Raw genomic sequence first — 109,563 nt, forward strand, 5'->3', positions numbered from 1 at the left:
TTCTCCTTCGCCAGGACCGTAACCCTGGCATCAGGGACTCCACAAATCTCAGTACAGCTCACTCTCCTCACCGGCACGCCGATGGTCTGCCTCACCAGCACTGGCCCCGGCGAGGCCGTCGTCGAGGTCCCCGTCGACCACGTCGAGGAGGTGGTGGCCGGGATCCGGGACGCCGCCCGTACGGCCGCCGGACGCACCCTCACACCGCTGGAACACGACGCCGCATGGCACGCCGTGGAAGGCGCCGAAGATCCGGACCCCGGCACCATCCTTGCCGCCGTCCTCCGCGCCCTCCGCATCAACCCCCCGACCATCGAGGACGAGCAGGCCGCCAGCCCCCGGCGAATGCCCACCGCCGACAGCCCCGATGTCGTTGCGTACCGAGACAGCTGCCGCCCCCACGTCCTCCTCTGCCGTGTACACGGCACCGGGTGGTCCGGCATGACGCCGCTTACGGCCGACGCCCTCCCCGACGGCGGCATCTGCACCTGGGGGCGCCCCGGCCCGAACGAATGCGGGCGCGACGTCCTCATCCCCGCCACTGAGCTGGATGCCAGCCAGCCGGCCACCGACCCGCCCCTGTGCGTCTGGCAGGTCTACCGCGAGGACGAGGCCACCGCCTACAACCTCTACGGCACCCTCGACGGCGCAAAGCGGGGAGCCGTCCACTGCTGGGAGGAAGAAGAGAGCCCCCGCACCGACTACCAGTGGCGTCCCTTTGGTGACGGCTGGGAGCTCCTCGTCGGTGACGAGTGCTCCGGGATCGCCATCAACCGGCTGAACGTCTACGGCGCCCACTTCGCCGCCGCCCGCCGCATGGCCGAGGAGGGGCGATGACCCAGCCCAGCCCCGCCGACCAGCTCCGGGCCGCCGCCGAAGGTCTCCGCCTCATCGAGGACGACCTTCCCGGCTGGCTTCGGCCCCTCGGCGAACCTCTCGCTGACTGGCTCGATGCCACCGCCCGGGTCTACGACTCCCGCGACGAGGGAGCCCGCCTCACCTGGGGAAGCCTCACCCACCCCGACGCCGCCCGGTTCATCCAGGACGGTCCCGGGGGCGGAGCCGAAGCCCTTGCCGTCGCCCGAGCCATCACCGGAGACACCACATGACCCAGCCCGCCCCGACCGTCGGCAGCACCTGGCGGTCCCGCTACACCACCGGCCTCCGCGTCACCGTCACTGAGACCGACGGCACCCGCGTCCGGATCGCCGACATCGACCCCACCACCGGCCAGCCCCGCCCCCGAGGCCGCTGGGCCACCATCCGCCAGCTCGCCACCGCCTACAGCCAGGAGACGCCGTGACCGCTGCCTCGTACCCCGTCATCCGCTGCGACGGCGAGGAAAACCTCGGCGGCCCCTGCGACGCGGAGATCGGCCACCCCGACGCCGTCACCGCCACCGACGTTCGCCGCCTCCGCGCCGCCGACGGCTGGCACACCCGCCCCGGCGGACGCGACATCTGCCCCGAATGCTGGAAGGACGACATCCGATGACCCAGCCCCGGCACACGGCCGACAGCATCACCGACACGGCCCTGGACGCCCTGTACGCCGAGCTCGACACACTCCGCGCCGTCGCCCGCAGCAACCGCGACCACGTCCGCGCCATCGTCCCCGACCTCGAAGCCGCCATGCAGCGCGCCGATCAGGTTGAGGACCTCCTGCGCGTGGCCCACGAGACGTCCAACAGGTCCGAGGCCGAACGCGCCCGCGCCGTACAGCGCGCCGAGCGGGCCGAGGCCGCCCTCAACGCCGTGCGCGCCCTCCACGCCCCCGTCCAGTACGGGAAGTGGACCATCTGCGGCCACTGCTCCGGCTACGGCGACGGCAGTTGCGACAACGGCGCCGAGCCCCACCCCTGCGCCACCCTCCGAGCCCTCGACACCCACACCACACCCACGGACACCTGATGACCCGCGTCCCCCTCACCATCGACCGCCTCGTCGCCACCCCAACCGGCACCGAGCGCTACCTCGCCGCCGACATCGCCATCACCCTCGGCACCAGCCTCGACAAGCTCCCCGGCCTCCAGCTCACCGCCCGCCGCGACCGCCACAGCCGGCTCTACAACTGGACCCCCGGCACCACGGAGACCCGATGACCATCCAGCCTGGACAGACCTACACCACCTGCAGCGGCGGCCCCACCTCGGTCTACCCCGAGACCGTGGTCGTCCTCGCCCACGACCCTGGCAGCCGCACCGTTCGAGTCCGCCACGAGGAGTACCCCGCCCTCAAGTACGACATCCCCGCCAGCTACTTCCACGAGACCCAGACGACCAAGACCGGACGTCCCCGCATCACCGGCTACTACCTCACCGGTACCACCGACTGATCCGTCCACCCACCGGCCGCCCCACTCAGGGGCGGCCCGCACCACAGGAGCCACCATGACCGGCCCCAGCAGCACACCCCGCGGCGAGAAGGTGCCCGCACCCGGCGCCACCTGGGAGATCAGCGCCATCCAGCCGAACGGCCAGCAGCACGTCCCCGACAACGCCCCCCAGCCACGAGCCAACCGCGCCACCCGGCGAGCCGCACGCCGACGCAAGGAGAAGTGACCATGGCCATTCGCCCCAAGTTCTTCGTCGTCTGCGACGGCTGCGGAGTCTTCTACGAGGACGCAGGAGGCCACGACAACGGCCGCGAGGCAGAGATCGCCGCCTACACCGCAGGCTGGCGCGTCATCGCCCGGCAGAAGACAGACGGGAGCCCCAGCAAGCAGACCAACAACGTCTGCCCTCAGTGCCTCCCGGACTGGCAGGCCAAGCCCGCCACCGACACCTGGGCCAACCGCCGACGCTGATCAACGACGAAGGGGCGTGCCTTCGACCTCCCCAGGCCAGCACGCCCCTCACGGTGCAACCACCGTACCCGCCACACCTCCCGTACGGAGAGCGCCATGACCACCGCCACGCAGCTCCGCACCATCGCCCGCCTCTGGCCCGACCTCCACGACGCCCTCGGCACCCCCAACACCGGCCCCGGCTTCGGACTCGGCCTCCGCAACTACCTCGCCGCCGTCGACCAACCCGATGTGGCAGAGGCCGCCGTCCTCCGCATGCTCGAACGCTCCCCCGACCAGCTCGGCACCCGACCCATCCCCATCAGCCTCCGCGTCCTCGACACCATGCGCACCGTCGAAGCCGCCCTCCACGAGACCGCCGACCAGATCGCCAGCGCCAACCAGCACTCCGTCAACACCAGCCACCCCCACCGGTGGCGGTACACCGGACACCGCCCCGGAGCCCCCTGGACCGCCCTCTGGCTCTCCGCCCGAGCCGACGGCGTGTTCTGGCCCGGACGCCCCCTCACCGACCGCCAGCACCGCCACGTAGCCGCCGTAGCCCACAACGCCCTCGGCCGCATCGAGACCACCCTCGACCTCGCCCGACAGGTGCAGCAGCTCGACCCCGCCCACCCCTGCCAGTGCGGCGGCACCATCACCATCCGCGGCGGCGCCGGCGACCCACCCACCGGCCACTGCGGGGCATGCGGCGCCTGGTGGACCGAGAACGGCGTCAACGCCGCCTGAGCTGCACCTTTCCCGGCGCCGGGAAGTGGCCCAGGCACGACGTAGCCCCCGCCGGACAACCGGACGGGGGCTACGTGCTACTCGGAGGCCGGCGGCTAGGTGTCCTCGGCGAGGATCTGCCGGACGCGCCCGAAGCTGATGTCCAACTCCTTCGCGATCTGCCGGTACGTCATGCCTCCCTCGTGCATCTCCCGCACGGCCTGCTGCCGTTCACGCCTGACCCGCTCCTGTACGGAGCTGAGCATCTCCGTGAGCCGTCTCGCCCGAACCGCCGGCGGCTGGCCCACGGCGATGGCATCGATCGCGTCGAGCACGCGCTGCACCTCCTCTACCTCGTCCTCCATGTCCGTCCCTCCGGATGTCGGGAGGCGGATCCGCTTAGCCGTCTTGTGTAGTGAGCCTACACGCGTGTAGCGTTACTACACAACGGCTCGGAGCCCACCTCCAGCCGTACGCAAACGGCCCCGGCCGGAGTTCGCACCTCCGCCGGGGCCAGCCATCCCGCCTACCTACCAGGAGGAACAGCCATGCCCGAGCGTACCCAGACCAACCCGCCCACCATCACCCCCCCGACCAACCCGTACACCGACGCCGCGCAGACCGCCCACGAGCAGCACTGCGACCGCTGCCACACCCTCACCACCAGCATCACCGCCTTCCACACCGCGAATGCCACCTCCACGGCCCGCCGCGACCGCAAGCAGCTCGCCCTCCTCCTCGACGCCCACCCGGCCACCCGCACCGCCAAGGAGGAGGCCCGCCGTGTCTGACCGCACCCACCTCACCCAGCCCGACGAAGCCCTCCGCGAGGTCCGCCTCGACGACACCGTCCGCCAGGGCCTCCGCCTCATCGCCGACCGCCTCACCCACACCAAGCCCGGCCACCTCATGACCCCCGCCCAGCGCCTCGCCATCGCCCTCACCATCGCCGACACCACCCACCCCCACGACGAAGACGCCGCCGTCGAACTCGAACGCCAGCTCCTCCGCCGCATGCCCTTCGTCGACGGCAACATCGTCACCCGCGGCGAATACGCCCTCTGGCTCCACAAGACCTCCTGGAGCGCCTGATGCGCACCCCGCTCCTCATCCCCGCCATCACCCTCAGCGCCGGAAGCCTCGCCTGGACCACCTGGTCCCTCGTCGACCTCCTCGGCGCCGGACCCATCGGCCTCACCGTCGCCGCCGGCGCCGACATCATCTGGGCGTCCGTCATCGTCGCCGAAGCCCAAGGGCTCCGTATCGCCGGACGCCGCTGGACCGTGGCCGTCATCGGCTGGACAGCCCTCACCGCCGTGGTCGCGCTCCTCGTGTGGCACGGCCTGCACCGCGGCTCCCCCGCCATGGCCGCCGCCGGCCCCCTCCTCCCCCTCGGGGCGAAGGTGGTGTGGCTCCTCGCCATCACCGCAATGCGGGACCCCGCCGCCCTCACCCACGACGAGGAAGCCCGCCTCGCCGCCATGGAGCGCGGCATGCGGTTCGAGGAAGCCGAGCACCGCATCGAGCTCCGGCGCCGCGAGATGGCCGCCGAACGCCTCCTCGCCGACGTGTCCGTGGACTTCGAGATCGAGCTAACCCGGCAGGAGAAGGGCCGCGAGCTCGCCCGGCGAGCACCGATCGCGATCGCCCCGATCACCGGCGAGCAGCCCCCGATCACGCTCGCGAGCACCCCCGAGCAGCCCCACGCTTCGGAGCGCCCCGAAGCGCCCGCGACCAGCACGATCACCGATCGCGAGCAGAAGAGCATCAGCGAACTCGCCCGCGAGCACGTCGCGATCCACCCCACCAACCCCGCCGCGATCGACGCGATCTGCTCGCTCCGCCCCAACGCCGACCGACTGTCCGTCGGAGCCGCTGTTCGCCGCGCTCGCCGAGTGCTCGACGGAGGAACCTACCGATGATCACCCCCACCCTCGGCGGGCTCCTCTTCGGCTTCGCCTTCCTCGTCTGGGAACTCGCCGACTGGTTCCCCGGCATCAAACCGCTCCAGACCGACCTCGTCCGACAGCTCGGCCGCCTCCTCCCCTTCCTCCTCTCCTGGTGCGTCGGCGCCCTCACCGTCATGGTCGTCGGCGGCCTCGTCGGCTGGATCGGCGACACCGCCCTCTGGGGCCTCAACGTCTTCGGCGACGGCCTCCTCGTCTACGGCGTCGGCGCCCAGACCGGCACCGCCCCCGGCAGCACCGCAGCCCCCCTCACCCAGGGCGGCCTCCTCATCACCGCCCTGGTCCTCATCGGCTTCCTCGCCCGCCGCAAGTCCGGCGCCCGCAACTCCAAGTGGCGCGGCTGGGGAGCCGGCATCGGCCTCGGCCTCTCCGCAGGCGTCGCCCGCTACGCCGCCGTCCCCCTCGCCTCCGGCGTGAACCTCGCCGGGGCCTGGCTGACAGCAGCCGTCGCATGACCGCGGCCCCCGAGCCCGTCGAGCAGCCCGTGGGGGAGTCGGAAGGCTCCTCCCGGGTCGCCGGCGGCTGCGTCATCGCCATCGGTATCGGCGCCGCCCTCGGCATCGTCTACGCGATCCCGGACGTCGGCACCTACGCCGCTGGACTCGTCACCGCTGCCGCCGTCCGCAAGGGACGTGCCTGGGCCACTGGACGCCGCCAGAACCCCACTGTGGATGAGCCGATTGAGGATGAGCCCGTCAACATCGTCGCCGTCCTCCAGGCCCTCAGCGAAGACGGGAACGGGGTCCTCCTCACCGCCCTGAAGGACGCCGCCGGCCTACCCGACACGAAGGCCGTCCGCGCCCTCCTCAGCGAGGCCGGCATCCGGGTCCGCTCAGGAGTCCGCACCCCGGCCGGTAACGGCCCCGGCGTACACGGGAGCGACATCCCGGCCCCCTCCCCCGCCACTTCCGACCCCTCTCCCGAGCGTTGTTTGTGCAGCTCAGGGGCCACCAACGCCAACACCAACAACGGCCAGGAGGAGGGGCCCGGAGAGGGGCTTCACGCGGTACGCACTGACACCGGAGTCACCTACTACGACCCCGCCGAAACCCACCGCCGCCGTCACGCCGTCAGCCGCTGAAAGGAGCCGACGATGCCCCTTCGACAGCCCAAGCCCCAGCGCGACGACCCTCGCCTCAAGGGCCACGAGACCGTGTACACCGGCTCCCGAGGCGGCTGGGTCAAGCCCACCGACAATCCCGCCCCCGGCAAGCCGAAGAAGGGATGATGGACCGCATGGACGACCTCGTGCAGTTCCTCCGCGCCCGCCTCGACGAAGACGAGCAGACCGCCCGCGCAGCCGGTGGCGAACCCTGGACTGACGAAGAGGGGTTCGTTGACGCCGACCCCTGGTTCGAGCTCCCGAACGAGCTGGCGGCCCACGCATTGCGTCACGATCCCGCGCGGGTGCTGGCCGAGGTCGACGCCAAGAGGAAGTTGCTCGACCGCTACGACCGGGCTTTCGAGAACCGTCGCGCCCATCCCGACGACCTCGCATCCGCTGGCGCGCTCCTCGCGCTACACGGGGCCGTCGAACTCCTCGCCCTGCCCTATGTTGACCACCCGGACTACTGCGACAAGTGGCGGCCGTAGCCCGGCTTTGTCAGTGGGCAGTCGTACCGTAGGACTGTCATTGCGACGCTGCTGCTCAACCGAAGCCCCTGCCGAGCGTGGAACCCCGGCAGGGGCTTTCGCGTACCCGTTGCATAGACGAGACGTCTCGTCTACAGTCACAAGCAGATCCGGCATGCCCGGAAGCTGATGGGCGAGGGCGCAGTGGCCCCGGTCGATCCCCCCCCGACGACCGGGGCCACAGCCACGTCACGAGACGGACACACCGCCCACACAGCGGCCCCGAGCCCGGCACGCTGACCCGATGCGCATCAAACCCGCCCTCACCACTGCCAGCCTCATCGTCACCCTCACGCTCACCCTCACCGGATGCAGCTCCTACACCGTCAACGACTGCCGCAAGGCCCTCACGGACACCTCCACCGAGACCAACAGGCCCAAGGAGTGCCAGGACATCAGCCAGGCCGACTACGAAGCCCTCCTGATGAGCCGGGACCTCGACAAAGCCCTCGACGGCCTGAGCGACGAGGACAAAGACCTCCTCGACTACCACGACGACGGCCAGCTCAACGACAGCATCACCGGCGGCTAGACACCCAGGAGGCGCCCGTGGCCGGCAACCCCCGCAACGGGCGCCCCTACCGGCGTCTCGTCGCCGCACAGAAAGCCAAGGGCCTGCCCTGCGCACGCTGCGGCGGCTACATCAACCCCAACCTCGACCCGCGGTCCCCGTGGAGCTTCACGCTCGACCACATCGTCCCCCTCAGTCGCGGCGGCAGCCTCCTCGACCCCGCCAACGCCCGCTCGATGCACCGCCGCTGCAACTCGGCCCGAGGCAACCGCACGGCCGCCACAGCGCCGATGCGAGCCTCACGGAGGTGGTGAGCACCATGTCCCTCCTCCGCCGCATTGCCCAGCGCTGCGAGACCCACGACAGGCCGTCACAGCCCCGCATCCACGCACTGGAACAGCAGCTCGACATCGAGCCCAGCGCCACCCCGGAGGACCCCGTGGAGGCGTACAGCAACCCGGAGCTCGTCGACTGCGGCCACCGCTGGTGCCAGCAACGGAGGTGACGTCGTGCTGTACGTCGTCACCGGCCCACCAGCCGCAGGCAAGAGCAGCTGGATCCAAGCCCACGCCACCGCACGCGACATCGTCATCGACCTCGACCTCATCAGCCGGGCACTCTCCGGCCCCGGCGCACCCCAGTGGAACCAGGACCCCACCCTCCTACGCGTCGCCCACAAGGCCCGCTATGCGGCCATGCACGAAGCGTTCGAGCTCCGCGACAAAGTCGACGTCTACCTCATCCACACCATGCCCAGCCGCAAAGCCCTGGCCAAGTACAAGCGCCTCGACGCCGAGATCGTGGCCGTCGACCCCGGACGCGACATCGTCATGGCCCGCATCGAAGCCATGCGCTCCCCCGACATGGCCCGCGTCGCGTCCCGCTGGTACAGCCAGCGAAAGAACCTCCCCCGACCCCCCATGCCCCAGGCCTCCCGGCAGTGGTGACCTGATGCGGTCAGTCACCGTGCGCAGCCGCAGACAGTGACCACCAGGCCGGAAACCTCCCGCCGCCAGGGCGTCAAGGACCCCTGACCCTGGGAGCGGGTCGTTTCTTTGAGTACAGGACCGGGCGACCCACAAGCCCTTCTCGCCCGATTTTTTGCGCGGCCATTTGAAAACGCTATTTACCCGGCCTGCTGGGTCCGGGTGAATAGCGACTCTCTGTAATCGTCACTTTGAGTGAGGGGGTTCGGGTGATCGCCGATTCGGTCCGCGCGGAGCTTGACATCTTGGCCGTGACCAGTGTCTCCCCCGGTCTCGCAGCCTCGGCCGTCAAGCTCGCCGAGGCTCTCGACGCGCTCGGTCCCGGTGACGCTCCGACAGCACAGGCCGTCCTCGTCGACAAGCTTCACGCCGTCATGGTCCGTCTCCGCAGCCTCGCGCCCGTACAGGAAGAGGGGGACAGCGTCGATGACATCGCTCGCCAGCGAGAGAAGCGCCGCGCCGAAGCCCGCGAGCGGGCAGCCGGCCAGTAGCGGCACGGTCTACGGGTGGCAGACGCCGCCGATCGAAACGGCGCCTGCGGCCATCTCCACGGCCGGGCAGGAAGCTGTGGACCTTGCGCGGCGGGCGGGCCTGCACCTGGACCCGTGGCAGGAGCACATCCTGCGGGTGGGGATGGGCGAGAAGCCGGACGGCAGTTGGGCAGCGTTCGAGGTCGCGTTCAACGTCCCACGTCAGAACGGCAAGGGCGGCGCGATCGAGGCCCGCGAGCTGTGGGGGCTGTTCATCGGCGGCGAGGAGCTGATCCTCCATTCGGCGCACGAGTTCAAGACGGCAAAGAACGCGTTCAAGCGGATCGAGCGTCTGATCCGTCAGACCCCTGACCTGCACAAACGCGTCAAGACGTATCGGCAGACGGTGGGCGAGGAAGGCATCGAGCTGCACTCCGGGCAGCTGCTGCGATTCATCGCCCGGTCGAAGGGCTCGGGCCGCGGCTTCACCGGCCACCTCAACGTCATGGACGAGGACATGATCCTCGGCGACAACGAGATGGACGCACTGCTGCCCACCATGGCGGCCGTGCCGGATCCTCAGATCTGGTACGCAGGGAGTGCCGGTATCGGGTCTCCGTCGGTGCAGCTTGCCCGTCTGCGGCGTCGTGCGCTGGCCGCGATCGAGGCGGGGATCCCGGATCCGTCGCTGGCGTACATGGAGTGGTCGGCCGATCCTCACCGTGACGAGTGCCCGCCTGACTGCACGGCGCACGACGACTGGCAGAGCGATGAGGCGGTGCTGAAGTCGAACCCCGGTATCGGCTACCGGCTGACGCTGGAGAAGGTCGCGCGGGAGCGGGCGACGCTGAGCCGGGCCGGGTACATGCGTGAGCGTCTCGGTGTGGGTGACTACCCGTCCGACGGCACGGACACCTGGCAGGTCATCGGTGAGGACGCGTGGCGGGCCTTGGCGGATCCGAAGGCGAAGCCTGTCGGTCCGTACGCCTTCTCCATCGACGCGACCCCTGAGCGGGATCATGCGGCGATCGTGGTGGCGTGTACGTGGCGTGGTGGGACACACCTGGAGGTCATCGAGCACCGGCCCGGTATGGGCTGGGTGGTGGAGCGGGCCAAGCAGCTGCACGAGAAGTGGGGGCCGCGCTGCTGGGTCGTCGACGGCGGCGGCCCGGCTGGCTCGCTGATCCCGGACCTTGAGGAAGCTCTCGGAAGCACGGTGGTGCAGCCGAAGGCGCGGGAGATCGCGCAGGCGACCGGCCAGTTCTACGACGCGGTCGCCGACCAGTCCATCAGCCACTTCGACCCGCCGCCCCTGGCGGTGGCTCTGGCGGGCGCGCAGAAGCGCCCGTTGGGTGATGCGTGGGCCTGGGCTCGCCGCGGCGTGGGTGTGGACATCAGTCCGCTGGTGGCGGCCACGCTGGCGAAGTGGGGCCTGGGTGCCGAGGTCGAAGAGCAGCCCAACCGGGACATCTTGAGCAACGTGTGGTGAGAGGGGTGAGGGCATGAGCTGGTGGTGGCCCTTCCGCCGCAAGCAGCAGCAGCGGGCGATCTCGTACCAGGACGTGTGGGGATCCGGAGCGGACCAGGTGCTGCGGGGTACGTCTCAGGAACGTGCGCTGCGCCTGTCGCCCGTGTACGCGGCAACCAGGCTGCTGGCGGACTCGGTGGCGTCGCTGCCGCTGAAGACGTTCCTGGCGGTCGGTGAGACCCGCTGGCCGTCGCCTCTGCCGGAGCTGTTCCGGCATCCGGCCGCGGTGGGTACGCGGTATGACTGGCTGCATCGGGCGATGACGTCGCTGACGCTGCGCGGCAACGCGTACGGCCTGATTGTCGCCACGGACGCTGCGGGGTGGCCGACGCAGATTGAGTGGCTGCACCCCGACGACGTGTCCATCGAGGACAACCTGGCGCCGGTTCCGGTCTGGTACTACCAGGGTCGGCGGCTCGATGACGGGCAGATGTTCCACATCCCGGCGTACACGCTGCCTGGCCAGACCCTTGGCCTGTCGCCGATCGCGTACTTCGCCTCCACGACGGAGACGGGGCTGCTGGCTCAGCAGTTCGGGCGGGACTGGTTCGCGAACGGGTCGACTCCTGCGGCGGTCCTGGAGACCGACATGGAGGTCACCCGGGAGGCGGCAGACATCCTGAAGGCCCGGTTCAAGGAGGCTTCCGCAGGGCGTGACGTGGTGGCTCTAGGCGGTGGCGTGAAGTACCGGCCCATCAGCGTGCCGGCGAACGAGTCGCAGTTCCTGGAGACGATCAAGGCTACGGCGAATCAGGTGGCCGCGATCTACGGTGTTCCGGCCGAGAAGATCGGCGGGGAGACCGGCGGGTCTCTGACGTACAACACGGTCGAGCTGGACTCCATTGACTTCCTGTCGTGGACGCTGCGGCCGTGGCTGTCCCGGCTGGAGCTGGCGTTCTCGCAGCTCAGGCCCTCCGTGGAAGAAGTGCGGTTCAACGCGGACGCGATGATCCGGACCGACTTGAAGACCCGGTACGAGGCGCACGGCATGGCGCTGGACCAGGGCTGGCGGAACCGGGACGAGGTGAGGGCGATTGAGAACGAGGCTCCGCTGCCGAACGGTCTGGGGCAGACGTACCTGCCGCTGTCGTCGGCGATGTCCGTCAGCCTCGACCCCGAACAGGCCACGGCTCGTAACGTCGTCGAGATGATCCAGAAGGTGGGTAGCGGCGTGAACGTCATGCTCACAGCGGACGAGGCGCGGGCGATTCTCAACCAGGCGGGCGCCAACCTGGCCGGCCCCTATCAGGCTCCTACGGAGGACTCATGACCGAGCAAGAGCGTCGGTTCACGCGCGGCCTCGTGGAGGTCCGGGCGGCCGGCGAGCAGCCCCGTCAGATCGGCGGGTACGCGGCGAAGTTCAACCGGCTGTCGCAGAACCTCGGCGGGTTCGTCGAGCGGATCGATCCCGGGTTCTTCGCCAAGAGCGAGGGGGACGGCTGGCCGGAGGTGATGGCCCGCTACAACCACGACGACAACCGGCTCCTCGGTACGACGGAGGCCGGGACGCTGCGGCTCGTCGTCGACGGCACCGGGCTGGACTACAGCACCGACGTGCCCGCCTCCCGCGAGGACGTCCTGGAGCTCGTCCGCCGCGGCGACGTCCGCCGGTCCAGCTTCGCGTTCCGTACGTTCGCCGACGACTGGGGCATGACCGACGACGGGTTCCCGCTGCGGACCCTGCTGTCGGGCGCCCTGGTGGATGTGGCGCCGGTCAACACCCCGGCGTACATGGACACCTCGACCGGGCTGCGGTCCCTCGCGGAGAAGGCCGGGGCCGACCTCGCCGAGGTCCGGGCCGCCGCCGACACGGACGGCCTGGCCCAGTTCCTGGGGGCCAAGCCCCCGACCGTCATCGACCTCGCGCCGAGCGGGCAGGACGAAACCCACCCGCTCCTCGCGGTACGGCAGCGGCGCGCCGAGCTCATGCAGCGCCGCACCTTCTGAGGCAGGGCGACACCCACCTCGACAACCAACCCCCTGACACCCCTGGCCGCCGGCCCTGGGTGTCGTCGTCTTGCCCAAGGAGGGCAGCGTGTCTGAGTTCATCAAGCGGCTGCAGGAGCGCCGCGCCAACGTGTGGGAGCAGGCTAAGGAGCTCCTCGACGCGGCCGAGGCCGAAAAGCGGGAGCTGACGGCCGAGGAGGAGCAGACCTACCAGCGGCTCAACGCCGACCTCGACGCCATCGACGCCCGCGCCAAGGACCTTGCGGCGGCCGAGCAGCGCAACAGGGACGCCGACGAGGCGTTCCGGCAGCTCCTGGAGAAGGAGCCCGCCCCCGAGCACCAGCGCAGCGCCGCCGACCAGGAGACGCAGCGCGTCCGTGACTGGCTCACCGGCGCGTCCGGGAGCCGTGCCCTGGAGATCGGCCCGTCCCAGCGGATGCCGCTCGACCAGCGCACCCTGTCCAAGCTGACGGCCGGCGCCGGTGCGAACACCGTGCCAATCTCGTTCTACAACCAGCTCGTGCAGCACATGATCGAGACCTCCGGTGTTCTGGCCGCGGGGCCGACGGTGCTGCGGACCGCGACCGGCGAGCAGCTCCAGATCCCGAAGACGACCGCGCACTCCGCGTCCGCGGGCATCGTCGCCGAGGCGGGCACGCTGACGCCGAACGAGCCGACGTTCGGGCAGGTGTCCCTCGACGCCTACAAGTACGGCTTCCTGCTTCAGGTGTCGCACGAGCTCGCCAACGACACCGGCGTCGACCTCCTCGGCTACCTCGCCATGCAGGCCGGGCGCGCGCTCGGCAACGGCTTCGGCGCCCACCTCGTCACCGGCGATGGCTCGTCCAAGCCGAACGGCGTCCTCACCACCTCCACGCTCGGCGTGACCGGCGCCGCGTCGGTGGCCGGCGCGCCGTCTGCGGACGACCTGATTGACCTGTTCTACTCGGTCATCGCCCCGTACCGCATGTCGACCTCGTGCGGGTGGATGATGCGGGACGCGACGATCGCAACCGTCCGCAAGCTGAAGGACGGCAACGGCCAGTACGTGTGGCAGCCCGCCCTCACCCAGGGTTCGCCGGACACGATCCTCGGCAAGCCGGTCCACACCGACCCGAACATGCCGGCCGTCGCCCTCGGCGCCAAGAGCATCCTGTTCGGCGACTTCTCCACGTACTTCGTGCGGGAGGTCGAGACCGTGCGGTTCGAGCGGTCGGACGACTACGCGTTCAACACGGACCTGATCACCTACCGGGCGATCCTGCGCGGCGACGGCGACCAGGTCGACACCACCGGCGCGGTCAAGCACTTCATCGGCAACGCGGCCTGATCCGGCCTCTTCGAGGGGCAGGCCCTACACGGGCCTGCCCCTCCTTCAGGAAGGGAGTACGCGGGTGCGCGTGCGTATGAAGGTCAGCATCTCCGGGACCCGTGATGGGGCGGATTGGCCGGGCAAGGACGGCGAGGTGGACCTGCCGGACGAGGAGGCCACCCAGCTCATCCGCAACGGCGCAGCGGAGGCCGTGGCCGTCGGGTCGGTGGTGGAGACCGCGACCGTGCCGGACGACACCGAGACCGCGGCGCCGGTACGCCGGCGGGCGCAGGGCAAGAAGTAGGCGGTGGACGGTGGCGCTGCTGACGCTGGCTGAGGCGAAGGATCAGCTCGACATCACGACCACGACCAGCGATGCGGAGTTGCAACGGTACATCGACGCGCTGACGGCGCCGATCGAGCGGTTCGTGGGACCGGTGGAGAACCGGACGGTGACGGAGGTGATCGACGGCAAGACGCACTTCCTGTGCCTGTCGAGCGTCCCGGTCGTGTCGATCACGTCCATCACCCCGGCGCTCAGCGGCGGCGAGGCCATCGACCCCGGAGACGTCTTCCTCGACGGCGCCAAGGGAGTCGTACGGCGCCTCACCGGCGGCACGTTCTGCGGCGGCCTGTGGACGGTGGAGTACACCGCCGGCCGCGGCACGGTCCCGCCGACGATCCGGCTGGCTGCGGCGATCCTGCTGCAGCATCTGTGGCGTACCCAGTACGGGGCGGCCCGCGGGTCGGCCGGCGGCGGGGACGACTTTGACGTGAACGAGCCCATCATCGGCTTCGGCTACGCAATCCCGAACAGGGTGCTGCAACTGCTGGAGCCGTACCGAGTACCCCCGGGGGTGGCGTGATGGTGACCTCCCGGGTCCCGGCTGCGGTTGCGGCTCTCCTCGATGTCTTGCGCGCGGCGCCGTCCCTCGCCGAGGTGCACATCGAGGACGGCCCGACCGCAGTCAACCTCACCGACCGCGACCGGATCTATGTCGGCTGGCAGCCGAACGGTGAGGCCGGGGTGTCCCTGCAACAGGACTTCAACGCAGCGGGCGCGAGGACTCGTGACGAGTTCTTCACCATCGCCTGCTACGTGGAGTCGCGGGCGGGCGACAAGGACATGGCGGCCCGCCGCAGTAGGGCGTTCGAGATCCTCGGCGTGGTCGAGTCCGAGTTGCGGGCGTCGGAGGTATCGCCGGAGGCGCCCACCCTGAACGGGACGGTGCTGTGGGCTCACCTCACCCTCGGTGACCTGTACCAGGAGCAGCGTGAGGGCGCTATCGCGGGCGTGAATTTCCAGGTCACGTGCCGTGCCCGTATCTGATCAACCCCTAGCGAGGAGTACAGCGATGGCGCGTGTGCGCTTCATCGGCCCGGAGCCGGTCACCGTGCCGGAGCTCGGTGGTCGTGAGATCCAGCCGGATCAGGTGGTGGAGGTCCCGGACGCCAGGTTCGGGGGCTACGTCTGCCAGAAGGCGAAGTGGGAGCCGGTCGAGGAACCGGGCTCGAAGAAGACGGCGGCCAAGTCCGCGGCGAAGGAGGCGTGACATGGCGATCGGATCCGGTCTCGGCGCGCAGATCGGCATTGCGGCCGAGTCGACGTACGGCACGTACGTGGCGCCGACGCACTTCCCCGAGTTCACGTCGCAGTCGCTGATGCTGAAGAAGACCACGGCCCAGAGCACCGGCATCGCGGCGGGGCGTCTGATGGCGCTGTCGTCGCGGCGTGTGGTGACGCAGCTGGGTGTGTCCGGCAGCCTCAGCATGGAGGTCGCCAACCGCGGCATGGGGCTGCTGCTGCAGGCGCTGATGGGGACGACGGTCACGCCGGTGCAGCAGGGCGCGACGGCGGCGTACCTTCAGACCCACAACCTCGCGGACACGTGGGACAAGAGCCTCAGCATCCAGGCGGGCATCCCGCTGACGACCGGCACCGTCACGGACAAATCGTTCGTCGGCTGCAAGGTCGTGTCGGCGGAGTTCAGCTGTGAGGTCGGCGGCATGCTGACCGCGACGTTCGAGATCGACGGCAAGAACGTGTCGGAGTCGGAGACTCTGGCGGTGGCCTCGTACTCGTCGATGTCGCCGTTCCACTTCGGGCAGATGGGCCTGCTGTACGGCACGTACGGTGCTGAGACCGCGCTCGACGGCGTCCGCAAGGTGTCGGTGAAGATCGAGCGTCCGCAGGACACCGACCGCTACTACGCCAACCAGTCCGCGCAGAAGGCGCAGCCGATCCTGAACGACCTGACCAAGGTCACGGCCAGCATCGAGCAGGACTACGTGGCGACCACCATCGACGACCTCCACACCTCGGATGCGGCGACGTCGCTGGTGTGGGAGTTCATCGGCCCGGAGATCGCGCCGTCCTACAACGAGACGTTCCGGATCAAGCTGCCGGCGGTGAAGGTCGACGATGCGCCGCCGACGGTCGACGGGTACGGCGTGGTGCGGACCTCGTACAACCTGACCGGCCTGTTCGACGAGACGAACCCGGTGGCCATCGAGTACATGTCCGCGGACACCGCTCTGTAGGAGGACGCCATGGCCGTCGGCAGTGTGCAGATCACCGGGACGGGCCAGTTGCTGGATCTGTCGCGTCGGCTGCGTGCTGCTGGCGGCCCGCGGCTCCAGCAGAACCTGAACCGCAGGATCCGGCGTGCGGCTGAGCCGCTGTATACCGACATGCGGCAGACGATCCTGACTCTGCCTGTCAACGCGGATGGGCGGAAGTCGGGAAGTCGTGGCGGCCCGTCGCCGACGACGCGCCCTCTGCGGGCGACGATCGCGGGGGCGGTACGGCTGAGTGTCCGGGCTGGGCGGAGTCCGGGTGCTCGGGTGTGGATCGACCGGTCCGCGCTGCCGTCGGATCTGAAGAACATGCCGTGGGCGATGAACACGGCGAACGGCCGGATCCGGCATCCGGTGTTCGGCAACAAGAAGCGCTGGGTGAACCAGTGGACCACCCCGATGTGGTGGGACAAGGTCGTTGCCCGTCATACCCCCCGGATGCGTGCCGAGGTTGAACGGGTTCTCGGTGACGTACGCCGCACCATCACCTAGGAGCAAGAGTTGATCATCGTGTACAGCCCGCGTGGCGGGGAGGTTCAGCGGTTCGATGCCCGGCTGCGGGTGTCGGAGACTGTGCGCGCGGCACAGACCGTGGACCGGTCGTGGCCGGACATCCGGTCCAGCCTCGACGTCGACCGCGAGTCCATGCGCGTGGTCGCGTGGGTCGTGCAGAAGCGCGACCAGCCCGACCTCCGATACGGGGACTTCGACCCCTTCGAGGACGAGCTCGCGGTCAAGCTCGACCGGGACGAGGTGAGGCGCTACGCCGAGGCCCTCGCCGGTGCGGCGTGGCTGGAGAAGGACGCCACCACCGCGTCCGTCACGGCCCGCCTGCGGGGCGTCCCGCTCATCGCGGACGACCGCGAGCACGCCGAGCAGCTGGTCACCAGCCTGGCCGTGGCCCGCCCAAAAGACCATCCGTCCCCGGGCGAGCCGACGACCGGCCCGAGCGAGACACCCGAGCCCTGAGGCAGGAGTATCTCGGCCTGTTCGCTCACCTCCTCCACATCCCACCGGCCGCGGTCGACGACTTGTGGGTCGACGACTTCGAGGCCCTGGTCGCCTGGATCGACCAGCAACAAGCCCAGCAGAAGACCGGAGGTGAATGACCGTGGCGTCTGAGCGGTTGACGTTCCGGCTGGAGGGCCGGGACGACCTGTCCCGGGTCCTCGGGCATGCGGGGGAGTCTGCTGAGCGGCTGCGGGCCACGATGGAGGACGCAGCCGACGGCTCCGGGCGGGCGATCCTCACCCTCACCCAGGACGCTGACGGCCGCCTCCACGACATGGAGGGCCGGTTCGTGTCCACTGCGGACGCGGCCGCTCTGCTGGGTACCCGGGCCGGGGAGTCCGGGCGGCGCATCACCACGTGGGCGGACGCTGCCGACAGGGCCGGGGAGGCCGGGGAGGCGCTGGGCAAGGCGATCGCCACCCTCGCGCCGGCGGCGATTCCGGCCGCGGCGTCGCTGGCGCCGATCGCCCCGGCGATCCTCGGCGCGGCCGCGGCGGCGGGTGTCTTCGGGCTCGCGCTGGGCGGTCAGATCTCCGCCATGGGTGATGCGACGGAGGCAGAGGACAAGTACAACGAGGCCGTCGAGGAGTCCGGGAAGAACTCGGCGGAGGCAGCCAAGGCACAGGACGCGTACGCCCGGCAGATGGCGAAACTGCCCGAGCCCACCAGGCGGGCGGCCGCGTCGCTGAGCGTCCTGAAGGACGAGTACGCAGACTGGTCCGACGAGCTCGCCGACTTCACCATGGAGCCGGTCATCCACGGACTGGCCACAACGCAGGCCATCCTGCCCAAGCTCACCCCCATGGTGAAGGGCTTCGCCCTGGAGCTGGACCGCACGGTCACGATCGCGGCCGGCGGGGTCGCGTCGCCGGGGTTCGACGCGTTCATGGAGCGGATGGGCGACTTCTCCGCCGGGGTGATGGACCGGGTCAACGACAGTCTCCTCACGTTCCTGCGGACGCTGGACACCGACGACGTCGGCAGCGGCGTGTCCGAGTTCATGGCGTGGGCGCGCGAGCAGGGGCCGACGGTGCGGGAGATCTTCGCCAACCTCGGCGAGACCCTGATCAACCTGATCGACGCGTCGGCGGACATGGGCGTCACCATGCTCGATGTCGTCGCCGCACTCACGGAGCTGCTGGCCGCGGTGCCGCCGGACCTGATCGCGACGCTGCTGCAGCTCGCGATTGCGATCAAGGCGGTGACGCTGGCGACGACGACCATCGCCGCGGCGCGGGCCGCGATCGGTGCTCTGGCCACCCAGCTGATCGCGATGCGGACGGCTGCCGCCGGGGCGCCGGGCCCGCTCGCGGCAGCGGGTGCGGCCATCAGCGCGTTGTCGCGGACGGCGAAGATCGCGCTGCTGGGATCGGGTATCGGGATCCTCGCGGTGGTCATCGGGGAGATCGCGGCTGCGGGCGAGGACGCGCCGATCGACCTCGACAAGCTGACCCTGTCGCTGGCCAAGCTCGGCGACAGCGGCAAGCTGACCGGAGAGGCGCTGAAGCAGTTCGGCGCCGGGTTCGAGGAGCTGGACAAGCTGATCGGCGAGGTCGTCGATCCCAGCGTGGTGGAGAGCATCAACAACTGGGGTGCTGACATCACCGGCGGGTTCCTGGACGCCGGCGCGGCGACGGAGGAGTTCACCGAGAAGGTCGACGTCATCGACAAGGCGCTCGCCCAGCTGGTGTCAGCGGGAAACGGCGACCTGGCGGCGGCGTCGCTTCAGCACATGCTCGACAGCATGGACCCGCGGCGGGCCGACAAGCTCCGCAGCAGCCTCGACGACTACGACACCGCGTTGGAGAACGCAGTGTTCGAGCAGAAGCTGGCGGCTCAGGCGATGGGCGTGTTCGGTGCTCAGGCGCAGGAGACGCAGGAGAAGCTCGACGAGCAGAAGCGGTCGGCGGACGGGTTGCGTCAGGCGATCTTCGCCCTGAACGAGACGAACCGGGACGCGGTCTCGGCGATGGCCGACTTCGAGGGTGCGATCGACGCGGCGACGAAGGCGATCGAGGACAACGGCCGGTCGCTGAAGTACACGAACGGCGAGCTCGACCTCGGAAGCGACAAGGCGCGGAAGAACTTCCGGGCGCTCAACGACCTTGCGGGCAAGGCCGAGGCCGCTGCCGCAGCCGCGATCGAGCAGGGCCGGTCGCAGGCGTACGCCAACGGCATCCTCGACCGGGGCCGCGACGAGCTGATCAAGGTCGCGCGGCAGATGGGTCTGAACACGGACGAGGCCAAGAAGCTCGCCGATCAGATCCTGAGGACTCCGGACAAGACGGCCCGCCTGAAGGGTGATCTGTCGGACCTGGAGCGGAAGCTCAACACGGCCAAGGACAAGCTGAAGAAGGTCCCCGACTCGAAGAAGGCTGCTATCCGTGCGGAGATCTCCCAGCTGGAGAAGGCCATCGCGCAGGCGCGGATCAAGCTGAACTCGCTCGACGGCATGACGGTCCACACCTACATCGTCACCGAGCAGCGGATCACCCAGACCCAGACCGGCGAATCCCACCGGCAGGGCAAGGTCGGCCACTACGCCACGGGTGGTCAGATCGGCCGTCCTGGCGGCGGCGGCATGGTGAGGGGCCCGGGTACGGGCACGTCGGACTCCATCCTCGCGTACGTATCGGCGGGCGAGTACGTGATCCGGGCAGCGGCCGTAGACCGGTACGGCGTCGGCCTGTTCGACGCCCTCAACTCCGAGCTCGTGGGTACAGCTCGTGACCCGGGCCGTGTGCTGGCGGGGATGCCGGCGCGGCAGGTACGTCCGGGCCGGGCGGCGGCGCCGGCGACGGGGGCGACGATTACCGCGAACATCAAGATCACGGATGCCATGGACCCGGTGCGGGTCGGGCAGGAGGTGCAGCGCGTGCTGCTCCGGTTGAAGCGGACGAACGGCCGTGACGGCGATCTGGGGGTGGGCTAGTGACGCGGGTGACGGTGCAGGCCGGGTTCGGGTACTCAGCCGTGGACCCAGGCATCGTGTGGACGGACATCACCCAGTGGGTGGAGATCGCGGGTGGCGGCCAGATCACCATCACCCGCGGCGCGTCGGACGAGCGTGCGGACGTCCAGACGGGGACGCTGTCGCTGGAGCTCGACAACGCCGACGGCCGGTTCACCCCGGGGTCGGCGTCGTCGCCGTACTTCCCGGACGTACGGCGCAACACCCCGATCCGGGTGATCACCACGACTCTGGTCGGGAAGAACTGGCTGACCGGCGCATCCTTCGAGAACAACTCCCACGGCTGGGTACCGGATCCGGCCGCGCCGCCGCAGGCGTCCGCCCGGGACACCGCGCATCATCTGGCGGGCTCGTGGGCCATGAAGGTGACGTGGGCCGGGACGGGCACGGGCGGCGCGCTGCAATGCCCCCTGTACGGGCTGACGATCGGCGCCCAGTACACGGCCTCCGCCTACGTGTACGTTCCGGCCGGCAGTCCGGCGGTGGTCATCGACATCGACGGCACGCACGTGTCGGCACCGTCCACGCTGACGGACACGTTCGAGCGGCTGACGGTGACGTGGACGACGACCTCGGCGTCGGCCGCCATGCGGATCACGACCGCATCGTCCCCGCCGGCCGCAGGGACGATGGTGTGGATGGACCAGGCGCAGGTGGAGGAGGGCGCCTCGGCGACGACATGGTCGTCGTCGGTCGCGGCGCATCACCCGCGGTTCTTCGGCATGGTCACCAGCTGGCCGATGTCGTGGGAGGGCCTGCACTCGACGGTGATGCTCACCGCGTCGGACATGCTCAAGTGGCCAAGCAGGCGCCCGGCGCTGGGGCCGATGCTGGTGGAGGAGGTCCAGAGCGACGGAGCCAAGCTGTACTACCCGCTCAGCGAGCCGGAGTCGTCGGTATCAGGCGGGGACCAGTCCGGCTTGTCGCGACCGTCGCTGACAATCCGGCAGTCCGGCGTGGGCGGCACGCTGGCATTCGGCACGGGCGTGGGCCCGCCGTCGGACGACCTGGCCACACCGATCTTCACCCCGGCGTCCGCGACCGCAGGCAAGAGCCTGCAGTGCCTCATCGGGTATCTGCTCACCTCAGACGGATCGACCGGAACCCCGATCCCCGGTGACCAGGTGTACGAGGCGTGGTTCGCCACCAGCACGTCCGGCCGCTGCTTCATGTACTGGTCGGATGCCGACGCGCCCGCGTTCGAGGCCGGGATCTACTTCATGCTGGAGGCGGGCACCGGCAAGCTCCAGACCGTGGAGTTCTCCTCACTCGGCACCACCACCCTCACCGCGGCAACGCCGAACCTGGCGGACGGGTCCGCTCACCACCTGGTGTGGGACGAGGAGTCCGGGGACGTGTGGGTGGATGGCGTGCAGTACGCCATCGGCACCGGCGCCCACACGGACATGCGGCTCCTCACCGTCGGCTCCACCGCCGGCTACTCCGGGTTCCCGGGAACGGACGGTGATCTGCACTGGTCGGGGACGATCAGCCACGTTGCCGCCTATGTCCGCAACGGCCTTGATGGGCCGGGTCCCACGATCGCGGAGATCGTGGACCACTACGGGGCCGGGATCAACGGGCATGCGGGTGAGCTGTCGTCGGATCGGATGTCCCGGCTGGCGGGGTACGCGCGGATCCCGTCCGTCACCTCTCAGGGCATTTTCTCGGCGGTGGCGTCTCAGGGGATCCTCGGCTCGTCGCCGCTCAGCCACATGCGGGACGTGGAGCGCACGGAGAACGGGCGCCTGTTCGCGGACCGCGCTTCGGCGGGGCTGGTGTTCCAGTCGCGGACGGTCCGCTACAACCCGGCGTCCGCGGTGACCCTGGCGTACGCCGACCTGGAAACCCCCGACGTGGTGTTCTCCGACGATGACCAGAAGCAGGTCAACCTCGTTGAAGCGGCCCGCCCTGGCGGCGCGACGCAGCGGATCCAGGACCCCGACTCGATCGCCCGGGACGGAATCTACGAGCAGCAGCTCGACGTCCTCAAGACCTCCGACGAGGAGGTTGTGCACGCGGCTACGTGGCTGGTCATCCGGTACGCCGACCCGCAGCCGGAGATCCGGCAGCTCCCCGTCGAGGCATCGACCCTGTCGGTGGCGACGTACCGGGCGCTCCTCAACGCGGACGTCAGCAGCGTCATCACGGTGACCTCCCTCCCCGACGAGGCACCGTCGCCGACCGTGACCGCCATGGTCGAGGGCTACGTCGAGCAAATCCGGGAAGGTCAGCACCTCATCGACTTCCACACGTCGCGCGCGGACATCGGGGCGGTGTGGGTCCTCAACGACTCCACCTACAGCGTCCTCGGCAGTACTACGCGGTTGGCTTATTGATCTTCAACCTGCGGGCGCTGGCGCCGAGCCTGCATGCGAAGCCGATTGCACTCACGGCAGTTCCACCCCTTGGCATACTTCCGCCCGAACTCCGCCCTCGAATGCCCCGCAGGACAGGTTGTTTGCTCCAGCTTTGGGTGCGATACGTATCGAGCCTTCAGCTTGATCCTGTTGCACTCGGCGCACCAACGCTTGCCTCGGGAGTCGATACGCCCGTGCTGTTCGCGGGAGTGCCCTTGAGGGCACGCTTCCCTCCCCGCGTATCGAACGGCCAGCCCGCGTTCGACGTTGGCGGAGTTCGTGGCTGGTACGCAGTGATGCGGGTTGCAGCACCATCCGTTGTCGCAGGCTATGTGATCGAGGGTCAACCCGTCCGGAATCGGGCCGACCAGCCAGGTGTAGAGCAGGCGGTAGACGTACCACGGCTTCTGCTCGAAGTTGACCTGCGGACGTCCCTCCTTGGTGTGGCTTCCCGTCCAACGCCAGCAGTCTTCCGACATGTCGACTCGGGCCATTACGGACTTGCGCGTGTTGGGGCTCATTCATTCAGTGAATCGAGACTAGTCGTCTTTCCGTGCACATACTGAAAGGAGCGCCCGTGGCGATCCTCCGCGCCGAGACGTTCTACCTGCCGCCGCCTCACCTGCCAGCCGACGCGTGGGCGGGCGAGCCTCCGGCGATGCTCGCGGCCCGCTGGTGGGAGGAGCGACAGCAGCGGCGCATCCTCGTCGGCGACGGGGTGCTGCTGGAGCCGGTATACGCCCAGATCAACCACGGCCGCTGGGTCGCCTCCTGCGCGTGCGGGTCGGCGCAGATCGTCACCCCAGCCGACCCCCGCATGTGGTGCGTGGAGTGCGGAACCGGCTGGTGGCAGCTCGTCTTCCCACCCGACCCGGCCGCCGTCGAAACCGCTCTCGACGGCCTGCCCGCCGCCGAGCAGAACTGGTGGGCCGAGACCGACCTGTCCGATCCGACCCGCCCAACCCTGGAGGTCTGACCCATGGCCCTGGCAGTACCCCGCACCTGGGTCGTCGGCGAGGTCGTGACCGCCGCGTACATGAACGCGGAGATCCGCGATCAGTGGAACGACATGATCGCCGGATGGACGGCGTACACGCCGGCGTGGACCGGCAGCACCAGCAACCCGTCCCTCGGCAACGGGACGATCACCGGCCGGTACAAGGTCGTCGGCAAGGTCTGCACGGTCATCGTGGAGCTGGTGATGGGCACGACCACCACGTTCGGTACCGGCTACTGGCTGCTGTCGCTGCCGTTCACCGCCGCCAACCCGGGCAGCACCAGCTCGAACTTTGCGTGGATCGGGACGGCACGAGGCCACTCGGCCACCACCTGGTACATCGGCGCCACCGCGGTCACGAAGAACGGCAGCACTATGAAGATCCACGAGGACAGTGCGGGCGCCGAGTGGTCGGCGACCCGGCCCCACACGTGGGTCGCTGCGGCCAGCAACTACTTCCAGGCCCAGGTCACCTACGAGACCGCCTGACCCTGCCCCACCCCTGTCCGCCCCGCGCCGCTGGCCGGGGCTTCGTCATACCTGGAGGCCCCATGCCCCATCCGACCCCGGCCGTCGGCCGGATCGTGCACTACGTCAGCTACGGCACACCGGGCGGCGAGTACACCTCGCAGTGCCGCGCCGCGATCATCACGGCCGTGCACGGGCCGTTCCTCGTAGACCTCGCGGTCCTGAACCCCGGGGGCATGTTCTTCAACCGCGAGGTGACCCACGGAGAGCCGCGACACGACGGCTCCTACGAGGGCGGCGCCTGGCACTGGCCGGAGCGCGTCTGATGGCCTGGTACCCCGGCGCCATCAAGATGGAGTTGCAGCCGGAGTCCGATCAGCAGCCGGCCATCCGGCCGACGCAGTTCATCGTCCACTCGATCATCGCGCCGTGGACGGCTCGGCGGACGTACGAGTACTGGCGCGACTCGACGAACCTGGAGTCCCACTTCGGGCTCGGCTACAAGGGCGACCTTGGGCAGTACATCGGTACCGAGACTCGGGCGGATGCCAACTACCGGGCGAACCGGCGGGACGACGGTACGGGCGCCGTGTCCATCGAGACCGCCTCCAACACGTCCGGCTCGGACCCGTGGACACCGGCGCAGGTCGAGCAGCTCATCGAGCTCGGCGTGTGGCTGCACGAGCGGCACGGGATCCCGCTGCGGATTTGCCGCACCCACGACGACCCGGGGTTCGGCTACCACCGGCTCCACCCCGAGTGGGCCGCCTCGGGCACCTCGTGCCCGGGGGACGCCCGCGTGAAGCAGTTCCGAGAGGTCGTGTTCCCGGGCATCGTCGCCCGCGCGACCGGCACCGAGGAGGACGACATGACCCCCGAAGAGCGCAAGCTCCTCACCGACACCGCGGCCGCTGTGAAGCGGATCGAGGCGAAGCTGTCGATCAGCCCGTGGCTGTACAAGCAGCCCGGCATCCCGGACACACGGGACATGAACCAGATCCTGCGCGACATCGACAAGGCGGTCCGCGGCCTCAGGGTGGACGGGCTCACCCCGGCCCAGACCGACGCCCTCGCCAAGAAGCTCGCGGCCGAGCTCGCCGCACGACTCGCTAACTGAACGGAGCCATCGTGAACCGTCTGATCCTCGACACCGTCGAGCGCACCATCGGCACCTACGCCGTCACCTTCCTCGGCCTGCTCCTCGCGGACGGCTTCGACCTCACCGACGTGGGCGCGCTGAAGGCCGCGGCGATAGCCTCCGTTCCGGCTGCCCTGTCCGTGGTGAAGGCCGCAGTCGGCTCGCTGTTCGGTGACCGGGCCACCGTCGGGTGGGTGCCGCGGGTCCGCTCATGACGCCGGCGGAGTCGGGGCGGGTGGCGGTCGAGCTGGCGGAGATGCGGGGCGAGATCAGGACCGGTTTCGCCGAGCTGTCCGGCAGGCTCGACCTGGCGTTGCAGCGGACGGGCCAGACGGAGCAGGCCCTGGTCGAGCAGCGGGATTCGGTGAAGCGGATCAAAGAACGCGTCGACATCCTCGAAGCGAAGGCCGAAGCCTCCTCGACGCACGGTCCGCGGCTGGCGGCGGTGGAGCGGCTGGTGTGGACGGGTGTCGGGATGGCGGTGGTGGGTGGTACGGCGGGCGGCTGGCTGGTGTCCGCCCTGGTGAAGTAGACGGCAGCACGCCCCCCTCCTTCGGGAGGGGGCGGCTTCGTCATGTCCGGGGTCGGCTGGTAACCCGGAGTTCACCGGCTGCCCTGTCCGCTTCGGTGGCCTCCGCCGTACGCTGGCGACCGGAACACCTAACGCTGGGGGCACGATGAGCAGTGGCCACATCGGGCTTCGCATCCGCGAGGTCCGGAAGATCAGGCAGATGACCGTCCGGCAGCTGGCCGGGAAGATCCGCGTCAGCGTGAGCACCCTGGAGAAGTACGAGTCCGGCGACCGCAACCCGCCGCCCGGAGTCGTCGCCCAGATCGCCCGAGCCCTGCGCGTGGGGCCTGACAGGCTCACGGGCCAGCCGTACTGGAACGGGGCCGAGACCGCCGAGCAGGTTCAGGCCGTCATTCCGGAACTGCGGCGGGTCCTCCTCACCTACGACAACCCGGACGACCTCCTCGTCGAGCCCCGCCCTCTGCCCGTCCTCGCGGCGGAGATGGACCACATCGCCCAGATGCGGCAGGACGGCCAGTACGTTCCGATGGGGCCGCTCTTGCCCGGGCTGCTCGCCGAGCTGACCCACGTGGCTCTTACCGCGCGCGGCCGGGACCAGGAGCAGGCATATTGGTGGCTGGCCCGCGGCTACCGGGCCACCAACAGCCTCGCGCACAAGCTCGGCTACCACGACCTCTCTCTCACCGCGATCGAGCGCGTACGGTGGGCTGCCCAGCGGTCCGGGGACAACCTGATGATGGTGACCGCGGCCTACCTCAAGGCGGGCGCCATGGTCCGCATGGGCACGTACGCGTCCGCCCGTCGTGTCCTCGAAGCCCTCGTCGACGAGGTCGAGCGGCTTGCCCCCGAGGCTTCGATGTCCGACGCGCAGATCGCCATACAGGGCGCTGTGCTCCTGAAGCTGGCGATCCTGGAGGCTCGCGACGGCCATCCCGACCGCGCGACCGACCGCCTCGCTGAGGCCCGCGCTGCCGCTGGCATGCTCCGGGCCGACACCACGCACTACGAGATGTCCTTCGGCCCGACGAACGTAAGGATCCACGAGGTCGCCGCCCTGATCGACACGGGCGACACGGAGCAGGCGCTTGCCCGATTGCGCGAGTGGGGTGCCGAGCAGGACCGCGACGAGTGGCAGCTGCCGGCGGGGATCGTCGCCGAGCGGGCGAGCCACCACCACATCGATGTGGCCGCCGCGCGCCTGGCGGAGGGCGACCGTGCGGGCGCGCACCGGGATCTCCTGGAGGCGCGGCGCCTGTCCCCGAACCACTCCCGGTTCCACCCGACGGTCCGGAACACGGCGGCGACTTTGGTTCGGCTGGATCGTAGTCAGGATGATGCCCTTGTCGGGTTCGCCAAGTGGGCGGGCGTGTGACCTGTCAAGCGTTTCGCTGAAAAATCATCCCCACAAGGTGTGGGGAACACCCCACCCCTGAACGGTGAAGATCCCCTTACGCAACCGTCGCGTAAGGGGATCGCTCATGCTCGACACCAGCGGCGCGGCCAGTGCATGGCTGGCCGAAGCCGACCCGGACCCGGAACACGCTCAGCGCTGGCTCAGCAGCGCCAAGGTGGTACTGCTGCCGCTCGGCCGCCGATGGTCCGCCGTCAAAGCTTCCGAGACGATCGGGCTTCCCGCCGCCCAGGTCCTCGACGTGGGCCCGGTCATCTACGAGCCGGCCGGACGGGCGGTGTTCTTCCTTGTCCCCGTCGACACCCAGTGGGACCACCCGGGCACCGAGCTCCTCGGTGACACCACCTGGCTCACTGTCCCCGTGCCGACCGTCACCGCGCCGCCGGGCCCGCACTGGTTGACGCCGCCCGACGGCAGTGGCCGTCTCGTCGACCCGAGCGCACTCCGGGTGGCCCTCGGCCCCCGCTTGCGCGCGGAGCACTTCGGATGACGACAATTCGCCCGGAATGCCAGTTCGAGGTGCACTTTGCCTGCCGTATCGGCGAGGTCCGCACGGTCTTCGGCGACCTGGTGTTCCCTGCTCGCCGCTGTGACTGCCCCTGCCACAAGACGAGGAGGAGGACCGATGAAGCTGTGTCACCGCTGCGCTCGGCCGATCACCGGTGAGGCTGAGGAGATCACCCCGTTCTCCGTGTCCGGCGCCCGCCCCACCCTGTGGCGGCACACGAGCCAGGCCGAGTGCGAACGGGCTCGGCAGGCGTCCGGCACGGTCTACCGCAGCTGCGGCCGCCCCTGATCTCCTGCCCGCTGGTGCACACGCCGGCCATCAGCGGGCAGGCTCACCGCACCAAGTCGGTGAGAGGTACGTCGAGGGCTGTGGCGATGCGGACGAGGTCGCTGAACCGCGGGTCGCGGATGGCGTTCTCGTAGCGCTGGATGCTGCGGCGCTCCATGCCGATGGCGTCGGCAAGCTGGTCTTGTGAGAGGCCGGCGGCCCGACGGAGTCCAGCGATGCGGCGGCCGAGAGCCCTGCGTCGTTCGAGGACTTCTTCGGGCAGGGGTGTTCTTCGGGCGGGCACGAGGCCAACGCTCAGACCTTATCGATCTTGCGTCAGTACCCAAACGGTCCCATCGTGGATAGAGTCACCACGGTTCCGGAATGCGGAATTCCAGACTGGCCCTCCCGGTCCTGCCCCCCAGGCGGACGGGAGGAGCCAGGCAGCGCCCCCGCTTCGGCGGGGGCGCTGTCGCGGTCCCTCACTGTCGCGGTCGGGAGCGCAGCTACTCACCCCGCTCCCGACAACGGACCCAGTTCCCAGCCCTGTTCCCACGGGAACAGACACCCTTCTTCACCCGCATTCCGCGTCATCGAGCGTCATCGAATGACATCGGTTTGCCCCGATTTCTCGCATCACCGCAGGTCAAAAGTGGGTAACAAAACTGGTTCGAGTCCCGTTACTCACCCTGATACGAGTGGGCCCCGATTCGGAAGAACCGGGGCCCACTCGCCTTTCCATGTTTTCTCTGTGCAGGTGAGGACGGGCGGGGGCGGGTCGCCCCCCGTACGGTGTACGTGACGGAGCAGCCCGCCGGGCCGGTGAGGTCCGCACCTCCCCCGCCGTCGTCCGTCTCGCTCGTGTCGCCGTAGACGATGCCGCGCCCGTCTGCGGCCACGTACACCCGGCCGCAGACGCGCGGGGCGCCGGTGATGGTGGCGCCGGTGGCTTCGGCGGGGAGGGCGCCCGCGAGGAGCCCGGCCGCGAGGGCGAGGTCCGCGAGCCCCGCGAGGAGTCGTGGTCTGCGCATGGGTGTCCCGTCGGAGGCGGGGAGGGAAAGGGCATGGGAGCGCTCCTGCCATCGGTTTCCCATCGGCACACGGTCAAGAACCGGGAATCGCCGAAGACGTTCGACGAGAGGGTCGAGCGGGTGGCGAGGGACGGGAGGCGGGTCACCCGTACGGGCGCGACAGTGATCCACTTCGCATCGCCCACTGTTAGCTTCCCCTTATGTCCGCTATGAACGGTTCGCCCACCACGTGGGCGGGGTGAGGCCGGATGGGAGTCCTGCGCGACAACCCCGAACTCGCCCTCTTCCTCTGCCTCTCCGCGGGATACCTCGTCGGCAAGCTCCGGGTCGGCCCCATCACGCTCGGCGGCATCTGCGGGACGCTGATCGTCTCGCTGCTCATGGGCGCCTGGGCGAAGGTCACCGTCTCCGACGACGTGAAGACGATCTTCTTCGCGCTCTTCATCTTCTCGCTCGGCTATCTGGCCGGACCCCAGTTCTTCGCCAACCTCAACCGCAAGAGCCTGCGCTTCTTCACCCTCTGCCTCATCGAGGTCGTCTGCGTCGTCGGCATCGCCCTCGGCCTGGCCAAGGCCTTCGACCTGGACGTCGGCACCGCCGCCGGCATCCTGGCGGGCGCCGCCACCGAGTCCGCGGTCGTCGGCACGGCCACCGAGGCCATCGGCAAGCTCTCCGACCTGACGCAGGAGCAGATCACCCAGTACCAGGGCCATGTGGCCACCGCGTACACGGTCTGCTATCTCTTCGGCCTCATCACCATCGTCATCTACACCAGCCAGATCATGCCGATGCTGATGCGGATCAACCTCCGCGACGCCTCCCGCGAGCTGTGGGAGAGGATGCGGGGCGCCGGCGGCGGCCTGGAGCCCGACGAGCGCGAGGCGCTGCCGGGCCTGGTCGGCCGCACCTTCCTCGTCACCCTCGCCGACGGCGCCAAGGTGTCCGACCTGGAGCGGCGGTCCGGCAACCGGGTCACCGTCGAGGCGGTGAAGCGGGGCAGCGAGGTCTTCACCCCTCCCCCGCCCGATTTCGAACTGACCCTCTCCGACCTCGTCCTCGCGGTCGGTCGCCGGTCCGGCATCATCGAGGCGGGCCGGCTCATCGGCCCCGAGACCCCGGCGGTGCCGGGCCTCGACACCCCGCTCGCCACCACGCAGGTCTCCCTCACCGACGAGACGGCGGTCGGCAAGTCCCTGGACCGGCTGGCCACCGAGCACCCGGAGATCACCTCCGGCGGCGTCTACGTGACGGACGTGCTGCGGGGTGAGTCGTATCTGCCCGCCACCCCGGAGACCGTCGTCCAGCGCGGCGACGTGCTCACCCTGGTGGGGGCCCGCTCCTCGCTCGGCAGGCTCGCCGCCAAGGTCGGCGCGGTCGTCAGGAACGACGCCACCGACTTCGTCTACCTGGGCCTGGGCATCGCCTTCGGCTCGCTCCTCGGCCAGATCGTGGTGAAGTTCGGCGGCGTCCCGATGTCGCTGGGCACCGGCGGCGGCTGCCTGGTCTCCGGGCTGCTCTTCGGCTGGTTCCGCTCCCGCACCCAGACCTTCGGCGCCTTCCCGCCGCAGGCCGCCACCACCCTGAAGGACATGGGCCTGGCCATCTTCATCGCCTGCACCGGCCTGGTCTCGGGCCCGCAGGCGTGGCCGCTGCTCAAGGAGTACGGGGCGCTGCTGCCCTTCGCGGGCGTCGCCATGGTCCTCGTACCTGCGACGGTCTCGCTGATCGTCGGGCTCAAGTTCCTGGACATCGAGAAACCGCTGCTGATCGGCGCCATCGCGGGCCAGCAGTGCTCGACCCCGGCGATCACCTCGGTCACCCAGGTCGCGCAGAGCTCGGTTCCGATGCTCGGCTACACGATCACCTACGCCCTCTCCAACTTCCTGCTGCCGCTGACCGGTCCCCTGCTGGTCGGCATCCTCGGCGCCTGAGAGCCGTACGTAAGGACACCCCATGCCCAGGACCAGCTTCACCCGCGAGGAGATCAAGGCCTTCGCCCAGCTCTCGCCGTTCGAGCTGAAGGACAAGTTCATCACCCTCGCCCAGGCGGCCCAGGCCGGAGAACCGGGACAGAAGGGCAAGTCGTCGGTCCAGATGCTCAACGCGGGCCGCGGCAACCCGAACTGGACCGCCACCAGCCCCCGCGAGGCCTTCCACGCCCTCGGCTACTTCGCGCTCACCGAGTCCCGCCGGGTGTGGACCGCCGACGACCTCGGCGGCATGCCCGAGCTCAAGGGCTCCGGAGCCCGCTTCGACGCCTTCGTGCGGCAGCACCCGGACCTCCCCGGCATCGAGCTGCTGCGAAGGTCGGTCGAGTACGCCGTCGAGCGCTTTGGTTTCGACAAGGACGCCTTCGTCCACGAGCTCACCGACAGCTCGATCGGCGACAACTACCCGGTGCCGGACCGGATCCTCGCCCACACCGAGCGGATCGTCCGCGGCTACGTCGACGACGAGCTGTTCGACAGGCGGCCGCCCGCCGGGAACGTCTCCTACTTCGCCACCGAGGGCGGCACCGCCGCCATGTGCTACGTCTTCGACTCCCTGATGAAGAACGGGATCCTGAAGAAGGGCGACCGGATCGCCCTCATGGTGCCGGTCTTCACCCCGTACATCGAGATCCCCGAGCTCGACACGTACGAGTTCGACGTCGTCCACGTCGAGGCCTCCCTCTTCGCCGAGACCGGCGTCCGCGAGTGGCGCTACCCGGCGGAGGAGGTCGCCAAGCTGGAGGACCCGTCGGTCAAGCTGCTCTGCCTGGTCAACCCCTCCAACCCGCCGTCCCTCGCGCTGAGCCGGCGGGTCACGGAGCAGCTCAAGGAGATCGTCGCCGGCAAGAACCCGAACCTGGTGATCGTCACCGACGACGTCTACGGCACCTTCGTCCCCGGCTTCCGCTCGGTCGCCGCCGAGCTGCCGCACAACACCCTGCTCGTGTACTCGTACTCCAAGCACTACGGCGCCACCGGCTGGCGGCTCGGCGTCATCGGCCTCCACGACGACAACGTCGTCGACCGCATGATCGCCGAACTGCCCGCGGCCGAGAGGGAACGGCTGGCCAAGCGGTACGGGACGCTCTCCCTGGAACCGGAGAAGCTCCGGTTCGTCGACCGGCTGGTCGCGGACTCCCGGCAGGTCGCCCTCAACCACACCGCCGGCCTGTCGCTGCCGCAGCAGGTCATGATGGCGCTCTTCTCGCTCTTCGCCCTGCTGCCGGAGGGCCAGGCGTACAAGGAGCGGCTGCGGGCGATCGTGGGGCGGCGGCTCGACCTGCTCCTCGAAGGCGCCCGGATGAAGATCGCCGAGGACGGGCAGCGGGCCGGCTACTACATCGAGCTGGACCTGCTCGCCGAGGCCGAGCGCGTCCACGGGAAGGACTTCGCCGACTTCCTTGAGAAGAACTACGAGCCCGTCGACCCGCTCTTCCGGCTCGCCGAGCAGACCGGCGTGGTCCTCCTCAACGGCGGCGGCTTCGACGGACCCCAGTGGTCGGTCCGGGTCTCGCTCGCCAACCTGGACGACCTCGACTACCTGAAGATCGGCCACCATCTGCGGGCGATCTTCGACGACTACGGCCAGGAGTGGAAGGGCTCCCGGCCCTGAACGGGAGGGGGAAGGAGCGTGCCCCGGCCATGGGTGGGGTGGTCGGCCGGGGCACGCGCTGTGGGGGGGTACGGCAGTACGTTAGCGGCCGGGAGCCCGGCGATCGCCGTGCGGGGAACGGCGGTCGGGGTTCTTAGGCCGCGCTTAAGGCGGCCATCACGGCGGGCAAAGGTTCAGCGCCGGAGCGCCCCCCGGCGGCGGGCCGGGCGGTGGGTGCGGCGGGTCGCGGAGCCGCCGGGGTGGTGTCCGTCGAGCCCGATCCAGACGCGTACCTCCGTGCCGCCGAGCACCGAGTGGCCGATGCGGACGTCACCGCCGGTCGATTCGGCCATGCGGCGCACGATGTCGAGGCCGAGGCCCGTGGAGCCGGGCCGGTCGCCGCTGTTGCCGCGGGCGAGCGCGGCGGCCGGGTCGGCGATGCCGGGGCCCGCGTCCGAGACCAGGACGATGACCGCGTCCTCGCCGTTGTGGACGTCCACGGAGAAGGCGGTGCCCTCCGGGGTGTGGCGGAAGACGTTGCCGAGGAGGGCGTCGAGGGCGGCGGCGAGTTCGGGGCGCGCCACCGGGACGCGTACCGGACGCTCGACGCCCGCGAGACGGACGAGCCGCCCCTCGTCCTCGGCGAGCGCGGACCAGAACTCCATCCGCTCGCGCACCACTTCGGCGGCGTCGCAGCCCGCGCCGGGTCCGGTCGGGCGGGCCGTCCGCGGCTTGGCCTCGCGGGCGGTGCGGATGATGGTGTCCACCTCGCGTTCCAGCTGCTCGACGGCGGCCCGGGTCTGGTCGGCGGCGGGTCCCGAGCCGAGCGAGGCGGCGTTGAGGCGGAGCACGGTGAGCGGGGTGCGCAGCCGGTGGGAGAGGTCGGCGGCGAGTTCGCGTTCGTTGGCGAGGAGCTGGACGACCTGGTCGGCCATGGAGTTGAAGGCGACGGCGGCCGACTTGAGCTCGGGCGGGCCCTCCTCGGCGACCCGGGCGCCGAGCCTGCCCTCGCCGAGTTCGTGGGCGGCGCGGGCGAGCCGCTGGGCGGGGCGGACCATGCGGACGCCGAGCCGGTCGGCGACGGCGAGGGAGCCGGCGATCAGGGCGATGCCGACGCCGGCGAGGACGAGCCAGGCGGTGGCGACGCCGTGGGTGACCTCGTCCTCGGGGACGAAGAGCTCGACGACGGCGACCTGCCCGGAGCTGAGCGCGGTCGGCTGGAGCAGGGCGTAGCCGCCGGGGACCTCGGTGATGGAGGCGCGGCCGAGGGTGCGGGTGGCGGCGAGTTCGTCGGCGCCGGCCCGGCGGGTGCCGATCTCCAGGGCCCGGCCGCCGGGTCCTGCGGGCGGCACGTGCACGGCGAGCCGTCCTGCGGCGCCGTCCTCGGTGGTGGCGACGGCCTTCTCCAGCTCCGTCCGGTCGGTGGTGATCGCGAGGACCGGGGCGAGCCCGGCGCCGCGCCGCTCCGCGTTGGAGAAGGCCCGGTCGCGGGCCATCTCCTTGACGACGAGGCCGAGCGGTACGGCGAAGGCGATGACGACCATGGCGGTGACGGCCAGCGACACCTTGACGAGCGCCCATCTCACGGCCGGTGCCCCCGTCTTCTCACGGCTGGTGCTCCTGGGGCGGTTCGTGGGGTGGTTCCAGCTTCACGCCGACGCCGCGCAGGGTGTGGAGGTAGCGGGGCCGGGCGGCCGTCTCGCCCAGTTTCCGCCGCAGCCACGACAGGTGGACGTCGATGGTCTGGTCGTCCCCGTACGCCTGCTGCCACACCTCGGCGAGCAGCTCCCTGCGCGGGACGACGACGCCGGGCCGCCCGGCGAGGAAGGCGAGCAGGTCGAACTCGCGCCGGGTCAGGTCGAGCGGGGTGCCGTCGAGCGCGGCCTGGCGGCGCAGCGGGTCGATGGCGAGCCCGCCGACCCGGATCTCCGTGGTGGGCGCGGCTTCCCCTGACCCGGCCCGGGCGCGGCGCAGCACGGCGGCCATCCGGGCGGTGAGGTGCTCGACGGAGAACGGCTTGACGAGGTAGTCGTCGGCGCCGGCGTGCAGCAGCCGTACGATCTCCGCCTCGTCGTCCCGGGCGGTCGCGATGATCACCGGTACGTCGGTGATGCCGCGCAGCATCTTCAGCGCCTCAGACCCGTCCAGGTCGGGCAGACCGAGGTCCAGGACGACCACGTCGAAACGGAAATGGGCGACCTCGCGCAGCGCCTCCAGGGCGGTGCCGACGCTCCGTACCGTGTAGGAGGCCTCCGTCAGCTGCCGGATGAGGGCGGAGCGCACGAACTGGTCGTCCTCGACCACGAGCACACTTGCCATGGCCCGCACCGTACGCCATTCGGGGGACGGCCCGGTGGGAACGCACCTTCCGCCACGCCCCGGCGGGGCGTGGTGCAGTATGGCCGCGATGCGAAGAGGACTCGTTCACGCCCTGGCCTGGTCGCTCGCCACCGGCGCGGCGGTCACGCTCTCCTGGTGGGGGGTGCACACGGTGCTGTCCGGCACGGTCTACGACCCACCGCGCGCCCTGCCCCTGCCGCTGCCCGTCGACACCTCCGCCGACCGGTCCCCCGCCGGGACGGCCATCGGCGACGCGGTGGCGTCCTCGACCAGCCGCCCGGCCCCGCCTTCTTCTCCCTCGCCCCCGCCTTCTTCTCCCTCGCCCCCGCCTTCCACCCGCCCGGCGCGTGCCCCGGACCGGCCCACCCCCGCCCCGACGGCCACCGCCGGCCCTTCGGCCCCCTCCTCGGGTTCCTCCGGGGTGCGGAGTCATACGGTCGACGGCGGCCGGGTGGCCTTCGACCTCGGCGGGGCCTCCGGCGAACTGGTCTCGGCGGTCCCCGCCTCGGGGTGGCGGATGCAGGTGTGGAAGCAGCCGACGTGGATCCGGGTGACCTTCACCCGGGACGAGCGCGAGATCTCGGTCTTCTGCCTGTGGCACGACTCGGCCCCGCGCGTCCAGATCGAGGAACGCGCCACCTGAGCCGGTCGGCCCCGGCCGGCTCCGGTCAGTGGAAGGCGGACGGCGGCGGGGCCGGTGAGGCCTTCGCGGTCGCGTCGGTGACCGGGGCGGCGCCGCCGGTGAAGTCGGCCAGGGGGCGGCCGTGTTCGACCCGGCCGGGGTACGGGTCGGTGGCCACCCGGCGGGTGAGGTCGGCGACGGGGAGTTCGCGGTCGGAGGCGACCAGGACCGCGTTGCCGAAGCGGCGGCCGCGCAGGACGGTCGGGTCGGCGATCAGGGCCAGTTCGGGGAAGACGGCGGCCGCGGTGGCGATCTGGCCGCGGAGGTGGGCGAGCGGCGGACCGTCGGTGAGGTTGGCGGCGTACGTGCCTCCGGGCCGCAGCGCGCGCCGTACCTCGTCCAGGAACTCGGTGCTGGTGAGGTGGGCGGGGGTGCGGGCGCCGCGGAAGACGTCCGCGATGACCAGGTCGGCCCAGCCGTCCGGGACCTTGGCGAGTCCGGCGCGGGCGTCGGTGGCGCGGACCCGGATGCGGGCGCCGGGGTCGAGGGGCAGTTCGCGGCGGACGAAGCGGACGAGGGGTTCGTCGATCTCGACGACCTGCTGGGTGGAGCGGGGCCGGGTCGCGGCGACGTACCGGGCGAGGGTGAAGGCGCCGCCGCCGAGGTGCACGGCCTGGAGGGGGCGGCCGGGCGGGGCGGCGAGGTCGGCGACGTGGCCGAGCCGCCGCTGGTACTCGAAGGTGAGGGCGGCGGGGTCGTCGAGGTCCACGTGGGACTGCGGGGCGCCGTCGAGGAGCAGTGTCCAGGCGCGGGGGCGGTCGCGGTCGGGGGTCAGTTCGGCGAGCCCGCCGTCGACGGTCTCGGAGACGGGTACGGCGGCCGCCGCCCGCTCGCGCTGCTTGTTCCTGGCCATCCGTCCATTATCGGCCGGACGGCCTCCAGCGGTCCGTGGCGGTCAGTGGCAGCCGTCGGCGGCCTCGATGAGGCGGGCCGCCTCGCCGAGCGCGCGGCGCAGGACGGCGGGGTCGGTGACCTGGCCGGTGTCGCCGGGGGGCAGCAGCCAGCCGGCCGGGCGGGGCGTGTCGCCGGCGGGCTCGGGCAGTTCGGGGAGCTCCGGGAGGCGCAGGCCGCGTCCCGAGGTGCGGGTGCAGGCGCTGCCGGGGAGGTCCCAGGCGGCGGCGGTGCCGGGCGGGACGAGGAAGCCGAGGGTGTCGCAGGCGCCGTCGTGGAGCACGGGGCCGACCTCGGGGGCGCCCCGGCGGCGGAGGATGTCGACGGCCTCCAGGCCCTGCCGGGCGGGCACGGTCACCAGGTCGCAGGGTTCGGCGCCTCCGGCGCCGGGGGCGCCGGCGGCGTCGGTGGTCGTCTCGAATGGTGCCGCGTTCTCGGACATGGACCCCTCCTCTGCTTCCCGGAGGAGACGCGTTCCGTCTCTCCCATACGGTTCAACGCCCGTACGCGTCAACGGCTACGGCGGCACGCCGCCGCAAAGGATGGCAGTTCATGGCAGATCGCAGGCGAGATATCCGATTTGTAGCCAAACTCAGCGTACGCATCCGGTCACAGCAGGTACGTTCATGCCGCCGGAACACCCGGCAGCACCAGGAGAGGGCTCGGCCATGGCCATGTCACGGGCAGTTCCCAATCTCGCCTTCCGACGGCTCCGCGGGCAGCACTCCCCGGCGGAGTTCGCCGCCATGGTCCGCCGGGCGGCACGGGAGATCGGCGAACAGGTCGCGTGCGACGCGCGCTACATCGGGCGCGTGGAGGCGGGGGAGATCCGCTGTCCGAACTACGCGTACGAGCGGGTCTTCCTGCACATGTTCCCCGGCCTGACCCTTGCCGACCTGGGTTTCTCTGCGCGGGAGGCGGTACGCGGCCGACGGCAGGCCGCCCCGGCCGGGGCCTCGGGGCCCCCCGCCCTCCCGACCCGGAACGATGAGGAGAGCGACGTGCTGCGTCGCGCATTCATGACGAGCGGCACCGCCACCCTGGCGGCCGTCTCCTGGGGGCTCGGCGGCACCGCCGCCGCGATCCCCAGCCCCCGCGGCACCCGCCGCATCGGCGAGGCCGAGGTCCTCGCCGTCGAGGACGCCGTACGGCGCATCCGCGTGCTCGACGACCGGCACGGCGCCGACGGCCTCTACAAGTGCGCCGCCCAGCCGCTCCGCACCGCCTACGCCCTGCTCGACCAGGGCACCGCGACCCGCCGCTCCACCGAGGACCGGCTGCTGGCCGGCGCCGGCGAGCTGTCCCTCTCCGTCGGCTGGCTCGCCCACGACTCCGGCCGCCACGAGGACGCCCGCTCGCACTACGCCGAGGCCCTCGCCACCGCCCGGGTCTCCGGGAACGCGGCCCTGGAGGCGCACGCCTTCTGCAACACCTCGTTCCTCGCCCGCGACACCGGCCGCTACCGCGAGGCCGTCCGCGCCGCCCAGGCGGGCCTGCGCGCCGCCGCCCCGCTCGGCTCCGACCGGCTGCTCGCCCTGCTCTCCCTGCGCGAGGCCGCCGCCTGGGCCGGGCTCGGCGACCGCTCCGCCGCCGAGGAGTGCCTCGGCCGCGCCCACGGGCACTTCGGCCGCGGCCACGCCGACCAGGACCCCGAGTGGATGTCCTTCTTCGGCGAGCCCGAACTGGAGGCCCTGGAGTCCCACTGCTGGGCCGCGCTCGGCGACTGGAGCCGCGCCGCCCGCCACTCGTACCGGGCGACCCTCCTCCAGCACCCCCGCTTCGCCCGCAACCTCGCCCTCTACCGCGCCCAGCTCGCCGGCAACCTGGCCCGCGCAGGGCGTCGCGACGAGGCCGAGGCCGAGGCGCGGCGGGTGGAGCACTCGATGGACGGGATCGCCTCGGCCAGGATCCGGGGGCTGCTGGCCGAGACACGTCTCATCCTTACGGGTGCGTGAGGAGGGCGGATATTGGATCCAAGATTGTGGATCCAATATCCTGGATCCTGGATCCGATATCCCGGAGGTCGGATACCGGATGTTGGATCCTGGATCCGATATCCACGGGGCGCAGCCCCGCTCAGCCCTCCAGGTGCCCCGTGTCGTTCCAGCGCTCGATCGCCGGTGCGCCGTACGCCCAGCCGAGGACCGACAGGCTCGTCGGGTCCAGGCGGATGCGGGAGGCGTGGGAGACGGGTTCGCCGAGCCAGCGGGCGCCGAGGGAGCGCAGGATGTGGCCGTGGGCGAAGACCAGGACGTCCCGGTCGGCGGAGCGGGCCCACTCCACGACCTCGTCGGCGCGGGCCGACAACTCGTCCATGGACTCGCCCTCCGGGACGCCGTCGCGCCAGATCAGCCAGCCCGGCCGCAGCTCCTGGATCTGTGCGGGGGTCAGCCCCTCGTAGGCGCCGTAGTCCCACTCCATGAGGGCATCCCAGGGTTCCGCGCGGTCGCCGAAGCCGGCCAGGTCGCAGGTCTCGCTCGCGCGGACCAGCGGGCTGGTGCGCACCTCGACGCCGGGCAGGCCCTGCCAGGGGCCCCGATGCAGGCGCTCGCCGAGCAGCTTGGCGCCGCGCCGGCCCTCGTCGAGCAGCGGGATGTCGGTCCTGCCGGTGTGCCGTCCGAGGAGCGACCACTCGGTCTGGCCGTGTCGGGCGAGCAGGATGCGCGGTGCCATGGGCGGTGCTCTCCAGAGATTGCGTGGATATGGCGGATATGGCGGATATGTACGGGGGAACGGGTGCCCTTCCGTCGGGTCCCTTCCATCATCGCGCAGGTGGCCCGGGCGCGAACTCCCGGTGTCCCCGGGCCGGAACACGCCCGCGTTGTCAGTGGCGGATGCGAGACTTCCGCGGGTGAGCACATCCCTGGACGGCGGTCGGCCCCGGCCGCCGCAGACGACGGTCCCCGTCCCGACCCCGGCGAGCCGGCGCAGGACGCGGGAGAGACTCGCCGAGCTGCGCGGCCCCGCGGTGCCGCCGCGCCCGCTGGACGCGCGGGCGCTGGCCGCGCTGGCCGCGAACCCGGGGTGCCGCCGCCGGGCGCTGCTCGACGGCGCCGGGGTCGACAAGGGGGCGCTCGCCTCGCGGCTCGGCTCGCCCGCGCCGTTCGGCCAGTCGCAGTTCGCGATCGTGCGGGGCAACAGCTTCGAGGCGAAGGTGAAGGCGGACGGCGGGCGTGAACTGCTGCGCCTGTGCGGCGTCGAGGACCCGGGGGCCGTCTCCGTACCCGACCTGGCGGCGTCCGGTCCTGAGGGGCGGACCGCGCGGACGGCGCTGGCGCTGCGCGAGGCGACCGCGGCCGGCGGGTGGACGCTGCTCGACCATCCGCTGCTGACGCTGGAGGTGGCCGGTTCGCCGGTGCACCTGGAGCCGGACGCGGTGGTGGTGGACCCGGCCGGGCGGTGGACGGTCGTGGAGATCAAGTCGTTCCCGATGGTGGACGGGGCGGCGGACGCGGCGAAGGTGGGGGCGGCGGCCCGGCAGGCGGCCGTGTACGTACTGGCGCTCGAACGGGTGGCGGCGCTCACCGAGGGCGCCGAGGTCGGCCACACGGTGCTCCTCGTCTGCCCGAAGGACTTCTCGAACCTGCCGGCGGGGTCCTTGGTGGACGTGCGCAAGCAGCGGGCGGTCACCCGGCGGCAGTTGGAGCGGCTGACCCGGATCGACGAGATCGCCGGGGCCCTGCCGGAGGGGCTGAGCTTCGACGTGGAGGGCTGCTCGGCGCAGGAGTTGGCGGCGGCCGTCGAGGCGGTGCCGCACGCCTACGCGCCGGAGTGCCTGGCCGCCTGCGAGCTGGGCTTCCACTGCCGGGCGCGGGCCCGGGAGGCGGACGCGGTGCAGGCCCTGGGCCGGTCGGTGCGGGGCGAGCTCGGCGGGCTGACCACGGTCGGCGCGGTGCTCGCCGCCGCGCGCGGCGAGCACGGCGACGCGGAGGACCCGGCGGTGGCGGCGCTGCGCCGGGCCCGGGCGCTGCGGCAGGAGGCGCTGACCGAAGCGGAGGCCGCCGCATGTCGCTGATCGCGCACCTGGCCCGGATGGAGGCCGTGGAGGCGGGCCGGGCGCAGCCCCTGGCGACCGTCCGGCACCGGCACCTCTCCGCGCGGCCGCTCGTCCTCGTGCCGCTGACCACCGCCGGCGAGGCGGGCGCCCCGCTGGGCGCCCTGGTCGGCACCGACCCGGAGGAGCCCCGGCTCCTGGTGGTGCCTCAGCCCCGGGACCGGGAGCTGCGGTTCGCGTTCCTCGCCGAGCTGGCCGAGGAGGTGCTGCCGTACGTCGACGCGTACACGGGCGAGGTCGAGCTGGTGGAGAAGAACCAGACCGACCCGGAGACCGGGAAGAAGGCCAGGGTCGAGGTCGAACTGTGCGCGGACGCACCGCAGTTGATCGTGCCGAGCCGGGCCGGTGTCGAGTACGTACGGCTCCTGGGGCGATCGATGCGGTTCCGGCGCACCGCCGAGCAGGACCCCGACACGCCGCATCCGGCGCCGCCGCGCGTGCCGCTGCTCGGCCGCTGGCTGACGCATTACGGCGAGCGGGCCCGGGTGCCGGGCTCCTCGCTGCTGCTCGCGGCGACCGATCTGCTGAACCGGCACTGGGCCACCGGGCAGTCGTCCCTGGAGGACCAGCACCTGGGAGCGCTGCTCGCCTGGATCGACCCGCCGGAGGGGGAGCCCGGCGCCCGCGCGGCACACCGGGCCGAGCTGGGCCGGGACGAGCGGGGGCAGTTGCTCTGTCCGCCCGCGGGGCCCGCGACCGACCCGGCCTTCGACAACCAGCTCCTGGCGCCGGCGATCGAGGCGTACGACCGGGCCCGGCTGGCCGTCGGCGCCGCCGAGGACGGCGAGGCGGCCGAGGCGGCCCTCGCCGTCCTGCACCGGGCCGAGCGGGAGGTCCGGCGGCTCGTCGTCTCCCAGCTGGAGCCGACCTGGTACGCGACCTGGCGGGCGCTCGGCCTGCTGCGGGCACTGCCCGAGGGGTCCCGGGTCGCCGAGCGGTGGACCCGCGACCGCTGGTCCTTCACCGCCCACCGGGACCGGATCGCCGCCGGGGAGCCGCCGCAGCCGCGCCGCGACGACGCCGTGACGGCCGCCGCCAAGCTCGCCGCGCGCGAGCAGGCGCAGGGGCAGCTGGACGCCCAGGAGGCCTTGGACGATCCGCTGGTGCTCGCCGGGCGGCGGCTGGCGGGCGAGGCGTTCACCGGCGAGGTCGTCGAGGTGACCATGGCGTGGACGGAGTCGAAGCGGCCCGCGCCGCGCCCGCTGCTCACGGTCCGCACCGAGGACCGGCCGCACCTGGACGAGGGCGTGAAGGTGTGGCGTTCACTGGACGGCAGGCCGCAGGCGGCCGAGTTCGTGTCCCGGGAGGCGGACGGCTCCCTGGTGCTCCGGCTCCTCGACAAGATGGGCCGGTCGAAGGAGCCCGCGGAGGGCACGGTGCCGGAGAAGGGCGAGCGGATCGCCTGGACCCTCTTCGAGCACGACCAGCGGGTGGGGCCGAAGCTGCCGGACCCGGAGGAGACGCCGTGGACCCACGGCGGCCCGCCGCGCACCGCCGAAGCCGAACTCCCCGACGCCGTGACCCCCGAGGACCTGCTGTGACCGTGTACGACCCCGCCGTGTCCGACCCGTCCGCCGCGGCGGCGAAGGCGACGGCCGCGATCCTGGCCGACACCCTGCACGGCACCGCGCGGGGTGTCGTCGTCGACTCCCCGCCCGGCGCGGGAAAGTCCACCCTCGTGGTGCGGGCGGCGCTCGAACTGGCCGCCGCAGGGCGCCCCTTGATGGTGGTGGCGCAGACCAACGCGCAGGTCGACGACCTGGTGCTGCGGCTCGCCGAGAAGGAGCCGGGCCTGGAGGTGGGCCGGCTGCACTCCAGCGACGGGGACCCGTACGACAAGGCGCTCGACGCGCTGGAACACGTACGGAAGTCGGCGAAGGCCGGGGACCTGGCGGGGCTGCCGGTGGTGATCTCGACGGCGGCCAAGTGGGCGCACGTGAAGAACGTGGAGCCGTGGGCGCACGCGATCGTGGACGAGGCGTACCAGATGCGTTCGGACGCGCTGCTGGCCGTGGCGGGCCTCTTCGAGCGGGCGCTGTTCGTGGGCGACCCGGGGCAGTTGGACCCGTTCTCGGTGGTCGGGGCGGAGCAGTGGGCGGGGCTTTCGTACGACCCGTCGGCGTCGGCGGTCTCCACGCTCCTCGCCCACAACCCGGAGCTGCCGCAGCACCGGCTGCCGGTCTCCTGGCGGCTGCCCGCGTCGGCGGCGCCGCTGGTGTCGGACGCCTTCTACCCGTACACGCCGTTCCGTGCCGGGACGGGTCCCGGCGACCGGCGCCTCGCCTTCGGCGTGCCCTCCGACGGCTCCGCCCCTGACCGGGTCCTCGACGAGGCCGCCGAGTCCGGCTGGGGCCTGCTTGAGCTTCCCGCCCGGCACACCCCGCGCACCGACCCGGAGGCCGTCCACGCGGTGGCCCTGGTGGTGCGGCGCCTCCTGGACCGGGGCGGCGCGGCGGTGAGCGAGCGCGCGGAGGCGCCCGTGCCGTTGACCGCCGAGCGGATCGCGGTCGGCACCGCCCACCGCGACCAGGCGGCCGCCGTCCGCGCGGCCCTGGCGGCCGTGGGCGTGTCGGGGGTGACGGTCGACACGGCCAACCGCCTCCAGGGCCGCGAGTACGACGTCACGGTCGTCCTCCACCCCCTGTCGGGCCGCCCCGACGCCACCGCCTTCCACCTGGAGACGGGCCGGCTCTGCGTCCTGGCCTCCCGCCACCGGCACGCGTGCGTGGTCGTCTGCCGCGCCGGCGTCACCGACCTCCTGGACGAGCACCCGTCGACGGAGCCGGTCCAGCTGGGCGTCACGATGAAGTTCCCGGACGGGTGGGAGGCGAACCACGCGGTGCTGTCGCATCTGGCGGAGCACCGGGTGGGCTGGACTCCCTGATCCGTCTCCCCGGGTCAGGCGGGGGCCGCGTCGGCTTCGGCCGCGTGGGTGAGGAGTTCGTCGACCGACCACTGGTCGTAGACGTGCTCGCCGTACTTGGCGGCGGTGATCCGGCCGTCCGGGGCGATCAGGAAGTCGGCGGGGAGGCCGGTCCGGCCGCCGGGCTGGGAGGCGGCCGGCAGCCGGCCGCGGCCCCGGAGCAGCCCCACGGCGGCCCTGGCCGCGCCCCGGACGATCGCGGGCCAGCCCCTCGGGTCCAGCAGGGCCCGGCGGTGGGCCTCGACGCCGAACTCCGCGTACAGCTCCTTGGCGGGGTCCGCGACCACGGCGAACGGGAGGTGGGCGACGTGCTCGCGCAGCTCCTCGGCCGGTGAGTGGAAGAGGACCACCTCCCGGACCCCGGCCCGTTCGATCTCCTCGTGGCGCAGCGCGACCGAGCGGAGGTGGAGGTTGCAGACGGGGCAGCCGGCGAAGCGCCGGAACTGCACGTGGACGGCGCGGGCGGGGTCCGGGACGGCCAGCGGCGGGCCGACGACAGGGGCGAGCGTGCGGGCGGGGACGGAGTCGCCCGGGGCGAGCCGGGAACGGGGCGCTGGCGTGCGGGACGAGGGCGTTCGGGACACGGACGTTCGGGACGAGGGCGTGGGCATGGGTCACCTTTCCCTGGAGCCGTAGGTGTACGGCGTACTCCTAAGACCGTAGGCGTAGGGCGTACGCTGTCAACCGCCATGCCACGACCTCGCTCCCTCACCCCGGACCGGCTCGCCGCCGCCGCGCTCGCCGTCGTCGACCGCGACGGGCTCGCGGCCCTCTCCATGCGCACCGCCGCCAAGGAGCTCGGCATGAGCCCGATGGCGCTCTACCGGTACGTCTCCGACCGCGAGGAGCTGGAGCGGCTGGTGGTCGACCGGATCCTCGACCCCGTGGACACCGCCCCGCCGCCGGGGGGCGGCCCCTGGGCCGAGCGGGTCGAGGTCATGGCGGGGCGGCTGCGCGAGGCCGTGGCCCGGCACCCGGAGGCCGTACCGCTGGCCCTCACCCACCGCCACCGCTCCCCCGTCGGGCTGCGCTGGTCGGAGACGGTGCTCGGCATCCTCGCCGAGGCGGGCGTCGAAGGGCCCCGGCGTGTGGTCGCCCTGCGGGCGCTGCACGGGTACATGACCGGGGCGATCCAGCTGGAGCACCGGGGGCCGCTCGCCGGACCGGGCACGGAGACGATCGCCGCGCTGCCCGAGGACCGTTTCCCGCTGCTCACCGCGACGGCCAGGGACGCCCGCGGGGTCACCGCCGACGAGGAGTTCTTCGGCGGGCTCCGCCTGCTGCTGCGGGGGCTCGGCGGCTGAGACGGGCGGTGGGGCGGTCTTGCGGGGCGCGGGACAATGGGGGTGGTCCGGGGGTCCGGGCCGTGCGCGTGCGAGGAGGAGCGAGCGATGGCGGAACCCGCGGAGCGGAGCGGACAGCGGCGGCTGCGGCCGGCGCCCCTGGTCTTCGAGCCTGCCGAGGCGACCGCCGACCCGGAGCACTTCTTCGACCTGGAGTCCATCGAGGACCCGAAGGAGCTGCTGTCCCGGGCGACCGAGCTGACCCTCGCCTTCCGGGCGGCGACGGACCGCGCGATCGAGTTCCAGGCGGTCGCGGCGGCCCAGCTCACCGACCCGAAGCGGTTCGACCGCCTGACGGCGGCGGACGTGGCCGAGCGGGCGGCGTGGACCGAGGACTACGCGCGGAAGATGATCGAGTTCGGACGGGACCTGATCCGCACGAACGGGCGGCCCGCGGAGGACTGACGGGCCGGGGGCGGCGCCGGCCGGGGGTGGGTCCGGCAGGTCTGCGCGCAGCCCGACGGAACAACCGTTCGGCATATGCGGAGCGCACGATACTCCTCCGGTCGCGGCCCCGTCCGGGTTTCCCGGAGTTTTCCGGAACTCCCGGCGTCCGTTCCGTCACCGCCGGTAGACCTGTCTCCATGACGACGACGAGCTGGCTGCGCGACGAGACCCCGTACGACGTCTTCCGCTTCCTGCGGACGGGTGAGGAGGACCGGTACCAGACCGCCCGGGTGACCGGCGAGGGCGCCGCCTGGCTGGCCTCGGCCGCCGGCGGGGAGCCGGGGGCGGCGCTGGCGCGCTGGGAGGCGCGGCCGGAGTGCCCGGCGGTGCTGCCCTGCGGGACGGTCTTCGACGTCGTGAACGTGGACCCGGTCTTCGGGCGGCGGATGCTGGACCGGCTGTGGGAGGAGGGCCCCGGCTCCGGGCCCGTGGCGGCGCACCGGGGGCGGATGCTGCTCTTCGCCGCGCCGGGCACCGCCCAGCGGCTGCCCGCGCTGCTCGACTGGGAGGAGTGGGGCGATGCCGTGCCGCGACCGCTCTGTCACGGCACGGGCGACGCGGTGACCGTGCCGCCGCTGGCCCCGGCGGGGCAGGAGTCCTCCGAGCCGCGCTGGCTGGTCGCCCCGGACACCCGGAACCCCTGGCTGCCGGGGCCCGAGGTGATGCTGTGGGCCTGTGTACGGGCGGCCCGGGCGGTTTCCGCCGCCGACGTGCGGGTATCGATTTTTGCTCCCGCCGCTCAGGGTGCTAATGTCTACGACGTCAGCAGGCGCCGCTAGCTCAGTTGGTTAGAGCAGCTGACTCTTAATCAGCGGGTCCGGGGTTCGAGTCCCTGGCGGCGCACAGACACGGAAGGCCCCTCGCGGAAGCGGGGGGCCTTCTGCATGTCGCCGCACCTGAAGGTCAGGCCGGGGACGGCGGGGTGATCTTCACCGTCCAGACGCCCGCCTCGCTGCGGTCCACGACCTCGACCCGGACGCCCGTGCCGGGCACGGTGAGCCGCTCGCCCACCTCCAGCGGCGCGTCCGCGAGCGGCGGGTAGACCGAGCGCTCCCAGCACGCCTCGGTGGCCGGGTGGCCGTCGACGACCTCGACCGGTCCGCCGCCGGAGGGCGTGCCGGCCCGGACCCGGTAGACGAGGACGCCCTCGGTGCAGGTGTCGGCGTCGTTGCCGGTGGCGGCGCGGGCCTCGACCGCGAGGACGCTGTCCGGGCCCGTGCGGACGACGGCGAGCCGGGTGGAGCGCGCGGCGGGGGTCGCCGGGGCGGCGGAGACGGGCTCCAGGGCGACCAGGCGCGGCTCGCCGCCCTGGACGCAGGTCACCTGGGAGCGGTCGAGCCAGCCCAGTTTCCACTTGTGCCAGCCGAAGGGGTCGGGGGCGAGTCCGAACTGGCTGCCCATGAGGTCCCAGTCGCCCACGTGGGTGTCCCAGTCGCCCTTGCCGTCGAGGGGCCTGCGGTAGAGGTCGGGCAGGTCGAAGACGTGCCCGGTCTCGTGGGCGAGGACGTTCCGGTCCGGCGGGTGCCGCTCGAAGACCGTGACGACGCGCCGGATCCGCGCGCCGTCCGCCTCCAGCGGCCGCTCCAGGTTGACCACCTTGGTGGCGTCCGAGTCCACGCCGGGCGCGTCCGGGTCGGCGACCAGGTAGACGATGTCGTACCGGGAGAAGTCCACGGAGTCGTCGGCCGCGGCGATCGCGTCCTTCAGGTACGCGGCCCGCTTCCCGGCGTCCCAGTCACGCCGTATGTCGTAGTCCGTGGACGGGCGGGGCATCGGCGTCCAGTCGGCGCGGGGGTGCGGGTGCAGGGTGAAGCGTCCGTAGGAGGCCCGCCGGAAGAACTCGGTGGTGGCCGGGAAGTGGTCGGCGGCCAGCTCCTCCGGCGTGGTCAGCGGGGTGGCGTCCGGGAAGGACAGGAAGATCATGACCGCGTCGAGGGAGCGCTCGGGCCGCGGGTAGGAGCCGTTCCAGCTGTCGAGGCCGAGCGAGTGGTGCGCGGCGGTACGGGGCAGGGCGCAGGGGCCGGCCGAGGGCGCGGCCGCGGCGGGCCCGGCGACCAGGCCGGTGGCCGCGAGCGCGGCGAGAGCGGTGAGCGAGGCGGCTCCGGCGCGCAGCCGGGAGCGCTCCACTCCCCCGGGTGGCTGCTGACCCTCCACGTGGACCTCCGGTTCGCGAGTGCGGGACACCTCCACCACCTTGTGATGGTTCGCGGTGTTTCGCATGTTTCCGCTGCCCCGGTCGGGTGAGGGGGCGGCACCGGGGTGACGCGGGCCGGACAGACTCCAGCTCACGGAAAGTCACATTCGGTCAGCCCGCCGCCGCCATGGGTCAGACCCGGGCGTGAACGGTCGCGAGGGTGGCGCGCGGTGGTCATCCTCACACCCGCCGGAGCCCCGGCAGACCGCCCAGGAGCTGGAACGCTCGCCCGGCAGGGCTCTATGATCGGCACACTTCGTCCCAGGCCGACCATCCCGACCACATGTGAACGGCCCCTCTGCACAACGGGAGTGAGCGGTGAGCGGAACCCCCGAAGGACCGGTACACACAGAGCCGCCGGACATCCCGCCGGCCCGTCCGACGCTCACGGAAAGTGAACTCCGCGACTACCGGGCCGCCTTCCGCGCCTCCCAGATCGCCATGGCCCTCGTGGACCGGGAGGGCCTGGTCGTCGCCGCCAACGACTCCCTCGGCACCCTCCTCGGCACCGACAGCGCCGCCCTGCGCGAGCAGGCCGCCGCCGACCTCGTGGACCTCGCCGCCGACAGGCGCACCTGGCAGGCGTACCGCGAGGTGCTGCGCGGCCGCCGCTCCCGCTTCCGCTGCACCCGCCGGCTCAAGCACCCCGACGGGCGGAAGCTGTGGGCCGAGGTCACCGTCGCCCCGGTCCCGGACACCGGCCGGGTGCTGCTCTCCGTCGCGGACATCAGCGACCGGCGCGAGCTCCAGGCCCGGCTGCGCCACCTCCAGATGCACGACCCGGTCACCCGGCTGCCCAACCGGGCGCTCTTCTTCGAGCGCCTGTCGGCCGCGCTCGAACCGTACGGCTCCGACCCCCCGCACCGGTCGTACCAGTCGTACGGGCATGGCGGAACAGGGCGGATCGGCCTCTGCTACCTGGACCTCGACGGGTTCAAGGCGGTCAACGACACCCTGGGGCACCGGGTCGGCGACCGGCTGCTCGCCGCCGTCGCCGGCCGGCTCACCGAGTGCGCGGACAGCGCCGGTTACAGCCGCGGCGGCGGCCACCTCGTCGCCCGGCTCGGCGGCGACGAGTTCGCCGTCCTCGTCGAGGACTCCACGGGTACGGAGCAACTCGCCGACCTGGCCCGCTCGGTGCTCCACGCCCTGGAGCGCCCCTTCGACCTGGGCGGACAGCGGCTCGCGGTCTCCGCCTCGATCGGCGTCGTCGAGCGCGCCGCCGCCGGCACCACCGCCACCGGCCTGATGCAGGCCGCCGACACGACCCTGTACTGGGCGAAGGCCGACGGCAGGGCCCGGTGGACGCTCTTCGACCCCGAGCGCAACGCGCACCGCATGACAAGGCAGGCGCTCTCCTCCACGCTGCGCCCCGCGGTGGAGCGCGGGGAGTTCGCCCTGGAGTACCAGCCGCTGGTCGAGCTGGCGGACGGGACGGTGCGCGGGGTGGAGGCGCTGGTGCGCTGGAACCACCCGCAGTTCGGAACCCTGCCGCCGAATCGGTTCGTCGGGATCGCCGAGGAGGACGGCTCGATCGTCGAGCTGGGGCGGTGGGTGCTGCGGACCGCCTGCGAGCAGGCCCGGCAGTGGCAGAAGGACCACCCGCGCGAGCGCCCGCTCTTCGTCTCCGTGAACGTGGCCGTCCGCCAGGTGTGGGACTCCGACCTGGTGGCGGACGTGGCGGGCATCCTCGCCGAGACCGGCCTCGCCCCGCACCTGCTCCAGCTGGAACTGACCGAGTCCGCCGTGATGGGCTCGGCGGGCCGCCCGCTCCAGGCCCTCCAGGCCCTCAGCGACATGGGCGTACGGATCGCCATCGACGACTTCGGCACCGGCTACTCGAACCTCGCCTACCTGAGCCGCCTTCCGGTCTCCGTCCTCAAACTGGACGGCTCCTTCGTCCGCGGCTTCCAGGACGAGGAACACGCCAGCCCCGCCGACGAACTGATCGTGGAAGCACTGGTGCAGCTCGCCCACCGCCTCGGCCTCACCGTCACCGCCGAATGCGTGGAGACGGCCGGACAGGCGGCCCGGCTGCGCCGGATCGGCTGCGACACGGGGCAGGGGTGGCTGTACTCCCGGGCGGTGCACCCGGACCGCATCGCCGCGATGCTGGAGGGCACCACACCGCTGCGGGTCTGACCCCCTCCCCGCGAGAGGGTGTACGGGCATGGGACTGCCCCCGGCCGGAGGGACCTTCCGGGCGGGGGCAGTGGTTCATGGGGTGCTACGGGGTGGTCGGAGTCGGCCTCAGCAGGCGCCGAGGTCCTGCCAGACGCCCCACTCGCCGGTCGTGCCCGGCTCCTCGTTCTGGGTCCACCACTTGGCCTTCCACTTGCGGCCGTTGTGGGAGACCTCGTTGCCCGCGGTGTAGACCGTGCCGGCCACGTACGCCGGGAGCGAACCGCAGCCGGCCGGGGGCTCCGTGGTCGGCGGGGTGGTCGTCGGCGGGGTCGTGGTCGGAGGCGGGGTGGTCGGCGGGGTGGTGGTGCCGCCGAGGGCGTCGTTGATCTGGGTCAGGAGGGTGGCGTTCTCGTCCAGGCCGAGGAGCGAGTACATCATCGCGCCGGCCAGGCCGCGCTGCTTGCCGTAGTCGACCCGGGCCTGGATGGACTTCTGGTTCAGGCCGGTGAAGAACTCGCCGTCCTTGTAGAAGTACGAGGACTTGGCCTGGTCGTCCCAGAAGGTGGTCGCCGCGTTGTCGACGACGCCGCCGAGCTCCTTGTAGTGGGCGATGCCGGCCTGCTGGGAGAGCGGGCGGGCGTTCGAGCCGCCGGTGGCGGGCTGCGCGAGGCCGTTGGTGGTGCCGGCGGGCACGCCCTTCCAGCCGCGGTAGTAGAACTCGTACCCGAGCGTCAGCTTGTTCGCGGGGAAGCCGCCGGTGATGCCGTAGGCCGGGTTGCCGTCGATCCAGGAGTCGATGGCGGCGTCGATCGAGTACTTCTCCTGGCCCGGCGCGATGACGTCGGTCGGGTCGTTCGAGCCGGAGTAGAGCGGGGACTGGTGGTACGTCGGCCCGTCGCCGTCCCAGGCGCCGTGCATGTCGTACGTCATGATGTTCGCGTAGTCGAGGTACGCGCCGATCTTGTCCGTCTCGATGTACCTGATCTTGTCCTGGCCGGCCGGGAGGGCCGCGGTCAGCAGGTACTCCTTGCCGCCGTTGGCCGCGCCGTACGCGTCGAGCTGCCTGCGGAACTCGGCGAGGAGCAGGGTGAAGTTCTGCTTGTCCTCGGGGCCGTAGTGGTTGCCCAGGTGGCCGCCGGAGGAGCCGGGGTACTCCCAGTCGATGTCGATGCCGTCGAAGATGCCGGCGGCGGTGCCGGGGCCGCCGAAGCCGCCCTCGACCGGGAGGTTGCCCTTGAGGTACTGGTCGATGCAGGAGGAGACGAGCTTCTTGCGGCTCGCGTCCGTCTTCGCCGCGTCGTGGAAGTACTTGGAGTAGGTCCAGCCGCCGAGCGAGATGTTGATCTTCAGGTGGGGGTACTTCGCCTTCAGCTGCTTGAACTGGTTGAAGACGCCCACGATCGGCTGGTCCCACTTGTCGGCGACGCCGGAGACGGAGTCGGCCGCGGAGAAGGACTTCTGGTAGTCGGCGTAGGAGTCGCCGGCGCCGTCGCCCGCGTTCGGGTTGTTGTCGTCACCCGCGGCCTTGTTGGCCATGAAGCACGTGAGGTCCGTCGGGTGGATGTTGCCGAACGAGTAGTTGATGATGTCGAGCTTGCTCGCGATGCCCCGCGTGTCGAGGTGCTTGGGGTAGAACGCGTTGCCGTACACGCTCCACTGGTCGTAGTACGCGATGCGCACACCGCCGGCGGAGGCGGTGGCGGAGGCGTCGGCGGCCTGGGCGGAGCCGAGGCCCGCGGTCGCGGCGAGGGCACCGGCGGCCAGGGCCGAGCTGAGCAGCGCGGCGATCAATGACTTACGGGGGTGCACGAGCGTCCTCCGATGGGGGGGTACTGGTGGTGCCGTACAGGAGTTGGAGCAGTGATAGCCCCCGCGTGAACGGCGCGTCAATGGTCTGAACCAGATTGAGGACTAGACCAATTTGGAAGAGAAAGCCCTTGTCAGGGGCGTGGAGCACAGAAAAGAACCGCCCGCCACCATCGATGACGAGCGGTTTAAGGTTCCTTTAGGGAAGCCGGACGCGCGGCGCGGCGGTGGACCAGTCCGCCGACGGAGTTCCGGATCCGGCGGGCCTCAGGCGGCGCCGGGCAGCCCGTAGGCGTCCGCGATCAGGTCGTAGCTCCGCAGCCGCGCCTCCCCGCCGTGCACGTTGGCCGTGAGCATCAGCTCGTCGGCGCCGGTCCGCTTCTGGAGCTCGTCCAGGCCCGCACGGACGGCGTCCGGGGTGCCGTGCACGAGGTTCGCCAGCCAGCCGTCGACGAACTCCCGCTCCGCCGGGCCGAATCCGTACGCCTCCGCCTCCTCTGGCGTCGGGATGAGCCCGGGCCGACCGGTGCGCAGCCGGAGCATCGACAGCGCGCCGGTGAGGACCTGGCGGTACGCCTCCTTCTCGTCCTCGGCGGCGAGGGCGCCGACGCCGATCAGGGTGTAGGGCTCGTCCAGGACCGCGGAGGGGCGGAAGGACTGCCGGTAGAGGTCGAGCGCCGGGAGGGTGTTGCGGGCCGAGAAGTGGTGGGCGAAGGCGAAGGGCAGGCCGAGGAGGCCGGCGAGCCGGGCGCTGAAGCCGGAGGAGCCGAGCAGCCAGATCGGCGGCCGTCCCTTGCTCCCCTGCACCGGGCCGGGCACGGCGTGGATCCGGGAGTAGCGGTGCGCGTCGGGGAAGTCGTCATCCAGGAACCGGGTCAGCTCGGAGAGCTGCTCCGGGAAGTCGTCGGCACCTTCGTCGAGGGTTTCGGTGCGGCGCAGGGCCGCGGCGGTGGCGCCGTCGGTGCCGGGGGCCCGGCCGAGGCCGAGGTCGATCCGGCCGGGGGCCAGGGCCTCCAGGGTGCCGAACTGCTCGGCGATCACCAGCGGAGCGTGGTTGGGGAGCATCACGCCGCCGGAGCCGAGGCGGATGCGGCGGGTGTGGGCGGCGAGGTGGGCGAGGATCACGGCCGGGGAGGAGGAGGCGACCCCCGGCATCGAGTGGTGCTCGGCCACCCAGTGCCGGTGGTAGCCGCGCCGCTCGGCGAGCCGGCTCAGCTCCACGCTGGTGGTGAGGGCCCGGCTCGCGGTGGAGCCGCTGCCCACGGTCACGAGGTCGAGGACCGAGAGCGGTACGGGTGCGGTGCCCAGGGCCTCCCCCCGTACGGGGTCGTCCGCCGTGCCTGCGTCTGCCTGGGTGCCGGTCTCGCTCACCGTCCGGTCCTTCCTCCGTGCGGGTGTGTCCACCGGAGCGGCAACAGGGGTGCGGGGACCCTTATTCCGGGACCAACGGAGCGCTCCGGGTGACCGAAGGCACATTTCGGCCACCGGAAGTATCGCTTCCGGACCCCCGCCTTCCCAGGAAATCTTCCTCCTCCTGCGAGCCGAACGTCTGCGCGACGACCCGTTCGCACCCTTCTGACCTGAGACTCTTCCCTCAGTCCATGCCCATGTCATATGCCAGGGTGGTGAGCCGCAGTACAAGGCCCGGATCCCCCGCGCAATTCTCGCCAACAGCAGCCCCGTAAAGGGCCCTTGGCGGCTATCGTGGTACGGAAGCTTGCGGTCACAACCTGGTAGGGGGAAACCGTGGCGCTGAAGCCCGAGCCCACTGCGCCGTTCCACTCGGTGCAATACGCCCTGCGCGTCCTCGAGACGGTCTCGCGGCACGGCGGCGGGGTGTCGGACGTCCAGATCGCGCGCGAGACCGGACTGCCCGTCGCCCATCTGTCGTCGCTGCTCCTCATGCTCCGGCGCGAGGGGTACGTCGAGCAGGTCTCCGACGGCGCGTACGTCATCGGGGACTCCCTGGTCCTCCTCGGCTCCGGCTCGACCCGCCGGGAAGCCCTGGAGGCCAAGCTCCAGGAGACCCTCACCGAGCTGCGCGACTCCGTCGGCGCCGCCGTCTACATCAGCCGGTACATCGACGGCGAGGTGAAGATCACCCAGTTCGCCGACGGCCCGCGCACCCCGAAGGTCAACGAGTGGGTGGACTTCCGCTCCGCCGCCCACGCCAGCGCGGTCGGCAAGTGCCTGCTCACCCAGCTCGACCTCAACGGACGCCGCGACCACCTCTCCCGGCACAAGATCGCCCGGCTGACCTCCCGGACGATCACCAACGAGAAGGTGCTCTTCTCCAAGCTGGACAGCCAGCCGCCCACCGTCCCGGTCCTCGACCTCCAGGAGTACGCCGTCGGCACCGTCTGCGCCGCGGTCCCCCTGACGGCCGGCTCCGCCGTGGGCTGCCTGGCGCTCTCCCTCCCGATCGAGCACGCGCACCGCCTGCGCTCGGCCGCCGACACGCTGAACCGGCGGGCGGCGCCGGTGGTGCTCTCGCTGGCGATCTGAGGCGGCTCGGAGCCGTGCGGAACCGGGGTCCCGAGAGGTGGTCACGAGCACCCCTCGGGACCAGGTAGTATTTTCTCTGTCAACAGGCGCCGCTAGCTCAGTTGGTTAGAGCAGCTGACTCTTAATCAGCGGGTCCGGGGTTCGAGTCCCTGGCGGCGCACAGACGGGAAGAGGCCCCTCGCGGAAGCGGGGGGCCTCTTCTGTCGTACCCGTGTACGGCGCGGGGTCCTACGACGCCGGGGCCCGGGTGCGGGCGGGCGACGGCGGCCCCTGGCGGGAGCCGCCGCGCCCGTGGCGGGACCGGACGGTCAGAGCTGGACGTCGGAGCAGGCGTAGAAGGCGTTCGCGGTGTCCGCGATCGTCCAGACCGCCAGGATCAGGTGGCGGCCCGTCTTGCCCGCGGGGATGGTCCCGGAGTGCGAGAGCGTCGACGGCGGCCGCTGGTTGTTGTAGGGGACGGTGAGGAAGGGCTGGGGGTCGAGGGCGGCGCGGGTGAGCTTCTGGCTCGGGTCCCAGCCGTTCCTGGTGATGTAGTAGCGGAAGTCCGTGGTCGCGTGGCGGGCGGTGAACTGCCAGCGGAAGGTGTGGCTCTGGCCCGCCGTGACCCTGGTCGTCGGCCAGGCGCCGCCGCGCGGGTCGTCGAGCTGCGCGAAGCGGGCGTTGCCGCCCGCGCAGATCGTCCCGTCGGCGGGGCCGCGCGTCGGGAACCCCTTGGGGCCCTCGACGGACTGCGGCTCCCACTGGATGCCGCCGCAGTTCTGGACCGTGCCGTTGGCGCAGAGCTTCTGGCGGCTGATCGGGGAGTCGGTGTACCCGTGGCTGTTCGCCGTGCCGGCGGCGAGGAGGGAGGCCGCCGTGACGCCGAGCGCCACGGCGGCCATGGCTGTTCTTGTGCGCATGCTGTCGCTCCAGGGAGAACGTGGGGGAGTTCCGTGGTGCCCATGGGCCGTGCTGCGCGCGTGAGGAAGGGACCGCTCCAGGCCCCTCTAGGTCTAGACCAAGTATCACGGTAGGGAGGGGAATCGGACATGTCCATACCAACGACAGGGTGGGCGGGGCGAGACCGGAACCGGCCTCACGCCCCCTCCCCCGGGCCCCCACGGCCCGTGTAGAACGCCACCGTCAGGTCCTTCACCAGCGACTTGCGCTCGTAGTCGTCCAGCTCGACGAGACCACGACTGGTCAGCCGGTGGACCACGTCGTCGACCGCGTCCACCACCGACGTCAGGACGCTGTCCCGGTGCTTCGCGTCGATCGCCGCGATCCGGCGGCGGCGCATCGCCTCCGCGACCTCGGGGGCGTACTCGATCCGCGTCGGCTGCGCCGAGAACACGTCCAGACCGACCGGCGCGCACTCCGCCGACAGCATCCGGGTCAGCGCCTCGCCGACCGCCTCCGCGTCCCGGAGCGTCGGCGCGTCCTCGTGGAACGCGTCCGCCGGCAGCTGCGAAAGCACCCGGGCCATCGCCGCCTCCACCTGCTCGCGCAGATAGTCCTCGTGGTCGTCGACGCCGAGCGCCGCCCGGACGGTGTCCCTGACCCGCCACACCACGAGGACGGTCACGTCGAGCGCGGTCCCCTTCGCGTCCACCGCCGGCAGCGGCTCGCTGCGCCAGTGCCGCAGGCGTACGTCCACCCGGCGGCGCAGCAGGAGCGGGTTCGCCCAGACCAGGCCGGTACGGCGGACGGTGCCGCGGTACTCGCCGAACAGGGTCAGCACCCAGGCGTACCCGACCCGGCCCCGGCCCAGACCGCCCACCGAGAAGAGCAGGGCCAGCACGCCGAGCGCCAGCAGCGCCCACTGCGCGAGGTGGATGCCGTGGTACGGACGCGGGGAGAGCCGCAGCATCCGCGCGACCGCGTCGGGCACCGCGCCCGTCCACCACACGACGGCGGCGCACCCCAGCAGCGCGAGCAGCCCGCCCGCCGCGCCGACCCAGCCCGGCAGCACCGACGCGGCCCGCTCCACCAGCTCCGGATCCGCCGTCGGCGCGGGCCGCGCGGGGACGGCCCTGGCCGCCGGCTGGACGACGGGCCTCGGGATGACGGTCCTGAGCTCGCGCCCGGTGGGCGGCGCCATGGCGACGGTGTCGGGCCCGCCGTCGTCGGCGACCGCGGCGGGCTCGGACTTGGTGCCGCCGTCCCGGAAGAGCAGGTGCACGGGGATGGACCCCGTGGTCTCCGTCCCGATCACGTTCTTACGCCGCGGCAACCGCCCCACGGCGGCGACCGGCACCGCCACCGAAGCCACCCGCTTCCCGGCGACCCGCCCGAAGTCGAGCACGTCCCGCTCCTCCTTGAACACCCCCACCGGGGTGGTGACGGAAGGCGTACGGCCGGGGGCCCCGACCGCCGGGCGCACCCCGCCCGACGGGCGGGCGGCCGACGCCGAACCGACGGGCGTACGCAGCGGGGTCGGGGCGGTAGCCGGCGTCGGGCCGGTCAGGGTGGGGGTCGGGGTCGGAGCCTTCGCGGTGCCGGGGGTCGGGGTCTGCGGCTGGTGGGTGGCGCCCGTCGTGGGGCGCGGCTCGGCCGCCCTCTCGGGCGCCGGTGTCGCGGCGGCTGCCGGGGCCGGGCGGTGCGGAGCAGCCGCCGGGGGCGGGGCCGGGCGGTGCGGAGCAGCCGCCGGGGGCGGGGCCGGGGTCTCGCCCGCGCCCGCCCCGGCGGCCCCGGGACCGCCGACGGCAGGCGCCGGACCGCGCGGCGAGCCCGCCTGGGCCGGGGCTTCACCCGCGGGGAGGCGGATCGAGGCGTCGGCTGCCGGGACGCGGGCGGGGGTGGCGACTGCCCAAGGCGCCGCCGTCGGGCGCGACTCGGCCGGCCGTGAACCGGGGGCGGTACCTGCCCCGGTGGCCCCGGAGCCTCCGGCGGCAGGCACCGAACCACCCGGCGCACCCACCGGATCCTGCGGCCGGTGCGTGACGCCCGCCGGGCGTGACTCGGCCGGCGCGTCGGCCTTCGATGGTGTCGGTGTGGCGGCTCTCGGGGGCGCCTGCGTGCCGGGCCCCGGGGGTGCCGGTGCCTTTGGCCCCGGAGAGGCCGGTGTCTCCGGGGCCCGGAGTGTCGGCGCCGCCCAGACCGGCGGCGCCGGTGTCGCCGTGGCCGGGGAAGCCGGTGCCGGGGGTGCCGGAGTCGGTGTCGTCGGGGCCGGAGGTGCCGAAGCCACCGTGGCCGGGGGTGCCAGGGCCGGGGACGCCTGCGTCGCCCGCACCGGAGCCGTCGGCGCCTCCGGCCCCGAGGCCGAAGTCGGGGTCGAGGCCGGGCCTGAAGGCGGAACCGGGGCGGGGGCCGAAGTCGGAGCTTGGGTCGAAGCCAGGGCTTGGGCCGAAGCCGGGGCCTGGACCGGCGTCGGGGCCGGGGTCTGGGTCTGGGCCTGGACCTGAGTCGGAGCCGGGGTCTGGGCCAGGCCCGACATCGGAGCCGACACCAGGCCCGACGCTGCGGCCGAGGTCTGGCCCGGGGCCGAGGCCGGGGCCGGGGCCGGGGCCGGGGCCGAGGCCGGAGCCGAGGCCGGAGCCGGGCCCAGGGCCGAGGCCGGAGCCGAGGCCGGAGCCGGAGCCGAGGCCGGAGCCGAGGCCGGGCCCGGGCTCGGGGCCGGTGGCGGCGACGGCGGTGGTGTCGGGGAGCGGCGGGGGAGGGTGCCGTCGGTGAGGCGGCGGGCGGTGCGGGCGGCGTCGCGTGAGGCTGCCGCGCCGGAGTCGTTGGGGGGTACTGCCGTCATTCGGGGTGCACCTCATGCTCTCGGGGTCATCGGAACAATCGCCGCCAGGTCTCCGGGCCCGGGTAGCCGTCGGCCGCTGCGCCGCGCCAGCCCTGTGCCCGCTGGAACGCCTCGACGTTGCGGCGGTCCGCCTCCGTCCAGCGCGGACCGGGTCCCGACAGGTAGTGCTTGCCGAAGCCCCGCTTCACCAGTTGTTTGCCCAGCTTCTCCACATATGCGTTGGATTGGCCCGTACGGAAGTAGCCACGCCCGGGGAAACCCTTCGCATCTCTGCTCGGGCCGCTCGAACCACTCGAACCGCCGATGTCCCGCCCCTCGCCCGAGACGAGGAGCCGCCAGGTGTGCGGGCCCGGCAGGCCGTCCGCCTCCTTGCCCTTCCAGCCCTGGGCGCGCTGGAACGCCTGGGTCGCCCTGCGGTCCGCCTCGCCCCACCGGGGGCCGGGCCCCTCGCCGTAGAAGCGCTTGCCGCCGCGCTCGGCCAGCATCCGGCCGAGCTTCGTCACGTGGGCGTTGTTCGCGCCGGGGCCGAAGAACGCGTCGCCGGGGTACGCGGCGTCCGCCGGCGTCGTCGCGCCGGGGCCCGCCCCGGTGCCGCCGCTGACCACGCCCCGGTAGCGGTAGGCCACGTACCGGCCGGAGTTCTCCCAGTACGCCATCGGCGTGGCCTGCTTCCGCGTGCGCGGCTTGGTCTGCTCGTACGCGATGTACGACGTGTGGGTGTAGTCCGTCCAGCCGCCGAAGATCGTCACGTGCGAGCCGCGGGTCGGGCTGGCCGGGTTGTGGAAGAGCAGGATGTCGCCGGGCTGGAGCTCGGTCCGGTCGATGCGGACGGCGAAGCGGTCGAGGCTGCCCGTCCATTCGTTGCTGCTCAGGTTCCAGGCCATGGAGATGTAGCCCGAGCAGTCCTGGCGGTACCCGTCCGACCAGTACTTCTCCATCGAGTACGGCACCTGGGCCGTGACCCATGTCTTCGCCCGGTTGATGATCTCCGTACGGGTCGTCCTGCGCAGCGACTCCGTCGAGATCTGACTGGTCGTCGGGACCGCGCCGGGGGTGGGGCCCCCGTCGGCCTGCGTGGCCGGCGGGCCGTGCAGCGGGGCGCGGCCGCCCTGCGGGGTGTCGGAGACCCCGGCCGCGTCCGCCGGAAGAGCCGGAAGAGCCGGAATCGCCGGGAGCACAGGGGCTCCCGGGAGGACGGGGGTCCCCGGGAGCGGGGTCGCGGGGGCCAGGGCGGCGGCGAGGCCGCCCGTCCCTCCCCCGCCCAGGACGGCGCCCGCCGCCGTCACCAGGACCAGGGCGCGGCGGGCGCCGTGCGCCGCCGGGTGGCCGCCCGCACGGACCGGAAGGCCCAGCGCGAGGTCGCGGCGCTGCCGGGCACAGCCCGGGCAACCACAGTCGGGCGCGGGTTCGAACTCTTCGAAGACCGGCACGCTCATGCGATCCCCTCCACACTCGTCAAGATCTTTTGGGCCTCGTTTCGGGCGCCAGTTTCTCAACTGTCTGGACAAATCGCATTTTGACGGATCAACGGCCTGATACGACCATCCGACAGGCCGAAGAAGGCCGTCGTTGGTCAGGAGCACCCCCGGACGTCAGGTAGAGTTATCTCTGTCAGCAGGCGCCGCTAGCTCAGTTGGTTAGAGCAGCTGACTCTTAATCAGCGGGTCCGGGGTTCGAGTCCCTGGCGGCGCACAGACGAAGAAGGCCCCTCGCGAAAGCGAGGGGCCTTCTTGCTGTGACCGGGCCGGCCGACTTACTCCGCCGACGTCAGGTACGCCGAGACCACCACGTTCGCCGTGTACATGCCCGCCGCCCGGTCGAAGGTGCCACCGCAGGTGATCAGGCGGAGTTCCGCCCGGGCCGGGTCGCGGGGGCCGTACACCGCACGGGCGTCGAAACCCTCGCGCGGGACGACGCGGACGTCGTCCACCGTGAAGACGGCGACGGACCCGTCCGTCCGGACGACCCGGACGGTCTCCCCGGGGCGGGCGGCGCTGAGGCCGTAGAAGACGGCCGGGCGGGTGTCGGTGTCGACGTGGCCGACGAGGAGGGCGGGTCCGGCCGCGCCGGGCGTGGCGCCGGGGCCGTACCAGCCGACGGTCTGCGCCTGCTCGTACGGCGGCGGGTCGACCGCCCCGGTGGCGTCGAGGCCCCGGGGGACGACGGGGGCGTCGATGCCGAGGGCGGGGATCCGGAGGCGGCGGGGCTCCGCCGTGCCGGGCAGCGGCGGGCGGGACGGCGGCAGGTCCACGACCGGCGGGCGGCCGACCGCCGCGATGTCACCGTGCGTCGGGGCCGAGCTGCCGCCGGGGCCCCCGGCGGTGTCGTGGCCCCAGAGCCAGAGCCCGAGGAGCAGGACCGCCCAGGCCACTCCGGTGACTGGACGGCTCGACGCGGCCACTCCTACCGCGCGCGCCGCTGGCGGGAGCTGCGGAAGGCGACCGCGACGGCGGCGACGCCGGCCATGCCGAGGCCGAGCAGGGTGTACGGGGTGCCGAGGCCGTCCTCGCTCGCCGTCTGGGCGACGCCGGGCGCGACGGGGGCCGCGAAGGCGGCGGTGCCGCCGCCGCCCGCGCGGACCGGGGCGACCGGGGTGGCCGGGGCCGCGCGGTGGGCGGGCTGCTCCTGGTGGTCCGCGGCGGGGCGGCGCGTGACGGTGAGCGCGCCGAGGCCGGGGTGGTCGTGGCCGTCGCAGGTGACGGAGATCTGGTACGTACCGTCCTCCAGGCCCGTCCGGACGGTGGCGGCGCCGGAGAGGAGCCGGCCGCCGTCGCGGCCGCCCAGCTCGGAGTCGGCGACGAACGCCGGGGACTTCGCGGTGCCGGTGGAGCCCTCGCAGCCCTGCACGCGGATGTCGACGTCGGCGCCGGGGGCGGAGGGGGTTGCGGTGACCTGGACGCCGTCGTGGGCGAGGGCGGTGCCGGCCGCGGGTGCGAGCACCAGAACCACGGCCGCCCCCGCGGCACGGAGAGCGATGGGACCTGAACGCATGGTGACCTCCTGGTACTGGCAGGGTCACCCGGTCGAGGGGTTTCCGCATCCGCAGGGGCTACGCTCCGTGAGAACGCCCCGTGAGGCCCTGTGCGGACTACACGCGGTCGACGAGGTCCGCGATCGACTTGACGATCTTCGAGGGGCGGAACGGGAAGCGGTCGATCTCCGCCTCCGTCGTCAGGCCGGTGAGGACGAGGAAGGTCTGCATGCCCGCCTCCAGACCGGCCAGGATGTCGGTGTCCATCCGGTCGCCGATCATCGCGCTGGTCTCGGAGTGGGCGCCGATCGCGTTGAGCCCGGTGCGCATCATCAGCGGGTTGGGCTTGCCCGCGAAGTACGGCTCCTTGCCGGTGGCCTTGGTGATGAGGGCGGCGACGGAGCCGGTGGCGGGCAGCGGGCCCTCCAGAGAGGGGCCGGTCTCGTCGGGGTTGGTGCAGATGAAGCGGGCGCCGTTGTTGATGAGCCGGACGGCCTTGGTCATCGCCTCGAAGGAGTACGTACGGGTCTCCCCGAGAACCACGTAATCGGGGTCGTGGTCGGTGAGGACGTAGCCGATGTCGTGCAGCGCGGTGGTGAGGCCGGCCTCGCCGATGACGTACGCGGTGCCGCCGGGGCGCTGGTCGTCGAGGAACTTCGCGGTGGCGAGCGCCGAGGTCCAGATGTTCTCCACGGGGACGTCGAGGCCCATGCGGAGGAGGCGGGCGTGCAGGTCGCGGGCGGTGTAGATCGAGTTGTTGGTGAGGACCAGGAACGGCTTCCCGGTCTCCCGCAGCTTCCTGATGAACGCGTCGGCGCCGGGGATCGGGACGCCCTCGTGGATGAGGACGCCGTCCATGTCGGTGAGCCAGGATTCGATCGGCTTGCGCTCTGCCATGGGTGCGGGACTCCTGCCGTATGCCGTACAAGACGTGCGGTGTGCTGGGGGCGACGCGACTGCGCTGTGGCGACGCCCCCAGCCTAGGTCAGGAAGTGGTCACGGTGACCCCGTCGACCGTCCAGTACCAGTTGTTGGACCCCGTGTACCGGAAGCGGAAGCTGACGTTCGACGCGCCGGCGGGGACGGGGACGGTGACCGTCTGCGGCTGGGAGAGGACGTCGGAGGTGTAGCTCTTGACGACGGTCGGGGTGCCGCCGTTGAAGGAGGCCAGGATCTGGGCGGTCTGGGAGCCCTCCTGGCGGTAGAGGGTGGTGAAGCCGAGGGTGACCCGGCTCGCGCCGGAGACCGCGTACGCCGGGGTGACCAGGGTGGAGTCGTACGTGCCCGAGAAGGACTTGTCGGCCCACTCGTCGGAGTCGGCGACGGCGAAGACGCCCCGGGCGCGGACGTTGAGCTCGCGCCACTGGTCGCGGTGGGTGCGGGACCAGAACTCGTCGGTGGCGAAGGACCAGCCGCGCCACTCGGTCACACCGCCGGTGCCCATGGCGTTGTCGATGACGGACCAGCCGCTGGGCGGGGTGTGGGTGAAGCCGAGGACGCCGGCGGGGATGCCGGCCTCGTCGACGCGGCCGGTGAGGGAGGACTGGAGGCTGTCGAAGGGGTCGGTGGTGCGGGCCTGGATCGGCTTGCCGTCGAGGCCCCAGGACGGGTCGGGGGCGATGCCGAGCTGGTGGAAGACGGTGGCGGCGACGTCGACGAGGCGGGTGTCGATCGGGCGGGCGCCGGCGGCGATGCCGGGGCCAGTGGCGAGGACGAAGGTGCGGCGCTCCTCGATGCTGGAGCCGCCGTGGCCGCCGGTGTTCACGTGGCCGTGGTCGGTGCAGACGATGACCGTCCAGCGCTCGGCGGCGTACGTGGGGCGGGCCTCGACCGCGGCGATCATCCGGCCGAGCTGGGCGTCCTGGACGGCTATGGCGTCCAGGTACTTCTGGCCGGTGCCGGAGGAGTGGGCGACGACGTCGGTGTTGCCGAGGTAGACGAAGGCGACGTCCGGGTTCTGGTCGCGCAGCACGCTCACGCTGGTGGCGGTGATCGTCTCGTCGTGGCCCACGTAGCCGTCCCGGTCGCCGTCGAGGACGAGCTTCGCGTCCGCGCCCGCGGTGACCGTGCCGTACGTGTCGAGCGGCTTCCAGTCGACGGCGGCGTAGAGGGAGAGCTGCGGCCTGACCTGGTGGAGGCGGGCCAGGAAGCCCGGGTACTGCGTGTAGTTACGGCCGGTGAAGCTGTTGTCGCGGACGCCGTGCTTGTCGGGCCAGACGCCCGTGGAGATGGTCGACCATCCGGGGCCGGAGGAGGTGGCGGCCATCGGGTTGGCGTAGAGCAGGGACAGTCCGTACGTGCCCTCGGCCATCATCCGCTTGAGGTTCGGGGCGGCGGCGGCCTCGATGCGGTCGTGGCGCAGGCCGTCCATGCCGACGACGAGGACCTTGTCGGAGCTGGTGCCGTCGGGGAGCGTCGGGGCGGCGGCCGTGGCCGTGGGGGCGGTGGCGAGGCCGGTGGCGGCGAGGGCGGTGCCGGCCGCGCCGGCGGCGAGCACGGTACGGCGGGAGATGCCGGGGATCGACATGTCGGGGTCCTCCGCGAAGGCGATGGAAGGGGGTGAGGGTACGGACCAACGCCCCTGATTCCTCAGGGGCGTTGGTCCGTACCCGTTATCTTTCCGCTATACGGCGAGGGGGTCGAGGGACGTGCGGTGAACTCTCAGCTTCCGGTTGCGGACTTCCACGCGTCGACGTAGGCGGAGAGGTTCTTGTCGATGTCGGCCCAGTCGGGTTCGAAGACCTCGACGCCCTCCATCAGCCTGGCCAGTGCGATGGCGTTGGCGTCGGTGGGCTTGACGTCCTTGCGGGCCGGGAAGCCGCCGCCGACGGCGCTGGCCTCGCGCTGGGCGCCCTCGCTCAGGAGGAAGTCGAGGAGCTTCCTGCCGTTCTCGGCGTGCGGCGCCTTGTCCACCAGGCCGGCCGCGTAGGGCAGGGCGAAGGTGGTGGGCTTGCCGCCTTCCTTGGCCGGGAACCAGATGGCGAGGTTCGGCATGGACCTGGCCTGGGCGAAGTTCATCTGCACGTCGCCGTTGGCGACGAGGAGTTCGCCCTTGTCGACCTTGGGCGCGAGCTTGGAGGTGGAGGAGGAGGGGCCGACGTTGTTGGCCTGGAGCTTCTTCAGGTACTCCATGGCGGGCGCCTGGCCGCCGAAGTCGTGCATGGCCTTGATGAGGACGGCGGTGCCGTCGCCGGCGACGCCGGGGGTGGAGTACTGGAGCCGGTTTTTGAACTTGCCGTCGAGCAGGGCCTCCCAGGTGCCGGGGGCCTCGGGCAGCTCCTTCTTGTTGTGGATGAAGCCGAAGTAGTTGTTGACGACGGAGGTCCAGGAGCCGTCGGCGGCCTTGTCGGCGCCGTCGACCTGGTCGGCGCCCTTCGGCACGTACGTCTGGAGCAGGCCCTTGGAGCCGGCCTGCTGGATGAAGGGCGGGAGGGTGACGAGCACGTCGGCCTGCGTGTTGGACTTCTCGCGGAGGGCCCGCTGGACCATCTCCCCGGAGCCGCCCTCCACGTACTTCACCTTGATGCCGGTCTCCTTCTCGAAGTCGGCGAAGACCTTGTCGTACCAGCCGTCGCCCTTCTCCCCCTTGAGGCCGTCGGCGCTGTAGACGGTGACGACCTTCTCGTCGGAGGCGGCGGAGGAGCCGCCGCAGGCGGTGAGGGAGGCGGCGAGGGCGAGGACACCGGTGACGGCGGCGACCGGCTTGGCGTACGTAAGCATGACGTCGTTCTCTCCTGGTGGTGAGGGCCTAGCGGTACGAGGCTCTGGTGCGGATGCGGGAGACGGCGAGCAGGACCAGCAGGGTCGCGGTCATGAGGACCACGGCCAGCGCCGATCCGGTGAAGAGGGACCCGCGGTCGGTGGCGGTGAAGACGAGGACCGGCAGCGGCATCCAGTCCGGCGGGTAGAGCATCATCGTGGCGCTCAACTCCCCCATGGACAGGGCGAAGCAGAGCCCGGCGGCGGCGCCCAGCGAGGGCAGCAGCAGCGGCAGCCTGACCCGGAACAGGACGTACGAGGGCCGGGCGCCGAGCCCGGCCGCCGCCTGCTCGTACATCGGGTCGAGGCGGCGGATCGCCGCCGACACCGACTGGTGGGCGAAGGCCGTGACCAGCACCGTGTGGGCGAGGATCACGATCCACCGGGTGCCGTTGAGGAGCAGCGGCGGCCGGGAGAAGGCCACCAGGACGGCGAGGCCGACCACCACCGACGGCACGGCGAGCGGCAGCACGAAGAGGCCGTCGAGGAGCCGGCGGCCCCTGCCGCGCAGGGAGGCGGCGGCGAGCGCGGCCCAGGTTCCGAGGGCGAGGGCGAGGAGGCTCGCGGCGACGGCGGTGACGAGGCTGGTCGTCAGGGCCTGGAGGGACTCGCCGCGGACGGCGGTCGCGTAGTGCTCGGCGGTCGGTCCCGAGGGGAAGGCGCCGGACCAGTGGGTGGAGAAGGAGGCGGCGACGATGACGAGGAGGGGGACGGCGAAGAGGGGGACGAAGAGGACCGCGAAGACGAGCCAGGCGGCGGCCCGGCCGGTACGGCTATGCACCAGCACGACGGCGCCTCCCTTCCGGTGGACGCCCTCGCAGGGCTCGGCGCCGGGGCGCCTCCCCCGCTTCGGGCGTCCGCGCCGGCCTCCGGCCGGCGGTGGTCAGTGTCCGGTAGACGGCGTAGAGGCCCACGGAGATCGCGACGTTGACGACGGCGACCACGCAGGCGGCGGCGTAGTCGGATTCGAGGATGGCCTTCGAGTAGACGAGCATCGGGAGGGTCGTGACGCCCTTGGCGCCGGTGAAGAGCACGATCCCGAACTCGTTGAGGCACATCACGAGGACGAGGCTGCCGCCGGCCGCGAGCGCGGGCAGCGCCTCGGGGAGGATCACCCGCCGCACGATCCGCGCGGGCCGGGCGCCGAGCGAGGACGCCACCTCCAGCTGGGCGGTGTCCAGTTGGGAGAAGGCGGCGAGCAGCGGCCGCATCACGAAGGGCGTGAAGTACGTGATCTCGGCGAGGAGCACGCCCCACGGGGTGGTGAGGAACCGGAAGGGCCCCTCGGCGGCCCCCGTGGCCCCCGTCCACAGGCCGTTGGCCATGCCGACCGTGCCGTACACGAAGAGCAGGGCGAGGGTGATGAGGAAGGACGGGAAGGAGAGGAAGACGTCGACGAACCGGGAGACCGCCTTCGCGCCGGGGAAGGGCACGAACGCCACGATCAGCGCGAGCACGAACCCGAGGACGAGGCACCCGACGGTCGCGCCGAGCGCCAGCCACACGGTGGTGACGAGCGCGTCGCGGAAGGCGGCGGAGGAGAACACCTCGGCGTAGGCGCCGGGGGCGAGGGACTCCTGGACGACGAGGCCGAGGGGGTAGAGGAAGACGAGGGCGAGGACGGCGACGGGGGGCAGGGCCCAGAGCCAGGCGGGAAGGGCGGGCACGCCCCCCGGTGCCGGGCGCCGTTCCACGAGACCGACAGCGTGCTCAGCCATCGCTCACCCCCGCGCCCAGCAGCACCGCGTCCTCGGGCGCGAAGTGCAGCGTGACCTCCGCCCCCAGCCGCGGTGTCTCCCGCAGCTCCCGTACGTCCGCCTTCACGCGGTGCCCGTCGACGTCGACGTACAGGCGGTGGGTGGCGCCCCGCCACTGGACCTCGGCGATCCGGCCGCGCAGGGCGTTGGGGCCCTCGCCGAGGCCGACGAGGTGGGGGCGTACGCAGAGGGTGGCGGCGGCACCGGGGGCCGCGCCGTCGACGGGGACCTTCAGGGCGGTGCCGGCGAAGTCGACGCCGTCGGCGGCGACCCGGACCGGCAGCAGGTTGGCGTTACCGACGAAGGAGGCGGTGAACTCGGTGCGGGGGCGCCGGTACAGCTCCTGCGGGGTGCCGCAGTCCTGGAGCCTGGCCCGGTCCATGACGGCGATCCGGTCGGCGAGGGTGAGCGCCTCGACCTGGTCGTGCGTGACGTACAGGACGGAGACGTCGGGGAGTTCGCGGTGGAGCCGGGCGAGTTCGGCGAGCATGCCGGAGCGGAGCTGGGCGTCGAGCGCGGAGAGCGGTTCGTCGAGGAGGAGGACGTCGGGGCGGATGGCGAGGGCACGGGCGATGGCCACACGCTGCTGCTGTCCGCCGGAGAGTTCGCGGGGGTGGCGCCTGGCGTAGGCGCCCATGCCGGTCATCTCCAGGGCCTCGGCGACCCGGCCGGGGATCTCGGCCCGGGGGTGCTTCCGCGCCTTGAGTCCGAAGGCCACGTTCTCGTCGACGCGCAGGTGCGGGAAGAGGGCGTACTGCTGGACGACCATGCCGATGCCCCGCTTGTACGGGGGGAGGTCGGTGACGTCCCGGTCGCCGATGTGGACGCGGCCGGCGAAGGGGCGGACGAAGCCGGCGACCGTGCGCAGGGCGGTGGTCTTGCCGGATCCTGAGGGCCCGAGGAGGGCCATGACCTCGCCGGGTTCGACGGTGAGGGTGAACGCGTCGAGGACGGTGGTGCCCCCGTAGGCGACGGAGACGCCGTCGAAGCGGATGCCGCTGGTCACGACTCGTACTCCCTTATCGCTTCCGGGAGTTCGGCGACGGAGCCGAGGACGTGGGTGGCGCCGTGTCCGGTGAGGGCGGGCGCGCGGTGGGCGCCGGTGAGGACGCCGGCGACGAGTCCGGCGCCGGCGCGGGCGCCGCTGAGCATGTCGTACGAGGTGTCGCCGGCGACCGCGATCCGGCGGACGTCGTCGACGGCTCCGGTACGGAGGAGGGCGGTGAGGACCATGTCCGGGTACGGGCGTCCGCGTCCGCCGGCGTCGGCCGGGCAGAGGGTGAGGTCGGCCAGGTCCCGCCAGCCGAGCGCGTCGAGGAGGGCGTCCTGGGTGACGCGGGCGAAGCCGGTGGTGAGGACGACGGTACGGCCCTGCTCGCGGAGGGCGGCGACGGTCTCGGCGGCTCCGGGGACGGGGGCGATCCTGCCGCCGTCGACGAGTTCGCCGTAGACCCGCTCGAAGGCGAGGTTGGCGCGGCGGGCGCGTTCCTCGTCGCCGCCGAAGAGGTGGCGGAAGACGGTGATCTTCGATTCGCCCATGGTGGCGCGGACGTGGTCGATCATCGTGGCGGGGTCCTCGCCGAGGCGTTCGGCGGCGGCGGTGAAGGCCGCTTCGACGAGGCCGTCGTCGGCGACGGTGGTGCCGGCCATGTCCAGGACGACGAGGTCCAGTTCGTTCTTCATCGCTCACCAGCCCAGTTCGTTCGCGGTCGTCTCGGCAATGGCGGGCGAGCAGGTCATGCCGCGGCCGCCGGGGCCGGTCACGAGCCAGACCCCGTCGCGTACCCGCTGGCGGTGGACGACCCGGGTGGTGTCCACGCACTGCGCGTACACGCCGGCCCAGCGGCGGCGGATCGCGGGCAGCGGGCGGCCGAGGAGGGACTCGACGACGCGGGTCAGGTGCTCGTAGGGGTCCTCGACGGTGTCGAAGGCGAAGGGGTGCTCGTACTCGTGGGTGTCGCCGATGGTCAGTCCGCCGTCGAGCCGCTGCACCATGAGCAGCTGCATCCTGTGGGCGGCGGCGGTCGGATCCTGCGCCTGGTGGGTGTTGAGCGCGTCGAGCGCCTCGGAGGCGTAGGCCGGGTAGTAGCGGAAGGAGTCGGCGTCGGCGACGGAGGTCGTCAGCGGTTCGCCGAGCGGGGCGGTCTGCATCATCTGGAGGCGGACGCGGCGGACGGGGAGCGGCCCGGCGACTTCGCGGACCAGGCCGGAGAGCCAGGCACCGGTGCACAGGACGACGGCGTCGCCGCTGTGCAGGTCGCCGTGGTCGTCGCGGACGGCGTGCTCACCGACGACCTCGCGGACCTCCCGGTTCGGGAGGAAGGTGTAGCGGCCGGTGGCGAGGAGGGCCTCGCGGAGGGCGAGTTGCGCGGTGCGCGGCTCGACGGCGGCGTCCCGCTCGCACCAGAGGGCGGCGTCGAAGGCGCCGCGCAGGGCGGGGTTCACCGCTCGTGCCTCCTCGGGGGTGAGCAGCTTGTAGCCGCGCGCGGCGGCGTCCTCGCGGGCCACGGCGGCCTCGGCGACGGCGAGTTCGAGGGCGCCGCGGACGGGGGTGAGGGAGCCGATCGCCCGGAAGCCGAGGCGGGGGACGCGGGCGCCGACGGCCTCCCACAGCTCGCGGGCGCGCAGGGCGGTGGCGAGTTCCTCGCCGCCCGCGCGGCCGCTGACCCAGATCTGGCCGAAGTTCCTCAGGGAGGCTCCGCGCGCCTCGGCCTCGCGCTCGATGTGCACGACCTCGTGGCCGCGTTCCAGTGCCTGCCAGGCGTGCATGGTGCCCACCACGCCGGCTCCTACGACGATCACCTTCATGCCGTCCACGGTCGGGGCGGTGGGTGGCGCGGGCCGGTCGGGTGGACGACGGGGCGGTGAACGGCCCGACAAGCTTGGACCAGACCCGTTATCTTCTCGTGATGCTAGGGGGTAGGCGATTCGGGATGGAAGTGGTTATTCCTGGCGTCCGAGATGGGCGGTGAAGCTGAAGCGGTCGCCTCGGTAGAGGGTGCGGACCCGTTCCAGGGGCCGGCCGTCCTCGTCGCGGGAGACGCGGTGGAGGAGCAGCATCGGCAGGGCGGGCGGGGTGCCGATGAGCAGGGCTTCGCGCGGGGTGGCGAGCACCGTCTCGATCCGCTCGTCGGCGTCGCCGAAGGAGATGCCGAGCCGGTCGCGGAGGTAGCCGTAGAAGGAGGAGTCCGGGTCGAAGTCGGTGTCCAGGCGCGGGACCCGGGCCTCGGAGACGTACGTGCTCTCCAGGCCGACCCGCTCGTCGTCGGCGAGCAGCACCCGCTCCATGTGCCAGACGGGCGCACCGGGCGCCACGCCGACCTCGGGGGCGAGCGCGTCGGGGCAGGGGAAGCGGTCGAGGGAGATGAGGCCGCGGCCGGGACGGCGGCCCTGGCGGCGGACGCCCTCGGTGTAACTGGCGAGCGAGAGGGGCTGTTCGAGCTTGGGCCCGGCGACGACCGTGCCCCGCCCCTGCCGGCGCAGCCTGCCCTCCAGGAGGAGTTCGCGCAGCGCCTGCCGGACGGTCTCGCGGGACACCTCGTACCGGACGGCGAGGTCGCGCTCGGTGGGCAGCGCGCCGCCCTCCCCCAACTCGTCGACGAGGACGGCGAGTCGCGCCTTCACGGCGTAGTACTTGGGCACCCGGCCGTGCTCCGGGACACCGGAGCGGACGGGGGCGCCGGGGGTGCTGGGGGCGCCGGGGGCGGTCGGGGCGTGGTGCTGGTTCACCCCGGGATCGTCGCAGACCCGAGTGAACGGGAGGGTGTACGGAGGGTGATCCGCAGGTTCAGGGGCGGGGGCCGCCCCCGAGGCGGCGGGCGGCGCGGGTGAGGAGGGCGCCGGCGAGGGCGAGGGCCGCGGCCCAGGGGGCCAGGGGGGTGGCGTCCTCCGGCCCGGTGTGGGCGAGTTCGGGGCGCGGGTGGGGGGCGGGGGCTTCGGGGTGCCGGTCGGCGGGGGGCCGGGGGGAGGCGTCGGGTACGGGGGTGGGGGCGGGGCGGGAAGGGTGTACGGAGGGGGTGGCGGGCGCGGCGGGCGCGGGCGGGCCGATCGTGAGGCGGTAGTCGTCGGAGCGGCCGACCCAGTCGCCGTCCCCGCCCCGGCGCTGGACGAGCGCGGCGTTGACGACGACCTCCTGGGGGACGGCGTCCGCCCGGAAGGCGAGCCGGACGGGGACGGTGACGGCCCGTCGGGCCGGGACGGCGAAGCCGCCGAAGCCGGTGAAGGCGCCGATGCTCTCGGCCTCCTCCGTCGCCTCGAAGGCGACCGGCCGCCAGCGCGCGGCCTCCGCGTCGTAGAACTCGAACCGGATCTGCTCCGGCCGCAGGGCCCGCTCCTCGTCGGTGAGGACGAGCACCGGGTGCACCTCGGTGCAGGGGCTGCCGGTGGTGTTGCGCAGCTCCAGCTCCCAGGAGCGGAACTCCCCTCCGGCGGGGTAGTCGGCGGGCCCGTCGTGGATCCGGGTGTCGAGCGGGAAGCGCGCGTCGGAGGCGCTGCCGCAGGCGGGGGCCGGGGCGGGGGCGGGTTCGGAGGCCGCCCCGGCGGGGGCGGTGGCGGGCAGGGTGAGGGACAGGGCGACGGCCACGGTGGCGAGGGCGGGAGCGCTGCGCAGGGGCCGGGGGGCGGGTGCCATGGGCGGGTGCCTTTGCTGCTCGCGGACGTACGGCTCGCCCGCGACGCTGCCACACGGGCCGGTCGGGAACGGGCGGCGACACCGGGCGGAGCCCTGACCGGCCCGGGAATCCGCCCGATCAGCGTATGGTCCGACTTTCCGATGAACGGGTTTCTGTGGGCGGGCTTGGGCGGGCTCACTCCGGTGGACCGGCGTGCGCGGGAGGGCGGGTTTACTCCGGTCGTCTGGCCTACGCGGGAGGGCGGGCTCGCTCCGGTCGACCGGCCTGCGCGGAAGAACCGGCCTGCTCCGGTCGACCGGCCTGCACGGAAGAACCGGCCTGCTCCGGCGGGCCGGGCCGCCCGGAGGGGCGAGTCTGCGCGGGGTCCTGGCCGAAGAGGGGGGCCAGGACGAGGTGGGCCGCGCCGACGGCCACCGCGTGCGGGTCGGCCGCCACCTCGACGGGGGTCGGGAGCCGGAGCCCTGCGAGCACACCGGCCACCCCGTCCGCGAAGAGCCCGGGCGCGTCCAGGACGGCCCGTCCGCCGAGCAGCACCCGGTCGATGTCGAGGAGCCGGACGAGGTTGGCCGCGCCGGTGCCGAGGATCCGCGCGGCTTCGGGCAGGTCGCCGCGCGCCACCGCCGCGAGGCACAGCGCCTCCAGGCAGCCGCGCGCCCCGCAGACGCACGGCGGCCCGTCGAGCAGGACGGTCTGGTGGCCAAGTTCGCCAGCCCCCGTCCGCTCGCCGCGCAGCGGGACGCCGCCGAGGACGAGCCCGGTGCCGAGCCCCGTACCGAGGTGGACGTAGGCGAAGGAGCGGGGTGCGCCGGGGCGGACGGCGAGGCCGAGGGCGGCGGCGTTGGTGTCCTTGTCGAGCGTGACGGGCAGCCCGAGCCGCGCCTCCAGCACGTCCCGTACCGCGTGCCCGTCCCACACCGGCGCCCCCGTCACCCGCCCCGCCACCCCGCGCGGATGGTCCAGCGGCCCGGGCATGGCCACCCCGGCGCCGAGCACACCACCCATGGTGTGCCCGGCCCCGGCCAGGAGCGCCCGTACCTCCTCCGTCAGGACCGTCAGGGCCGGTTCCGGGCCCTCGGCCAGGGTCAGGGGGTGGTGGCGGAGGGCGACGGGGGTGCCGGTGAGGTCCGCGAGGGCGAGGGTCAGGCCGTCGCGGTCGAGGTGGGCGCCGACGGCGTACGCGGCGGTGGGGACCAGGCGCAGCACCGTACGGGGCTTGCCGCCGGTCGAGGCGCGGCGGCCGGCCTCTGCGGCCAGGCCCTCGGCGCGCAGCCGGGCGGTGATCTTGCTGACGGCCTGCGGGGTGAGGCCGGTGCGCTCGGCCAGTTCGAGGCGGCTGATGCCCTCCTCGCCCGCCGTGCGCAGCAGGTCGAGCACGAGCGCCGCGTTGTGGCCGCGCAGCGCCGCGAGGTTGGCTCCGCCGCCGGGGTCCCTCCATGTCACCGTCACCGGCCCATTCTCCCCCCTGCTTGCACTTCGGCAACAGCGTTGCTTAAGTGACGTCCATGACTGTCCCCTTCCCCTCCCCCCTCCGCGTCGGCCTCGTCGGCTACGGCCTCGCGGGCTCCGTCTTCCACGCCCCGCTGATCGCCGCCTCCCCCGACCTGACGCTCGCCGCCGTCACCACCGGCAACCCCGAGCGCGCGGCGGAGGCGCGGGCCGCGCACCCGGGTGTGGAGGTGTTCGCCCGCCCGGAGGAGCTCTGGGCGGAAGGGGCCCCCGGGCTCGACCTCGTCGTCGTCGCGTCCCCCAACAAGACCCACGTCCCGATCGCCGACGCCGCCCTGCGGGCCGGGCTGCCGGTCGTCGTCGACAAGCCGCTCGCCGCGACCGCCGCCGAGGCGCGCGGCCTCGCGGAGCTCGCCGAGGAGCGGGGGCTGCTGCTCTCCGTCTTCCAGAACCGGCGCTGGGACAGCGACTTCCTCACCCTCCGCCGCCTCCTCGACGAGGGCGAGCTCGGCGAGGTCCAGCGCTTCGAGTCGCGCTTCGAGCGGTGGCGGCCGCGCCCCAAGGGCGGCTGGCGCGAGTCCGGCGCCCCGGAGGAGATCGGCGGGCTCCTCTACGACCTCGGCAGCCACGTCGTCGACCAGGCGCTGGTCCTCTTCGGCCCCGCCGTCTCCGTCTACGCCGAGTCGGACGTCCGCCGCCCCCGCGCGGAGGCCGACGACGACACCTTCCTCGCGCTCACGCACGCGAACGGCGTCCGCTCCCACCTGTACGTGAGCGCCACCGCCGCCCAGCTCGGCCCCCGCTTCCGGGTGCTCGGCCAGCGCGCCGGCTTCGTGACGTACGGCCTCGACCCGCAGGAGACGGCGCTGCGCGAGGGGCTGCGGCCGGGCGGCGACACGCCCTGGGGCGTGGAGCCGGAGGCGCTGTGGGGCCGGATCGGCGCCGGGGAGTCCCCGCTGACCGGCGGCGGGACGCCGGTCCCGTCGGTCCCGGGGAACTACCCGGCGTACTACGCGGCCGTCGCCGCCGCCCTGCGCGGCACCGGCCCGAACCCGGTCACCGCGCACGAGGCGGCCGCCGCCCTGGACGTCCTGGAGGCGGCGAGGCGCTCGGCCCGCGAGGGCGTCACGGTCAGGCTGCCCCGTCCTGCCGACGGCGCCGACGGCTGACGGCGACGAGGACACCGCCGCCGAGGGCGAGCCCGGCCGCCGTCACGCCCATGACGACCTTGCCGGTGCCGGCACCGGTCTCGGGGAGCTGCCCGCCGCCGTGGGGGCCGTGGTGGCCGCCTTTGCCGTCGTCGCCGTAACCGCCGCCGGTGTCGTCGCCGTAGCCGCCCGTGTCGTCACCGTAGCCGCCGTCGGTCGTACCGCCGTCGGCGGATTCGGTCGGGCTGGGGGTGGGCTCGGTGGGCGTCGGTTCGGTGGGGGTGGGCTCGGTCGGGGTGGGCTCGGTCGGCGTCGGCTCCGTCGGGGTCGGCTCGGTCGGCGTCGGCTCCGTCGGGGTGGGCTCGGTCGGCGTCGGCTCCGTCGGGGTCGGCTCGGTCGGCGTCGGCTCCGTCGGCGTCGGCTCCGTCGGCGTCGGCTCCGTCGGCGTCGGCTCCGTCGGCGTCGGCTCCGTCGGAGTCGGCTCCGTCGGAGTCGGCTCGGTCGGCGTCGGCTCCGTCGGCGTCGGGCTGGTCTCGTCGCAGGACGGCAGGTCGCCGTCGAACGGGTAGTTGTGGATCTCCTGGCCGCCGCCCCCGCTCGGCTCGGACGCGTGGGTCAGGTTGCCGGTGGTGAAGAAGCGGCCGTTCATGCCGGGCATGGTGATGGTCGCGGTGCTGGCCTGGTTGCCGACGAGGACGCTGCCCGCGAACTGCGCGGTGCCCTCGAACTTCACCCGGGTCGCGTCGGGGAAGTTCCACAGCAGCCGGTCGCGCAGCCCCGGCAGACCGTCGATGTAGCTGTCGACGGTCCGCTCGGCACCGCGGAGGTTGACGAGGACGGTCGCGCCCGCGGGGATGTTCTCGAAGCGGATGCCCTGCTGCCCGCCGCTCGCCGACTCCAGGTCGAAGTCGACGTCGAAGACCTGGAGCGCGGAGGTGCCGTCGCCGGTGAAAAGGGTCTCGTAGTCGTTGTTGACGGCGGTTCCGGTCGGGGTGCGGGGGGTGGTGCCGCCCTCCGGGTACGCGTAGCAGCGGCTGGCGGCGGTGAGCTGGTCGCGCAGCGCGGTGTACGGGGCGACCGCGTCGGCCTCCTGCACGGCGTCCGGGACCACGGTGCCGGTGGCGGTGCCCGCGTACACCGTCCTGCCGGTGACCGTGCCCTCCTCGGTGAGGAGGCGCTGCCCGGTGGCGACGGTGATGTTCCCGCCGACGCTGAGGAAGTCGGTGCCGTTGTCGGGCACGACGCGCGAACCGACCCCGGCGACGCCCACGTTGTAGACGGCGGAGGCGCCCTCGCGCTTGTTCTGGTCGAAGCCGCCGAGGACGACGACCTTGCCCTCGGCCTCGGCGGCGGCCTCGCGGACGAGGAAGTCGCCGCCGACGAAGACGTTGACGGCGTTGTCCCGCCACAGGACGGTGCCGTTGTTGATGTCGGGGTACTCGGGCGGGCACGTACCGGGTTCGCAGGGGCCGAGCCCACCGGGCAGCGGGTCGGCGACGCCGCTGGTGACGGCGAGGCCGCCGACGAGGGCGCCGGCGGCGAGGACCGCCGTCGCGGCGGACAGGGCGAGACGGGATCTGCGGCGGTGAGCGGTCTGTGCGCTCTTCACGGATTCCATATGCCGCAATATGCATAAAAAAGCATGAAAATGGTGGCACCCCACGCGGGGTGCCACCAGATTTGCTCCACGCCCGGCCCACCGGCCCCGGTCAGGCGCTTTTCAGCTCCTGCCGCTGGCGTCCCAGGCCCTCGATCTCCAGCTCGACGACGTCGCCGGGGCGGAGGTACGGCTTGGGCTCCGGCTGCCCCATGGCGACGCCGGCGGGCGTGCCGGTGTTGATGACGTCGCCGGGGTAGAGGGTCATGAACCGGCTCACGTACCGCACGACCTCGGCGACCGGGAAGATCTGGTCGGAGGTGTGGCCCTCCTGCTTCAGCTCGCCGTTGACCCACAGGCGCAGGGTGAGGTCCTGCGGGTCGGGCACCTCGTCGGCGGTCACCAGCCAGGGCCCGAGCGGGTTGAAGGTCTCGCAGTTCTTGCCCTTGTCCCAGGTGCCGCCGCGCTCGATCTGGAACTCGCGCTCCGAGACGTCGTGCGCGAGCGCGTACCCGGCGACGTGCGCCAGGGCCTCCTCGTCGGTCTCCAGGTAGCGGGCGGTCCGGCCGATGACGATCGCCAGCTCGACCTCCCAGTCCGTCTTCACCGAGCCGCGCGGCACGAGCACGGTGTCGTCGGGGCCGACGACGGTGTCGGCGGCCTTGAGGAAGACGACCGGCTCGGCCGGGGTGGCCTGCCCGGTCTCGGCGGCGTGGCCGTGGTAGTTCAGCCCGATGCACACGACCTTGCCGATCCGGCCGACCGGCGGCCCGACGCGCAGCCCGGTGGCGTCGCCGGTACCGCCGTACGCGGGAAGCACGCCGGCCTCCGCGGCGGCGCGGATCCGGTCGAGCGCGGCGGTGTCGGCGAGCAGGCCGCCGTCGATGTCGTCGGTGAAGGAGGACAGGTCACGGAGGGTCCCGCCCCCGTCGAGGAGGGCGGGACGCTCGGCGCCCGGCGGGCCGACGCGCAGCAGCTTCATGGTCTTCTCCCTGTGGTCGAGGTGGGCCCCGGGGAGGCCCTTCGGTGCCCCGGCCGATGGAGTGCGGCCATCGGAGGATTGGTCGGATCCTCCAAGACTCCGGTTCAGCCCGCAAGACCCCGTTCAGCCTGCGGACCCTTACGCGTGAGTAGGGAGCGCTCGACGACGGCCCAGGTGGTGCTGGTGACGAGGTAGAGCCCGACGGCGAGCGGGACGAAGGCGACGGTCACGACGGTGCCGAAGGAGAGCAGCGGCAGCACCTTGGCGAGCGCCTGCGGGGTGGGGGCCTGCGGCCCGTCGGCGAGCTGCCGCCGGGTCCGCCGGTACTGGTACGCGGCGACGGCGGCGGTCAGCGCGAAGAGCGCCAGGTACACGAGACCGGCCGCCCCGAAGGGCCCGCCGTGGCCGAGGGTGTCGGCCCAGCGTGCGTCCAGCGGGGCGGCGAGGAGGCTGTGCCCGGCCATCCGGTCGCCGGAGGAGAAGAGGGAGTACAGGAGGAGGAACGCGGGCACCTGGAGCAGCCCCGGCAGGATCCCGGCGAGCGGCGAGACCTTCTCCTCCGCGTGCAGCTCCAGGACCGCCCGCTGGAGCCGCTCCGGCCGGTGCTTGTGCTTCTCGCGCAGCGCCGCGACCTGCGGCGCGAGCCGCACCCGGGCCTCCTGCCCCCGGACGGCGGCGCGGGAGAGGGGGTGGACGGCGAGCCGGACGAGGGCGGTGAAGAGGACGACGGCGGCGGCGGTCGAGGCCCCGGCGAAGAGCGGCTGGAGGAGCGCGGCGAGCTGCTCGACGAGCACGGAGAAGGCGTCGAGGAAGGGGGAAGGGAAGACGGAGAAGGACAGGGACGTGGACGTGGACGTGGACGTGGACGCGGCAAGAGACAGGGACAGGGGCAGGGACAAGGGAACCCTCCGGGGTTCGTCGTGCCGGGGATGGTGTGACTCGGCATGACGGACCGCGCGAAGGCGCCTCTCCAAGGAGGCAGGAGAACGCCTACGCGGCCGCCGGGAGGGGACGGCCGGGCGCCCGGGGCCGGCGGCGGCCGGCGGCGTCGGGGTCGCACTGCGGGAGGAAGGCCGTACGGCGGGCCCGGTCCCGTAGCGCGGTGCGTATGAGGGCGGGCGGCGCGCTCGGAGCCGTACGGGCGCCGATGAGGGCACAGACGGCGGCGGAGACGGCGACGGCGACGGCCGCGCCGAGGGACCCGTCCGAGAGGAGCAGCCCGGCGAACGACACCGCGAAGGCGAAGAACACGGCCAGAAGGGCGACGAGGGGCGCGACTCGGCGCAGGACCAGACTCCCGCTCATCGCACCCCCCGTTCCCCGAACTTCACTGTCCAGGAGGTAGGACGAAGCGGAGTACGAGAGAGTTCCCGGCTCTACGAGGTCGCCGCCGGGTCCAGCGGGACGAGGAGCCGGCGGGGCTGGAGGAGCGCGCGGCCGACGGGGTCGGCGGGGTCGGGGTCGAGCCCGGCGCCGGGCCGCATCTCGATGTCGGCGGGGGCGACGGGGACGCGGCAGGCGGGGCAGTCGCCGTGCGGGCCGAGTTCGGTGCCGCAGTCGGCGTGGTGGAAGTGACGCATGGGGAGGGTGCCGGGGATCTCGCCCCTCCCCCAGGTGCCGAGGGCGCGCAGCACGGGCCAGAGGGCGATGCCGCGGTCGGTGAGGACGTACTCGTCGCGCGGCGGGGAGTCCTGGTAGCGGCGCCGGTCGAGGACGCCGGCGTCGACGAGGGCCTGGAGGCGGGCGGCGAGGACGGCGCGGGGGGCGCCGAGGTGGGCGAGGAAGTCGCTGTAGCGGCGGACGCCGTAGAAGGCGTCGCGCACGACGAGGAGGGTCCAGCGCTCGCCGACGATTTCGAGGGCGCGGGCGACGGAGCACTGCTGCTGGGCGTAGTCCTTGCCGAGGGCCATGCCCCTCAGCGTACCGAAAAGGGGGTTCATTGAACGAACCAAGGGGGGGTAAGGTCCGGGTTCAATGACTGAACCGACAAGCGATCGGACATCGGACGGAGACCCCGTGCGCACAGCCCCGCCCCGCCCCCGGAACGCCATCCCCCTCCACACCCCCGGCCCGGCCACCCTCGCCGTGACGGCCGCCGCCACCGCCCTCGCCCTGATGAACTACACGGCGCCGATGGTGACCCTCCCGGCGATGGCCGACGCCTTCGGCACCCCGCCCTCGGCGCAGGCGTGGCTGTTCAACGGCACCCCGCTCGGCCTCGCCGCGCTGCTCCTGGTGGCGGGCGCGCTGGCCGACGCGCACGGCCGGCGCCGGGTCTTCCTCCTCGGCACGCTGGCGCTGGGCGTGACGACGGCGCTCGGCGCGTTCGCGGGGACGACGGCGCTGTTCACGGCGGCGCGGATCGCGCAGGGCGCGGCGAGCGCGGCGGTCCTCGCCGGCAGCCTGGGCCTGCTGGCCGTCGCGTACCCCTCGGGCCGGGACCGGATCCGGGCCACCGGCCTCTGGGGCGCCTCGGTGAGCGGCGGGATCGCCCTGGGCCCGCTCCTCGCGGGCGCGCTCAGCCCGGCGGACTGGCGGCTCGCGTACGCGACGCTGGGCGCGGCGGCCCTGCTGACGGCGGCGGTGGGGACCCGCACCCTCGCACCTCCGGCCCGGCGACCGGCGGGCGGCCGCCCGGACCTGGCGGGCGCGGCGACCCTGACCCTGGCGCTGGCCGCGCTCCTCACGGCCCTGACGCTGGGCCGGGACGGCTGGCTGCGCCCGGTGATCGGCCTCCTGCTCCTGGCGTCGGCGGCGCTCACGGCCCTGTTCGTCGTGGTGGAGCGGGAGGCGGGCAGGCGGGGCGGGAACCCGATGATCGACCTGGGACTGCTACGGAAGCCGGCGTTCCGGGTGGCGACGGCGGGGGCGCTGTTCACGGGCCTGGCGGTGATCGGCCTGTTCAGCATCGTCCCGGCCCTGCTCCAGCGCGGAACGGGCATGTCGCCCCTGGCGGCGGCCTGGCTCTCCGTCGTCTGGTCGGGCACGGCGTTCACGGCGGCGCTCCAGGCCCGCAGGCTGGCGCCCCACCTCTCGGCCCCGCACCAACTGGCCCTGGGCTTCGCCCTCTCGGCAGCGGGCGTACTCGCTCTCCTCGGCACCCTCGACTCCCCCGCCCTCCCGTGGGGGCGCCTGATCACCGGCCTGGTGGTGTCGGGCGCGGGCAGCGGCCTGCTGAACGCGGCGCTGCCCCGGCTCGCCGTCGACTCCGTACCGCCGGAGCGGGCGGCGATGGGCTCCGGCGCGAACAACACGGCCCGCTACATCGGTTCGGCGGCCGGCGTGGCCCTGATGCTCGCCCTGTCGGCGACGGGCCCGGACACGGCCCTGCTGACCGGCGCGGCCCTGGCCTTGGCGGGCACGGTCCTCACCGCCGCAGGGTCGCCCAGACGATGAGCCGGTAGCGGGAGCTGAACTCGGGCGTGCAGGTGGTGAGGGTGAGGTAGGACCCGGCCGTGGAGTACCCGTACGAGGGCTTGACGATCGACCGGGGCACGGGCTGGATGACCCCGGTGTCGCGCGGCGAGGTCACCGGCAGGATCTGGTCGACCCGGTAGGTGTACGTCCCCTCCCGCGTCCGCAGCGTGATCTCGTCCCCCTCGCGGAGCCGGTCGACGTACCGGAACGGCTCCCCGTGCGTGTTCCGGTGCCCGGCGAGCGCCACGTTCCCGACCCGTCCCGGCGCGGCGGTGCCGGGGTAGTGCCCCACGTACCCCTTGTCGAGCACGTCGCGCTTGGAGATCCCCCGGGCAACGGGCACGGTGAGCCCGATGCGGGGGATACGGAGCACGGCGAAGGTGTCGCCGGAGGGGGCGGGGGTGGCGGAGGGCTCCACCACGGGAGCGCGGGAAGTCCCGGAAGAAGAGGGCGCGGAAGGAGGCGCGGAAGAAGGCGCCGCGGGAGGCACGGCGGGAGGCGAGGAAGAAGGCACGGCAGGAGACACGACGGGAGGCACGGGCGAAAGCTCAGGGGGAGAGATGTCCCACTCCCGCTCCAGCACACGCACCCGCTCACCGGCCTCGGCAAGGGCCTGCTGATTGGTCCACCACAGCTGGTGGACGACAAGCAGCAGGACGAGAACACCGCAGGTGACGACGGCCTCGGCGGCGAACCGGAGCACACGCACGACCCCACGGCGCCCCGACCGCCCCTGAACGACGACCGGCACCCTCTCGCGTCCCCCGCGTCCCCTGCCCCGCACGCCCGGCACGATAAGCGCTGCCGCGCCAACTCTCCAGGGCCGTACAGCAGTACGGTGAAGGGCATGCGCCACGACACGCCTGCCGCCCACACCGCCGAAGCCGAGCGTCTCCTGCGCACCGCCGCGCAGTACCCAGGAGACCGCGAACCGCTGCTGCTCCAGGCCGCGGCCCACCTGGAACTGGCCGACGACCGCCCCAGGGCGACAAGGCTCTACGACGACCTGCTCTCCGGCACCCCGGCCGCCCCGCACCTGATCCGCGCGCTCAAGGCGTCGAACCTGTGGGAGTACGGGCACGAGGCCGAGGCCAGGGCCATCATCGACGGCGTCCGCCGCTCACGCCCGGCGGACGCGACCCCGTGGGAGATCGCGGCGGAGACGCTGGAGGCCCACGACGAACTGGAAGCGGCGGAACAAACCCTCACGGAAGCGGCCACCCTCCTGGCAACAGGAGCGGAAACGGACCTCCCCCACCCCACCCGCTCCCTCCTCGCCACCCGCCACCGCATCCGCCGCATGCTGGCCCTGGCCCACGACGAGTGGGACACCCTGGCGGACCGCCTCCACCCCGGCACGATCCCCCTGGACGAACTCCACGACCCGAAACGCCTCTGGTCCCTGGGCTCCTCGGACCCCGCCGAACTCCAGGCCGAGATCGCCCGCCTCCGCTCCGAACTGGGCACCTACCGCACAGCCCTCTCCCGCCCCTTCCCGGTGGCGGTCCTCCACTGGCCGGAACGAGAACTCACGGAACTCCTGACGACGTACCCGGAACTGGAAACGGAATACCCCACCTACCAGGCCCACCTGACAGACATCGAGGCCTCCCTCCGCGAACTGTCCGCGGCCGGCACCCCCAACCTAGGCATCGTCCGCGCCACCGTCCCCTCCTACGAAGCCTTCGCCGCCTCCGAGTCCTCCACCCCCGCCAACCCCGCCCTCCTCCCCCAATACGCCACCACCCTCGCCGCCCGCGCCCGCGCCACCCCTTGGCCTCCGCTCCGCACGGAGGGGTGCTGGTGCGGCTCGGAGCTGACGTATGGGGAGTGCCACGGGGTGGAGTAGGCATGAGAATCTCGCTACCCGAGACGTACATGATGAGGACGGAAACCTGAAATGGCGCGGCTTGTCCTGCAGGGGCCAGGTGCCCGCTGCGCGAACACGGACGCTGGCAAGCACATCCTGCTGCATCCTGAGCAGGACCTAGAGGCGCAGGCAGTCTTCAGGTGGCTTAAAGGCCGCCCTCTTGCAGACATCTACACAGAATCCATCAGGAACTCGATCGACTATGTTCTTGACGGCGGCAGGACGGGGCGGTTCTACCTGCTTTCACCCGAAGTTCACCCCGGCGAACGGGCATCCGTAGGGGCGAAGCTGGAATACGAGATCCTTCGGAATCTCTCACTTCCGAAAACCAAACCCCTCGACACAGAGATATCTGGCATCCCGGTCGACATCAAGGCGACAGTCGGCAGCAACTGGGCGGTCCCCTCAGAAGCCCATTGCCAGCTCTGCCTGTGTACTCAGATCCAGCTCAAGAAGAACCGGCACCGGACCTGGCTCGTGCGAGCCCATCGCTCATGGCTTTATCGCGGCAAGGGCAACAAGGACGGCAAGCGAGGCCTCGCCGCACACGCACGTGAGCACTGGAGCGTGCCCTTGTACGATTGGACCCCCCTGCCGGTAAATCCGCTCCGGTACCTCCCGGAGGATGTAGCCCGGCAGGTCCTCGCCGAGCAGCCTGGCCAGGTTGAACGGCTGCTGATCATGTTCCGCGCGCTCGAGGGGCATGTCATACCGCGCAGCACCCTCCTCACGGTGGCCCGCAGCCACGACCCGATGCGCAGAGCAAGGGAAGTGAAGAGAGCCGCGGCTCGCGAAGGGCTGACACTGCTCTGCGGCCGGGACGCTGGGGCAGCTCGTGGTATCTCGTTGCAAGCTGGAGAGTGGATAGCGGTGCGGGACGGCAGTTCGGAATCGGTTTCTCCGCCACGCCCTGAGAACGGGCAGCCGCAGGGGGTACCCGGGAGTGAGAGTGACTAAGAGCATGGAATGGACGCCGCCGAGAGGGTCTTGGGCCTCGTCAGCGGCCCGGCGCAGGAACATGCAGGCCATTCGCAGCCGCGACACCAAGCCGGAGCAGGCCATCCGCCGCCTCGTCCACGCCCAGGGCCTCCGGTATCGCGTGGCAGCCAAACCGCTGCCCGGCCTTCGCCGGACAGCAGACATGGTGTTCCGCCCAGCCAAAGTGGCTGTCTTTATCGACGGCTGCTACTGGCATGGTTGCCCCGAGCACTACGTTCCGCCCAAGACCAACCCCGGCTACTGGTCGAAAAAGGTTGAGGGCAACGTGGTCCGCGACCGGGACACGGACCAACGTCTCGCCGAGGCAGGATGGGTCGTACTGCGTTTCTGGGAGCATGCAGCACCAGAAGAATGCGCTGCTCAGATCGCCGAGATCGTCAGCAGGCGGCGCAGCCGGATTAGACGAGAGAGTTCTGCGCCTGCTCCCAGGTAAGGCCGTCAGGTTCCAGGTCATCAGCGGAAAAATCAAGAACGGCGCCTTGGCGCTTCAGCGCTTCCTTGATTGATCTCCCCACCGCCTCGGCCACCGGAGGAGGGAAAGCATTGCCAACTTGACGGTATCGAGCCGTCTTGCGGCCTGCGAACTCCCAGTCCACCTTCGGGGGAAATCCCTGGATGATAGCGGCTTGCTCTACGGTGAGCATCGGCCAGATCCCCGCCTTGGGACTTCCGAGATCACGCTCTGGGTTCACCTCGTGCTCATCATTAGCCACACCCATGCCGTTCACGCCGAGCGCAGCCCACGCCCTCTTGGCTCGCGTGGGGCCGAGATCTGCGCCGCCATGCTTTTTAGATCCCCCCACCAGGGTGGGTGCCACAGTCCCCTTGGCCGCTTCCTTCAGCCACTCATCGAAGTCATCAGGCCGACCGGCCTCGACGAAGCGCCTCTTCATCGAATCAGCCAAGGCACTCGCCACCGTGACTTCCTTCTTCTGTGGCTGAGGCCACTGAAATCCTCGGTAATGATCCTTATGGATCGCCACAAGGATAGCCCTTGGCCTGAGCTGCGGAACGCCGTAATCTGCCGCTTCCAGAAGCCGCCACCCGCAGACAACGTAACCCTGTCCCCGCAGCCGCCCCTTGATCCACTCACGATACTCGTAGAACTTCTCGCGCGGCTTGACCAGTCCAGCAACGTTCTCAATCATCACCGCCCGCGGCTTGAGCTCCTCAACGAGGTCAAGCATCGCGGGAAAGAGATCCCGCTCGTCATCCCGGCCAAGCTGCTTGCCCGCCACTGAAAAGGGCGGGCACGGAACCCCGCCTGCTAGAAGGTCAAGATCTCCTTCGCGAATATCGCGTCCCAGCCTCGCTTTAAACTTGTGAAGATGCCGAGCAGGTTCAAATTTCGTCACGTCCATCTCAAGGACATCGCAAAGAGCCGCAGCCTCAGCCCCCCACCGCTTCTTCTTGATCACGTTGAGCTCCAGCGTCCCTGCTGCGTGAGGGTCGATCTCGACGAGAGCGAGGTGCTGGAATCCGGCCCGGTGAAGCCCGACGGCCTGTCCCCCCGCTCCGGCGCAGATCTCAATCGACGTCAGCGGCTTGCCGCTGGAAGTCATCGAAGCCTCCTGATGTGACTGACTGCAGACACGCAAGTGTCGCATCCGCCAGTGACAGGCCCTGACGTAGCGGCATTCTTCCAGAACGCTCTGAGCCAGTCTTCCGATCCGAAACCCTGCCCGCCCCTCCCCGGGGGGCAGTCAGGGCGGCCGGACTTGCCGCTGTACAGCCGCCATCCTCCTGTGCGCGTGGCCGACCTGTAACGCTCAGTACGGTGACTCTCCCCACAGACTCCCGCCGCCCGGCCGGCCAGCCAGTCAGCCCAAGGCAGGCACGCCCATGTGGCTCAGCAGAGCTGCCATGTCGCTGGGCGCCAGCCCTGCGGCTACCGCTGGTTCCTCTTCGAGATCCGCGAGTCTCTGGACCGAAGGATCATCAAGGATCCGTCCCATGAAGTCCAGCTTCTTCTCAAGCCGCGTCATCACCACCTCATCGACGGTGTTCCGGGCCACAAGAACAGTCGCGTTCGTCTCAGTCCCTGGAGACAGCCCCAAGCGGTGGATCCTGTCCATGCTCTGCAGAAACCGTCCCGCCATGAAATCCCGGTCCACATAAACAGCGTCGTGACACACCTGGTGCAGACTGATTCCCTCACCCAGCGTCGCCGGGTTGGAGATCAAGACCATGCAGTCCGGATCCTCGCGGAACCGGCGCAGCTGTTCCTCCCGGTCAGGCGTCCCGCCGTACACGACGGCAGGGCCGAACTTGGCCAGGAGCTTTTCCAGTGTCGCAAGGCTTCTGACGAAGGTCGTCCAAACGAGGGTCTTGCGTCCCCTCTCTGCGTTCTGAGCCACGATGAGCGCCGCCTCCTGGTATTTCGGCGACATCTCGTGGGCGGGAAGGTTCTGCATCAGGGAGTAGAGCGAACTTCCGGCAGGAACTTCGAGCGGAGGAAGCTGATAGGCGAGGGGGTCATACCGGTGTGCCCCTTCCACCAGAAGCGCAGGACAGACTGCCGCCATCAGCAGACGCAGGGCGGTCTTGCCCATAGCGCTCAGGTCATCACGGGCCGCCCCGCTCGCTTCGCCTCCCACGATGGCGGTGTAGATCTCCTCATGCAGCGGAGGCATGTCCACGTAACGCATCTGCAGCGACATGGGAGGGAGCCCCAGCTCCTGCTTCGTGGTCCGGGTGAACAGGGGCCTCAGCACCGTGCTCGCGTGAGCCAGATCACCGCCGGCAACAGCCTGCGTCACCGTCCGCTGGCCGTGCCCTGGCCAGACGAAACCGAGCAGGTTCTCCAAGTCCTTGGCTCCGTTGGGGGCCGGGGTGCCAGTCAGGATCAGTCTGCGGCGGGCAAGCGGGCCGAGCGCCATGCATGCGGCCCCGTACGTCCCCCGTGCTCCCAGCTTCATGCGGTGGGCCTCATCAAGGATGATCATCGACGGCTCGGCCTTCAGCCACGCGGCCAGCGACGTGAGTGCTCCGTCCAGGCGCTCATAGTTGACGATCAGCACCTCCGCCCACTGGTCATAGGACTTGCCGAGAATGTCCGAGTGCAGGCGGTGGCGGAAGCAAACCGCACTCTCGTACTGCCACGACTCGTAAGCCGATTTAGGGCAGACGATCAGCAGCCGATTGACCAGCCCTCTGGCCTTCTGGCTGGCATAGACAGCCAGCCCCACACGCGTCTTCCCCGCGCCAGGGACGCTGAAGTTGGCGCCATGCTGAAGGGAAAGCAGCTTAGCGATATCACGCCGCTGAAAGTCACTGAGGTCTGCCTTCCACTCCTCCCCCAGGAGGAACATGACGTCCTCAGGGGAGATCTCACCTGATGCATCAGGGGCGTCCAGCCTCTGCTTTACCGTCTCAGCGTCCTGCAGAACACCGATGACTAGTTCCTGCAGCTCCGGAGCCCACTGAACCCCTGTCGGGTCGGGCCAGGAGGAAAGGGCCCCCAGCCCCCCCAGCAGGTCGTTGAGATCGACGGCGGCGGACAAGGGGCCAAGCTGGCCGCCCGAACGGAAGCGGGCAACCAGCTGGACGAGTTCTTCACGGTACTCATGTGAAGTACGGAGAACGGCCTTCGTGCGGGTCTCGTCGAAGTCGAGGTGAAGCGATGCGCCCGCAGTGCCGCCGCTCATCCCGAAGTCTCCAGCGCCACAGCCTCGATCAGCCAGGCGACACCGTCGCCTGGTGTCGTCGTTCCCCTCGCCGCCTGCTGGGCAAGCTTGCGAAGACTCTCGCGCAGCTTGATCACTGCTTCATCGAGCGCTTCCTCGTCGAGGCTCCTCGACGCGCGAGCCTGCACGAGCTCCACGACGCTCTGGTCGATGTCAGCGCAGGCGTCCGCGATCCGCGCCGGCGCCATCTGCTTGCGCTTCTTCAGCCTGGCGTCGCGGCCCGCCGTGTCAATCGCCTTGTCAAAAGCCTCCCGTGCTTCCCGGACGACCTCCTGCGCCTGCTTCCTCTCCTGGTCGGAGGCTGCAGCACCTGGAGCAACAACGATCGCCTTGGCCCGCAACACCTTGTCGTTCAGGGCCCGCGCCGCGGACACTGCAGAAGAACTCCCCGGAAGCGTCACTCCACCGAGACCTGGCACGACCACCGCTGCCTGCTCGCCCGCCGGCCCGGCGAACCCAACTGGCATCACCCGCGACAGGTACCGGTCACGGAAGCTCTCATCGATGTGCCGCACGTCCGTCTTCGCAAAGCCCATGACAATGGCCGCCATGCGGAGTTCCTTCAGCACGTCCGCCCGGTCGGGGTCAACGCTCGCAAGCTTCTCGTAAGCCCGGTGAAGTTCCTTGAGCTTTTCCTGGTGGTCCTCGAAGTCGACAAGACGCAGGCCTGCTCCGCCGCTGCTCGCGCTGCGCTTGATCTGCTCTCGGATCGTGCCGAGAATCCACCGCTCCTGGTGGTAGGTACTGGTCCTGACACGGAAGTCCTTTGCGATGGCGTCAGGAGTCCGGCCGAGGCCGGCCTGCTCTTCCATCGCGAGCAGACGGTTGATGTACGAATAGTCCCGCCGGTGGTCGCGCCGCAGCTGGAGCGCCAGCTCCACCGCATTAATGTCCTCCCATGTAAAGGACTCCGGCAGCACCCCCACCCGCATCGTCTGCCGACCGAGCTCGCGAAGAGCCGCCGCACGCGTATTGCCGTTGACGAGAATCCCGTTAAAGGTGATCAGACCGGGATCGTTCTGACCAAACTGCTCGAGACTCTCCTTCAGCTTGTCAAAGTCCGCGTCTCTGCGGTTGGGATCTGCCGGATCAGCCTTGAGAAGAAACTGCAGGTACTCCTGGCTCGGCCCTGCCCACGGGTCCGCGGCCAAGGCCTTGTCCTTCACTGGGTCATGGCTGCGCTGAGCCCTGATCCGATGGGTTCCCGGATTGTAGAAGACCGAGCTGATGGAGCACTCGATCACCTCGCAGTGCAACGCCTGGCCGTTCCAGTCCACGGTCACCGTCTCGCGGGTCCCGCCGGCACTCTTCACATCCTCAAGCCGTTTCCGGACCGTCTCACTGAACTCGACAGCGTTCGGTGGAAGCGGAAATTCCTGCATCATCTGCATGCTGCGTCCCCTCGTCTGCTAGCTGTCCATGCCGAGTACAGCGTCCCTCACCGTCTTGCGAGACTCCTCGGGCAGGGTCCGGTACTCGCCCCAGATGCGCTCGAGAGGGCTGGGATCTCGGCGGTCGGCGTCCAGCCAACCGATGAATACGGCCCGCTCCAGCTTGCTGAGGTGTCCGAGGCCTTCGAGCAGACGGGGCAGATCGGCCTGACGCTGGCGTCCGCCCACACGACACCTGTTGCACTCAGTGACGAGCTGCGTCGTCACCGTGCCGTTGGGCTGTACGACCTGCCGCCGCGCGACATCCAGCTGGGCGTCCTGGCCACCATCCATGAAGGCCTCTCCCGCACCGATGCCACAGGAACGGCACAGGAAACTGTCCGCCATGAGGACCTTGGTCCTCTGAGCCGCGGTCAGCCCCCCCTTTTCCTTCGGGGACTTCGACTGGCCGGGCAGCCACACATCGGTCCCCTTCTTCACGAAGCGCTGCTCGTCAAGGTTGAGCGAAGGATCCTCACGCCGGGTGTCGATCTGCCAGTCATGATCCCGCAGATCGCGCACACGGCGGTCAATCTGGGCCACCTCCGGGAAAGCCGCCCGAAGCTGCCCCTTGGTGAAGACGTTCCCCTCGCCCACCTCTGCCACGAGCCAGAGAGCTGCCCGCGCCTTGCTTCCCAGCTTCTTGTCCTGCCACGACCACACCGACACCCGCAAACCTCCGCTGCGCGAACACCACCATGGAGTGCAGCCGGGTACGAGAAAGCGGACGGAGCCCAAACGGATCCCGTACACCTGCTGCTTCCGGCTTGCCTCTCTATTCAGCGCATAGGACGGCACCGAGTTCCACCCCCTGGCTGGTTTGCGCGCAAGGTAGTCAAAACTGCCTGCTGCACAATGGGTTACGTCCGGACAGACACGAGCGGGGGATGACAGGGATGGCAACGAGGAGAACCGGTTCCGATGTGCCGCCGGGACGGCAGGCGCTCGCAAAGGCGGTCTGCGTGCTCTACGGCCGCTTGGCCGTGAAGAACCTGGCTGAAGCCGCAGAGCTCTTGGAATCCCGCGGCTGGAAGAAGGACCCGAGCGAGATCTCCCGCTACCGCAACGGCCGGAGGAAGCCCCCCCTCGGCTTCCTTGAGCAGCTGCACGGGCTGGCCACCGAGCGGACGGAGCTGGGAGCGGTATGGCCGACGCTGGCAGAGCTGAAGGAACTCCACGCCGCCGCCGAAGCCACGCTCTGCCGGAACTGCCATGAAGTACGGCAGGAGAACCAGCTTCTCCGTGAGGAAAACAGCCGGCTTCTCGCCCACACGGTACTGGGACCCCGGCCTGAACCTCTTGGCTCTAGCGGAAGCATCCTGGCCGGATCCATCCCTTCCACTGCTCTGCCGGTCCCCAGAACACCTGGGGACCGGCAGAGCAGTGCCCGTGATGTGGCCGCCGCGCGGCAGCTCGCCACGAGCGCTTCCCGGCTTCACGGCAACGGGCAGACCGGACACGCCGTCGCACTCCTCCAGGACGTGGCTAGGGCGCTCACCCCTCTGGAGAGCGCCGCGTCCATCGTGCTGCTGCGGGACGAACAGAATGATCTTGCCGAGACCGCGATCGGCATCCACAGCCGCTCCCGTGCCGACAAGGACATCATGCAGATCGCAGTGGAACTGCATTCCTTCGGGCTGCCAGAAGAGGCTGACGCACTGCTTCGCGCCACTATCGCGCAGGCGCCGGCACAGAGGAGATGACAAGAACGGTGGAGATGACAAAGAGCACAGCACAACAAAACCCTGCTCAAAGCAGAAGCAGCGTTTCATTAGACTCGGGAAAAATTCCGACATCTCCTGACCGAAAGGCCTCGCCATGCCCCGCGTCCTCTCCCCCGCCATCGCCGCCGCCGGACTCGTAGGCGGTTACGCCGTCGCGCGGTGGACCAAGAAGCGGCCGCTCGGTGGGGTGGTGCTGGCGGTGGCCGGTGGGGTGGCGGCCCGGGAGTGGCAGCAGGTGGCTGGGGGGAAGGCGGCTGCGGGGCTTTCCGCCGCTTACGTGGCGGCGTTCGGCGGGTCGCATCCGCTGGCCAAGAAGATCGGGGCCTGGCCTGCCGTGTTCTCCGTGGCCGGGGGGATGGCCGCTGCTTCCTGGGCCGTCACCCGGGGGCGGTAGCCACCGGGGCGGTAGCCACCGGGGCGGTAGCAGCCGGGGTCAGCCGCCCAGGGCGTGGCTGACCGTATAGATCGTCAGGCCTGCCAGGGCGCCCACCACCGTGCCGTTGATGCGGATGAACTGGAGGTCCCGGCCGATGTTGGCCTCGATCTTCTTGGAGGTCTGGTCGGCGTCCCAGCCGGCGACCGTGTCGGTGATCAGGGAGGTGATCTCGGCGCGGTAGGTCGTCACCAGGTACGTCGTGGCCGACTCCAGCCAGCCGTCCACCTTCGACTGGAGGCGGGGGTCCGACGCCAGGCGGTGACCCAGGGAGATCAGGGAGGCCCGGGCGCGGAGGCGGAGCTGGCTCTGGTCGTCCTCCGCCGCCGCGATGATCAGGGCGCGGACCGAGGCCCAGGCCGAGGCGATGACGTCCTGGACCTCGGGGCGGGCCAGGAGGTCGGACTTGAGGCGCTCCACGCGGGCCCTCGTGTCCGTGTCGGCCTGGAGGTCGGCGGCGAAGTCCGTCAGGAAGCGGTCGATGGCGCCCCTCGCCGGGTGCGTCGGCATGTCACGCATCTCCGTGACGAAGCGGAGCAGCTCCTTGTAGACGCGCTCGCCGACCTTGCGGTCCACGAAGCGGGGGGTCCAGCCGGGGGCCCCGCCCTGGACCGCGCCCATCACCGAGTCGGCGTGGGTGACGAGCCAGTCGTGGGCCCTCGTACACACCAGGTCGACCGCCCGGCGGTGGGCGCCGTCCGCCACCATGCGCTCCAGGGTCTTGCCCACGCCCGGCGCGATCTCCGCCTCCTCCGCCCGCCGGGTGATCGCCTCGCCCACCACCGCCTGCACGTCCGCGTCGCGCAGCACCGTCAGCGCCCCGCGCAGGGCCGTCGCCGCCTCCTCCGTCACCCGGTCCGCGTGGGCCGGGTCGGCGAGCCAGGCGCCGAGGCGCCGGCCGACGCCCAGGGCCCGCAGCCGGCCCCGTACGACATCGGCCGACAGGAAGTTCTCGCCCACGAAGGAGCCGAGCGAGACGCCCAGCTGGTCCTTCTTCGTCGGGATGATCGCCGTGTGCGGGATCGGCAGGCCCAGCGGCCGGCGGAACAGCGCCGTCACCGCGAACCAGTCCGCCAGCGCGCCGACCATCCCCGCCTCCGCCGCCGCGGCCACATAGCCCGCCCACGCGCCCGCGCCGGAGTTCTCCGCCCACGTCGACAGGGCGTAGACCAGCGCGACCAGCGCCAGCAGGGCCGTCGCCAGCGCCTTCATCCGGCGGACGCCCCTGCTCTTCTCCTCGTCCGCCGCCGTGTACGCGAAACTCACCATCGAAGCCCGACCTCCCTGCCCGTCTACTTCAGGGACTCTTGGCGCCGCTCGCGAGTTCCCCCGTGGCTTTCTCCGTACATCTTCGCGATCACGGACTCGATGTCCGGTTCCCGCACCGACAGATCCACCAGCGGGTACGCCTCCGCCACCGCCGAGGCCGGGAAGGCGAGGGACCGGCGCGGTCCGTCCGCCCGCACGAGACGGGCCCCGCGCACATCCCCCGTGCCCCCGCACACGCCACCGCGAGCGGATTCCCGGCCGACTTCCCGTCAGTCACCCGCCGCCTTCGGGAGTTTCGCCCGCTTTATGTGCACTATGTGATGCCATGTCCCCTTCCTCCCGCTCCTCCTCCCCCACCGCACCACCCCCGGACCCGGGGTGGGAACCGAGGGACCCCACCCTCCCCGCCCTCCCCACCCGCCCCGCACCCCACCCCCCGGCCAGACCCCGGCGCTCCCTCCCCCGCCGTCTCCTCCGCGCCACCGTCTGGCTGCTCCTGCTCGGCGGGCTCCTCCTCGCCGGAGCCCTCGTCGCCGGGTACCTCCTCGTGCCCATCCCGGCGGCCAACGCCGCCGCCGTCGCCCAGTCCAATCTGTACCTCTACCGCGACGGCACCGTCCTCGCCCGCGACGGCGAGGTCAACCGCGAGAACGTCCCCCTCGACCGGATCCCCCTCACCGTCCGGCAGGCCGTCCTCGCCGCCGAGGACCGCGACTTCCACACCTCCCGCGCCGTCGACCCCAAGGCCATGCTCCGCGCCGCCTGGAACACCGTCACCGGCAAGGGCCGCCAGTCCGGCTCCACCATCACCCAGCAGTACGTGAAGAACTACTACCTCGGCCAGGAACAGACCCTCACCCGCAAGGCCAAGGAGTTCGTCATCGCCCTCAAGCTGGAACGCGAGAAGACCAAGGAGGACATCCTCCAAGGCTACCTCAACACCAGCTACTTCGGCCGCAACGCCTACGGCATCCAGGCCGCCGCCCACGCCTACTACGGCAAGGACGTCGACCACCTCGACACCGCCGAGGGCGCCTACCTCGCCGCCCTCCTCAAAGCCCCCAGCGCCTACGACGTCACCACCCACCCCGAGAACCGCCCCGCCGTCCTCGCCCGCTGGCGGTACGTCCTCGACGGCATGACCGGCGAAGGCTGGCTCACCCGCGGCGAACGCGCCGCGCTCCGCTTCCCCGACCCGCAGACCGCCCGCCCCGCCACCGGCCTCTCCGGCCAGCGCGGCTACCTCGTCCAGGCCGTCGAGGACCACCTCACCGGCCGCGGGATCGTCGACGAGAAGACCCTCGCCGGCGGCGGCTTCCGCATCGTCACCACCATCGACCCCGACCGGCAGGCCGCCCTCGTCCGCGCCGTCGAGGAACGCGTCACCCACCGCCTCGACCCCGCCACCCACCCCGCCGACCGGTACGTACGCGCCGGAGCCGCCGCCGTCGACCCCGCCACCGGCCACGTCGTCGCCCTCTACGGCGGCGTCGACTACACCGAGCAGTACGTCAACAACGCCACCCGCCGCGACTACCAGGTCGGCTCCACCTTCAAGCCCTTCGTCTTCACCGCCGCCGTCCAGAGCGGCGCGCGGACCCAGTACGGCGAGCCGATCACCCCGTACACCGTCTACGACGGCAGCGACCGGCGCCCCGTCGAAGGATGGACCGGCGCCCCGTACGACCCCGCCAACGAGGACGGCGAGAGCTACGGCGAGATCCCCGTCACCGACGCCACCGGCCTCTCCGTGAACAGCGTCTACGCCCAGATGGCCGTCGACGTCGGCCCCGCCCGCGTACGCCGCACCGCCGTCGCGCTCGGCCTGCCGCCCACCACCCCCGACCTCACCGCCTCCCCCTCCATCGCCCTCGGCCCCGCCACCGCCAGCGTCCTCGACATGGCCCAGGCGTACGCCACGCTCGCCGCCCACGGCCGGCGCGGCGCCCACACCCTGGTCACCGCCGTCACCCGCGACGGCGAGCCCCTGGCCCTCCCCGCCACCGCACCCCGGCAGGCCGTCGGACGCGAGGCCGCCGACACCACCACCGCTGTGCTCCAGGGCGTCGTCGAGACCGGTACGGGCACCGCCGCGCAGGCCGCCGGACGCCCGGCCGCCGGCAAGACCGGCACCGCCGAGGACGACAAGGCCGCCTGGTTCGCCGGCTACACCCCCGAGCTCGCCACCGTCGTCGCCCTGATGGGCCAGGACCCCGAGTCCGGCGCCCACCAGCCCCTCTACGGCGCCCTCGGCCTGCCCCGCGTCAACGGCGGCGGCCCCCCTGCCGAGATCTGGGCCCGCTTCACCCGCGAGGCCCTCGCCGACACCCCCGTACGCGACTTCGACCTGCGCCTGATGCCGGGCGCGGAGCTCCCCGCCGTGCCGCCTGTGCCCGACGGGTACGAGGAGGGCGGGGACGGCCGGTACGAGACGGGCGAGGCGGGCGAGGCAGGCCCGGGGCCGGGGACGGGGAGGGGGAGGGGGCCGGAGACGGGCCCGGGCCCGGGGCCGGCGAAGCCCACCAAGCAAGCCCGCTAGTCAGCCGCCGGTCAGTGCCCGGAGGTCGCCTTCAGCCCCACCACGGCCACGAGCAGCAGACAGACGAAGAAGATCCGGGCGGCGGTCGCCGGCTCACCGAGCACCACCATGCCGAGCACCGCCGCACCGGCCGCGCCGATGCCGACCCAGACGCCGTAGGCGGTACCGATGGGAAGGGTCTTGGCGGCCTGCGACAGCAGCAGCATCGAGGCGACGATCCCGGCCGCGGTGAAGACGCTGGGCCACAGGCGGGTGAAGCCCTCGGTGTACTTCATCCCGATCGACCAGCCGACTTCCAGCAGACCCGCGACGATCAGAAGAACCCAGGCCATGACGACGACACCTCCGCGAGACGGAACGACAACGAAAGATGCGTCGTCTTTTCGCTTCGAACCCGGTACGGCGCGTCTCGTCGGGGTGACTCCAGGCTAGCAAAGCACAGGCGGAGGCCCCGGTGACAAGCGTCACCGGGGCCTCCGCCGGCACTTACGGCACTTACAGGTACAGCCCGGTCGAGTCCGCGCTCTGGAACCGGTCCGCCGCCACCGCGTGCAGGTCGCGCTCCCGCATCAGTACGTAGGCGACGCCCCGCACCTCCACCTCGGCGCGGTCCTCGGGGTCGTACAGCACCCGGTCACCGATCTCCACGGTCCGGACGTTCTGCCCGACCGCGACCACCTCGGCCCAGGCCAGGCGGCGGCCGACGGCGGCGGTCGCCGGGATCAGGATCCCGCCCCCGGAGCGCCGCTCCCCCTCGGGGGTGTCGGTGCGGACCAGGATCCGGTCGTGGAGCATCCGGATGGGCAGCTTGTCGTGCGTGTTCTCGCTCACGGGTCGAACCTACCGGCCGGGCTCAGCCCTTGTGGCGCCGGGAGGAGGTCACCAGGAGCCCGACGACCGCGACGGCCACCAGGGCGGCCGGGACCACGCGCTCCAGACGCGGGGAGCCGTCCTCGTCGGTGAAACGTGCCTTCACGTCGGAGACGACCCGGTTCACGGCGACGAACGCCCGCCCGGCGGTCTCGTCGACGGTCGAGGCGACCTTGGCCTTGGCGTCTCCGATGATGGTCTTCGGGTGCATCCGAATGCCGATCTCGTCGAGCGTGACGGCGAGCTGCTCGCGCCGGCGGACGATGTCCGCCTCGATCTGCGCAGGGGTCCTGGCCTCCGACACCGCGCTGCCTCCGTAGTCGTATTCCGGTCGTTGACGGACAGTCTGTCAGCTCCACCGCCCGGGGGCTGTCCCCGACCCCCATTAGGCTCATGGCATACGCGCACATTTCCGAGGAGAGCGAGCCATGAGCGAGCGACTGCAGCCCGGCGACACCGCCCCCGCCTTCACCCTGCCGGACGCGGACGGCAACGAGGTCTCCCTCGCGGACCACAAGGGCCGCAAGGTCATCGTCTACTTCTACCCGGCCGCCCTCACCCCCGGCTGCACCAAGCAGGCGTGCGACTTCACCGACAACCTCGACGTGCTGGCCGCCGCCGGCTACGACGTCATCGGCGTCTCCCCCGACAAGCCGGAGAAGCTCGCGAAGTTCCGCGACAAGGAGAACCTCAAGGTCACCCTGGTCGGCGACCTGTCGAAGGAGACCCTGGAGGCGTACGGCGCCTTCGGCGAGAAGAAGCTCTACGGGAAGGTCGTGACGGGCGTCATCCGCTCCACGATCGTCGTCGACGAGGACGGGAAGGTGGAGCACGCCTTCTACAACGTCAAGGCGACCGGCCACGTGGCGAAGATCATCCGAGACCTCGGCATCTGACCCTCTCCGGTCCCTTGCCCCCACGGACGGGCCCGCCCCCTCACGCCGAGGGCGCGGGCCCGTCCGCATTCCGCGCACGATCGGCGTAACCGTCCGATATTCGGCTCGTTAGTCCGTGCGAGATCCGTACTGGGGAGGGGGTCCGTTCCGATGGGGACGAGTCCGTACACGAAGGACCGGCTGGAGTCGGCGGCGCGAGGGGCGCGGACGCTGACGGAGGCGCTGGAGCGGTTGGGGGTGGACCCGAAGAGCGGGTCGCGGCGGTATCTGCTCGACCGCATGCGGAAGCTGGGGGTGGACACGTCGCACTTCGAGCGGGAGGGGGTGCGGTGGACGCGGGAGGTGCTGGCGGAGGCGGTGGCGGCGTCCACGAACATGTGCGAGGTGCTGCGGTGGCTGGGGGTGGAGGTCGTGGGCGGGCAGCACACGCACATCAGTCGCCGGATCAAGGCGTACGGGATCGACACCTCGCATTTCACGTCCACGGTCTGGACCGAGCGCATGAGGTACAACCAGCGGCGTCGCACGACTGCGGAAGTCCTCACCGAGGACACCTCACCCCACGCCAGGCGCGCCCAGAGCGGTCGACTCAAGAGCGCGATGCTTGAGGCTGGCATGAAGGAGCAGTGCGCTGCGTGCGGGATCGAAGCGGTCTGGCTGGGCAAGCCTCTGCCGCTGGAGGTCGACCACATCGACAGCAACTGGAAGAACAACCGGATCGAGAACCTGCGTTTCCTCTGCCCCAACTGCCACTCCACGACGGACAGCTATCGCGGGCGCAGCAAGAGGCGGCCCTCGTGACGGGCGGAGTGCGGTACACACGCGAGAGGCTGGCCGAAGCCGCTGCAAGATGCTCTGCCATCGAGGAGATCATCGCCTTCCTCGGCACACAGCCCTACGACAACCTCCCCCGCTACCTGATGCGGAGGTTCGCCCAATTCGGCATTGATGTCTCTCACCTACGCCCCTTCGGCAGACAGGCTCGACCGAGTGCGGATGCGTTGCGCAAGGCGGTTACCGAGTCGTTCTCGAACAGGGAGGTGCTGCGCAAGCTGGGCCGGGCGGACAACGGCGCCCAGCGCGCCAATCTACGGCGGTGGATCGCCGATGACGGCCTTTCGACCGCGCACTTCACCGGCCAGGCGCACCAGCGCGGGAAACCGAGCCCGATCACCAAGCGTCCGGAAGAGATTCTGGTACAGCACGCCGGCAAGCGCCGGACCAGAACCAACCTGCTCCGGCGCGCCCTGCACGAACTCGGTGTGCCTGAGGAATGCGCGAGCTGCGGGGTCGGCCCCCGTTGGCACGGCAAGCCCATGACGCTTGAGGTGGATCACATCAATGGGGACTGGAGCGACGACCGGCGCGAGAATCTGCGGCTTCTGTGCCCCAACTGTCATGCGATCACGGGTACGTGGTGCCGGGGCGGGAAACGGCGTACCTCTTAGGCGGACGAGCTATCACCGGTAGCATGGCAGGGCAAGCGGCCGTTGCTGAATGGTATAAGCGGAGGTTTTAGGTGCCTCTGGGCGTTTCGCCCATGTGGGTTCGAATCCCATCGGCCGCACGCCTTGAATCGAAGGCCCACCTGCACACAGGCAGGTGGGCCTTCACCGTCAGCCCAGCAGCTCCCGCACCACCGGCACCAGCGCCCGGAACGCCTTGCCCCGGTGGCTGATCGCGTTCTTCTCCGCCGGGGTCAGCTCCGCGCAGGTCATGGCGTGGCCCTTCGGCTGGAGGATCGGGTCGTAGCCGAAGCCGTTCGTGCCTACCGGCTCGTGGCGGAGGGTGCCTTCCAGGCGGCCTTCCACCACTCGTTCCGTGCCGTCGGGGAGGGCCAGGGCCGCCGCGCAGGCGAAGTGGGCGCCTCGGTGGGTGTCGTCGATGTCCGCGAGCTGGGCCAGGAGGAGGTTCAGGTTGGCCTTGTCGTCGCCGTGGGTGCCGGACCAGCGGGCGGAGAAGATGCCGGGGACGCCGTTCAGGACGTCGACGCAGAGGCCGGAGTCGTCGGCCACCGCCGGGAGGCCCGTCGCCTGGGCCAGGGCGTGGGCCTTGAGGAGGGCGTTCTCGGCGAAGGTGACGCCCGTTTCCTTGACGTCGGGGATCTCCGGGTACGCGTCCGCGCCGACGAGGTCGAGGTCGAGGCCCGCGTCGGCGAGGATCGCGTGGAGTTCGGTGATCTTGCCCGCGTTGCGGGTGGCGAGGATCAGGCGCTGTCGGGTCATGCCGACGATTATCCCGGCGTGCAGACCTTTCCTATCTCCGCCGCCGCGTCCGTCACCGGGGTGATGTCGGGGGTCGCGTCGCCTTCCCTGACGGCGGTGCGGACCGATTCGACGCCCTTCGAGAGGTCGTCGACCGCCTTCGACAGGTCCGCGTTGTTCGTTGTGTTGTTGAGGTTGTCGAGTTCCTGGGTGATCGCGGTCAGGGACTCCTCGATCTGCGTGACGTCGTTCGAGGCGTTGGAGACGGCCTGCTGGAGGTTGCTCACCGAGGTGGCTATGGCGTCGGCGGTCCTGACGCAGTCCATCGCCTTGTCCAGGGCTCCACAGCCGGTCAGGGTGAAAGTGGTCAGGGCTGCCGCCGTGGCGACGGCGAGGGTGAGGGTGCGGCGGCGCTTCACGTGGTGGGTCCTTCCCCGGCTGCGTACATGTCGACGGGGCGCACGGTACGGCCGTGCGCCCCTTGTCGTAAAGGACGCGGTCGCCCCGGGGAGGGTTCCTCAGAGGGTGGCGTCGAGGGCCTTGCGCTGGAGGTCGGCGAGGTCGGCGCAGCCGGCGGCGGCGAGGTCGAGGAGGGCGTTGAGTTCGGTGCGGTCGAAGGGTTCGGCCTCGGCGGTGCCCTGGACCTCGACGAAGCGGCCGTCGCCGGTGCAGACGACGTTCATGTCGGTGTCGGCGCGGACGTCCTCCTCGTAGCAGAGGTCGAGGAGGGGGACGCCGCCGACGATGCCGACGGAGACGGCGGAGACGGTGCCGGTGAGGGGCTTGCGGCCGGGCTTCACCAGCTTCTTGGCCTGGGCCCAGGCGACCGCGTCGGCGAGGGCGACGTAGGCGCCGGTGATGGCGGCGGTGCGGGTGCCGCCGTCGGCCTGGAGGACGTCGCAGTCGAGGACGATGGTGTTCTCGCCGAGGGCCTTGTAGTCGATGACGGCGCGGAGCGAGCGGCCGATGAGGCGGGAGATCTCGTGGGTGCGGCCGCCGATCTTGCCGCGGACGGATTCGCGGTCGCCGCGGGTGTTGGTGGAGCGGGGGAGCATGGAGTACTCGCCGGTGACCCAGCCTTCGCCGCTGCCCTTGCGCCAGCGGGGGACGCCTTCGGTGACGGAGGCGGTGCAGAAGACCTTGGTGTCGCCGAAGGAGATGAGGACGGAGCCCTCGGCGTGCTTGCTCCAGCCGCGTTCGATGGTGACGGGGCGGAGCTGTTCGGGGGTACGGCCGTCGATGCGAGACATGGGGCCGAGCCTAGTCGTTTCCGGGTGGGGGTCGGTTCGGGGGCGGGGACGCGCGAGGGCCCGTTCCCCTGCCGGAACGGGCCCTCGTCAGCCGGTGTCGGCTGTTCTCACATCATGTCTTCGATCTCGGCGGCGATGGGGTCGGCGTCGGTGCCGATGACGACCTGGATCGCGGTGCCCATCTTGACGACGCCGTGGGCGCCGGCGGCCTTGAGCGCGGCCTCGTCGACGAGGGCGGCGTCGGCGACCTCGGTGCGGAGGCGGGTGATGCAGCCTTCGACCTCTTCGATGTTGTCGATGCCGCCGAGCCCGGCGACGATCTTCTCAGCCTTGCTGGCCATGTGTTTCTCCCTGTCCGTTCCGTTCGCGGGACACGCGAATCTCGGCGCACCGGCGGTCCGCTTTGTCACGGTAACCCACGGTTGGCCCAACTTTGCTAGCGGGTGCCGCCGTTCTGCCGAATGATGACGATCACCGGCGGCCTGTCCTCGGCGGGGCTCCCGGAGCCTACCGCAAGTGGTCTACACCAGTCTTCAACGAGGCGCGGCACCGGCTTGTTCCGGGAGAGCGGGAGAGCGGGAGAGGGAGGTCGCCGGTGAGTACGGAGAGTACGGACGGCGCGGGAGCCGGGGCGCGGAAGCCGAAGATCTCGTGGGGAGGGTTCTTCCAGGGGCTTCAGAAGATGGGCCGCAGCCTCCAGCTGCCCATCGCCGTGCTCCCCGCGGCGGGCATCATCAACCGGCTCGGGCAGCCGGACGTGTTCGGCGCCGACGGCCTGGGGTGGGACAACGTCGCGAAGGTGATGGCCGGTGCGGGCGGTGCGCTGCTCGACGGCAACCTGGGGCTTCCGCTGCTGTTCTGCGTCGGTGTGGCGATCGGCATGGCCAAGAAGGCGGACGGGTCGACGGCGCTCGCCGCGGTGGTCGGCTTTCTGGTCTATTACAACGTCCTGCGGCAGTTCCCGAAGACCTGCCCGTCGGGCACGCGGGACATCGGTGGCGGCTGTCTCGCCCCTGACGAGCTCTTCGTGGGGTACACGTACCAGAATCCGGGTGTCTTCGGTGGCATCGTCATGGGTCTGATGGCGGCCTATCTGTGGCAGCGGTACCACCGTACGAAGCTGGTCGACTGGCTCGGCTTCTTCAACGGCCGCCGGCTCGTGCCGATCATCATGGCCTTCGTCGGGCTCCTCTTCGCCTCTCTGTGCGTGTGGGTGTGGCCGCCGATCGGTGACGCCCTGGAGAGCTTCAGCGACTGGCTGGTCGGGCTCGGCGCCTGGGGTTCGGGCATCTTCGGGGTGGCGAACCGGGCGCTGCTCGTGGTGGGTCTGCACCAGTTCCTCAACGTGCCGATCTGGTTCCAGTTCGGTTCGTACACGAAGCCGGACGGCACGGTGGTGCACGGTGACATCACGATGTTCCTGGCGGGTGATCCGGACGCGGGCCAGTTCACCACCGGCTTCTTCCCGATCATGATGTTCGCGCTGCCGGCGGCGGCGCTGGCGATCACGCACTGCGCGAAGCCGCACCGGCGGAAGGAGGTCGGCGGTCTGATGCTCTCGGTGGCGCTGACCTCGTTCGTCACGGGCATCACCGAGCCGATCGAGTACTCGTTCCTCTTCATCGCGCCGGTGCTGTACGCGATCCACGCGGTGCTGACCGGTGTGTCGATGGCGGTCAGCTGGGCGCTGGGGGTGAAGGACGGTTTCAGCTTCTCGGCGGGTCTGATCGACTACGTGATCAACTGGAACCTGGCGACCAAGCCGTGGCTGATCATTCCGATCGGGTTGTGCTTCGCGGTCGTGTACTACGTGATCTTCCGGATCGCGATCACCAGGTTCAACCTGCCGACGCCTGGGCGTGAGCCTGAGGAGCTGGAGAAGGAGATGGAGCGGGAGAACGTGAAGTAGGCCCCCTCCCGTCGCAGGCCCCCTCCCGTCGCAGCCCCACCCCCGTCGCAGCCCTACCCCCGCCGCAGGCCCCCTCCCGTCGCAGGCTCCCGTCCGTCCCGGGACTTCGGGTCTGCGGCGGGGGTGCGGAAAAGGCCCCTGGACCTCGTGGTCCGGGGGCCTTTTGTCACGCCTTCATCACTATGGCCGGGCGCGAAAAATTCGCAGGTTCCTTATCTAAGTCCCACGTGCTACAACTGGTCTACACCACTCATTGGTGTAGACCACGCGGTCCAGACCACCGCGGGTCAGAGACGCCGCCGTCACCCCCTTTTCCCTGTCCTCTGGCGGCGCCTTGCCTACTGGAGGAAGTTGATGAGTACGGCCACCGCCCAGGCCGCCGCTCCCGCGAAGAAGCGCGGATCCGGCCTGTTCCAGGGCCTGCAGAAGGTCGGTCGCAGCCTGCAGCTGCCGATCGCCGTACTGCCGGCCGCGGGTATTCTGCTCCGCCTCGGTCAGCCCGACGTCTTCGGCAAGGACGGGTTCGGCTGGGACAAGGTCGCCTCGGTCTTCGCCACCGCCGGTGACGCTGTCTTCAGCAACCTGCCCCTGCTCTTCTGCATCGGCGTCGCCATCGGCTTCGCCAAGAAGGCCGACGGCTCCACCGCGCTGGCCGCCCTGGTCGGCTTCCTGGTCTACAGCAACGTGCTGAAGGCCTTCCCCGTCACCGAGGCCGTCGTCAACACGACCGCCAACAAGGGTGTCGACGTCGCCGCCACGTACAACAACCCCGGCGTCCTCGGCGGCATCCTGATGGGTCTGCTCTCCGCCGTCCTGTGGCAGAAGTTCCACCGCACCAAGCTGGTCGACTGGCTGGGCTTCTTCAACGGCCGCCGTCTCGTCCCGATCATCATGGCCTTCGTCGGCACCGCCGTCGGTGTCTTCTTCGGTCTGGTCTGGGAGCCGATCGGCGAGGGCATCTCCAGCTTCGGCGAGTGGATGACCGGCCTCGGCGCCGGTGGCGCCGGCCTCTTCGGTCTCATCAACCGCGCGCTGATCCCGGTCGGCATGCACCAGTTCGTGAACACCGTCTCCTGGTTCCAGATCGGCGACTTCACCAACGCGGCCGGCGAGGTCGTCCACGGTGACCTCAACCGCTTCTTCGCCGGTGACCCGAGCGCCGGCATCTTCATGTCGGGCTTCTTCCCGATCATGATGTTCGGCCTCCCGGCCGCCGCGCTCGCCATCGCGCACGCCGCCCGCCCCGAGCGCCGCAAGGCCGTCCTCGGCATGATGCTCTCGCTCGCGCTGACCTCCTTCGTCACCGGTATCACCGAGCCGATCGAGTTCACCTTCATGTTCATCGCGCCGGTCCTGTACGCGATCCACGCGGTGCTCACCGCCGTCTCGATGGCCGTCACCTGGGCCTTCGGCGTCCACGCCGGCTTCACCTTCTCCGCCGGCGGCATCGACTACCTGCTCAACTGGAACCTGGCGACCAAGCCGTGGCTGATCATCCCGATCGGTCTCGTCTTCGCGGCGATCTACTACGCGCTCTTCCGCTTCGCGATCGTCAAGTTCAACCTCCCGACCCCGGGCCGCGAGCCCGAGGAGGAGGTCGAGGACCTCACCAAGGCGTGAGCCCTCCCCCGCACGAAGCCGCACGAAGCCGCACGAAGCCGCGCAAGGCGAAGGCCCCGGAACCCGAGAGGTTCCGGGGCCTTCCCCGTGTCCGTGCAGGCGCTCAGACCTCGTAGACCGCGCCCGCCTTCGCCAGCTCCGCCGGGCCGCCGTACACCGCGCGCGCGTCCGCGAGGTTCCGTTCGCCGTCCGTCCACGGCGGGATGTGGGTGAGGACGAGCCGGCCCACCTGGGCGCGGGCGGCGTGCGCGCCGGCCTCGCGGCCGTTGAGGTGGAGCTCGGGGATGTCCTCCTTGCCGTGGGTGAAGGCGGCCTCGCAGAGGAAGAGGTCCACGCCGTCGGCGAGGTCGTGGAGGGCGTCGCAGACGCCGGTGTCGCCGGAGTAGGCGAGGGAGCGGCCGCCGTGCTCGACGCGGATGCCGTACGCCTCCACCGGGTGGCGCACCTTCTCCGTGCGGATCGTGAAGGGGCCCAGCTCGAAGGTGCCCGGGCGCAGGGTGTGGAAGTCGAAGACCTCGCTCATCGCGGACGGCGAGGGCGCGTCCGCGTAGGCCGTGGTCAGGCGCTGTTCGGTGCCCTCGGGGGCGTACACGGGGATCGTGCCGCAGCGGCCGCCGTCGTGCCTGTAGTAGCGGGCGACGAAGTAGCCGCACATGTCGATGCAGTGGTCCGCGTGCAGGTGGCTGAGGAAGATCGCGTCGAGGTCGTACAGACCGATGTGGCGCTGCAGCTCGCCGAGGGCGCCGTTGCCCATGTCGAGGAGCAGCCGGAAGCCGTCGGCCTCGACGAGGTAGCTCGAACAGGCCGATTCCGCGGACGGGAACGACCCGGAGCAGCCGACGACGGTGAGCTTCATAGGAGCGTGAACCTCCGTGGACGGGTGCGGTCAGGCACGCAGAAGGGGAGGGGGGAGGCCGTGCGGTCAGACGAGAGTAAGGCGCTCGGGGGCCGGTCGCTCCTTCGTGGCGGCCCGTTGTGGGCGAACTCACGGGCTCTGTCACCGGTTCGGATGGACGGCGGGGCGCGGCGGCGCGGTGGGACGCGCGCCGGTAACGTCATGCGGTATGGACACGTCGTGGTGGCCCGCGCTGGCCGCGGTGGTGGTGCTCGCGGTGGTGGTGGCGGTCGCGGGCGGGTGGAAGCGGACCTCCGTACGGACCCGGGCGCCGGGGCGGCCGTCGGGGAGGACCCGTCCGCCGGGGCGGCCGCCGGTACGGAAGCAGGTGCGGAAGCCGGGTGCGCGGGTGCCGCGGGCCGGGGAGATCTGGTGGGCCGAGGTGCCGTTCGAGGACGGGCCCGGTTCGAAGGACCGGCCGTGTCTGGTGCTGTCGGTACGGGGGGACAGCACGCTCGTCGCGAAGATCACGAGCCGGTACCACGACGAGCGGCCGGGGGTGATCGCGCTGCCGCCGGGGGCGGTGGGCGACGCGCGGGGGCGGGCGAGCTTCCTGGAGACGGACGAGCTGCGGGACGTGCCGGTGGCGGACTTCCGCCGGAGGGTGGGTGAGGCGGACCCGGTCGTGTGGGACCAGGTCCGCCATCTCGCGCGCTAGGACGCCTGGGGCGTCAGGCCCGCGTCACGCCCAGAGCTGGCCCTGGACCGTTTCGATGGCCTCTTCCGTCGTGGCGGCGGTGTAGAGGCCGGTCGAGAGGTACTTCCAGCCGCCGTCGGCGACGACGAAGGCGATGTCGGCGCTCTCGCCCGCCTTGACGGCCTTCTTGCCCATGCCGATGGCGGCGTGGAGGGCGGCGCCGGTGGAGACGCCGGCGAAGATGCCCTCCTCCTTGAGGAGTTCCCGGGTGCGGGTGACGGCGTCGGCCGAGCCCACCGAGAAGCGGGTGGTGAGGACGGAGGCGTCGTACAGCTCGGGGACGAAGCCCTCGTCGAGGTTGCGGAGCCCGTAGACGAGGTCGTCGTAGCGGGGTTCGGCGGCGACGATCTTGACGTCGGGCTTGTGCTCGCGCAGGTAGCGGCCGACGCCCATGAGGGTGCCGGTGGTGCCGAGGCCGGCCACGAAGTGGGTGATGGACGGCAGGTCGGCGAGGATCTCGGGGCCGGTGGTGGCGTAGTGGGCGCCGGCGTTGTCCGGGTTGCCGTACTGGTAGAGCATCACCCAGTCGGGGTGCTGCTCCGCCAGTTCCTTGGCGACCCGGACGGCGGTGTTGGAGCCGCCGGCGGCCGGGGAGGAGATGATCTCCGCGCCCCACATGGCGAGCAGCTGGCGGCGCTCCTCGCTGGTGTTCTCGGGCATGACGCAGACGATGCGGTAGCCCTTGAGCGTGGCGGCCATGGCCAGCGAGATGCCGGTGTTGCCGCTGGTGGGCTCCAGGATGGTGCAGCCGGGGGTGAGGCGGCCGTCCTTCTCCGCCTGCTCGATCATGTGGAGCGCGGGGCGGTCCTTGACCGAGCCGGTGGGGTTGCGGTCCTCCAGCTTGGCCCAGATGCGGACGTCCTCGGAGGGCGAGAGCCTGGGGAGGCGGACGAGCGGCGTGTTGCCGACGGCCGCCAGCGGGGAGTCGTAGCGCATGGGGCCGGTCCGCTCAGACCATGCCGCCGGCGACGGCCGGCAGGATCGTGACGTTGTCGCCGTCGGCGAGCTTGGTGTCGATGCCGTCGAGGAAGCGGACGTCCTCGTCGTTGAGGTAGACGTTGACGAAGCGGCGGAGCTTGCCCTCGTCCACGATGCGGGCCTCGATGCCGGTGTGGCGGGTCTCCAGGTCGGCGAAGAGCTCGGCGAGGGTGTCACCGCTGCCCTCGACGGCCTTGGCGCCGTCGGTGTAGGTGCGGAGGATCGTCGGGATGCGGACCTCGATGGCCATGGGGTGGGCTCCTGTCGGGAGGGGCGTGGTGGGCGCGCGGCGGAACCCCCCGCGCGAGGGGGTGGTGCGTGGTGAGGTGCGCTCGGCCGGGTCGTTCAGCGCCCGGCGCGGGACGAACAGATCGCGCTGGCGAGGCGGCACAGGTCGACGTGCAGGCGTGCCACGAGCAGGACAGTGCTCGGAGTCTCTTCGCTCACGTCGTGGGAAACCATGCGCTCATCGTATCGATTCCCGGTCCGGGTTCCGGAATGTGATCTCAGATGGTGGATGATCCGCGACCGCCTGTCGGGACGCGGCCGGGCCCGGGCCGGCAGGCGGGAGCTGTACTCAGCGCGGCGAGGTCACTCGTACGCCTCGACGATCTTGACCTCTTCCTCCTCCACCACGCCGTCGACGATCGTGTACGAGCGGAACTGGAAGTCGCCTGCGCCGTCGGTGTCGGCGGTGGAGACGAGGACGTAGTGGGCGCCGGGCTCGTTGGCGTAGGAGATGTCGGTGCGGGACGGGTACGCCTCGGTCGCCGTGTGCGAGTGGTAGATGATCACGGGCTCCTCGTCCCGGTCGTCCATCTCGCGGTAGAGCTTGAGCAGGTCGGCGGAGTCGAACTCGTAGAAGGTGGGCGAGCGGGCGGCGTTGAGCATGGGGATGAACCGCTCGGGGCGGCCCGAGCCGACCGGACCCGCGACCACGCCGCAGGCCTCGTCGGGGTGGTCCTCCCGGGCGTGTTCCACGATCCGGTCGTACAGGTCTCGGGTGAGGGTCAGCATGCCGACAGGATAAGCATCCGGGCCACCCCGTACCGAGGAGTGGTACGGGGTGGCCCGGATGCCGAGACGGGGAGGGTCAGGGGCGCTTGGCGAAGGCGGCGCCCTCGGGGTCGCGGGACTTGAGCACCAGGTAGGAGACGGCGAGGAGGAGGCCCCAGACGGGGGCGCCGTAGAGGGCGACGCGGTTGTCCTCGTCCATGGCCATGGTCGTGAGGACCAGGCCGAGGAAGGCGAGGGCGAAGCCGCTGGACCAGATGCCGCCGGGGGTCTTGAAGGGCGACTGGGGCAGCAGGCCGCGGTCGGCCTTGCGGCGGTAGCGGATCTGGCAGACGAGGATCATGATCCAGGCCCACATGCCGGAGATGGTGGCGAAGGAGACGACGTAGTCGAAGGCCTCGCCGGGCCACTGGTAGTTGATCCAGACGCCGACCGTCATGAGCGCGGCCGAGAAGGTGGTGCCGACGAGCGGGGTGCCGCTCTTCGTCAGCCTGGTGAAGAGCTTGGGGCCCTGGCCGTTGAGCGCGAGGTCGCGCAGCATGCGGCCGGTGGAGTACATGCCCGAGTTGCAGGAGGACAGGGCCGCGGTCAGCACGACGAAGTTGACGATGGCGGCGCCGACGCCCAGGCCCATCTTCTCGAAGGCGGCGACGAACGGGGAGACGCCCGGCTGGAACTCGGTCCACGGGACGACCGACAGGATCATGATGAGCGCGCCGACGTAGAAGACGGCGATGCGCCACGGCACGGTGTTGATGGCCTTGGGCAGGACGGTCTCCGGGTCCTTCGACTCGCCGGCGGTGACGCCGACCAGCTCGACCGCGAGGAAGGCGAACATGACCATCTGGAGGGTCATGAGGGTGGAGACCATGCCGTGCTCCCCGGCGAAGAAGCCGCCGAGGTCCCACAGGTGGGTGAGCGAGGCGGTGTCGCCCGCGTCGGAGAAGCCGATCGTGAGGATGCCTGCGCAGATCAGGATCATGCCGACGATGGCGGTGACCTTGACCATGGAGAACCAGAACTCCAGTTCGCCGAAGAGCTTCACGGAGATCAGGTTGGCGGCGTAGAGGATCACGGTGAAGACGAGGGCGGAGATCCACTGCGGGATGTCCCACCAGTAGGTCATGTAGGTGGCCGCCGCGGTGACCTCGGTGATGCCGGTGACGACCCAGAAGAGCCAGTACGTCCAGCCGGTCGCGAAGCCCGCGAAGGGGCCGATGAACTCCCGTGCGTACTCCGAGAAGGAGCCGGAGACGGGGCGGTACATGAGGAGCTCGCCGAGCGCCCGCATGATGAGGAAGATGACCAGGCCCGCGAGGGCGTAGGCGAGGATCAGGCTGGGTCCCGCCTTGGAGATGCCCTTGCCCGCCCCGAGGAAGAGGCCGGTGCCGATGGCGCCGCCGATCGCGATCATCTGGATCTGGCGGGCGCCGAGCGCCCGGTGGTAGCCCTCGCCCCCGCCCGGGGCGGGGTCGCCGGTCCCGTGGCCGTCGTGCTGCTGGTCGACCCGCACTGAGGTCATGTCTGTGCGCCCTTTCTCCATGCTGATCCCCCCCGGATCCCCCCGGCTGCGGAATGGAGCGCTGAAGGATTATCACGATCTGATACGCAATCAGCCGGAGTGCCTGTGGCGCAGAGCACAGGAAAATGGGCACAAAAGGGAGTCGAGAGAGCAGAGAGGGAGACTCGCATAACGTATTCGTTACGCGGATTTGAGCGTCCGCTGAGCGAACACCACGTGTCCGCCCGGTGGACATCACATGCCGTCAGGGCATCAGCGTCTCGACCAACGACTCCTGGAGCGCGCCCAGCCAGAGGTACGCCATCACCATCGGCTTGCGCGGATCGCTGTCCGGCAGCCGGTAGAGCCGCTCGCTCTCCTCGTCCTCGGTGATCTCCAGACGGGTGGCGATGGTCAGCCGCAGGTCGTTGAGGGTGCCGAGCCAGGCCCGGGACTCGTCCGGGGTCAGCTTCAGGACGGCGGACTCCTCCGGCCCCTCGGAGGTCAGGCCGTCGAGGGCGCGCACCACCGCGAGGGCGTCCTCGCGCTTGCGGGCGCGCAGGTCGTTCTCGGTGTAGCGGCGGAAGTCGGCCGCCGCGGACCGCAGCTCCTCGGTGTCGTCCGCGTACGCGTCGGGGAAGAGCCGGCGCAGGGCGGGGTCGGAGGGCGGTTTGCTGGGGCCCTCGGCGAAGAGGGCGGCGAGGGGGTCGGCGTCCCCGTCGGGTTCGTCGCCGGGGCCGATCAGCTCCAGGAGCTGGACGGCGAGGGAGCGCAGGATGGAGACCTCGACCTCGTCGAGGGCGACGGCCGCGCCGCCGCCGGGCACCGTCTCGAAGTGGCCGGACATCAGCCGCGGTCCTGGGAGAGCGTGGCCCACAGTCCGTAGCCGTGCATCGCCTGCACGTCCCGTTCCATCTCCTCGCGGGTGCCGCTGGAGACCACCGCGCGGCCCTTGTTGTGCACGTCGAGCATCAGTTTGTGCGCCTTGTCCTTGGAGTAGCCGAAGTACGTCTGGAAGACGTAGGTGACATAGCTCATCAGGTTCACGGGGTCGTTGTGCACGAGGGTGACCCAGGGGACGTCGGGCTCGACGACCGCGGAGACCTCCTCGGCCGACTCGGTCCGTTCGATCTCGATAGGCGCGATGCTCACTTACCCCATGCTGCCACCCAGGACCCCCCGTCGCACAAACGGGGCCACCCTCCGGCCCCACTATTCGTCACTCTGACGATTTCTGCGCTAGCATCACTGACATGAACGCTGCGGATCTTGGGCTCCCGGTGGACGTGCCGTCGACCGCGCTCTTCACCGACCAGTACGAGCTGACCATGCTCCAGGCGGCCCTCAGGGCCGGCACCGCCGACCGGCGCTCCGTCTTCGAGGTCTTCACCCGGCGGCTGCCCGAGGGGCGGCGGTACGGCGTCCTCGCGGGCGTCGGCCGGGTCCTGGACGCCGTCGAGAACTTCCGCTTCGACCCGGCCGTCCTCGGCTTCCTGCGCGAGCGGGGGATCGTCGACGAGCCGACCCTCGAATGGCTGGCCGGCTACCGCTTCTCCGGCGACGTCTGGGGCTACCCGGAGGGCGAGGTGTACTTCCCCGGCTCCCCGGTGCTGCGCGTCGAGGGCTCCTTCGCCGAGTGCGTGCTCCTGGAGACGGTGATCCTCTCGATCCTCAACCACGACTCGGCCATCGCGGCCGCCGCCTCCCGCATGTCGGCCGCGGCGGGCGGGCGCCGGCTGATCGAGATGGGCGCGCGGCGCACCCACGAGCTGGCCGCCGTCGCCGCCGCCCGCGCCGCGTACGTCGGCGGCTTCGAGGCCACCTCGGACCTCGCGGCCGGCTTCCGCTACGGCATCCCGACCGTCGGCACCTCCGCGCACGCCTTCACCCTGCTCCACGACAGCGAGCGGGACGCCTTCCGCGCCCAGGTCGACACCCTGGGCCGGGGCACGACCCTGCTCGTCGACACCTACGACGTGGCCGAGGCGGTCCGCACCGCCGTCGAGATCGCCGGGCCCGAGCTCGGAGCCGTACGCATCGACTCCGGCGACCTGCTGCTCGTCGCCCACCGGGTCCGGGCGCAGCTGGACGAGCTGGGCGCCCGGGAGACGAAGATCGTGGTCACCTCGGACCTCGACGAGTACGCCATCGCCTCGCTCGCGGCGGCGCCGGTGGACGCGTACGGGGTCGGCACCCAGCTCGTCACCGGCAGCGGGCACCCCACCTGCTCGATGGTCTACAAGCTGGTCGCCCGCGCCGCCTCGGCCGACCCGAAGGCGCCGCTGGTCCCGGTCGCGAAGAAGTCGCTGGGCGGCAAGGCGT

General features: G+C 71.4%; 125 protein-coding genes, 4 tRNA genes, 1 pseudogene and 1 riboswitch (1 of these 131 only partly in view). Of the genes and pseudogenes, 75 read left to right on the forward strand and 55 right to left on the reverse strand.

All coding sequences use genetic code 11. The features are described from left to right. From QK442_RS20600 to QK442_RS20645, 10 genes are all read left to right on the forward strand, one after another. On the forward strand, positions 1-837 hold an 837-nt coding region (locus QK442_RS20600; RefSeq protein WP_282695466.1), incomplete at its 5' end, for a hypothetical protein. Beyond that, positions 834-1,109, forward strand: a complete 276-nt coding sequence (locus QK442_RS20605; RefSeq protein WP_282695467.1) for a hypothetical protein — start codon at positions 834-836, stop codon at positions 1,107-1,109. The genes QK442_RS20600 and QK442_RS20605, both read left to right, overlap by 4 nt. Further along, positions 1,106-1,303 (forward strand): hypothetical protein, encoded by a 198-nt coding sequence (locus QK442_RS20610; protein WP_282695468.1) that lies wholly within the window; start codon positions 1,106-1,108, stop codon positions 1,301-1,303. Before QK442_RS20605 ends, QK442_RS20610 begins: the two co-directional genes overlap by 4 nt. Continuing rightward, entirely contained in the window at positions 1,300-1,494 is a 195-nt protein-coding gene (locus tag QK442_RS20615) for a hypothetical protein (RefSeq protein ID WP_282695469.1), read from the forward strand. Before QK442_RS20610 ends, QK442_RS20615 begins: the two co-directional genes overlap by 4 nt. Next, on the forward strand, positions 1,491-1,910 hold the full coding sequence (locus QK442_RS20620) for a hypothetical protein (RefSeq protein ID WP_282695470.1): 420 nt from the start codon (positions 1,491-1,493) through the stop codon (positions 1,908-1,910). The genes QK442_RS20615 and QK442_RS20620 overlap by 4 nt, the downstream gene beginning before the upstream one ends. Beyond that, positions 1,910-2,101 carry a hypothetical protein gene (locus QK442_RS20625; RefSeq protein ID WP_282695471.1) on the forward strand — a complete coding sequence of 64 codons (192 nt, stop codon included), beginning with the start codon at positions 1,910-1,912 and terminating at the stop codon, positions 2,099-2,101. Before QK442_RS20620 ends, QK442_RS20625 begins: the two co-directional genes overlap by 1 nt. Continuing rightward, positions 2,098-2,334, forward strand: a complete 237-nt coding sequence (locus QK442_RS20630; RefSeq protein WP_282695472.1) for a hypothetical protein — start codon at positions 2,098-2,100, stop codon at positions 2,332-2,334. Before QK442_RS20625 ends, QK442_RS20630 begins: the two co-directional genes overlap by 4 nt. A 55-nt stretch (positions 2,335-2,389) precedes the next feature. Beyond that, positions 2,390-2,560, forward strand: a complete 171-nt coding sequence (locus tag QK442_RS20635; RefSeq protein ID WP_282695473.1) for a hypothetical protein — start codon at positions 2,390-2,392, stop codon at positions 2,558-2,560. Positions 2,561-2,562: 2 nt separating this feature from the next. Beyond that, complete coding sequence (locus QK442_RS20640) at positions 2,563-2,805, forward strand: hypothetical protein (RefSeq protein ID WP_282695474.1); 243 nt, start codon at positions 2,563-2,565, stop codon at positions 2,803-2,805. A gap of 96 nt (positions 2,806-2,901) precedes the next feature. Beyond that, entirely contained in the window at positions 2,902-3,534 is a 633-nt protein-coding gene (locus QK442_RS20645; protein ID WP_282695475.1) for a hypothetical protein, read from the forward strand. A gap of 95 nt (positions 3,535-3,629) precedes the next feature. Here QK442_RS20645 and QK442_RS20650 read toward each other — a convergent pair whose 3' ends face one another. Then, positions 3,630-3,878 (reverse strand): helix-turn-helix domain-containing protein, encoded by a 249-nt coding sequence (locus QK442_RS20650; RefSeq protein ID WP_282695476.1) that lies wholly within the window; start codon positions 3,876-3,878, stop codon positions 3,630-3,632. 183 nt (positions 3,879-4,061) lie between these two features. Here QK442_RS20650 and QK442_RS20655 point away from each other — a divergent pair, with 183 nt between their 5' ends. From QK442_RS20655 to QK442_RS20820, 34 genes are all read left to right on the forward strand, one after another. Further along, entirely contained in the window at positions 4,062-4,304 is a 243-nt protein-coding gene (locus tag QK442_RS20655) for a hypothetical protein (protein ID WP_282695477.1), read from the forward strand. Then, positions 4,297-4,605: a hypothetical protein gene (locus QK442_RS20660; protein ID WP_282695478.1), complete on the forward strand. Its 309-nt coding sequence runs from the start codon at positions 4,297-4,299 to the stop codon at positions 4,603-4,605. The genes QK442_RS20655 and QK442_RS20660 overlap by 8 nt, the downstream gene beginning before the upstream one ends. After that, positions 4,605-5,435, forward strand: coding sequence for a hypothetical protein (locus QK442_RS20665; protein WP_282695479.1), 831 nt, complete (start codon positions 4,605-4,607; stop codon positions 5,433-5,435). Before QK442_RS20660 ends, QK442_RS20665 begins: the two co-directional genes overlap by 1 nt. Further along, positions 5,432-5,935, forward strand: coding sequence for a hypothetical protein (locus tag QK442_RS20670; RefSeq protein WP_282695480.1), 504 nt, complete (start codon positions 5,432-5,434; stop codon positions 5,933-5,935). Before QK442_RS20665 ends, QK442_RS20670 begins: the two co-directional genes overlap by 4 nt. After that, positions 5,932-6,561 carry a hypothetical protein gene (locus tag QK442_RS20675; RefSeq protein ID WP_282695481.1) on the forward strand — a complete coding sequence of 210 codons (630 nt, stop codon included), beginning with the start codon at positions 5,932-5,934 and terminating at the stop codon, positions 6,559-6,561. The genes QK442_RS20670 and QK442_RS20675 overlap by 4 nt, the downstream gene beginning before the upstream one ends. A 12-nt stretch (positions 6,562-6,573) precedes the next feature. Further along, positions 6,574-6,708, forward strand: a complete 135-nt coding sequence (locus tag QK442_RS20680; protein ID WP_282695482.1) for a hypothetical protein — start codon at positions 6,574-6,576, stop codon at positions 6,706-6,708. Between the two features lie 8 nt (positions 6,709-6,716). Beyond that, complete coding sequence (locus QK442_RS20685; RefSeq protein WP_282695483.1) at positions 6,717-7,073, forward strand: DUF6221 family protein; 357 nt, start codon at positions 6,717-6,719, stop codon at positions 7,071-7,073. A 283-nt stretch (positions 7,074-7,356) separates the two neighbouring features. After that, entirely contained in the window at positions 7,357-7,644 is a 288-nt protein-coding gene (locus QK442_RS20690) for a hypothetical protein (RefSeq protein ID WP_282695484.1), read from the forward strand. Between the two features lie 17 nt (positions 7,645-7,661). Continuing rightward, positions 7,662-7,937 carry an HNH endonuclease signature motif containing protein gene (locus QK442_RS20695; RefSeq protein WP_282695485.1) on the forward strand — a complete coding sequence of 92 codons (276 nt, stop codon included), beginning with the start codon at positions 7,662-7,664 and terminating at the stop codon, positions 7,935-7,937. Further along, on the forward strand, positions 7,934-8,128 hold the full coding sequence (locus tag QK442_RS20700; RefSeq protein WP_282695486.1) for a hypothetical protein: 195 nt from the start codon (positions 7,934-7,936) through the stop codon (positions 8,126-8,128). The genes QK442_RS20695 and QK442_RS20700 overlap by 4 nt, the downstream gene beginning before the upstream one ends. Positions 8,129-8,132: 4 nt before the next feature. Further along, positions 8,133-8,570 (forward strand): AAA family ATPase, encoded by a 438-nt coding sequence (locus tag QK442_RS20705; protein WP_282695487.1) that lies wholly within the window; start codon positions 8,133-8,135, stop codon positions 8,568-8,570. A gap of 290 nt (positions 8,571-8,860) precedes the next feature. Next, on the forward strand, positions 8,861-9,100 hold the full coding sequence (locus QK442_RS20710) for a hypothetical protein (RefSeq protein WP_282695605.1): 240 nt from the start codon (positions 8,861-8,863) through the stop codon (positions 9,098-9,100). Then, complete coding sequence (locus QK442_RS20715; RefSeq protein ID WP_282695488.1) at positions 9,036-10,568, forward strand: terminase; 1,533 nt, start codon at positions 9,036-9,038, stop codon at positions 10,566-10,568. Before QK442_RS20710 ends, QK442_RS20715 begins: the two co-directional genes overlap by 65 nt. Before the next feature lie 13 nt (positions 10,569-10,581). Continuing rightward, on the forward strand, positions 10,582-11,877 hold the full coding sequence (locus QK442_RS20720; protein ID WP_282695489.1) for a phage portal protein: 1,296 nt from the start codon (positions 10,582-10,584) through the stop codon (positions 11,875-11,877). Further along, entirely contained in the window at positions 11,874-12,554 is a 681-nt protein-coding gene (locus QK442_RS20725; protein ID WP_282695490.1) for an HK97 family phage prohead protease, read from the forward strand. The genes QK442_RS20720 and QK442_RS20725 overlap by 4 nt, the downstream gene beginning before the upstream one ends. Before the next feature lie 88 nt (positions 12,555-12,642). Next, positions 12,643-13,884 carry a phage major capsid protein gene (locus QK442_RS20730; protein ID WP_282695491.1) on the forward strand — a complete coding sequence of 414 codons (1,242 nt, stop codon included), beginning with the start codon at positions 12,643-12,645 and terminating at the stop codon, positions 13,882-13,884. 64 nt (positions 13,885-13,948) lie between these two features. Then, positions 13,949-14,170: a hypothetical protein gene (locus tag QK442_RS20735; protein ID WP_282695492.1), complete on the forward strand. Its 222-nt coding sequence runs from the start codon at positions 13,949-13,951 to the stop codon at positions 14,168-14,170. A gap of 10 nt (positions 14,171-14,180) precedes the next feature. Continuing rightward, positions 14,181-14,732 (forward strand): hypothetical protein, encoded by a 552-nt coding sequence (locus QK442_RS20740; protein WP_282695493.1) that lies wholly within the window; start codon positions 14,181-14,183, stop codon positions 14,730-14,732. Continuing rightward, the gene (locus QK442_RS20745) at positions 14,732-15,196 is read left to right on the forward strand and encodes a hypothetical protein (RefSeq protein WP_282695606.1); all 465 of its coding nucleotides are present in this window, start codon (positions 14,732-14,734) and stop codon (positions 15,194-15,196) included. Before QK442_RS20740 ends, QK442_RS20745 begins: the two co-directional genes overlap by 1 nt. Before the next feature lie 25 nt (positions 15,197-15,221). After that, complete coding sequence (locus QK442_RS20750; protein ID WP_282695494.1) at positions 15,222-15,419, forward strand: hypothetical protein; 198 nt, start codon at positions 15,222-15,224, stop codon at positions 15,417-15,419. Position 15,420: 1 nt separating this feature from the next. Further along, on the forward strand, positions 15,421-16,407 hold the full coding sequence (locus QK442_RS20755) for a phage tail tube protein (RefSeq protein WP_282695495.1): 987 nt from the start codon (positions 15,421-15,423) through the stop codon (positions 16,405-16,407). A gap of 9 nt (positions 16,408-16,416) precedes the next feature. After that, complete coding sequence (locus tag QK442_RS20760) at positions 16,417-16,935, forward strand: hypothetical protein (RefSeq protein WP_282695496.1); 519 nt, start codon at positions 16,417-16,419, stop codon at positions 16,933-16,935. A 9-nt stretch (positions 16,936-16,944) separates the two neighbouring features. Continuing rightward, positions 16,945-17,412 carry a hypothetical protein gene (locus QK442_RS20765; RefSeq protein ID WP_282695497.1) on the forward strand — a complete coding sequence of 156 codons (468 nt, stop codon included), beginning with the start codon at positions 16,945-16,947 and terminating at the stop codon, positions 17,410-17,412. 136 nt (positions 17,413-17,548) lie between these two features. Further along, a complete protein-coding gene (locus tag QK442_RS20770; protein WP_282695498.1) occupies positions 17,549-20,386 on the forward strand; it encodes a hypothetical protein in 2,838 nt (945 codons plus the stop codon). Between the two features lie 41 nt (positions 20,387-20,427). Further along, entirely contained in the window at positions 20,428-22,764 is a 2,337-nt protein-coding gene (locus QK442_RS20775) for a hypothetical protein (RefSeq protein WP_282695499.1), read from the forward strand. A gap of 598 nt (positions 22,765-23,362) precedes the next feature. Beyond that, positions 23,363-23,761, forward strand: a complete 399-nt coding sequence (locus QK442_RS20780; RefSeq protein ID WP_282695500.1) for a hypothetical protein — start codon at positions 23,363-23,365, stop codon at positions 23,759-23,761. A gap of 3 nt (positions 23,762-23,764) precedes the next feature. After that, the gene (locus tag QK442_RS20785; RefSeq protein ID WP_282695501.1) at positions 23,765-24,271 is read left to right on the forward strand and encodes a hypothetical protein; all 507 of its coding nucleotides are present in this window, start codon (positions 23,765-23,767) and stop codon (positions 24,269-24,271) included. A gap of 62 nt (positions 24,272-24,333) precedes the next feature. Next, the gene (locus QK442_RS20790; RefSeq protein WP_282695502.1) at positions 24,334-24,576 is read left to right on the forward strand and encodes a hypothetical protein; all 243 of its coding nucleotides are present in this window, start codon (positions 24,334-24,336) and stop codon (positions 24,574-24,576) included. Then, positions 24,576-25,367 (forward strand): N-acetylmuramoyl-L-alanine amidase, encoded by a 792-nt coding sequence (locus QK442_RS20795; protein ID WP_282695503.1) that lies wholly within the window; start codon positions 24,576-24,578, stop codon positions 25,365-25,367. The genes QK442_RS20790 and QK442_RS20795 overlap by 1 nt, the downstream gene beginning before the upstream one ends. An 11-nt stretch (positions 25,368-25,378) precedes the next feature. After that, the gene (locus QK442_RS20800) at positions 25,379-25,603 is read left to right on the forward strand and encodes a holin (RefSeq protein WP_282695504.1); all 225 of its coding nucleotides are present in this window, start codon (positions 25,379-25,381) and stop codon (positions 25,601-25,603) included. 20 nt (positions 25,604-25,623) lie between these two features. Further along, entirely contained in the window at positions 25,624-25,920 is a 297-nt protein-coding gene (locus tag QK442_RS20805) for a hypothetical protein (protein ID WP_282695505.1), read from the forward strand. Positions 25,921-26,065: 145 nt separating this feature from the next. After that, positions 26,066-27,292 (forward strand): helix-turn-helix transcriptional regulator, encoded by a 1,227-nt coding sequence (locus tag QK442_RS20810; RefSeq protein WP_282695506.1) that lies wholly within the window; start codon positions 26,066-26,068, stop codon positions 27,290-27,292. A gap of 106 nt (positions 27,293-27,398) precedes the next feature. After that, positions 27,399-27,821, forward strand: coding sequence for a hypothetical protein (locus tag QK442_RS20815; RefSeq protein ID WP_282695507.1), 423 nt, complete (start codon positions 27,399-27,401; stop codon positions 27,819-27,821). A gap of 135 nt (positions 27,822-27,956) precedes the next feature. After that, positions 27,957-28,127 carry a hypothetical protein gene (locus QK442_RS20820; RefSeq protein ID WP_282695508.1) on the forward strand — a complete coding sequence of 57 codons (171 nt, stop codon included), beginning with the start codon at positions 27,957-27,959 and terminating at the stop codon, positions 28,125-28,127. Between the two features lie 43 nt (positions 28,128-28,170). On the opposite strand, the gene QK442_RS20825 is transcribed toward QK442_RS20820, so the two are convergent. Beyond that, positions 28,171-28,410 (reverse strand): helix-turn-helix transcriptional regulator, encoded by a 240-nt coding sequence (locus tag QK442_RS20825; RefSeq protein WP_282695509.1) that lies wholly within the window; start codon positions 28,408-28,410, stop codon positions 28,171-28,173. Positions 28,411-28,786: 376 nt separating this feature from the next. Further along, complete coding sequence (locus QK442_RS20830) at positions 28,787-29,200, reverse strand: hypothetical protein (RefSeq protein WP_282695615.1); 414 nt, start codon at positions 29,198-29,200, stop codon at positions 28,787-28,789. A 185-nt stretch (positions 29,201-29,385) separates the two neighbouring features. Between QK442_RS20830 and aspT the strand changes: the two genes are divergently transcribed. Both aspT and QK442_RS20840 read left to right on the forward strand, forming a co-directional pair. Further along, a complete protein-coding gene (aspT, locus tag QK442_RS20835) occupies positions 29,386-31,068 on the forward strand; it encodes an aspartate-alanine antiporter (RefSeq protein WP_282695510.1) in 1,683 nt (560 codons plus the stop codon). 22 nt (positions 31,069-31,090) lie between these two features. Beyond that, complete coding sequence (locus QK442_RS20840; RefSeq protein ID WP_282695511.1) at positions 31,091-32,740, forward strand: bifunctional aspartate transaminase/aspartate 4-decarboxylase; 1,650 nt, start codon at positions 31,091-31,093, stop codon at positions 32,738-32,740. 173 nt (positions 32,741-32,913) lie between these two features. Here the strand turns inward: QK442_RS20840 and QK442_RS20845 are convergent, their stop codons facing one another. Continuing rightward, positions 32,914-34,305 (reverse strand): HAMP domain-containing sensor histidine kinase, encoded by a 1,392-nt coding sequence (locus QK442_RS20845; RefSeq protein WP_282695512.1) that lies wholly within the window; start codon positions 34,303-34,305, stop codon positions 32,914-32,916. Between the two features lie 19 nt (positions 34,306-34,324). Continuing rightward, positions 34,325-35,038 (reverse strand): response regulator transcription factor, encoded by a 714-nt coding sequence (locus QK442_RS20850; RefSeq protein WP_282695513.1) that lies wholly within the window; start codon positions 35,036-35,038, stop codon positions 34,325-34,327. A 79-nt stretch (positions 35,039-35,117) separates the two neighbouring features. Between QK442_RS20850 and QK442_RS20855 the strand changes: the two genes are divergently transcribed. Then, entirely contained in the window at positions 35,118-35,702 is a 585-nt protein-coding gene (locus QK442_RS20855) for a hypothetical protein (protein WP_282695514.1), read from the forward strand. A gap of 25 nt (positions 35,703-35,727) precedes the next feature. Here the strand turns inward: QK442_RS20855 and QK442_RS20860 are convergent, their stop codons facing one another. Further along, entirely contained in the window at positions 35,728-36,594 is an 867-nt protein-coding gene (locus QK442_RS20860; protein WP_282695515.1) for a fused MFS/spermidine synthase, read from the reverse strand. Positions 36,595-36,636: 42 nt separating this feature from the next. After that, positions 36,637-37,074 (reverse strand): hypothetical protein, encoded by a 438-nt coding sequence (locus tag QK442_RS20865; RefSeq protein ID WP_282695516.1) that lies wholly within the window; start codon positions 37,072-37,074, stop codon positions 36,637-36,639. A gap of 226 nt (positions 37,075-37,300) precedes the next feature. Between QK442_RS20865 and QK442_RS20870 the strand changes: the two genes are divergently transcribed. Beyond that, complete coding sequence (locus QK442_RS20870; RefSeq protein WP_282695517.1) at positions 37,301-38,587, forward strand: tetratricopeptide repeat protein; 1,287 nt, start codon at positions 37,301-37,303, stop codon at positions 38,585-38,587. Positions 38,588-38,708: 121 nt separating this feature from the next. On the opposite strand, the gene QK442_RS20875 is transcribed toward QK442_RS20870, so the two are convergent. Further along, complete coding sequence (locus QK442_RS20875) at positions 38,709-39,305, reverse strand: histidine phosphatase family protein (protein WP_282695518.1); 597 nt, start codon at positions 39,303-39,305, stop codon at positions 38,709-38,711. A gap of 178 nt (positions 39,306-39,483) precedes the next feature. On the opposite strand from QK442_RS20875, the gene QK442_RS20880 reads away from it, so the two are divergent. The 3 genes from QK442_RS20880 to QK442_RS20890 are packed head-to-tail and all read left to right on the forward strand — an operon-like array spanning position 39,484 to position 43,570. Further along, positions 39,484-40,647, forward strand: coding sequence for a hypothetical protein (locus QK442_RS20880; protein WP_282695519.1), 1,164 nt, complete (start codon positions 39,484-39,486; stop codon positions 40,645-40,647). After that, a complete protein-coding gene (locus QK442_RS20885) occupies positions 40,638-42,227 on the forward strand; it encodes a hypothetical protein (protein WP_282695520.1) in 1,590 nt (529 codons plus the stop codon). Before QK442_RS20880 ends, QK442_RS20885 begins: the two co-directional genes overlap by 10 nt. Next, positions 42,224-43,570 carry an AAA domain-containing protein gene (locus QK442_RS20890; protein ID WP_282695521.1) on the forward strand — a complete coding sequence of 449 codons (1,347 nt, stop codon included), beginning with the start codon at positions 42,224-42,226 and terminating at the stop codon, positions 43,568-43,570. The genes QK442_RS20885 and QK442_RS20890 overlap by 4 nt, the downstream gene beginning before the upstream one ends. Before the next feature lie 14 nt (positions 43,571-43,584). On the opposite strand, the gene QK442_RS20895 is transcribed toward QK442_RS20890, so the two are convergent. After that, complete coding sequence (locus QK442_RS20895) at positions 43,585-44,193, reverse strand: peroxiredoxin-like family protein (protein WP_282695522.1); 609 nt, start codon at positions 44,191-44,193, stop codon at positions 43,585-43,587. A 105-nt stretch (positions 44,194-44,298) separates the two neighbouring features. On the opposite strand from QK442_RS20895, the gene QK442_RS20900 reads away from it, so the two are divergent. The 4 genes from QK442_RS20900 to QK442_RS20915 all read left to right on the forward strand — a co-directional run bounded on the left by QK442_RS20900 (position 44,299) and on the right by QK442_RS20915 (position 46,242). After that, entirely contained in the window at positions 44,299-44,913 is a 615-nt protein-coding gene (locus QK442_RS20900) for a TetR/AcrR family transcriptional regulator (RefSeq protein ID WP_282695523.1), read from the forward strand. 87 nt (positions 44,914-45,000) lie between these two features. Continuing rightward, a complete protein-coding gene (locus QK442_RS20905) occupies positions 45,001-45,357 on the forward strand; it encodes a hypothetical protein (protein WP_282695524.1) in 357 nt (118 codons plus the stop codon). Positions 45,358-45,536: 179 nt separating this feature from the next. Further along, positions 45,537-46,178 carry a hypothetical protein gene (locus tag QK442_RS20910; RefSeq protein WP_282695525.1) on the forward strand — a complete coding sequence of 214 codons (642 nt, stop codon included), beginning with the start codon at positions 45,537-45,539 and terminating at the stop codon, positions 46,176-46,178. Continuing rightward, positions 46,169-46,242: transfer RNA gene (locus QK442_RS20915), tRNA-Lys, on the forward strand. The genes QK442_RS20910 and QK442_RS20915 overlap by 10 nt, the downstream gene beginning before the upstream one ends. A 60-nt stretch (positions 46,243-46,302) precedes the next feature. Here QK442_RS20915 and QK442_RS20920 read toward each other — a convergent pair. Continuing rightward, positions 46,303-47,553, reverse strand: coding sequence for a M6 family metalloprotease domain-containing protein (locus tag QK442_RS20920; RefSeq protein ID WP_282695607.1), 1,251 nt, complete (start codon positions 47,551-47,553; stop codon positions 46,303-46,305). Positions 47,554-47,956: 403 nt separating this feature from the next. Here QK442_RS20920 and QK442_RS20925 point away from each other — a divergent pair, with 403 nt between their 5' ends. Next, positions 47,957-49,735, forward strand: a complete 1,779-nt coding sequence (locus QK442_RS20925; RefSeq protein ID WP_282695608.1) for an EAL domain-containing protein — start codon at positions 47,957-47,959, stop codon at positions 49,733-49,735. 108 nt (positions 49,736-49,843) lie between these two features. Here the strand turns inward: QK442_RS20925 and QK442_RS20930 are convergent, their stop codons facing one another. Together QK442_RS20930 and QK442_RS20935 are read right to left on the reverse strand one after the other, a co-directional pair. Then, positions 49,844-51,526 (reverse strand): glycosyl hydrolase family 18 protein, encoded by a 1,683-nt coding sequence (locus tag QK442_RS20930; RefSeq protein ID WP_282695526.1) that lies wholly within the window; start codon positions 51,524-51,526, stop codon positions 49,844-49,846. 264 nt (positions 51,527-51,790) lie between these two features. Then, positions 51,791-52,894 carry an LLM class flavin-dependent oxidoreductase gene (locus QK442_RS20935; protein WP_282695527.1) on the reverse strand — a complete coding sequence of 368 codons (1,104 nt, stop codon included), beginning with the start codon at positions 52,892-52,894 and terminating at the stop codon, positions 51,791-51,793. A gap of 375 nt (positions 52,895-53,269) precedes the next feature. Between QK442_RS20935 and QK442_RS20940 the strand changes: the two genes are divergently transcribed. Both QK442_RS20940 and QK442_RS20945 read left to right on the forward strand, forming a co-directional pair. Next, positions 53,270-54,028 carry an IclR family transcriptional regulator C-terminal domain-containing protein gene (locus QK442_RS20940; protein ID WP_282695528.1) on the forward strand — a complete coding sequence of 253 codons (759 nt, stop codon included), beginning with the start codon at positions 53,270-53,272 and terminating at the stop codon, positions 54,026-54,028. Between the two features lie 86 nt (positions 54,029-54,114). After that, positions 54,115-54,188 (forward strand) — tRNA-Lys (locus QK442_RS20945). A gap of 148 nt (positions 54,189-54,336) precedes the next feature. Here the strand turns inward: QK442_RS20945 and QK442_RS20950 are convergent. From QK442_RS20950 to QK442_RS20960, 3 genes are all read right to left on the reverse strand, one after another. Next, entirely contained in the window at positions 54,337-54,927 is a 591-nt protein-coding gene (locus tag QK442_RS20950; RefSeq protein ID WP_282695529.1) for a lytic polysaccharide monooxygenase, read from the reverse strand. 176 nt (positions 54,928-55,103) lie between these two features. Then, positions 55,104-56,333, reverse strand: coding sequence for an SPFH domain-containing protein (locus QK442_RS20955; protein ID WP_282695530.1), 1,230 nt, complete (start codon positions 56,331-56,333; stop codon positions 55,104-55,106). A 1,442-nt stretch (positions 56,334-57,775) separates the two neighbouring features. Then, positions 57,776-59,185, reverse strand: coding sequence for a peptidoglycan-binding protein (locus QK442_RS20960; RefSeq protein ID WP_282695531.1), 1,410 nt, complete (start codon positions 59,183-59,185; stop codon positions 57,776-57,778). 182 nt (positions 59,186-59,367) lie between these two features. On the opposite strand from QK442_RS20960, the gene QK442_RS20965 reads away from it, so the two are divergent. Further along, a tRNA-Lys gene (locus QK442_RS20965) sits at positions 59,368-59,441 on the forward strand. 61 nt (positions 59,442-59,502) lie between these two features. Here the strand turns inward: QK442_RS20965 and QK442_RS20970 are convergent. From QK442_RS20970 to QK442_RS21030, 13 genes are all read right to left on the reverse strand, one after another. Further along, positions 59,503-60,120 carry a class F sortase gene (locus tag QK442_RS20970; protein WP_349239667.1) on the reverse strand — a complete coding sequence of 206 codons (618 nt, stop codon included), beginning with the start codon at positions 60,118-60,120 and terminating at the stop codon, positions 59,503-59,505. 32 nt (positions 60,121-60,152) lie between these two features. Then, the gene (locus tag QK442_RS20975; protein WP_282695533.1) at positions 60,153-60,740 is read right to left on the reverse strand and encodes a hypothetical protein; all 588 of its coding nucleotides are present in this window, start codon (positions 60,738-60,740) and stop codon (positions 60,153-60,155) included. A 97-nt stretch (positions 60,741-60,837) separates the two neighbouring features. After that, positions 60,838-61,617, reverse strand: a complete 780-nt coding sequence (locus QK442_RS20980; RefSeq protein ID WP_282695534.1) for an HAD-IIA family hydrolase — start codon at positions 61,615-61,617, stop codon at positions 60,838-60,840. Positions 61,618-61,705: 88 nt separating this feature from the next. Next, on the reverse strand, positions 61,706-63,247 hold the full coding sequence (locus QK442_RS20985; RefSeq protein ID WP_282695535.1) for an alkaline phosphatase family protein: 1,542 nt from the start codon (positions 63,245-63,247) through the stop codon (positions 61,706-61,708). A 134-nt stretch (positions 63,248-63,381) separates the two neighbouring features. Then, complete coding sequence (locus QK442_RS20990; RefSeq protein WP_282695536.1) at positions 63,382-64,440, reverse strand: 2-aminoethylphosphonate ABC transporter substrate-binding protein; 1,059 nt, start codon at positions 64,438-64,440, stop codon at positions 63,382-63,384. Positions 64,441-64,468: 28 nt separating this feature from the next. Further along, the gene (locus QK442_RS20995; RefSeq protein WP_282695537.1) at positions 64,469-65,266 is read right to left on the reverse strand and encodes an ABC transporter permease subunit; all 798 of its coding nucleotides are present in this window, start codon (positions 65,264-65,266) and stop codon (positions 64,469-64,471) included. Then, complete coding sequence (locus QK442_RS21000) at positions 65,253-66,197, reverse strand: 2-aminoethylphosphonate ABC transporter permease subunit (RefSeq protein WP_282695538.1); 945 nt, start codon at positions 66,195-66,197, stop codon at positions 65,253-65,255. Before QK442_RS21000 ends, QK442_RS20995 begins: the two co-directional genes overlap by 14 nt. Further along, complete coding sequence (locus tag QK442_RS21005; RefSeq protein ID WP_282695539.1) at positions 66,190-67,242, reverse strand: ABC transporter ATP-binding protein; 1,053 nt, start codon at positions 67,240-67,242, stop codon at positions 66,190-66,192. Before QK442_RS21005 ends, QK442_RS21000 begins: the two co-directional genes overlap by 8 nt. Further along, a complete protein-coding gene (locus QK442_RS21010) occupies positions 67,239-67,919 on the reverse strand; it encodes a phosphonatase-like hydrolase (protein WP_282695540.1) in 681 nt (226 codons plus the stop codon). Before QK442_RS21010 ends, QK442_RS21005 begins: the two co-directional genes overlap by 4 nt. A gap of 3 nt (positions 67,920-67,922) precedes the next feature. Further along, positions 67,923-69,044, reverse strand: coding sequence for a TIGR03364 family FAD-dependent oxidoreductase (locus QK442_RS21015; RefSeq protein WP_282695541.1), 1,122 nt, complete (start codon positions 69,042-69,044; stop codon positions 67,923-67,925). Between the two features lie 135 nt (positions 69,045-69,179). Beyond that, positions 69,180-69,965, reverse strand: a complete 786-nt coding sequence (locus tag QK442_RS21020; protein WP_282695542.1) for a GntR family transcriptional regulator — start codon at positions 69,963-69,965, stop codon at positions 69,180-69,182. Between the two features lie 58 nt (positions 69,966-70,023). Next, positions 70,024-70,866 carry a hypothetical protein gene (locus QK442_RS21025; RefSeq protein ID WP_282695543.1) on the reverse strand — a complete coding sequence of 281 codons (843 nt, stop codon included), beginning with the start codon at positions 70,864-70,866 and terminating at the stop codon, positions 70,024-70,026. Between the two features lie 229 nt (positions 70,867-71,095). Continuing rightward, positions 71,096-72,313 (reverse strand): ROK family transcriptional regulator, encoded by a 1,218-nt coding sequence (locus QK442_RS21030; protein ID WP_282695544.1) that lies wholly within the window; start codon positions 72,311-72,313, stop codon positions 71,096-71,098. A gap of 56 nt (positions 72,314-72,369) precedes the next feature. On the opposite strand from QK442_RS21030, the gene QK442_RS21035 reads away from it, so the two are divergent. Then, the gene (locus QK442_RS21035; RefSeq protein ID WP_282695545.1) at positions 72,370-73,482 is read left to right on the forward strand and encodes a Gfo/Idh/MocA family oxidoreductase; all 1,113 of its coding nucleotides are present in this window, start codon (positions 72,370-72,372) and stop codon (positions 73,480-73,482) included. Here QK442_RS21035 and QK442_RS21040 read toward each other — a convergent pair. The 5 genes from QK442_RS21040 to QK442_RS21060 all read right to left on the reverse strand — a co-directional run bounded on the left by QK442_RS21040 (position 73,445) and on the right by QK442_RS21060 (position 77,950). After that, on the reverse strand, positions 73,445-75,079 hold the full coding sequence (locus QK442_RS21040) for a choice-of-anchor A family protein (protein WP_282695546.1): 1,635 nt from the start codon (positions 75,077-75,079) through the stop codon (positions 73,445-73,447). The genes QK442_RS21035 and QK442_RS21040 overlap by 38 nt on opposite strands. 91 nt (positions 75,080-75,170) lie before the next feature. After that, on the reverse strand, positions 75,171-76,040 hold the full coding sequence (locus QK442_RS21045) for a fumarylacetoacetate hydrolase family protein (RefSeq protein ID WP_282695547.1): 870 nt from the start codon (positions 76,038-76,040) through the stop codon (positions 75,171-75,173). 104 nt (positions 76,041-76,144) lie between these two features. Next, positions 76,145-76,879, reverse strand: a complete 735-nt coding sequence (yidC, locus tag QK442_RS21050; RefSeq protein ID WP_282695609.1) for a membrane protein insertase YidC — start codon at positions 76,877-76,879, stop codon at positions 76,145-76,147. Positions 76,880-77,030: 151 nt separating this feature from the next. Then, the gene (locus QK442_RS21055; protein ID WP_282695548.1) at positions 77,031-77,345 is read right to left on the reverse strand and encodes a DUF6412 domain-containing protein; all 315 of its coding nucleotides are present in this window, start codon (positions 77,343-77,345) and stop codon (positions 77,031-77,033) included. Between the two features lie 71 nt (positions 77,346-77,416). Then, entirely contained in the window at positions 77,417-77,950 is a 534-nt protein-coding gene (locus QK442_RS21060; protein ID WP_282695549.1) for a helix-turn-helix domain-containing protein, read from the reverse strand. Positions 77,951-78,056: 106 nt separating this feature from the next. Here QK442_RS21060 and QK442_RS21065 point away from each other — a divergent pair, with 106 nt between their 5' ends. Beyond that, the gene (locus QK442_RS21065) at positions 78,057-79,436 is read left to right on the forward strand and encodes an MFS transporter (protein WP_282695550.1); all 1,380 of its coding nucleotides are present in this window, start codon (positions 78,057-78,059) and stop codon (positions 79,434-79,436) included. Here QK442_RS21065 and QK442_RS21070 read toward each other — a convergent pair. After that, positions 79,408-80,415, reverse strand: coding sequence for a class E sortase (locus tag QK442_RS21070; RefSeq protein WP_349239668.1), 1,008 nt, complete (start codon positions 80,413-80,415; stop codon positions 79,408-79,410). The two genes, QK442_RS21065 and QK442_RS21070, sit on opposite strands and share 29 nt — an antisense overlap. On the opposite strand from QK442_RS21070, the gene QK442_RS21075 reads away from it, so the two are divergent. From QK442_RS21075 to QK442_RS21085, 3 genes are read left to right on the forward strand one after another with little or no spacing between them, the layout of a single operon-like run. Continuing rightward, positions 80,305-81,306, forward strand: coding sequence for an SEC-C domain-containing protein (locus QK442_RS21075; RefSeq protein WP_282695552.1), 1,002 nt, complete (start codon positions 80,305-80,307; stop codon positions 81,304-81,306). The genes QK442_RS21070 and QK442_RS21075 overlap by 111 nt on opposite strands. Before the next feature lie 51 nt (positions 81,307-81,357). Beyond that, the gene (locus QK442_RS21080; RefSeq protein WP_282695553.1) at positions 81,358-82,284 is read left to right on the forward strand and encodes a NaeI family type II restriction endonuclease; all 927 of its coding nucleotides are present in this window, start codon (positions 81,358-81,360) and stop codon (positions 82,282-82,284) included. 4 nt (positions 82,285-82,288) lie between these two features. Further along, entirely contained in the window at positions 82,289-82,759 is a 471-nt protein-coding gene (locus tag QK442_RS21085) for a very short patch repair endonuclease (protein ID WP_282695610.1), read from the forward strand. On the opposite strand, the gene dcm is transcribed toward QK442_RS21085, so the two are convergent. From dcm to QK442_RS21105, 4 genes are all read right to left on the reverse strand, one after another. Beyond that, positions 82,725-83,888 (reverse strand): DNA (cytosine-5-)-methyltransferase, encoded by a 1,164-nt coding sequence (gene dcm, locus QK442_RS21090; RefSeq protein ID WP_282695554.1) that lies wholly within the window; start codon positions 83,886-83,888, stop codon positions 82,725-82,727. The genes QK442_RS21085 and dcm overlap by 35 nt on opposite strands. Before the next feature lie 258 nt (positions 83,889-84,146). Continuing rightward, the gene (locus QK442_RS21095; protein WP_282695555.1) at positions 84,147-85,973 is read right to left on the reverse strand and encodes a DEAD/DEAH box helicase; all 1,827 of its coding nucleotides are present in this window, start codon (positions 85,971-85,973) and stop codon (positions 84,147-84,149) included. After that, a complete protein-coding gene (locus tag QK442_RS21100) occupies positions 85,970-87,403 on the reverse strand; it encodes a hypothetical protein (protein WP_349239669.1) in 1,434 nt (477 codons plus the stop codon). The genes QK442_RS21095 and QK442_RS21100 overlap by 4 nt, the downstream gene beginning before the upstream one ends. An 18-nt stretch (positions 87,404-87,421) precedes the next feature. Continuing rightward, positions 87,422-88,111 (reverse strand): hypothetical protein, encoded by a 690-nt coding sequence (locus tag QK442_RS21105; protein ID WP_282695556.1) that lies wholly within the window; start codon positions 88,109-88,111, stop codon positions 87,422-87,424. A 227-nt stretch (positions 88,112-88,338) separates the two neighbouring features. Between QK442_RS21105 and QK442_RS21110 the strand changes: the two genes are divergently transcribed. Together QK442_RS21110 and QK442_RS21115 are read left to right on the forward strand one after the other, a co-directional pair. Further along, positions 88,339-89,145: a hypothetical protein gene (locus tag QK442_RS21110; RefSeq protein ID WP_282695557.1), complete on the forward strand. Its 807-nt coding sequence runs from the start codon at positions 88,339-88,341 to the stop codon at positions 89,143-89,145. A gap of 115 nt (positions 89,146-89,260) precedes the next feature. Further along, on the forward strand, positions 89,261-89,560 hold the full coding sequence (locus QK442_RS21115; RefSeq protein WP_282695558.1) for a hypothetical protein: 300 nt from the start codon (positions 89,261-89,263) through the stop codon (positions 89,558-89,560). Positions 89,561-89,599: 39 nt separating this feature from the next. On the opposite strand, the gene QK442_RS21120 is transcribed toward QK442_RS21115, so the two are convergent. Both QK442_RS21120 and QK442_RS21125 read right to left on the reverse strand, forming a co-directional pair. Next, positions 89,600-90,868 (reverse strand): DUF445 domain-containing protein, encoded by a 1,269-nt coding sequence (locus QK442_RS21120; RefSeq protein ID WP_282695559.1) that lies wholly within the window; start codon positions 90,866-90,868, stop codon positions 89,600-89,602. A 23-nt stretch (positions 90,869-90,891) separates the two neighbouring features. Then, positions 90,892-91,083, reverse strand: a pseudogene (locus tag QK442_RS21125) (methionine ABC transporter ATP-binding protein); the annotation flags it as partial. 110 nt (positions 91,084-91,193) lie between these two features. Here QK442_RS21125 and QK442_RS21130 point away from each other — a divergent pair. Then, a complete protein-coding gene (locus QK442_RS21130; protein WP_282695560.1) occupies positions 91,194-93,407 on the forward strand; it encodes a transglycosylase domain-containing protein in 2,214 nt (737 codons plus the stop codon). Positions 93,408-93,418: 11 nt separating this feature from the next. Here QK442_RS21130 and QK442_RS21135 read toward each other — a convergent pair whose 3' ends face one another. The 3 genes from QK442_RS21135 to QK442_RS21145 all read right to left on the reverse strand — a co-directional run bounded on the left by QK442_RS21135 (position 93,419) and on the right by QK442_RS21145 (position 94,581). Next, entirely contained in the window at positions 93,419-93,739 is a 321-nt protein-coding gene (locus QK442_RS21135; RefSeq protein WP_282695561.1) for a multidrug efflux SMR transporter, read from the reverse strand. Positions 93,740-93,776: 37 nt separating this feature from the next. After that, a riboswitch (guanidine-III (ykkC-III) riboswitch) is annotated at positions 93,777-93,850 on the reverse strand. A 52-nt stretch (positions 93,851-93,902) separates the two neighbouring features. Beyond that, positions 93,903-94,238 (reverse strand): co-chaperone GroES, encoded by a 336-nt coding sequence (locus tag QK442_RS21140; RefSeq protein WP_265869063.1) that lies wholly within the window; start codon positions 94,236-94,238, stop codon positions 93,903-93,905. Between the two features lie 22 nt (positions 94,239-94,260). Then, positions 94,261-94,581 (reverse strand): DUF3618 domain-containing protein, encoded by a 321-nt coding sequence (locus QK442_RS21145; protein ID WP_282695562.1) that lies wholly within the window; start codon positions 94,579-94,581, stop codon positions 94,261-94,263. A gap of 124 nt (positions 94,582-94,705) precedes the next feature. Between QK442_RS21145 and bcp the strand changes: the two genes are divergently transcribed. The 4 genes from bcp to QK442_RS21165 all read left to right on the forward strand — a co-directional run bounded on the left by bcp (position 94,706) and on the right by QK442_RS21165 (position 96,740). Continuing rightward, positions 94,706-95,173 carry a thioredoxin-dependent thiol peroxidase gene (gene bcp, locus QK442_RS21150; RefSeq protein WP_282695563.1) on the forward strand — a complete coding sequence of 156 codons (468 nt, stop codon included), beginning with the start codon at positions 94,706-94,708 and terminating at the stop codon, positions 95,171-95,173. A gap of 150 nt (positions 95,174-95,323) precedes the next feature. Further along, on the forward strand, positions 95,324-95,974 hold the full coding sequence (locus QK442_RS21155) for an HNH endonuclease signature motif containing protein (protein WP_282695564.1): 651 nt from the start codon (positions 95,324-95,326) through the stop codon (positions 95,972-95,974). Then, positions 95,971-96,621, forward strand: coding sequence for an HNH endonuclease (locus QK442_RS21160; RefSeq protein WP_282695565.1), 651 nt, complete (start codon positions 95,971-95,973; stop codon positions 96,619-96,621). The genes QK442_RS21155 and QK442_RS21160 overlap by 4 nt, the downstream gene beginning before the upstream one ends. A gap of 35 nt (positions 96,622-96,656) precedes the next feature. Continuing rightward, positions 96,657-96,740: transfer RNA gene (locus QK442_RS21165), tRNA-Leu, on the forward strand. Positions 96,741-96,789: 49 nt separating this feature from the next. On the opposite strand, the gene rdgB is transcribed toward QK442_RS21165, so the two are convergent. The 4 genes from rdgB to QK442_RS21185 form a co-directional block, all read right to left on the reverse strand. Continuing rightward, complete coding sequence (gene rdgB, locus QK442_RS21170; RefSeq protein WP_282695566.1) at positions 96,790-97,398, reverse strand: RdgB/HAM1 family non-canonical purine NTP pyrophosphatase; 609 nt, start codon at positions 97,396-97,398, stop codon at positions 96,790-96,792. A gap of 8 nt (positions 97,399-97,406) precedes the next feature. Continuing rightward, the gene (locus QK442_RS21175; RefSeq protein WP_282695612.1) at positions 97,407-97,748 is read right to left on the reverse strand and encodes a hypothetical protein; all 342 of its coding nucleotides are present in this window, start codon (positions 97,746-97,748) and stop codon (positions 97,407-97,409) included. A 147-nt stretch (positions 97,749-97,895) separates the two neighbouring features. Further along, the gene (rph, locus tag QK442_RS21180) at positions 97,896-98,627 is read right to left on the reverse strand and encodes a ribonuclease PH (RefSeq protein ID WP_282695567.1); all 732 of its coding nucleotides are present in this window, start codon (positions 98,625-98,627) and stop codon (positions 97,896-97,898) included. A gap of 107 nt (positions 98,628-98,734) precedes the next feature. Beyond that, the gene (locus QK442_RS21185; RefSeq protein WP_030497534.1) at positions 98,735-98,968 is read right to left on the reverse strand and encodes a PTS glucose/sucrose transporter subunit IIB; all 234 of its coding nucleotides are present in this window, start codon (positions 98,966-98,968) and stop codon (positions 98,735-98,737) included. Between the two features lie 341 nt (positions 98,969-99,309). Here QK442_RS21185 and QK442_RS21190 point away from each other — a divergent pair, with 341 nt between their 5' ends. Both QK442_RS21190 and QK442_RS21195 read left to right on the forward strand, forming a co-directional pair. Continuing rightward, complete coding sequence (locus QK442_RS21190) at positions 99,310-100,536, forward strand: PTS transporter subunit EIIC (protein WP_282695613.1); 1,227 nt, start codon at positions 99,310-99,312, stop codon at positions 100,534-100,536. 354 nt (positions 100,537-100,890) lie between these two features. Further along, positions 100,891-102,156, forward strand: coding sequence for a PTS transporter subunit EIIC (locus tag QK442_RS21195; protein ID WP_282695568.1), 1,266 nt, complete (start codon positions 100,891-100,893; stop codon positions 102,154-102,156). A gap of 103 nt (positions 102,157-102,259) precedes the next feature. Here the strand turns inward: QK442_RS21195 and QK442_RS21200 are convergent, their stop codons facing one another. Next, positions 102,260-103,012, reverse strand: a complete 753-nt coding sequence (locus QK442_RS21200; protein ID WP_282695569.1) for an MBL fold metallo-hydrolase — start codon at positions 103,010-103,012, stop codon at positions 102,260-102,262. A 208-nt stretch (positions 103,013-103,220) separates the two neighbouring features. On the opposite strand from QK442_RS21200, the gene QK442_RS21205 reads away from it, so the two are divergent. Continuing rightward, entirely contained in the window at positions 103,221-103,709 is a 489-nt protein-coding gene (locus QK442_RS21205; RefSeq protein WP_282695570.1) for a type II toxin-antitoxin system PemK/MazF family toxin, read from the forward strand. Positions 103,710-103,733: 24 nt separating this feature from the next. On the opposite strand, the gene QK442_RS21210 is transcribed toward QK442_RS21205, so the two are convergent. The 7 genes from QK442_RS21210 to clpS all read right to left on the reverse strand — a co-directional run bounded on the left by QK442_RS21210 (position 103,734) and on the right by clpS (position 108,393). Continuing rightward, positions 103,734-104,684: a cysteine synthase gene (locus QK442_RS21210; protein ID WP_282695571.1), complete on the reverse strand. Its 951-nt coding sequence runs from the start codon at positions 104,682-104,684 to the stop codon at positions 103,734-103,736. 13 nt (positions 104,685-104,697) lie between these two features. Further along, positions 104,698-104,976 (reverse strand): MoaD/ThiS family protein, encoded by a 279-nt coding sequence (locus tag QK442_RS21215; RefSeq protein WP_282695572.1) that lies wholly within the window; start codon positions 104,974-104,976, stop codon positions 104,698-104,700. A gap of 95 nt (positions 104,977-105,071) precedes the next feature. Then, positions 105,072-105,188: a putative leader peptide gene (locus QK442_RS36370; RefSeq protein WP_349239670.1), complete on the reverse strand. Its 117-nt coding sequence runs from the start codon at positions 105,186-105,188 to the stop codon at positions 105,072-105,074. 129 nt (positions 105,189-105,317) lie between these two features. Next, positions 105,318-105,743, reverse strand: coding sequence for a M67 family metallopeptidase (locus tag QK442_RS21220; RefSeq protein ID WP_282695573.1), 426 nt, complete (start codon positions 105,741-105,743; stop codon positions 105,318-105,320). A 76-nt stretch (positions 105,744-105,819) separates the two neighbouring features. Next, a complete protein-coding gene (locus QK442_RS21225; protein ID WP_282695574.1) occupies positions 105,820-107,262 on the reverse strand; it encodes an amino acid permease in 1,443 nt (480 codons plus the stop codon). Positions 107,263-107,506: 244 nt separating this feature from the next. Then, the gene (locus tag QK442_RS21230) at positions 107,507-108,088 is read right to left on the reverse strand and encodes a DUF2017 domain-containing protein (protein WP_282695575.1); all 582 of its coding nucleotides are present in this window, start codon (positions 108,086-108,088) and stop codon (positions 107,507-107,509) included. Further along, positions 108,088-108,393 (reverse strand): ATP-dependent Clp protease adapter ClpS, encoded by a 306-nt coding sequence (gene clpS, locus QK442_RS21235; protein WP_282695576.1) that lies wholly within the window; start codon positions 108,391-108,393, stop codon positions 108,088-108,090. Before clpS ends, QK442_RS21230 begins: the two co-directional genes overlap by 1 nt. Before the next feature lie 101 nt (positions 108,394-108,494). Here clpS and QK442_RS21240 point away from each other — a divergent pair, with 101 nt between their 5' ends. Further along, positions 108,495-109,563 carry the 5' portion of a nicotinate phosphoribosyltransferase gene (locus QK442_RS21240; RefSeq protein ID WP_282695577.1) on the forward strand. The gene runs 260 nt beyond the window's last position, so 1,069 of the gene's 1,329 nt are visible here — the first part of the coding sequence; its start codon is at positions 108,495-108,497; the stop codon falls past the right edge of the window.

It is taken from the genome of Streptomyces sp. CC208A (genome assembly GCF_030010625.1).
Lineage (GTDB): Bacteria > Actinomycetota > Actinomycetes > Streptomycetales > Streptomycetaceae > Streptomyces.

Bases quoted from the DNA above. Each gene is read 5' to 3' on its own strand.
- QK442_RS20990 (WP_282695536.1), bottom strand. From the start codon at position 64,440: ATGCTTACGTACGCCAAGCCGGTCGCCGCCGTCACCGGTGTCCTCGCC.
- QK442_RS20810 (WP_282695506.1), top strand. From the start codon at position 26,066: ATGAGCAGTGGCCACATCGGGCTTCGCATCCGCGAGGTCCGGAAGATC.
- QK442_RS21015 (WP_282695541.1), bottom strand. From the start codon at position 69,044: ATGAAGGTGATCGTCGTAGGAGCCGGCGTGGTGGGCACCATGCACGCC.
- aspT (WP_282695510.1), top strand. From the start codon at position 29,386: ATGGGAGTCCTGCGCGACAACCCCGAACTCGCCCTCTTCCTCTGCCTC.
- QK442_RS20870 (WP_282695517.1), top strand. From the start codon at position 37,301: ATGGCCATGTCACGGGCAGTTCCCAATCTCGCCTTCCGACGGCTCCGC.
- QK442_RS21000 (WP_282695538.1), bottom strand. From the start codon at position 66,197: ATGGCTGAGCACGCTGTCGGTCTCGTGGAACGGCGCCCGGCACCGGGG.
- QK442_RS21220 (WP_282695573.1), bottom strand. From the start codon at position 105,743: ATGCTGACCCTCACCCGAGACCTGTACGACCGGATCGTGGAACACGCC.
- QK442_RS21075 (WP_282695552.1), top strand. From the start codon at position 80,305: ATGCGCCACGACACGCCTGCCGCCCACACCGCCGAAGCCGAGCGTCTC.
- QK442_RS21230 (WP_282695575.1), bottom strand. From the start codon at position 108,088: ATGTCCGGCCACTTCGAGACGGTGCCCGGCGGCGGCGCGGCCGTCGCC.
- QK442_RS21060 (WP_282695549.1), bottom strand. From the start codon at position 77,950: ATGGCCCTCGGCAAGGACTACGCCCAGCAGCAGTGCTCCGTCGCCCGC.
- QK442_RS20680 (WP_282695482.1), top strand. From the start codon at position 6,574: ATGCCCCTTCGACAGCCCAAGCCCCAGCGCGACGACCCTCGCCTCAAG.
- QK442_RS20670 (WP_282695480.1), top strand. From the start codon at position 5,432: ATGATCACCCCCACCCTCGGCGGGCTCCTCTTCGGCTTCGCCTTCCTC.
- QK442_RS20980 (WP_282695534.1), bottom strand. From the start codon at position 61,617: ATGGCAGAGCGCAAGCCGATCGAATCCTGGCTCACCGACATGGACGGC.
- QK442_RS20950 (WP_282695529.1), bottom strand. From the start codon at position 54,927: ATGCGCACAAGAACAGCCATGGCCGCCGTGGCGCTCGGCGTCACGGCG.
- QK442_RS21025 (WP_282695543.1), bottom strand. From the start codon at position 70,866: ATGGCACCCGCCCCCCGGCCCCTGCGCAGCGCTCCCGCCCTCGCCACC.
- QK442_RS21185 (WP_030497534.1), bottom strand. From the start codon at position 98,968: ATGGCCAGCAAGGCTGAGAAGATCGTCGCCGGGCTCGGCGGCATCGAC.
- QK442_RS21215 (WP_282695572.1), bottom strand. From the start codon at position 104,976: ATGGCCATCGAGGTCCGCATCCCGACGATCCTCCGCACCTACACCGAC.
- QK442_RS20630 (WP_282695472.1), top strand. From the start codon at position 2,098: ATGACCATCCAGCCTGGACAGACCTACACCACCTGCAGCGGCGGCCCC.
- QK442_RS20985 (WP_282695535.1), bottom strand. From the start codon at position 63,247: ATGTCGATCCCCGGCATCTCCCGCCGTACCGTGCTCGCCGCCGGCGCG.
- QK442_RS20855 (WP_282695514.1), top strand. From the start codon at position 35,118: ATGGCCGCGATGCGAAGAGGACTCGTTCACGCCCTGGCCTGGTCGCTC.
- QK442_RS21085 (WP_282695610.1), top strand. From the start codon at position 82,289: ATGGAATGGACGCCGCCGAGAGGGTCTTGGGCCTCGTCAGCGGCCCGG.
- QK442_RS20625 (WP_282695471.1), top strand. From the start codon at position 1,910: ATGACCCGCGTCCCCCTCACCATCGACCGCCTCGTCGCCACCCCAACC.
- QK442_RS20690 (WP_282695484.1), top strand. From the start codon at position 7,357: ATGCGCATCAAACCCGCCCTCACCACTGCCAGCCTCATCGTCACCCTC.
- QK442_RS21040 (WP_282695546.1), bottom strand. From the start codon at position 75,079: ATGGAATCCGTGAAGAGCGCACAGACCGCTCACCGCCGCAGATCCCGT.
- QK442_RS20850 (WP_282695513.1), bottom strand. From the start codon at position 35,038: ATGGCAAGTGTGCTCGTGGTCGAGGACGACCAGTTCGTGCGCTCCGCC.
- QK442_RS36370 (WP_349239670.1), bottom strand. From the start codon at position 105,188: ATGGTTTCCCACGACGTGAGCGAAGAGACTCCGAGCACTGTCCTGCTC.
- QK442_RS20885 (WP_282695520.1), top strand. From the start codon at position 40,638: ATGTCGCTGATCGCGCACCTGGCCCGGATGGAGGCCGTGGAGGCGGGC.
- QK442_RS20875 (WP_282695518.1), bottom strand. From the start codon at position 39,305: ATGGCACCGCGCATCCTGCTCGCCCGACACGGCCAGACCGAGTGGTCG.
- QK442_RS21080 (WP_282695553.1), top strand. From the start codon at position 81,358: ATGGCGCGGCTTGTCCTGCAGGGGCCAGGTGCCCGCTGCGCGAACACG.
- QK442_RS21095 (WP_282695555.1), bottom strand. From the start codon at position 85,973: ATGAGCGGCGGCACTGCGGGCGCATCGCTTCACCTCGACTTCGACGAG.
- QK442_RS20620 (WP_282695470.1), top strand. From the start codon at position 1,491: ATGACCCAGCCCCGGCACACGGCCGACAGCATCACCGACACGGCCCTG.
- QK442_RS20755 (WP_282695495.1), top strand. From the start codon at position 15,421: ATGGCGATCGGATCCGGTCTCGGCGCGCAGATCGGCATTGCGGCCGAG.
- QK442_RS20610 (WP_282695468.1), top strand. From the start codon at position 1,106: ATGACCCAGCCCGCCCCGACCGTCGGCAGCACCTGGCGGTCCCGCTAC.
- QK442_RS21190 (WP_282695613.1), top strand. From the start codon at position 99,310: ATGGGCCGCAGCCTCCAGCTGCCCATCGCCGTGCTCCCCGCGGCGGGC.
- QK442_RS20650 (WP_282695476.1), bottom strand. From the start codon at position 3,878: ATGGAGGACGAGGTAGAGGAGGTGCAGCGCGTGCTCGACGCGATCGAT.
- QK442_RS20815 (WP_282695507.1), top strand. From the start codon at position 27,399: ATGCTCGACACCAGCGGCGCGGCCAGTGCATGGCTGGCCGAAGCCGAC.
- QK442_RS20840 (WP_282695511.1), top strand. From the start codon at position 31,091: ATGCCCAGGACCAGCTTCACCCGCGAGGAGATCAAGGCCTTCGCCCAG.
- QK442_RS21120 (WP_282695559.1), bottom strand. From the start codon at position 90,868: ATGGTGAGTTTCGCGTACACGGCGGCGGACGAGGAGAAGAGCAGGGGC.
- QK442_RS21010 (WP_282695540.1), bottom strand. From the start codon at position 67,919: ATGAAGAACGAACTGGACCTCGTCGTCCTGGACATGGCCGGCACCACC.
- QK442_RS21045 (WP_282695547.1), bottom strand. From the start codon at position 76,040: ATGAAGCTGCTGCGCGTCGGCCCGCCGGGCGCCGAGCGTCCCGCCCTC.
- QK442_RS20645 (WP_282695475.1), top strand. From the start codon at position 2,902: ATGACCACCGCCACGCAGCTCCGCACCATCGCCCGCCTCTGGCCCGAC.
- QK442_RS20785 (WP_282695501.1), top strand. From the start codon at position 23,765: ATGGCCCTGGCAGTACCCCGCACCTGGGTCGTCGGCGAGGTCGTGACC.
- QK442_RS20605 (WP_282695467.1), top strand. From the start codon at position 834: ATGACCCAGCCCAGCCCCGCCGACCAGCTCCGGGCCGCCGCCGAAGGT.
- QK442_RS20790 (WP_282695502.1), top strand. From the start codon at position 24,334: ATGCCCCATCCGACCCCGGCCGTCGGCCGGATCGTGCACTACGTCAGC.
- QK442_RS21210 (WP_282695571.1), bottom strand. From the start codon at position 104,684: ATGCGCTACGACTCCCCGCTGGCGGCCGTCGGCAACACGCCGCTCGTC.
- QK442_RS20900 (WP_282695523.1), top strand. From the start codon at position 44,299: ATGCCACGACCTCGCTCCCTCACCCCGGACCGGCTCGCCGCCGCCGCG.
- QK442_RS20975 (WP_282695533.1), bottom strand. From the start codon at position 60,740: ATGCGTTCAGGTCCCATCGCTCTCCGTGCCGCGGGGGCGGCCGTGGTT.
- QK442_RS21035 (WP_282695545.1), top strand. From the start codon at position 72,370: ATGACTGTCCCCTTCCCCTCCCCCCTCCGCGTCGGCCTCGTCGGCTAC.
- QK442_RS20865 (WP_282695516.1), bottom strand. From the start codon at position 37,074: ATGTCCGAGAACGCGGCACCATTCGAGACGACCACCGACGCCGCCGGC.
- QK442_RS20720 (WP_282695489.1), top strand. From the start codon at position 10,582: ATGAGCTGGTGGTGGCCCTTCCGCCGCAAGCAGCAGCAGCGGGCGATC.
- QK442_RS21135 (WP_282695561.1), bottom strand. From the start codon at position 93,739: ATGGCCTGGGTTCTTCTGATCGTCGCGGGTCTGCTGGAAGTCGGCTGG.
- QK442_RS20795 (WP_282695503.1), top strand. From the start codon at position 24,576: ATGGCCTGGTACCCCGGCGCCATCAAGATGGAGTTGCAGCCGGAGTCC.
- QK442_RS20655 (WP_282695477.1), top strand. From the start codon at position 4,062: ATGCCCGAGCGTACCCAGACCAACCCGCCCACCATCACCCCCCCGACC.
- QK442_RS21130 (WP_282695560.1), top strand. From the start codon at position 91,194: ATGTCCCCTTCCTCCCGCTCCTCCTCCCCCACCGCACCACCCCCGGAC.
- QK442_RS20760 (WP_282695496.1), top strand. From the start codon at position 16,417: ATGGCCGTCGGCAGTGTGCAGATCACCGGGACGGGCCAGTTGCTGGAT.
- QK442_RS21155 (WP_282695564.1), top strand. From the start codon at position 95,324: ATGGGGACGAGTCCGTACACGAAGGACCGGCTGGAGTCGGCGGCGCGA.
- QK442_RS21200 (WP_282695569.1), bottom strand. From the start codon at position 103,012: ATGAAGCTCACCGTCGTCGGCTGCTCCGGGTCGTTCCCGTCCGCGGAA.
- QK442_RS20675 (WP_282695481.1), top strand. From the start codon at position 5,932: ATGACCGCGGCCCCCGAGCCCGTCGAGCAGCCCGTGGGGGAGTCGGAA.
- QK442_RS21195 (WP_282695568.1), top strand. From the start codon at position 100,891: ATGAGTACGGCCACCGCCCAGGCCGCCGCTCCCGCGAAGAAGCGCGGA.
- QK442_RS21110 (WP_282695557.1), top strand. From the start codon at position 88,339: ATGGCAACGAGGAGAACCGGTTCCGATGTGCCGCCGGGACGGCAGGCG.
- QK442_RS20750 (WP_282695494.1), top strand. From the start codon at position 15,222: ATGGCGCGTGTGCGCTTCATCGGCCCGGAGCCGGTCACCGTGCCGGAG.
- QK442_RS21100 (WP_349239669.1), bottom strand. From the start codon at position 87,403: ATGCAGATGATGCAGGAATTTCCGCTTCCACCGAACGCTGTCGAGTTC.
- QK442_RS20635 (WP_282695473.1), top strand. From the start codon at position 2,390: ATGACCGGCCCCAGCAGCACACCCCGCGGCGAGAAGGTGCCCGCACCC.
- QK442_RS20665 (WP_282695479.1), top strand. From the start codon at position 4,605: ATGCGCACCCCGCTCCTCATCCCCGCCATCACCCTCAGCGCCGGAAGC.
- QK442_RS20685 (WP_282695483.1), top strand. From the start codon at position 6,717: ATGGACGACCTCGTGCAGTTCCTCCGCGCCCGCCTCGACGAAGACGAG.
- rph (WP_282695567.1), bottom strand. From the start codon at position 98,627: ATGTCTCGCATCGACGGCCGTACCCCCGAACAGCTCCGCCCCGTCACC.
- rdgB (WP_282695566.1), bottom strand. From the start codon at position 97,398: ATGACCCGACAGCGCCTGATCCTCGCCACCCGCAACGCGGGCAAGATC.
- QK442_RS20910 (WP_282695525.1), top strand. From the start codon at position 45,537: ATGACGACGACGAGCTGGCTGCGCGACGAGACCCCGTACGACGTCTTC.
- QK442_RS20715 (WP_282695488.1), top strand. From the start codon at position 9,036: ATGACATCGCTCGCCAGCGAGAGAAGCGCCGCGCCGAAGCCCGCGAGC.
- QK442_RS20725 (WP_282695490.1), top strand. From the start codon at position 11,874: ATGACCGAGCAAGAGCGTCGGTTCACGCGCGGCCTCGTGGAGGTCCGG.
- QK442_RS20770 (WP_282695498.1), top strand. From the start codon at position 17,549: ATGACCGTGGCGTCTGAGCGGTTGACGTTCCGGCTGGAGGGCCGGGAC.
- QK442_RS21115 (WP_282695558.1), top strand. From the start codon at position 89,261: ATGCCCCGCGTCCTCTCCCCCGCCATCGCCGCCGCCGGACTCGTAGGC.
- bcp (WP_282695563.1), top strand. From the start codon at position 94,706: ATGAGCGAGCGACTGCAGCCCGGCGACACCGCCCCCGCCTTCACCCTG.
- QK442_RS21055 (WP_282695548.1), bottom strand. From the start codon at position 77,345: ATGAGCGGGAGTCTGGTCCTGCGCCGAGTCGCGCCCCTCGTCGCCCTT.
- dcm (WP_282695554.1), bottom strand. From the start codon at position 83,888: ATGACTTCCAGCGGCAAGCCGCTGACGTCGATTGAGATCTGCGCCGGA.
- QK442_RS20860 (WP_282695515.1), bottom strand. From the start codon at position 36,594: ATGGCCAGGAACAAGCAGCGCGAGCGGGCGGCGGCCGCCGTACCCGTC.
- QK442_RS20960 (WP_282695531.1), bottom strand. From the start codon at position 59,185: ATGAGCGTGCCGGTCTTCGAAGAGTTCGAACCCGCGCCCGACTGTGGT.
- QK442_RS20640 (WP_282695474.1), top strand. From the start codon at position 2,563: ATGGCCATTCGCCCCAAGTTCTTCGTCGTCTGCGACGGCTGCGGAGTC.
- QK442_RS20820 (WP_282695508.1), top strand. From the start codon at position 27,957: ATGAAGCTGTGTCACCGCTGCGCTCGGCCGATCACCGGTGAGGCTGAG.
- QK442_RS20830 (WP_282695615.1), bottom strand. From the start codon at position 29,200: ATGGGAAACCGATGGCAGGAGCGCTCCCATGCCCTTTCCCTCCCCGCC.
- QK442_RS21225 (WP_282695574.1), bottom strand. From the start codon at position 107,262: ATGACCTCAGTGCGGGTCGACCAGCAGCACGACGGCCACGGGACCGGC.
- QK442_RS20745 (WP_282695606.1), top strand. From the start codon at position 14,732: ATGGTGACCTCCCGGGTCCCGGCTGCGGTTGCGGCTCTCCTCGATGTC.
- QK442_RS21205 (WP_282695570.1), top strand. From the start codon at position 103,221: ATGGACACGTCGTGGTGGCCCGCGCTGGCCGCGGTGGTGGTGCTCGCG.
- QK442_RS20905 (WP_282695524.1), top strand. From the start codon at position 45,001: ATGGCGGAACCCGCGGAGCGGAGCGGACAGCGGCGGCTGCGGCCGGCG.